We start from the raw sequence: 114,490 nt of genomic DNA, 5'->3' as shown, positions 1-114,490 counted from the left end.
TCCACCTCTACCCGCTGTGGTGGTGCCGCATGGCGCCCGACCTGCCGCTCGCGCAGGAGTACCGCTCCGTGTATCTCGATCGGCTCGCCGAGTTCCTGCCCGGGCACGCCGCGCTGTTCGGCGCCGACGGCGCCCCGCTGTTCCAGGGCCGTTCCCTCACCTACCGCTGGGCCGCCCTCGCGCCGGTCTGGGTCGCCGCCGTGTTCGACTCCGGACCGTTCGATCCCGGGATGCTGCGTCGGTGGGCCAGCGGCACACTGCGGTACTTCCTCGATCGGGGCGCGCTGGACGACGATGACGTGCTGACCACCGGCTGGCACGGGTCCTTCCCGGCCTTGGCGCAGTGGTATTCGGGTCCCGCCTCGCCGTACTGGGCGAGCAAGGGGATGCTCGGCCTCCTGCTGCCCGAGGACCATCCGGTGTGGACGTCGGTGGAGCAGCCGCTGCCGGTGGAGCGGGCGGACTTCCAGCTCGATCTGCCCGGCCCGGGCTGGCTGGTGTCGGGGACGAAGGACGACGGCATCGTCCGGGTGGCCAACCACGGCACCGACCGGGCCTCGGACGAACGACTCGCGCCGGAGCTGCCGGTGTACACGGCCTTCGCCTTCTCCACGCACACCGCGGTCGGGCTCGATCCGGCACAGGAGCTGTGGCGGGGCCGAGGACTGGAGGCGGCTCCCGCCGATTCGGCGGTGGTGCTGCTGGACGAGCGGGGCGAGCCGTCGATGCGGCCGCCGGTGCGGCCGCTGGGCGTGGTCGACGGCGTCGCCTTCTCGCGGCACCGCGCGCACTGGCCGGTCGACTCCGCGGCCGACGTCTTCCGGACGGGGCCGACGGTGACGGTGGGGTCGGTGCTGCGCGGGGCGTGGGAGGTGCGTCTGATCCGCGTCGAGGAGTCGACCGGGGCGGCCGAGGAACCGATGTCGGAGGACGTCGATCCGGCGGGGTTGCGGTTGCGGGTCAGCGGGTGGCCGGTGGCGGGGGAGGCTCCCCCCGAGATCGAGTTCGGACCGGACGGCGAGGTGATCTCGGCGGGCGGGCCGCGGAGCCGCGCCGTGGGACTGCTGGGCCTCGTCGGCGGGGAGGCGCTGCGGTTCGAGGGCGTCTCGGCGGTCGGCCGATACTCCGCGGTGTCCACGCTGGTCGGCACGGGTCCGGTGGAGCCGGGGCGGGTCTATGCCGCCGCGTTCGCGCTGTCCGGGCGGGCGGCGGGGACCGCGTCGTCGGCCGCGGGCTCGGCGTCGGCCGCGGACGTGGCACCGGCCGTGGACGTGGCGATCTCCGCGACTGCGACCGGATCGCCCGTCGTCGTGGTGCGGTGGGGCGACGGCCGCACGCAGTCCGTCGAGTGGCCGTCGTGAGGGCCCGGTCGCCCTCGTCGAGCTGCGGGCACGTCGTCGGCTGGTCTCGTCGCGGGAGGATCGGGGTCACGGTTCGGTGAAGGTGCGGCCGGAGTGACGTGATTTTCACCGGTCGCCGAACTACGCCGTTGGGCGGACAGTGAGTCACCGTATCCCGTGTTCAACGTGTTTATAGTGACTATGAGTGAGGAATGGTTGATCCATTCGGAGTAAGTTCGTGAACAATTCCCGATGAGGCAATGGCACGGGCCGGATACATTCGCTCCCGGTCGTGGGGTCCGCGTGGTCGCTGCTTAGCATCTGGGGCCCGACAAGGAAACGAATCATTTTCGACTTTGTGTCGAGAGGGGAGTGCCGTGTCTCGATCACGATGGCAGCGGACTGGTGCGATGGTGATCGCGTTAGCCCTGGGGAGCACGTTGGCCGCGTGTGGAGACACCGCCGACGACGGCGCGGTCGAGATCTCCTTCCACTGGTGGGGCAACGACGATCGCGCCGAGGCCACTCAGGCGGCGGTCGAGCTGTTCATGGCCGAGCACCCCGACATCACCGTCTCGGTGTCCTTCGCCGACTACAACGCCTACGTCGAGCGCCTCTCCACCCAGGTGGCGGGCGGGAACAGTCCGGACGTCGTGCAGACCGACATGCCGTTCCTGCGGGAGTTCGCCGACCGCGGCGTGCTCCGGGACCTCGGTGAGCACGTCGGAAGCGAGATCGACACCGACGATCTGCCACCCAGCCTGATCGACGGCGCCAGCATCGACGGCGTCCTCTACGCGATCCCCGCCGGGCAGAACACCCAGACGCTGCTGTACGACGTCGAGGAGTGGGAGGCCGCCGGGGTCGAGCCGCCCGCGGCCGGCTGGAGCTGGGCGGACTTCGAGTCGGCGGGTCGCGACATCCACGAGGCCACCGACGGCGAGGTCTACGGGTACAGCGACTTCGGCGGATTCTCCGACTGGTTCGACTTCTGGCTCCGGCAGGACGGGAAGTCGCTGTACGCGCCCGACGGCACGCTCGGCTTCGAGGAGACCGACCTCGTCGAGTTCTGGACCTGGACCAAGAGCCTCCAGTCCGACGGCGTGGTGACCCCCGCCGAGATCACGACGACCTTCACCGGCAGCATCGACACCTCGCCGCTGGTGTTGGGCCGATCGGCGGCCGAGTTCAACTACGACTCCTCGGCACCCAGCTACCACGCCTCGTCCGACGGCCTGGTCGAGCTGGCCCCGTGGCCGACCGACACCGACAGCACCGGGATGCTCGCCGCCGCCGCGTCGATGTACAGCATCGGCAGCTCCAGCGACCACCCGGTCGAGGCGGCGATGCTGATCGACTTCCTGGTCAACGACGTCGACGCCGGTCAGGAGCTGGGCGTCGTGCGCAGCATGCCGCCGAACGCGGCGGTCCGGGAGGCGATCGCGTCCGACCTGGACGGCGCGAATCAGCAGGTCTTCGACTTCCAGGAGAGCGTCGCCGAGCTGATGGGCGAGGCGCCCAACGCGCCGCCCACGGGCGCGGGCTCGGTGAAGCGCTCGTTCACGGTCATCTACGACTCGTACAACTTCGGCGGGATGTCCGTCGAGGAGGCGGCGAGCCAGCTGATGAACGAGGCCGCCCAGGCACTCGGCGACTGAGCCGGGCCGGTGGCGTCGAGGTCGATCCGGTGAGAGGCCGGGTCGGCCTCGGCAGTGCAGACGATCCGGGATCGACCGGGTGGCCGCGGTCGATCCGCGTGGTGCCCGGTCGTCTCGCCGAACGAGAGGCGCGTGTCGTGTCGAACGGTCCACAACCGATGTCCCCCGCTGTCCGGGCGGGCCTCGCGGTGTCGCACGAGGAGGGCGACGGCCCGCCGTGGCGGGCCGACCTCGGCGACGGGACCTATCGGAACCCGGTGCTGTGCACCGACCTGTCGGACCCGGACGTCATCCGCGTCGGCGACGACTTCCACCTGGTCGCCTCCACCTTCGCCGCGGCGCCGGGACTGACGCTGGCCACCTCCCGCGATCTCGTCGACTGGCGGCTGACCGGTCACGCGCTGGCCGCCCAGGAACCAGCCGACGTGTTCGCGCGACCGCAGCGGGGCAAGGGCGTGTGGGCCCCGTCGCTGCGCTTCCACGCGGGCCGCTACCACGTCTTCTACGGCGATCCCGACTTCGGCGTCCGAGTGCTCACCGCGACGCGGCCGGCGGGCCCGTGGTCGGCGCCGCACCTGATCAAAGCGGGCCGGGGGCTCATCGATCCGTGTCCGTTGTGGGACGCCGACGGCTCGGCGTACCTGGTGCACGGCTGGGCGGCCAGCCGCTCGGGCATCAGCAACCGGCTCACCCTGCATCGGATGTCCGCCGACGCGACCGAGCTGCTCGACGAGGGCCGGACCCTCATCGACGGCGACGAGATCCCCGGCTGCCACACGCTGGAGGGACCGAAGCTCTACCGGCGGGACGGCTGGTACTACGTCTTCGCCCCGGCGGGCGGGGTCGCCACCGGATGGCAGTCGGTGTTCCGCTCCCGGTCGATCGGCGGCCCCTACGAGCACCGGATCGTGTTGGCGCAGCGGGACACCGAGGTCAACGGCCCGCATCAGGGGGCGTGGGTCGACACGCCTTCGGGCGAGGACTGGTTCCTGCACTTTCAGGATCGCGGCGTCTACGGCCGGGTCGTCCATCTTCAACCGATGCGGTGGGGGGCGGACGGCTGGCCGGTCATCGGCGTCGACCCGGACGAGAACGGGTGCGGCAAGCCGGTGCTGGTCCACCCCAGGCCCGCCGTGAGCCCGGTGGCCGACTCCGGCGCGCTCACGCCGGACCCGGTGGACGAGCGCTTCAGTCCCGACGGACTCGGGCCGCAGTGGTCCTGGCAGGCGAACCCGGTGCGATCCTGGTGGTCGCTGACCGAGGAGCCCGGGGTGCTTCGCCTCTTCGCCCGACCGGATCGGGACGCGGAGGATCTGCGGGCGGTCGGCCAGGTGCTCACACGCCGCTGGCCCGCGGTGGAGTTCGCGGTCACCGTGGACGTGCGGCCGGTGGGGCCGCCCGGGCGGGCATGGCGCGGCGGACTCGCGGTGCTCGGCGACGATTACGCCTGGCTGGGGGTGTCGACCGGGCCCGCCGGGTCTCGCTTGGTGCTGCGCCGCAGGATCGACGGCGCGGACGCCGAGACCGAACTGGCGGCCCGCGACCTCGACTCGGCGGATCCGGCGCCGATCCGGCTGCGACTGGAGGTCTCGGCGGGCGGGCGCTGCCGGTTCGGCGTGGCCGACGCCGACGGCGTGTTCCGGCTCGTCGGCACCGGGCCGGACGCGACCTTCGCCGCCACCGCGGGACGCTGGGTGGGGGCGAAGGTGGGGCTGTTCGCCGTGTCGGAGCCGACGGCCGGCGGCGCGCAGGCGATCACGGCGGCGGGCGGCGCCGACGACGCGGGCGGCTCGGCGTATCTGGCCGTCGACGGCATCCGGCTGACCGCGCTGCGGAGCCGGATCGCCGACACCGCCGAGGGCTGACGCCCGGACACCCGGTCCGCGACTCGGGCGAGGCGCCGCGGACCGGGTGTCGTCGGATCAGGTCAGAAGACGCCCGCGCCGTTGCTCACGAGCGACGGGATGCTCGACGCCGGGTCGGCGCTGTAGGAGTACGGGACTCCGACGAAGCCGCCCCGGGTGTTGGGCGATCCCGAGTTGGAGTAGATGTTGTTGCGCTCGACGAGGTCGCCGGGTCCGGAGCTGGCGTAGCCCACCTCGGTGGGCGTGTCCACGCCCTGGAAGTAGTTCGACTCGACCAGCACGGAGGCTCCCTGCGTGGACGCGATGCCGTACTCGTTGTTGTTCAGGTAGTAGTTGTTGAAGACGTGCACGCCCTTGCCGAAGCGGATGCGCGGGTTCCGGGTGTTGGTGTTGTCGTAGAAGTTGTGGTGGTAGGTCACCCGCAGGTTGTCGGCGTCGGCGCTGAAGCTGTCGCTGTGGCCGAGCAGCGAGGTCTTGTCCGTCCCGTCGAAGTGGTTCCAGGACACGGTGATGAAGTCCGACTCGCGCTTGATGTCGAGCGATCCGTCGTAGCCGGGCAGGAACGTGTTGTGGTCGATCCAGATGTTGGTCGACCCGTCCTGCACGTTGATCGAGTCGTCGGCGGCGCCCGCGAAGGTGATGTTGCGGATGATGACGTTGTGGGCGTCGTCGACGTCGATGCCGCCGCCGTTGATCCGGGCGTTGTTGATCCCGACCAGGGTCTTGTCCGAGGCGATGTCGTTCATGCCGCTCAGATTGATCGTGCCGCTGACCTGCACGATGCGCGGCCCGGACGCCTGCATGTTGCTGATGAGGGCGGAGGCCGAGGTCACGGTGACGGTGGATCCGCCCGCGCCGCCGGTGGTGCCGCCGTTCTGCGACGCCCAGCCGATCGGACCGGACTGGAGGACGCCGGGGTCGGCGGTGGGAGCGGCCTGGTCCGCGGCGGCGCCGGTCACACTGGTCATGGTGAGCAGCAGCGCGCCTGCCGCGGCGAGCACGGCCGTCCGGCGCCCGGCCTTCGACGTATTCGTTGAGGAAGACGACATTGTCAATTCCTTCCCGGATCTCAAGGGGGCAGTGCTGACCCGCTTCGCTTCGCCGTGGTCGGGCGGTGGGGCATTCTCACAACGGGTCAGGCTGACTTGGAAAGCGCTATCCAAGTTGTGTCCATTCCTACCACCGGCGGTCGAGTCGACTCAATGGCCCGAATAGTCGAACTTCGGCGTCCGCAGGGATCAGCACGTCGGCTGTTCGGTTCAGATGGGAAGCGGGCAGCTACCAGGGTAGTCGGGTATTGACCAGTCGATCGGCGCCGAATACCGTGGGGGAAAGCGCTTTCTCGCTGTCTGAGACCCACTGGTGAAGGGACACTTCGGATGGGTGGAACAAGTTCTTGCCCGTCGAGATCGACGTCGCGTTCCCGTGGTCGACACCGGGTGAGAAAGCGGATCAAGAGTCCGGAAGATTTCTTTTCGAGTCGGATCGTCGAAGTAATTCGATGATTCTCGTCGGTAATTCGACCGATCGGGCTCGACGAGTAGGAGGCACGACCATGCGAAGATCGATCGGCATTCTCGTCACGGCGGTTCTCGCCGCGGGCGCAGGGGTCGCCGTCCAGTCCGTCGGGTGGGCCGAGTCCGGCTCGACGGCCGCGGCCTCGGAGACGGAGCGGACAGGCGAGGCAGGCCCCCAGGGTGGTCCTCGCGGCCTCGCGCGCGAGGTCCTGCCGCACCGTGACGGCTGGGCCGCCGCCGACGGCGGCACCACCGGCGGCTCCCGAGCGGCGCGCGACGACGTTCACCGAGTCACCGACCACGCCGAGCTGGTCGAGGCGCTTCGCGCGAGCGAGGGCCGGCCCAGCATCATCGAGATCGACGGCGTGGTGGACGCGAACATCGACGCCGACGGCACCGAGGTGACCTGTGCCGACGACGCCGATCCCGGCTACACGCTGGAGGCCTACCTGGCCGCCTACGACCCGGACACCTGGGGCGACGCGGACCCGGCCGGGCCGCTGGAGGAGGCGCGCGTCCGGTCGGCCGCCAACCAGGCGGAGCGCATCCGCCTCGACGTCCCGTCCGACACGACCGTCATCGGCGTGGGCCGCGACGCCGAACTGCGCGGGGTGAGCCTGCGGTTGGCGGGCGTCGACAACGTGATCATCCGCAACATCGAGTTCGAGGCGCCCGTCGACTGCTTCCCGCAGTGGGACCCGACCGACGGTGAGCTGGGTGCCTGGAACTCCGAGTACGACGCGATCTCGCTGACCGAGGCCACCCACGTATGGGTGGACCACAACACCTTCCACGACGGGCGCTACCCGGACAGTGCCCAGCCCGACCACTTCGGCGTGCCCTACCAGGTGCACGACGGGCTCGTCGACATCACCAACGGCTCAGACCTCGTCACGGTCTCGTGGAACGTGTTCCGCGATCATGACAAGACGATGCTGATCGGCTCGTCGAACACCCGGTTCACCGACCGGGGCAGGCTGCGCGTCACCCTGCACCACAACGTCTTCGACGGCATCCTGCAGCGTGCGCCGAGGGTCCGCTTCGGACAGGTGCACCTCTACAACAACCATTACGTGATCCGAGCGGGCGAGGGCTATCTGTACAGCCTCGGCGTCGGCGTCGAGTCGGCCATCCGATCAGAGCGCAACTACTTCCGCATGACCGGCGTGCCTGCCTCGGAGGTCCTCTACGACTGGGGCGGCACCACCGTGCACAGCGCGGGCGACCTCGTCGCCGACGAGCGGGGTCGTCGCCTGGTCGACCTCCGGGTGGCGCACAACGAGGCCTATGGCCTGGACCTCACCGACGACGTCGGCTGGCGTCCGACCCTGCACACCAGGATCGATCCGGTCCGTTCGGTGCCCGGCGTGGTCGGTGCCAAGGCGGGAGCAGGCCGACTGCGTTGACCGCGTCCCGGCCGGGCTCGGTTCGCGTCACGCGCCGCCGAGCCCGACCGGAGCGTCCGGTGTCCGTCCCGTTCGACGGTTCCGACGGCGAATGCCCCCGGGCCGACGAGACCCGGGCAGGCGGCGGGCCGGGGAGGGAGCGGCGTGCCGGTGGTGCGGGCGGCGTCCGGTCTGGTCGGCCCGTGCGCGGCGGGAACGCCACGACCGTGCCGCGTCGCGGCATAGGACGAGAAGCCGGGAACCTCACGGACACAGCCGGCTCGGGCGCAGCCGCCTCGGGCTCACGGCGGCACAGGCTCACCGCGACACCGCCGGTGGCGGCCGTGCGGCGACCGGTGTCGGCCTGGCGGCGGCCCCGTTCGGCCTCACACCGCCTCGGCCTCACACCAGCTCAGCCTCGCTCCGCTCAGCCCCGCACCCGCGGCCGCGCAGCACGTCAGGCCCACGCCAGGTCCAGCTCGGAGAACAGGGCCAGCCGCTCGGCGGCGGCGAACACCGCGTCGTCCACGCCGTCGACGACCGGACGCAGGGCCGGACCCTCGCCGATCAGGCGATAGTGCTCGGCCGCCAGCTCCTCGGCGGGACCGTCGAGTCGGATCGCCTCCAGCACCGACATGAACGAGTGGCTGCGCGCGGCGGGGGAGAGCAGTTCCACGGCGGGGTCGGCGATGTGCTCCGCCAGATTGCGCAGCAGGCCGACTCGCGGCCATCGGGCGCTCTCCTGCTCGACGCCGTCGATCTCCAGTCGTAGTTCGTCGCGGGTGTACCAGAGCCGCACCGTTCCCCGGGTGCCGTGCAGGATCAGCACCGGGTCGCGGGTGGTGGCCGCCGAGAGGGTCACGGCGACGGTCACCGGCACGCCCGTCGAGGTCACCACCCGCACACAGGCGGTGTCGTCGGTCTCGATCGGACGAGCGCGGAACCGTTCGACCTCGATCGAGCGCAGGCTGCCGCGTTCCTCGGCGCCCACGACGCGGAGTGCCGAGGCGACGGCATGGGCGAAGGGGTTGGTGAGCGCTCCGTCGGTGACGGCGACGCCGTCGAGCGTCATCCGGCCCGCCCACGGAGAGCGGGCGTAGTAGGCGGCGTCGCGAATCCAGGTGCCCGCCCCTCCGACGCCGCGCAGCTCGCCGAGCACGCCGTCGGCGATCAGTTCGCGGGCGCGGTCCAGCGCGGTGGAGCCCAGGCTCTGGAAGCCGATCTGGCAGCCGCGCCCCGTCTCCGTCGCGACGGCGAGCAGCTTCTCGAACTCGGCGAGCGTGGCGGTCGGCGGCTTCTCCACCAGGACGTGCGCCCCCGCCCGCATGGCGGTCACCGCCAGCGGGACGTGGGTGTGGATCGGCGTGGCGATCACGACGATGTCGGGGGAGTGCCTCCGCAGCAGCGGCTCCAGGGAGTCCGCGGTCTCCGGCCCGCCGAGGCGTGCGATCAGCTCGGCGTCGGGCGGTCGCGGGTCGGCCACGCCGACGACCCGCAGGACGCCCTCGTCGGCCAGCTCGACCTGCTGGTCGAGGTGCACCCGGCCGTAGCCGTGCGCCCCGACCTGGACCACCGTCGTCGTCCTGTCGTTCACGACCGCTCCCGCAGCGACACGGCCACCGAGGCGAACAGCACCATGCCGGTCACCAGCGGCAGCATCAACCAGGTCTGTCCGATGATGACGACCGCCGCCACCAGCGCGCCCAGCAGCAGCGCGCTGCCTCCCGGATCGCGCACGGCGGTCGTCGCGCCGTCGCGCAGCGCGGTCGTCCAGCTCGACTCCTCGGACCAGGCCAGCGCCACCCGCAGCCCGATCACGGCTCCGACGGCCGCGATGCCCAGCAGCATCGGCCGGTAGAACTCGGCGCCCGGCATGCCCGCCACGAGGGCGAGCGTGTTGAGCAGGAACACGACGAGGACCCCGACGGGGGCCAGCAGCACGGCCTTCTGCGCACGGACGACGTCGCCGACCCGCCGGAGGTACCGGCCGATGGTGAAGGTGCCGTCCCGCCGGATGCGGTCGCGCAGCACGTCGGACCCGGCGGTCACCGCCGCGAAGGCGGTGACCACGGGCAGCGAGGCCAGGAACACCAGTACGCCGAGGTACAGGACGTCGGCGAACAACACGAACCTTCCGCCGAAGATCCCGGCCCGCCCACCCGTGGTCACGGAAGACATGATCAGCCCTTCAGTCCGGAGGTCGCCAGGCCCTGGACCAGGTAGCGCTGGAACGCGAAGAAGAACAGCCCGATCGGCACCAGCGTGAGCACCGACATGGCGAACATCGGACCGTAGGCCGAGACGCTCGTCTGGTCGATGAACAGCCGCAGGGCCAGCGGCAGCGTGTAGTTGCTCGGGCTGCTCAGGTAGATCAGCTGGCTGAAGAAGTCGTTCCAGGTCCAGATGAACGTGAAGATCGCGGTGGTGATCAACGCGGGTCGGGCCAGCGGCAGGATGATGTAGTAGAACAGCCGCAGCGGTCCGCAGCCGTCGATCGTCGCCGCCTCGTCCAGCTCACGGGGCAGGCCCCGCATGAACTGGATCATCAGGAAGACGAAGAACGCCTCGGTGGCCAGGAACTTCGGCAGGATCAGCGGCCAGAACGTGTCGACCATGCCCATGTTCTGGAAGATGATGTACTGCGGGATCAGCACCACGTGGTGCGGCAGCATGAGCGTCATCAGCATGAAGCCGAACATCAGCTTGCTCAGCTTGAACCGCAGCCTGGCGAAGGCGTAGGCGGCCAGCACACACGAGACGACGTTGCCGACGACCGATCCGCCCGCGATGAACAGCGAGTTGTACAGGAAGGTCCCGAAGCTGGTGCCGCCGATGCCTGCCACGGCGTCGACGAAGTTCTGCCAGGTCGGATTCTCCGGCAGCAGCGCCAGGCTGGTGATGACCTCGTTCGCGGGCTTGAACGCGGCACCGAGCAGCCAGGCGATCGGGTAGAGCAGCACGGCGATGAACGCCAGGATCACCGCGTGCCAGAGGACGGTGCGCAGCCTGCCCGGCTTCTTGTTCCGCTTGGGCGGGGGCGTCGCCGCCTGGTCCTCCGGCGCGGTCAGCGTCGCAGTACTCATCTACTTGTCCTCTCCGGCGTAGAACACCCACCGGCCGGACGTCTTGAAGACCAGTCCGGTGAACAGCGCGATGGTCAGGAGCAGCAGCCAGGCCATCGCCGAGGCGTAGCCCATCTGGAAGTCCTGGAATCCACGCTGGTACAGGTACAGCGTGTAGAAGAGCGTGGAGTCGGCGGGGCCGCCCTGCCCGTTGCTGACCACGAAGGCCCCGGTGAAGGACTGGAACGACTGGATGATCTCCATCACGAGGTTGAAGAAGATGACCGGGGACAGCATCGGCAGCGTCACCGAGGTGAAGGTCTTCCACGTGCTCGCCCCGTCCACGGCGGCGGCGTCGTAGAGGTCCTGCGGGATCTGCTTGAGGCCCGCGAGGAAGATGACCATCGGCGCGCCGAACTGCCAGACCGCCAGGATGACGATGACGTACATCGCGTAGTCGGGCTGGTTGATCCAGCCGCCGGTGTCGATCCCGACGGACCGCAGCAGCGAGTCGACCGCGCCGTCGTCGGTGAACAGCGACCGCCACACCAGGGCGATGCCGACGCTGGCGCCCAGCAGCGACGGGGCGTAGAACGCGGAGCGGTAGAAGCCCTGGCCCTTCCTCGGGCGGTTGAGCAGCAGGGCCACGCCCAGGGCCGCCGCCAGCTTGAGCGGCGCGGACAGGAAGACGTACTGGAAGGTCACCCCGACCGACGACATGAACCGGTCGTCCTGGGTGAACAGTCGGATGTAGTTGTCCAGGCCGACCCATTCGGGCGCGGTGAACAGGTTGTAGTTCGTGAAGGACAGGTACAGCGAGGCCACCATCGGACCGATGGTGAGCAGCACGGCGCCCGCGATCCACGGCGACAGGAACAGATAGGCGATGCCTGTCTGCTCCTTGTTCTTCGGCCCCTTCCGGGCGCGGCCCGGTCTCGTCCCGCCGGGCTGCGGCGATGCCACTTCGTTGACTTGTTGCGCGACCATGACCTTACCTATCCTGGGATGCGGCCGTTCTCAGGCGGCCGCATCCGCTCAACGGACTCTCCTCAGAGTTCCTGTTCGGCGCGTTCCATGAACTGTTCGACCGCGTCGTCGATGGACAGTTGTCCGAAGCCGATCACCGAGTTGAGTCGCTGCCATTCTCGTTTGAGCGCGCTGTTGCCCGGTGGCGGGGCGGACGGGGGTTCCTCGAGTTCGTCGGCGAGGGCTTCCTCGTAGTCGTAGACGAGTTGGTCGGGGCCGTCGAGTTCGGCTCCGACGGCTGCTCGGACGTCGTCGTTGACGGGCATGCCTCGGGAGGTGCCGAGGATGAGTCCGGCGTCGACGTCGTTGAGCAGGAAGTCGACCAGGGCGGCCGACTCCTCGGGGTGATCACTGTTCGCCGCGATGCTGATGAGCATGCCGGGCTTGGCGAACTGGCCCACCCGGTCGCTGCCCTCGATGCGCGGCATCGGTGCGAGGCCGACGCCGTCCGGCAGCACGGAGAAGAAGCTGACCGCCGTGCTGTCCCACGTGAAGTCGGCGAACGCCGAACCCCTGGCCAGCGGCGAGTTCTCCACGGCGCCGTCGATCTCGGAGGTGATGGTGGCGGGGGTGGCGGCCTCGGTGGTGCGGAACTCGTCGAGGAGTTCGAGGTAGGTGCGCAGGTCGTCGGAGGTGAAGCCGATCTCGCCCGCGTCGGTGTAGAGGTCCTTGTCCTGCTGACGCAGCCAGACCTGGTAGGTCTCCCAGGACCAGCCGAAGTCGGTGGTCCCGTAGCGCTCGCCGTCGGTGGACTCGGTGAGCGCCTGACTGCTGCTCAGCAGGTCCTCCCACGTCCAGCCCGCCTCGGGCAGCGGCACCCCGGACTCCGTCCAGGCCTGCTCGTCATACGCCCACGCATGCGTGTTCTGCGCCATCGGCAGCGCGTACAGACTCCCGTCGATCTCCCCGGACCGCGCCAGCAACGGCGTGATCCCCTCGGTGCCCAGCTGATCCTCGTCGAACTCGTGCAGATCGGCAAGGACACCCCGATCCCCGTACTCCCGCAGATAGGCGTAGTCCATCTGGATCACGTCCGGAGCGTTGTTGCCCGCGACCTCGGTCGCCAACCGCTCGAAGTACCCCGAGAACGCCGCATACGACGTGTTCACCGTGATGTTCGGATGCCGCTCCTCGAACAACGCGATCGCCTCTTCGGTGATCTCGGCGCGGTCGTCGCTGCCCCACCAGGTGAACCGCAGCTCCACCTGGCCGTCGGAGTCCCCGCCCGCGCCGCCGCATGCCGTCACCAGTCCGGCCACCACGGCCGCGGCTAAAACAGATCTTCCCCGTTGTAACGGTGAGCGTCTCTGCGCACCCATCCCGGGCCTCCTGATCTGAACAGTGCCGGCCAGGGTGACCGAGCACTCACTGGAAAGCGTTTACCGAAAGTATGCGTCATCTTCGGTGGTGTCAATCACACGGCCGAAACCGGACGAAGTCGGACGTCAGCGCTGGTGGGGCGGGCGGTCCTGCCGCGGGGAACCGGGTCTTGGCGTGCGGTCCGACACAGGTTACGGTGGAAAGCGCTTTCCTGGGAGGTAAGGACGCATGGACAGTCAAGTGCTGGGTATCGCGATGAACGGGATCACGGGACGGATGGGCTATCGCCAGCATCTGCTCCGCTCGATCCTCGCCATCCGCGAGGCGGGCGGCGTCACGCTGTCCGACGGGACTCGGGTCATGCCCGAGCCGATCCTCGTCGGACGCAGCGAACAGAAGCTTCGAGAACTGGCCCGACGGCACAAGCTGGATCGGTGGACGACCGACCTCGGCGAGGCCCTGGCCGCCGACGACGTGTCGATCTACTTCGACGCCCAGGTGACCAGCGCCCGCGAGGAGGCGGTGCGTCGCGCGGTCGAGGCGGGCAAGCACGTCTACACCGAGAAGCCCACCGCGACCTCGCTCGCGGGTGCCGTGGAACTGGCCAGGGTCGCCGCCGAGGCCGGGGTGAAGACGGGCGTCGTGCAGGACAAGCTGTTCCTGCCCGGCCTGATGAAGCTCAAGCGGCTCGTCGAGGGCGGCTTCTTCGGCCGCATCCTCTCGGTGCGCGGCGAGTTCGGCTACTGGGTCTTCGAGGGCGACTGGCAGCGTGCGCAGCGCCCGAGCTGGAACTACCGGGCCGAGGACGGCGGCGGCATCGTCGTCGACATGTTCCCCCACTGGCACTACGTGCTGGAGGACCTGTTCGGTGCGGTGGAGGCGGTCACCGCCAAGGCCGTCACGCACATCGACCGTCGCTGGGACGAGAAGAACCAGGCCTACGAGGCGACGGCCGACGACTCCGCCTACGGGATCTTCGAGCTGGCGGGCGGCGTCATCGCTCAGATCAACTCCTCGTGGTCGGTGCGGGTCAACCGCGACGAACTCGTCGAGTTCCAGGTCGACGGCACCGAGGGCAGCGCGGTCGCGGGCCTGCGTTCCTGCCGTGCCCAGCACCGATCGGCCACGCCGATGCCGGTGTGGGATCCCGACGTCGCGCAGCCGGAGCCGTTCCGCGAGCAGTGGCAGGACGTGCCGGACAACGGCGAGCTGGACAACGGATTCCGCGTGCAGTGGGAGATGTTCGTCCGCCATGTCTGCGAGGACGCGCCGTTCCCGCACGACTTCCTGGCCGGAGCCAGGGGAGTGCAGCTGGCCGAGGCAGGCCTGGAGTCCTCGCGCACCGGCCGTCGCGTCGCCATCGAGCCCATCACGGCGTGACGGGCTGATCCGTCTCGTCCACGTCAGTCCCGAGACACCCAGGAGGTCGACCAGTGCGGGTACTCGTCACCGGAGGCAGCGGCAGGCTGGGGCGCAGCGTCCTCGCGGCGCTGGCCGAGGCGGGGCACGAACCCGTCTGCGTCGACCTCGTCCGGCCGTCGTTCGAGCAGGTCCCCTACGAGTCCTTCGCGGTGGACCTGCTCGACACCGGTGAGTGCTACAGCGTCATCGGCCGGTACCGGCCGGATGCCGTCGTGCATCTGGCGGCCGTACCGGTTCCGTTCCTGCGTACCGACGTCGCGACCTTCCGCACCAACACGCAGATGGTGTTCAACGTCTGTCAGGCCGCCACGGAGCTGGGCGTCGGCACGGTGCTGGCCGCCAGCAGCCCCACCGTCATCGGCTACGGGAACCCGGCGGGCTGGCAGGCGGACTACCTGCCGCTGGACGAGGCGCATCCGACGCGGCCGTGGCACGCCTACGGGCTGTCCAAGGTCGTCGCGGAGGAGACGATCCAGGCGTTCGCGCGCCGCTGGCCGGACCGCATCGCCTGCCATGCGTTCCGGCCCTGCTTCGTCGTCTCACCGGAGGAGTGGGACGGGGCGCCCACCCAGACCGGCGACACGATCCTCGATCGACTGAACCGGCCCGAACTGGCCGCCGTGTCGCTGTTCAACTATCTCGACGCGCGCGACGCGGGTGACTTCGTCGCCGCGCTGCTGGCCAAGGCACACGACATCCCGCCGGGCGAGGTCTTCTTCGTCAGCGCGCCGGACGCCATGGCCAGAGAGCCGTTGTCCGAGCTGCTCGTCGCACACGCGGGCGTGTCCGCCGAACAGGCGGCGGGACTGACCGGTTCGAGCCCGGCCTTCGACAGCACCAAGGCCGAGCGGCTGCTGGGCTGGCGCGCGAAGCGGAGCTGGCGCACCGAGCTGCGCTGAACCGCGGGCGGTTCCCGGCCGCCCCGACTCCGCGCGTTCGCGTGTGCCGACGAGAAGGGCGCGGGGCGGGCGCGTCGGCCGGGACGGCGCGGGGCGTCGGGCAGCCGGCCTTACGCTGCCGCCCGACCCGGTCGCGGGTCTGGCGGACCCGATGAGGAAGACGCCCGGCGCCGTGACGACGCCCGCGCGCCGCCGACCGTCGCGCGGTCTCGCCGGGCCTACGCCGATGCCGATGCCGATGCCGAACGAGAGGGAACGCGACCCGATGCGCATCACCGAGCTGACCAGCGAGGCGTTCACCGTGCCGTTGGACCGGTCCTGGGGTCCCGGCGTCGACCAGCAGCACCTGATCGTCACGACCCTGCGCACCGAGGACGGCGCTACCGGCACCGGTTTCAGCTGGACGCCGCTGGTCGGAGCGCACTCGGTGCTCGCCATGCTGCGACACGACCTGCCCAGGCTGGTCGTGGGCGCGGAGACCGCCCCGGCGGGCGTGCTGTGGGACCGCTGGTGGGCGGGACTGCACGAGGGCGGCTCGGGGGGCATCACCGGGATGGCCCTCGCGGCCGTCGACATCGCCCTGTGGGATCTTCGGGCCAAGGCCGCCGGGCTCCCGCTGGTCGACTTCATCGGCAGGCGACGCGAGACCATCGGGGTCTACGGCAGCGGCGTCAACCTCTACTACGAGCTCGACGAGCTGCTGGAGCAGGTCCGCCGCTTCGTGGCCGCGGGCCACCGCGCGGTGAAGATCAAGGTCGGGTCCCCCGAATTGGCCAGAGACCTTGAACGGGTCGCCGCGGTACGGGAGGTCCTCGGCCCGGATCGGCTGCTGATGATCGACGCGAATCAGCGCTGGGACCACCCCACCGCGGTGCGGGCCGTCCGCGCCCTGTCGGCCTACGATCCCTACTGGATCGAGGAGCCCCTGCTCGCCGACGAGCTTCCGGGCCTCGCCCGGTTTCGCGCGGCCGTCGACGTGCCCGTCGCGGTCGGCGAGAACCTGCGGACCGGACATCAGTTCCGCGACGCGCTGACGGCGGGCGCGGTCGACTTCGTGCAGCCCAACGTGGTCCGGGTCGGCGGCATCACGCCGTTCCTGCGGATCGCCGAGCTGGCCGCGTCCTTCGGCGTGCCGACCGCGCCGCATCTGCTGCCGGAGCTGTCCGCGCAACTGGCGATGTGCGTGGGCTCGGTGTCCATGGTGGAGGACATCGACCGTGCCTCGTTCGGCGCCCTCGGTGCGCTGGCGGAGCCGAGCGGGGTTCGGCTCGACGCGCCCTCGGCGCACACCGCGACGGTGCCCGGTCACGGGCTCGTCTTCGCCACCGAGCGGCTGACCCCGCTCGCGGACTAGGCGTCGTCGGGCTCGACGGCCGCAGGTTCGACGCCCCGACGGGTTCGACGCCTGCCGTCCTCGATCCCGTCGAACACACGCCCGTCGGACACGTCGCCGAGGCCGCCTCGCCCGGCCCCGCACCGCCGACGGCTCGGCGGGAACGTCCGTGCGAGCGTGCCGCGGCGACGGGATCGCGGGGCTCTCCGACGGGCGGCGGGCAGGCACACGGCTCCGGCGCGGGCGGCGGGCCACCGTGTCGGATCAGCGCCGAGTCGTCGTGAGTACACGTCGCGCTCGTTAACGTAGACGACGTGCGCCGCCGCTCGGATGTGGTACAGCTAACCCTGGTTCGGCCCACCCGCATGCGGTGCCGTGCGTCTAGTTCGTGTCAGACAGATCGTGCTTTCGCTTCGGGGGCGATCCACGATAGCGGCCTGCGGGGCCGGAATCCGGCCGCCGCACGGCCTTGGTGATCCGGCTGTCGAGGAGAGATCCACATGCGCATCGGAAGACGGACGGCCGTCCTGTTCGGGGTCACCGTGCTGGCCTGCGGCGGAGTGGCCGCGTGTTCGAACGGCCACGCGGCGGCCGAGGACGCGGCGACTCGGTTCGCTCAGGCCTGGCAGTCGGGCGATCTGACATCGCTCTCGTACGTCGAGAGCTCCGGCGACGAGGCCCAGGAGTGGTACACCGAGATCACCGAGGGAGTGGCGGGCCGGGTCCACGAGGTGACCGTCGGCGACGTCACGGTCGACGACGCGGCGGCCGAGGCTCGGCTCGACGTCTCCTGGGAGCTGGCCTCGGGGGGTGAATGGCAGTACCAGACCACCGTCGACCTGCGGCAACAGGGCGAGGACTGGCAGATCGTCCTCGATCCGGGCGCCGTGCACCCCGACCTGGTCGACGGCGAGCGTCTCCGCAGCAGCCACACGCCTGCGGAGCGCGGCGAGATCGTCGGCGTCGACGGCGAGCCCATCGTCACCGCCCGCCCCGTGGTCGTGATCGGCGTCCACCCGGCCAACGTCACCGACGCCGCCGGACTCGCCCGGAGCCTGGGCGACGCGCTGGCTCAGGACGGGGTGGACACCTCCGAGCTGCCCGACCGCATCGCGGCGGCGGACCCGGACGACTTCGTCGAGGTCGTCACCCTGCGCGAGGAGCGTTATCAGGAGATCCGGCCGCTGATCTACGAGCTGCCCGGCACCGTCTTCCGCGAGGAGACCCGGCAGCTGGCACCGACTCGGGAGTTCGCCAGGGCGTTGCTGGGCAGCGCGGGCCCGGTCACCCAGGAGATCATGGACGACGAACCGGGCCGGTACCGGATCGGGGACGTGGTCGGCCTCAGCGGCCTGCAGCGCAGCCTGGACGACCGGCTGCGGGGCACGGGCGGCGTCGCGGTCGTCATCGACGGCACCGAACGCGAGCTGTACAGCTCCGATCCCGTGCCGGGGGAGACGGTCACCCTGACCCTGGACCCGGCCGTGCAGAACGCGGCCGACCGCGCGCTGGCGGCGGAACCCCGGCCCAGCGCGCTGGTGGCGGTGCGGATCAGCGACGGTCACGTCCTCGCGGTCGCGGGCGGGCCGGACGGCGGCAGCGGCGACGTCGCCCTCCACGGCTGGGTCCCGCCGGGCTCCACGTTCAAGATGGTCAGCGCGATGGCGCTGCTCGACGGCGGCGACGTCACCCTGGACCAGCCGGTCGACTGCCCTTCGACGATCGAGGTGGACGGACACAGCGTCAAGAACGCCTTCCCCGAGGCGTTGGGCGAGGTTCCGTTCCGGGAGAACTTCGCCCGGTCCTGCAACACCGCCTTCGTGGCGCTGGCGCCGAACCTGGGCTCGGACGGCCTCACCGAGGCGGCGGCGAAGCTCGGCATCGGCGGCGACTGGGACATCGGCGTCGACGTCTCCACCGGCTCGGTGCCGCCCGCGGACGGCCCCGCCGCGCAGGCGGCCTCGGCCTTCGGCCAAGGCCAGACCACGGTCAACCCCATGACGATGGCCGCCGCGACCGCCGGCGTCGCGGCGGGACAGTGGAAGCAGCCGAGGCTGGTCGTCGAGACCGACCAGGCGGAGGCGACGGAGCCCGAGACCCGTGAGCCGTTGGAGCCGGAGTCGGTGGACGCCCTGCACACGATGATGCGCGAGGTCGTCACCGAGGGCACCGCGACGCGACTGGCGGAGGTGCCCGGCGAGCCGGTGCACGGCAAGACGGGCACGGCCGAGTACGGCACGGAGGTCCCGCTGCGCAGCCACAGCTGGTTCGTCGGCTGGCAGGGCGACGTGGCGTTGGCCAGCTTCGTCGAGGACGGCGGCGACGCGGGCGGACCCGCGACCGCGGCGGCGGAGCGCTTCCTGCGTGATCTCAACGAGTGACTCCTCGGGCGTGACCTGACGGCGGGGAGGGCAGGCCTGGTGGCCGGCCCTCCTATCACGCTGTCGGGAGCATGTCCGGCCGCCGGGCGCGGCGCAGGCCGGGCTCCGAGTCCCCTGTCCCTCAGGCGCGTCGTCGCCATGGGTATGGGGCGTCGCGGGCCGTGGTGGTGTGGTGGGTTCAGTGGCGTAGTCGATTGAGGAGGGTGACGAGTGCGGCTCGGCTGCGGGGTGGCAGTGCGGCGGCGGGGAGGCTGTCGGCCGTCACCGTGCGGAGTGTGGTGATGGCGGCTTCGAGGAATTCGATGCCGTGGTCGGTGATGCGGAGTCGTTTCTCTTGTCCTCGGCCGGTGACGGTGAGACAACCGCGTTCGGTGAGGCGGGCGATGCTGTGATCAAGGCTGCGTGGCGGCAGGTCCAGGGCGGTGTGGGTGATGGATTTGCGTACTGGCCGGGGTGTGCGGGCCAGCAGACGGAGGAGTCGGTAGTCGTAGACGGTGATGCCGTGGTTGTTGCGCAGGGCGTCGGCGGGGTGGGTGGTCCAGCGTTGGGTCGCCGCGATCAGGGACTCCCACAACACCCAGGGTTCGGCGGTGACAGTCCCGGCACCCACCGCGATGTCCAACGGCGTGGGGGTGGTGGTGCGGGCCATGGGGGACGGGTCGGTTCGGGTGGTCGGTGTCGGCGACGGCTGCGGCGTCGGCTTCGGGGTGGTGGTCGGTCGGGTGGCAGGCATGCGGACGTTCTCCTGAGTGCTGAGTGCTGAGTGCTGAAGTGCCAGTGCTGATGTGCTGATGTGCTGGGTGCCGGGGGGCGGTGTTCGGTGGTGTGGTGGTTCAGTGCGAGCGGAGCAGGCAGGGTGTGCAGGGGACGCCCTGACCGGGCTCGACCCGCTCGACCGGTCGAGCGGTGTCGCCGAGGGTGAGGTGTTGGCCGCACCGGGTCGTGATGGTCGTGCCGCCGTTTCTGCCGACACGGCTGGTTCCGCCGGTTGTGTCGACACCGCTGGTCCCGTCGGTCCCGTCGGTTCTGTGGGTGTCGGCGAGGTGGACGAGTCCGGGTCGGCCGTCGGGGTGGCGGCGGCGCAGGCACAGCGCCCAGCCGGTGGTGTGCGGGGTGGGGGTGGTGTCGTCGTTGTCGAGGATCGCGGTGCAGTACGGGCAGTCCTGGACGTAGGGCACGACGCTGGTGGGGCTGTCGCCGTCGAGGGTGAGGGGGCCGAGGGTGACCATGACGCCGCAGATCGTCTTGGCCTGGTCGCCGTTGATCGGGATGGGGTGGCCGTGGTCGATGAACACGGTGTGCAGGTCGAGGAAGATCCCGACCACCGGCGGCCAGGCTTGCCGCAGCCGCAACGGTTCGACGGCGATCTCCCGGCTGTCGCCGGTCATCGCCACCCGCCGGCTACAGCCCAGATGTAGGGCCGGATGCGGGCGGCTCGTAGTCGGTGGACGACGGGGACGGACCGGTAGGTGACCAGGGTCCTCATCGGACCACCACCAGACGATGCCGTGCCTCGGCAACGGGTGGGGTGGTCAGGCAGGTGGGGCAGCGGTGCTCGTCGAAGTAGGGGACCGCGACCGGATTCCGGTTCAATGCCGTGAACACGCTGTTCGGATCGCAGACCGGGCGGATACGCGCCACGCCGTCCCGTGTCCAGTACTCCCGAAAGGCTCGGTGAGTATCGCCGTCGCTCACTGACCGGACGAACCACGGGCCGACGCCGGTCATCGGCGGCCACCGGGGACGATTCGCAACCCGACGGCGGCGCCACCTGCGCCGACTCCCGCCGCGACCCCGTTTTCAGTATCGGTGTCGGGGCTCTGAACAGCGGCGGGATGTCCGCCGGGAGCTGTTCCGACAGCGGCGGTGGCGGTGGTGCTGCGGGCGGTGATCAGTGCCCGACACAACGCATCACCGAGTTCCGGGACACGATCGGCGTGGACGAGCCAGCGGCCTCGGGTCGTGGTGCGGCTGCGGATGGAGACCTCGACGCCGTCGGGTCGGGGATGGAAACGGAGCCGTCGAACACCGGTGACGCCGTCCATCGCGGGCAACTCGATCGAACGCCACGCCCACAACGCGTCCAGGACGTCGACCGCGTCCGTCGCACCGATCACCGCACGCACCGGATCACGACCAGGCCGCACACCCTCCACCAGCACACCCTGCGCACCCGAGGTCACGAACATGACCCCACTCCGAAACCGGACACGCGCATCGGCATCGGTGTCGGTGTCGAGGAACAACGCGGCCAGAGTCGTCACGACCGCACCCCCACCACATCCAACCGCTCCTCAGCCAACCGAGCCAGGATCGACGCGAACGCCACCGTCCGGCGGCGCACGTGCCGGCGGGCAGGGGGAGTGCGGTAACCCCAGACGGTCAACGGAAACCCGGCCGCCATCAGGAACACGCCGACTACGACGGTCGGGATCACGACACACCACCGACCCGCCGCCCAGCGGCGACGAACCGCGAAACCCGTGCACAGCACATGTCGTGGTTGCCGTTCGGCAAGCACTCCGGCGGGCGGTCAACGCGTTGGCGGCAAGAATCAAGTCCAGCGTCTCGAGATGCGCTGGTCATGGCGGTGACGCCGGTGCGATCTGAGATGCGAGTCCGATGTGTCATGCCGAGCCCCTTGATCATCTTGTGTTCCAATGTTCCGATGTTCCGGCAGTATGGAACTTTATGGAGTACTGGAACAATGCCCTGATCGAGGGAACCGGATCTGGCGCACGCGCGACTACGCTTCGCCCATGGCCGGTGTGACACCAAGATCAGCAGAGCTCGGACGCGCACTGAAGCGTGCTCGCGAGGCGGCAGGCTTGACCGCGAGTGGCATTTCACTTCAGATGGGCTGGTCGTCATCCACTGTCGGACGCTGGGAGTCCGGTGTCCGGATGCCAAGCCCGGCCGACGCTGCTGCCCTGCTTACCGCGTTGGGCGTCGATGCTGAGACTCGTGATGAGTTGGTGGCGATGGCCCGAGACAAAGGGGAACGCCATTGGCTGGCCGTGGGCCTGCCTGAACAGGCACGGGCGCTCAGCGCACTTTTGGAAGCTGAGCGGGACGCCGCCGAGATCACGACCGTGGCACCCAATCTGGTCCCGGGAATGCTTCAAACCACTGCCTACGCGAGGGCGATCCTGGGTGCTGGTGGAGTGCCTGAGCATGAGGTCGAACCCCGTGTGCGGGTCCGCGTCGGACGACGAGAGGTCCTGCGGGACCAGAACCCGCCCCGACTGACCACGATGATCGGCGAGGGCGCGCTGCGACGTCTTGTCGGCGGTCGGAAGGTGATGGCACACCAACTGAGGACCCTGCTGGACATCGCTGCTCTGCCCGTCGTCGATCTGCGCATCGTCCCGTTCACCGCTGACTGGGCACCGGATCTTGAGGGCATGTTCGATATGTTCGCCTTCCGTGACGACCGGGAACCGGTCGTGCACTTGGAGAACCGTCGCAGCGCCCTGGTTCTTCACGAGCCCGACGACGTTGAGGCGTACCGCGCGGCGGCGGATATCGTCATGTCGGTGGCGATGAGTCCAGAGGCATCGGCCGGGCTCATCGCCGACGTTGCCGAATCTCTTGAGGGGACATCATGACGTTACCGCAGCGCCGCTTCACCGGCTGGCGGAAGTCCCGCTGGTCTCAGGCCACGAGCAGCTGCATCGAGATCGGACAGGCCCCCGGCGTCGTCGGCATCCGCGACACCAAGAACCGCGATGGCGGGACCCTCGTCGTCGGCCGTGCTGCCTTCGCTGGCCTTCTCGGCGCGATCAAGGCCGACCGACTCCGCTGACTTCGGCCCGACGGGCGGTGTCGGGCGAGTGTTCCACGCGCGGCACCGTCCCTGGGCGACTCCCTACCGACCGTCTACCTCGATGAGCTGGCGCTCATACGGGCAGTCGGCGGGCACGACGTCATGGCTGAACAGATCACGGCTCTCATCAACTCCACGGCCGTGGTCCGCGTCCTGCCGATCGGTGGCGGCGCGTATCCAGGAATGCTGTCAGCGTTCACGCTGATGACGTTCTCGGCTGCTGATCCAGTGGTGTACCTGGAGCACCTGGCCACAGGTACATACCTCGACAAGACGAAGGACGCAGGCCCCTACATCCGCGCCGTTACTACGCTCGACGAGGTAGCACTGTCTGAGGACCAGACTGCCGCAACGTTGGCGCGCTACCAGCAGAACCACGCAGAACGGAGCGGAACTCATGCCCAGTGACCGGTTCAACGACTGGCGTACGTCCACGTACACGGGTGAAGGCAACTGTGTCGAGGTCGCGCAGGACGCCACGGCGGTCGGCATCCGGGATACCAAGAACCGGGACGGTGGGACCCTCGTCGTCGGCCGTGCCGCCTTCGCCGGCCTTCTCGGCGCGATCAAGGCTGACCGGCTCCGCTGACTGCTGCATCGACGGACGGTGTCGAGCGATGTGTTCGCTGGACACCTCCCGTCCGTTGCCTTCTCGTCGGTTCGCCTGTCAGCTGCGGACTCCGATCCGTCGCCCGTTCGCTAGGAGGAGCAGCCTCATGAACAGCTTCACCGGCTGGCGGAAGTCACGCCGAAGCGGGACCCAATCGGCGTGCGTCGAACTCGGCTATGGTTCCGACAACATCGGCATCCGCGACACCAAGAACCGGGACGGTGGGACCCTCGTCGTCGGCCGTGCCGCCTTCGCCGGCTTCCTCGACGCGATCAAGGCCGACCGACTCCGCTGACTTGTAGCAGCCGGCTCCGGCCGCTGCCCCGGCGCGACGAGGGCAGGTCGGGAGCCGGTGAACGGACCGCCTCGCCACCATCGACGGCGGCTGTCACGCCACACGACAGTGCTCGACGCTGAAGCGTTCGGCAGATCTGCCGGCTACGCTGGCATCGACCTCTGAGGACAACCGAAAGGGAGTGCGGGATGGACCTCTCCCGAGCCGCATGGCGCAAGTCGTCGCGCAGCAGTGGCAACGGTGGGGCATGCATCGAGGTCGGCCCCACAACAGGCTTAGTCGGCATCCGCGACACCAAGGACCGTGATGGCGGGACGCTCGTCGTCGGCCGTGCCGTCTTCGCCGGCTTCCTCGGCGCGATCAAGGCCGACCGACTCCGCTGAGGCCGCACCCACGGACGGTGTCGGGCGAGTGTTCCACGCGCGGCACCGCCCCTGGTCCGCTCCCCGCCGACCGGCTGTCTCGATGGCTCATACCGGCAGCCCGTGGAAACGACGTCTTGGCCGAACAGATCACGGCTCTCGTCGACTCCTCGGCCGTGGCCCGCCCCCGCCGTTCGATGGCGGCGCAGATCCAGGAACGCCTGCGCGGCCGCCGACGGCGAGCGGCCCCGCCCTCACCGCGATCGCAGTGGAGGCGGGGCCCCTCGGGTGTCCGGCCGGTGCCGGCTCCGGTGCGAGCGGGTCAGCTCGCGGCCGAGGCGACTCCGGGCGCGTGGAAGCGGGCCTTGTTGACCTCCTCGGCGATCCCGCTGCGGTCCAGGTAGGGCGTGATCCCGCCCAGCCAGAACGGCCAGCCCGCGCCGAGGATCATGCACAGGTCGAGGTCCTGGGCCTCGGCCACCACGCCCTCGTCCAGCATGATCCGGGACTCCTCGGCCAGGGCCGACAGCGCCTTGTGCCGCACCTGCTCCTCGGTGAGCACCGTGGGGCCCTGCTCCCAGAGCGCGGCGACCTCCGGGTCGATGCGCTGGGTGCCCTGCTCGTCCCAGGTCCACACCGCGGTCTTGCCCGCGGCGACGAGCCGCCGCATGTTCTCGCTGACGCCGAAGCGCTCGGGGAACGCCTCGTGCAGGGTCCCGGCGACGTGCGTGGCCACGGCGGGACCCACCAGCTGCACCAGCACGAGCGGGCTCATCGGCAGTCCCAGCGGCGCCAGGGCACGGTCGGCGACGTCGAACGGGGTGCCCTCGTCGATGGCCTTGATGACCTCGCCGAGGAACCTGGTCAGCAGCCGGTTCACCACGAACGCGGGCGCGTCCTTGACCAGGACGCAGGACTTCTTCAGGTTCTTGCCGGTGGCGAAGGCCGTGGCCAGCGCTGCATCGTCGGTGCGCTCGCCGCGCACGATCTCCAGCAGCGGCAGCACGGCCACCGGGTTGAAGAAGTGGAAGCCCACGACCCGCTCGGGGTGCTGGAGCTTGGCGGCCATCTCGGTGATCGACAACGACGAGGTGTTCGTCGCCAGGATCGCCTCCGGGGAGACGTGCTCCTCCAGCTCGGCGAAGACCTGCTGCTTGACCGACAGCTCCTCGAAGACGGCCTCGATGACGAAGTCGGCGTCGGCGAAGGCCGCCTTGTCCAGGGAGCCGGAGACCAGCGCCTTGAGCCGGTTCGCCTCGTCGGGGGAGACCCGCCCCTTGCCGAGGAGCTTGTCCACCTCGGCGTGGACGTAGCCGACGCCCTTCTCGATTCGCGCCTCGTCGACGTCGGTGAGCACCACCGGCACCTTCAGCCGTCGCACGAACAGCAGCGCGAGCTGGCTGGCCATCAGGCCCGCGCCCACGATGCCGACCTTGCCGACGTCACGGGCCAGCGACTTGTCCGGCGCCCCGGCGGGCCGCTTCACCCGTCGCTGCACGAGGTCGAAGGAGTAGAGCCCGGCGCGGGTCTCGTCGGACATCAGGACCTCGGCGAGCCGCTGCGTCTCGGCGGCGAAGCCCGCGTCGAGATCGTTCGCGCGGGCGATCTCGAGCAGGTCCACCGCGTGCTGCGGTCCGGGCGCCGCCCCCTGGGTCTTCGCCGTGACGAGGGCCTGCGCCCGCGCCACCGCCGCGTCCCAGCCCGGGCCCCGATCGATCTCCGGACGGTCGACGGTGATCTCGCCGCGCACCACCCGCGCCGCCCAGGCCAGCGACTGCTCCAGGTAGTCGGCGGAGTCCAGGAGCACGTCGACGATGCCCAGCTTGGCGGCCTGGGCGGGCTTGAGCATGCGGTTCTGGTTGAGGGCGTTCTCCACCATGACCGTCACTGCCGCGTCCGGACCGATCAGGTTCGGCAGCAGCTGGGTGCCGCCCCAGCCGGGGAACAGGCCCAGGAACGTCTCCGGCAGGGCGATGACGCCCGCGTTGGAGGCCACCGTGCGGTAGTGACACGACAGCGCCAGTTCGAGGCCGCCGCCGAGCGCCGCGCCGTTGACGAAGGCGAAGGTCGGCACGGCGGAGTCGATCAGCCTGCGGAAGACGGCGTGGCCGGTCTCCGCCATCCAGTCGGCCTGCTCCTTCGCGGTGAGCCTGCCGATCCCGGAGAGGTCGGCCCCGGCCGCGAAGACGAAGGGCTTGCCGGTCACCGCGATCGCGGCGGGCTCGGCGGCGAAGGCGGTGTCCAGCGCCTCGTTCAGGCTGATCAGGCCCTGCGGACCGAGCGTGGAGGGCCGGGTGTGGTCGTGGCCGTTGTCGATCGTGATCAGCGCGATCGGCCCGTCGAGGCCCGGGACGCGGACCAGGCGGGTGACCGCCCTGGTGACCACCTCGTCGGGCATCGCGGCCTTGAGGTCGTCGATGGAGAGTGTGCTGCTCACTTGTCGCCTCCGTTCCAGGCCGGGTTCTCCCAGATCACGGTGCCGCCCATGCCGATTCCGACGCACATCGTGGTGATGCCGTAGCGCACGTCCGGGCGCTCGGCGAACTGGCGGGACAGCTGAGTCATCAGCCGTACCCCCGAGGCGGCGAGCGGGTGACCGCAGGCGATCGCGCCGCCCCACTGATTGACTCGGGCGTCGTCGTCGGCGATGCCGAAGTGCTCCAGAAAGGCCAGCACCTGGACCGCGAACGCCTCGTTGATCTCGAACAGGCCGATGTCGTCGATGCTCAGCCCCGCGCGGGACAGCGCCTTCTCGGTCGCCGGGACCGGGCCGACGCCCATGACCTCGGGGTCGACGCCCGCGAAGGAGTAGCCGACCAGCCGCATCCCCACCGGCAGGCCCAGCTCGCGCGCGACGTCCTCGGCGGCGAGCAGCGCACCGGTGGCGCCGTCGTTGAGTCCGGCGGCGTTGCCCGCGGTGATCCGGCCGTGCGGGCGGAACGGCGTCCGCAGCGTGGCCAGGGCCTCCACGGTGGTGCCGGGGCGGGGCGCCTCGTCCTCGGTGGCCAGCCCCCAGCCCAGCTCGGCGGAGCGGGTCGCGACCGGGACGAGGTCCTGGCCGATCCGCCCCGTCTTGACGGCCTCGGCGAACCGCTCCTGGCTCGCGGCGGCGTAGGCGTCGGTCCTGGCCTTGGTGATCGTCGGGAACCGGTCGTGCAGGTTCTCCGCCGTCTGCCCCATGACCAGGGCGGACGGGTCGACGAGCTTGTCGGCGAGGAACCGGGGGTTCGGGTCGACGCCCTCGCCCATCGGGTGACGGCCCATGTGCTCGACGCCGCCCGCGATGGTGACGTCGTAGGAGCCCAGGGCGATGCCGCCCGCCGTGGTGGTGACGGCCGTCATGGCGCCCGCGCACATCCGGTCGACGGCGAAGCCGGGCACCGACCTGGGCAGTCCGGCGAGCAGCGCGGCGGTGCGGCCGATGGTCAGCCCCTGGTCGCCGATCTGGGTCGTCGCCGCGACGGCGACCTCGTCGATCCGCTCCGGCGGCAGCTGCGGATGGCGGCGGAGCAGTTCCCGGATGGCCTTGACGACGAGGTCGTCGGCTCGGGTCTCCGCATACATGCCTTTCGGGCCTGCCTTGCCGAACGGCGTGCGCACGCCGTCGACGAAGACCACGTCCCGAAGTGCACGTCCTGCGACGTTTGCGGCCACGGCGTGCTCCTCCTGAAAGCTCGGGGGTCGGCTGGGCAGACGGCACGGCGACGCGAGGCCGCCAGTGCTACCCGCCGGTAACAATCACTCTAGCCGCTGCTACCGACTGGTAACCAGTGGCTCGCCCCGCGCGGTCCGAATCGTCGACACACCGTGCGCTCCGCCCTGCTTCGTCCGGAACCGCCGAGACAGGCGGGCCCCGCCGCGGGGAGGCGTCAGTTGGAGGCCGAGGCGTCGGTGACGGCCTCGTCGCGGTGCGTCGCCCGGCGCGCCGCCTTCTGCTGGTGGTCGACGACGAGGAACACGGCCGCGCCGATCACCGGGACGGCGAGGACGACCAGCGCCCAGATCAACGTCTGGAGCACGTTCCAGCGATCGGTCGTGATGACGATCAGCAGCGCGAGGATGATCAGCGCGCCGCCCGCGCTGATGAGTCCGGCCAGAAGGAGTTCCGAGGTGCCCACGATGACTCTCCCGTCGACGTGTTCGGCCACGGCATCGCCCGGCTGCCGGACACCGTGGTCTTGACCTTGGTGTCTACCCCTTCCAGACAATCATGAAACGGACCGCGGCGCGGGTCCTCCCCGGCTCGGCGACGCCCACCGAGTCCGATGCGGACGGTGGGCGGGCCGTCGAGGCCGCACCGTTCGGGACGATGCTCGACGCCGGTCCGCTCATCGCCGACCGGGGCTTCGGCGTCCGGGTGCGGGCCGGGGCGAGACGCGGGGTTCGGGGACACGGGGTCCGGTCGGGATGCGGGGTTCAAGGACGCGGCCTCGGGCGGGATTCGGGGCCGGGGCGGAACCGGTCCAGGGCGGAACGCGGGCCCTCGGTCAGGACGCCGGTTCTGTGGTGGCCGCCAACGCGGCGCTCAACGGCTCGGCGGTCAGCGCGACCTGCCACGGCCGGGCGCCGCCCGCCCGCAGCGCGGCGGCGGTGCCCGTCACGGAGCGGTCCTCCTGCGGTGCCCAGCAGGTCCGACGCACCAGATCGGGTTGCAGCAGGTTCTCCACCGGCAGACCGTGTCGCTCGGCCAGCGCGCTCAACGCCGCCCGAGCCGCCGACAGGCGGGCGGCGGCCTCCGGATCGCGATCGGCCCATCGGTTCGGCGGCGGCGGACCGTCCGAGGGCGGCGAGGAGGCGGGCAGCGCGGAGTTCGGCAGCTCCGCCGCCTCGCGCAACGCCGCCATCCACACGTCGGCGCGCCGACGCTGGGCCCGTCCGCCGAAGATCGGCAGGGCCACCAGCGCCGTGGTGTCGGCGGGCTGAGTCTGGGCCGCCTCGATGATCGCCTTGTCCGGCAGCACCCGACCGGGTGCGATGTCCCGAGTCCTGGCCAGCTCGTCCCGCGCCAGCCACAGCGCCCGAACAGCAGCCAGCTTGCGCGGCGCGTGGAGCCGGTGGATGCCCGACGTCCGTCGCCACGGCTCCGGCCTCGGCCCCGGCGGCGGCGCGGTGCGCACGGCCTCGAACTCCTGCGACGCCCACTCGAGCTTGCCCTGGGCCCTCAGCTCCGCCTCCAGGGATTCCCGCAGCGGGAGCAGCAGCTCGACGTCCAGCGCCGCGTAGCTCAGCCAGTCGGCGGGCAGCGGGCGTCGAGACCAGTCCGCCGCGCCGTGGCCCTTCTCCAGCCGATACCCGAGCTGTTGTTCGACCAGCGCGCCGAGCGCGACCCTCGGGTAACCCGCGAGCCTGCCCGCCAGCTCGGTGTCGAACAACGAGGAGGGCCGCAGATCGAGTTCGGCGAGACAGGGCAGGTCCTGGGACGCCGCATGCAGCACCCACTCCTGATCGCCCACGGCCTCGATCAGCGGAGCGAGCCTGCCGCGCAGCGGGATCGGGTCGACCAGCACCGTGCCCGAACCTGCGCGCCGCAGCTGCACCAGGTAGGCCCGCGCCGAGTATCGGTATCCGGACGCACGCTCGGTGTCCACCGCGATCGGCCCCGTGCCCGCGGCGAGCGCGTCGGCGGCCGCTCGCAGTGCGGTGGGATCGGCCACGACCGGCGGCACGCCCTCGGCGGGCGTGGTGAGCTCGGTGATCTCCGAGACCGCCCGCCCAGGCTCGGTCGCTGGCTCGGCGTCGGGTTCGCAACGGTGTGCATCCACGGCCGCTGACCCTACGTCGAAGTCGTCGAGCGCGGCGCGCAAGGTCGAACGACACGAAGTGCGAGCACCTTCTGGAGTCGCGTGACACGGCACGGACTCCAGAAGGCGCCGGACTTATCTGATGACACCTGCGCGCATCGCCAGAGCGACCATCTGCGCACGGTCTCCCGTACCCAGCTTCCGGCCGATCCGCGACAGATGGCTCTTCACTGTGAGTGCGGACAGATTCAACGCCTCGCCGATCTCCTTGTTCGATCGACCGTCGGCGACTAACTGCAACACCTCGACCTCGCGCGCGGACAGCTCGCGCGGCGTGTTGTCCGTGCCCGGCACGCGAGTGCCCGCGGCAAGGACCGGCGCCACGCTCGGGTCGGCATACACGCCGCCGTCGAGGACCCGACGCACCCCGTCGGTGACCACCATCGGCGAGGCGGACTTCAGCAGGTACGCCTGAGCGCCTGCCTGAAACGCCGCCCGGACCGCATACGGGTCATCGGAGGATGCCAGGACCACGATCCGCGGCCAACCGTGGCCACGGAGTTCCGTGACCAGGTCGATGCCACTCCCGTCCGGGAGCCCGAGATCGAGGATCGCGAGGTCGCACGGACCTGTCGCCAGGGCTCGCGCCCTGGCCTCGGCCAGCGATGCGGCCTCGTGCACGGTGCCTGCGCCCATCTGTTGCAACCGAGCGGCGATCGCCTCTCGGAGCAGCGGATGGTCGTCTACCACCAATACCGAGAACAGCTCTTCCCGCGGGTGCGGGACCATGTTGGCCGGCAAAGCACCGGCTGGCGTGGTACGAACGGCCTGACCTAAGCCGACGGCAGCCACGTCACTACCTCCCTGGAGTCGGTCGTGCCCCCCGACCGGCACCGGGACTCTCGGTCAATCAGCCGCGCCACTGATCGACCGAAAGTGGTGTCGACTGGGGCAGCGTAGCCGCCAAACGGCGCCAGCGGGACGATCAATGTGCGATCTATCCCGATCGGGTTGTCACAAGGGTGGCTTGTGATAACACGATCGGGGTACAAGCGCGTGTCTTGCTAACACTGAGCCGCGCCCGTACGACATTCCTGGTTTGGCATTGGTTTAGACCGCCTCGCCCGCGGCCCGTCGCGCGTCCGGACGGCCGGTCGTCGGGCCCGGCCCGCCGTCCTCCGTCCGGAGCAATGACCTCGACGTCTGGCGTCGTACCGCGTCGTCCCCCGTCCTGCCAATCCATCGGCAGTCGACGGCTCCTTCGCTAGGCCGACCGCCGGAGTGTGATGCAGCCGACTATCCGAGAAGTCCAGCGCCGTTCGGCCGGGCCCGCGGCGCTCATCCGCCCGTGCGGACGGAGCGTGACGGTCCGCGGCGGCCGACGGGACGGGGAGACCGGGCGGCACGCGCGGGATCGGCTGCATGCCCCCGGGATGCGTGAGGCTCGGATGCGCGAGATCGGGCGGCGCGCGCCGGGCTGCGCAGGACCGGTCGCGGAAAGCCGCCTGCGTCAGGCCGGCCGGCGAAGGCCGCCCGCGCGACGTCGGGCGGGGTGTCGTGCGATCCCGGTGGCGGGGACGTCGGGCGGCTGCCTCGCATCCCCCGGCGGTCCGCTCGGCCGGCCGTGCCCCGATGCCACGGCGGCGGAGCCGAGGACGGCATCGAGCCTGCCCGGGTAGGGCCGCCGCCGCTCACCCCGGCCCGGCGTCGCCCCGTCCGAGACCTCCGTCGTCCGCGGTGCCGCCAGGTCTCGTTTGGAGGTGTGGCGAGTGCGGGGGTGAGCCGTCCGCCGGACGCTGCGAGACCGTCTGTTCGACCTCCGACACGAGTGCCGGTTCCGGGAACCGCTCCGACTCCGGCAGCAGGGCCGGATGGTCGATCACGAGCGCGGCCGTCGCCCCGCCGAACGTCGAGTCGCAGCGCGGTCGAGCGCCGAGGAGGCACGGCCGAGCCGCGAGGAGACGCCCCGCGCCACGGGGTCGTCATCGAACCCGACGAGGGCCGCAGCCGAGGGCCCGCCGCAGCCTCGGCGCCGCCGAGCGCCGCCTGCCCGAGAGCGGCTATCGGGGACGCAGCTCGACCACGCCGATCGGCGGCAGGCCCGCCGCGCTGGCCAGCACCTCGCACAGCGCCTCGCCGTGGGCGGCCAGCTCCGAGTCCGACGCCGTCCAGGACGCCCGCAGCTCCAGATCGTGAGTGTGGGCAGGCCCTTCGATCTCGCCGAACCGCGCCGAGGACGTCACGGTCACCGTGCCGCCCAACGTCGTCCACCGCGCCCCGCAGCCCTCCAGCGCGTCGGTCAGCCACGACCACCCGACCTGCGGCAGCAGCGGATCGCTGGCGAACTCCGAGTCCAACTCGGCCTGGAGATACACCACCACGCGCAGCTCGCCGTTCCAGACGTCGACGTTGTCCGGGTCATGGAGCACGACGAGCCTGCCGGAGGCGAACTCGTTGGTGGGACCCGTCACCTCGGCACTGAGCGCGTACGCCCACGGTGCGAGTCGCTGCGGCGGCCGGACCTCCTCGAAGGTCAGCTCCGACCGAGGTCGAACCGACTTCAGAGTGCTCACGGCGTGCCGGAACACCTCAGGTATTGGAGTCATCCCGGTCACGAATCGCGACTTTAGAGGCAATCGGGGATGATGCGGGGTTCGCCACGCCGAGCGGAGGCCGTCGATCTTCGCCGACTCTCCGCCCGCGTCGGACGCGGTCCGGTCGCGAACCGCTCGCCGTCAGCCCGCCCGCCCGTCGCGAACGGCCTCGTCGCCGCTCCGACCCGGTCACCGAGACCGGCGGAGCCGGAGCCGTGCGCTGGTACGTCACCTCCCGTATCACCCGGCTGAGCGCCGTGCCTCACATTCGGTGCCGGTCGCGCCGCACGACGACGACCCCTCATGGGAAAATGCTCGGCGAGATGACGAACGCTGCGCTGGTGCCCGCTCGTAGGGACCTCTCCGATGCCCCGTTCCTGATCGCCGCACAGGGCGGTCGTCCCAGCCGTACGCCCGTGTGGTTCATGCGGCAGGCCGGTCGATCCCTGCCCGAGTACCGCAAGGTGCGAGCGGGGATTCCGATGCTCGAGGCGTGCCTGAACCCGGAACTGGTCTGCGAGGTCACCCTGCAGCCGGTCCGCAGGCACGGCGTCGACGCCGCGATCCTGTTCAGCGACATCGTGGTGCCGCTCTTCGCGGCGGGCGTCGACCTGGACATCGTGCCCGGCACCGGCCCGGTGATCGCCCAGCCGGTGCGCACCGCGGCCGACGTCGCCGCGCTGCCGAGTCTGCGAGACGAACAGGTGGCGCCCGTCGCCGAGGCGATCCGGCTGATCACCGCCGAGGCGGGCGACACCCCGCTGATCGGGTTCGCCGGCGCTCCGTTCACCGTGGCCTCGTACCTGGTGGAGGGCGGCCCGAGCCGGAACCACGAGCGGACCAAGGCGTTGATGCACGGCGAGCCCGCGACCTGGCACGCCCTGCTCGACCGGCTCGCCGACATCACCCTCGGCTTCCTGCGCCTGCAGATCGACGCGGGCGTGGACGCCGTGCAGCTGTTCGACTCCTGGGCGGGCGCCCTCAGCGAACGCGACTACCGCGAGTTCGTCCTCCCGCACTCCGCCAAGGTCCTGGGCGGCCTGGCCGACGCGGGCCTGCCCCGATTCCACTTCGGCGTCGGCACCGGCGAGCTGCTGCCCGCGATGCGGGAGGCGGGCGCCGACGTGGTCGGGGTCGACTGGCGGACGCCGTTGGACGTCGCCGCGCGCAGGCTGGTGGCCGCGGCCCCCGAGCGGCCCGCCCCGGTGGTCCAGGGCAACCTCGACCCGGCCGTGCTCTTCGCGGGCGCGCCCGCGATCGAGCGCGAGGTGGATCGCATCCTCGCCGAGGGCAGGCGGACCGGCGGCCACGTCTTCAACCTCGGGCACGGGGTGCTGCCGGACACCGATCCGGACGCGATCACCCGGGTCGTCGAGCTGGTCCACGAGCGCGGCGTCCCCTCCGACGAGTCCGAGGAGACGGACGCGGAAGCCGAAACTCGGTGACCAGGCCGCAGCACGTCCCGCACATCGCCGTGATCGGCGGCGGGGTGTCCGGACTCACCGCCGCCTACGAGCTGCGCAGGCTGCTCGGACGCGCCGCGCGGATCACCGTGCTGGAGCAGAGCCGTCGTCTCGGCGGCAAGCTCGCGACCGCCCAGCTGGGCGGCGGCGCCTTCGACGTCGGGGCCGAGGCGTTCCTGGTCCGCAGGCCGGAGGTCCTCGATCTCCTCGCCGACCTCGACGCCTCGGGCGAGGTGGTCAACCCCACCTCGGCGGGGCCGACGGTCCGGGCGGGCGGCCGGACGGTTCCGATGCCGGTCACCGGGACCGTGCAGGGCGTCCCCGGCTCGGTGGAGGCGCTGCGCGGGGTGCTCTCGGCGGAGGGTGTCGCCAGAGTGGCCGAGGAGCCCTCGGCCCCACCGCTGCGTCTCGACGGCGGCGACGTCGCACTCGGTCGGATGCTGCGGGCGCGCTTCGGCGACGAACTCACCGACCGGCTCGTCGATCCGATGCTGGGCGGGGTCTACGCGGGCGACGCGGACCGGCTGGGGCTGCGCGCCACCATGCCCGCCCTCGCCAGGGCGCTCGATGAGGGCGACGGCTCGGTGCTGCATGCCGCGGCCGGACTCCTCCCGCCCGCCCCGGCGCCCGGCGAGCCCAGAGCCCCGGTGTTCGGCACGCTGCGCGGCGGCCTGATCAGACTGATCGACCGGCTGGCGGAGGCCGCGGGCGCCACGGTGCGACTCGGCCTGCCGGTGCACGCGCTGACCAGGGGCGACGTCGGCTGGCGGCTCGCCTTCGGCGCGGTGCCGAGCCCGGAGCTGCTGGAGGTCGACGCCGTGCTGCTGGCCGTGCCGCCGCCCGCGGCGCGGCGCCTGCTCGCGGTGACCGCTCCGGCCGCGGCCGCCGCCTACGGCGCCATCGAGGTGGCCTCCAGTGTCGTGGTCAGCCTGGCGCTGCCGCCCGCGGCTCGGCTGCCCGAGGCCAGCGGCGTGCTGATCGCGCGGGGCGAACGGCACGACGACGGCACCGACTTCACCGCCAAGGCGTTCACCTTCTCCAGCCGCAAGTGGCGCCATCTCGGCGACGATCGCGGCTCCGCGGCGCCACTGCTGGTCCGGGGCTCCATCGGCCGGGTCGGCGAGATCTCGACCATGCAGCGTGACGACGACGAGCTGATCCGCGCGGTCCGCGCGGATCTCGCCGAGCTCACGGGCGTCCGAGCCGACCCGATCGAGGCCGTGGTGACGCGCTGGGGCGGGGCGCTGCCCCAGTACGGCGTCGGCCACGTCGACCTGGTGCGGCGGATCAGGACGGAGGTCGCCGGGCTGGCGGGCCTGGAGGTGACCGGTGCCGCCTTCGACGGCATCGGGCTGGCCGCCTGCGTGGGCGGGGCGCGACGGGCCGCCGCCGCCGTGGCGGCGGAGCTGACCTCCACGACGATCCTGCGTGACTCGGTGCGAGGATGAGCCCATGTCTGGCGTGAACGCGGCTGAGATCAACTCGTCCATCCGATACACCATGTGGTCCGTCTTCCGCATCGAGCAGGGCGCGCTGCCCGTCGATCGGGCCGAGGCGGCGCGGGAGGCGGAGCGGTACCTCGCCGGGCTCGAGGCGAAGGGCGTCACCGTCCGCGGCGTCTACGACGTCTCCGGGATGCGGGCCGACGCCGACTTCATGATCTGGTGGCACGCCGAGGAGGTCGAGGCCCTGCAGGCCGCCTACACCGGTCTGCGGCGCATCGTGCTGGGGCAGGCCTGCGAACCGGTGTGGAGCAGCGTCGGGCTGCACCGCCCCGCCGAGTTCAACCGGTCGCACATCCCCGCGTTCCTCGCCGGGGAGGAGCCGCAGAAGTACCTCTGCGTGTATCCCTTCGTGCGGTCCTACGACTGGTATCTGCTGCCGGAGGACGAGCGGCGCACGATGCTCGCCGACCACGGCAAGGCCGCGCGGCCGTTCCCCGACGTCCGGGCGAACACGGTGGCCTCGTTCGCGCTCGGCGACTACGAGTGGCTGCTGGCGTTCGAGGCGGCCGAGCTGCACCGCATCGTCGACCTGATGCGCGAGCTGCGGGCCACCGAGGCCCGGCGGCACGTCCGCGAGGAGCTGCCGTTCTACACCGGCGTCCGGGTGTCCGTCGGCGAGCTGGTCGACCGGCTGCCCTGAGGCTCGGCTGCCCTGCGGCCCCGGCTGCGCTGCGGTTCGGTTGCCCTGCGGTCCGGCCGGACTTCGTGCGCGGGCCGCGCGGGCGGGACGCGGCGGCCCGACGGGCGCGCTCCGGAGTCCTCGGGCGGCGCCCCGCCTGCCCGTGTCGGGCGAGCCGGGGCGTCGCTCAGGCCTCCACGAGGGTGTGGTCGTCGGTGACGCGGACGGCGGCGGCGACACCACCCGCGCCGCACTCCGGGCCGTTGGGGTAGACGTCCTCGACCGTCAGGCTGATCGTCTCGGCCAGGATCTCGGCGCCCGCCCGGTCCACGAGGGTCACGGAGACCTCGGCGGGGCCCGCGGCCAGTTCGGGCAGGTCGACGAAGCCGTGCAGCGTCCCGTCGGGGACCGAGGAGGCGGAGCAGACGCCGTCCACGCAGCCCTGATCGACCGTGTCGCTGCCGGGTCGCAGCGAATCCATCCCGCAGTCGTCGCCGCAGTCGGCGGGCATGTCGGTCTCCGTGCACTCGTCGTCCTGGCAGAGCAGGACCCGCGCCTCGGCGACGTCGGGCGCGAGGCCTGCGGCGACGTCCAGCCCGAGGCCGGTGCGGGCACCGATCGCCGTGCACTCCACCCCGACGCCCGCGCCCTGGGTGCCGCAGCCCGCCAGGACGACCAGGCCGAACGCGACGAGCATCGACCGCGATGATCTCCTCATGACGTGCAGACGGAGCCGTCGTCGCGATCCGTTGCATCGAACCGGAGCCGCCGCGGTCGTGCGGCGGCCGGGCTCGGCGGTCGGCGACCGAGGCTCGGCGGTCGAGGCTCGGCGGTGCGAACGGTGCGGCGCCTCGGTCGGGCGCGCGCCCCGGTCCGGCGGCGGCGCGCCCGTCCAGGAGGGCTACCGGCCCTCGGGCGCCAGCCGCAGGGAGACCGAGTTGATGCACCACCGCTGGTCGGTGGGCGTCTGGTAGCCCTCGCCCTCGAAGACGTGGCCCAGATGGCTGTGGCAGCTCGCGCACAGCACCTCGGTGCGGCGGGCCCCGTGGCTGAGGTCCTCCCGCAGGATCACGTGGTCGGCGTCGGAGGGCGTGTAGAAGGACGGCCAGCCGCAGTTGGACTCGAACTTCGTGTCGCTGCGGAACAGCTCCGCGCCGCAGGCACGACAGAGATAGACGCCCTTGGTCTTGGTCTCGGTGTACTCGCCCGTCCAAGCGGGCTCGGTGCCCGCCTGCCGCAGGACCCGGTACTCGACCGGCGTGAGCTCCTCCCGCCATTCCTCGTCGGACTTCACGACCTTGGGTGTGGCACCCCGGACTGGTTCCATGCCCTCAAAATAGTCCTGCCGGGCCGACCTCGGCGCGTCCGGCGACTGCGGTGGTCATCACCCCGTGCCGCCTCGACGTCCCGCCTGGTTCACCCGAGGAAGACGGTGGCGGCGAGCACCAGGATGTGCCAGACGAGCAGGACGAACGCGGTCAGGATCAGCGTCACCACGACCACGGCCACCAGCCGTCGGCCGCCGCCGACCCGGTTCGCCGAGTCGGTGAACTCCCGCAGCGCCGCCAGCGAGCCCTCGATGGTCATGCTCGGCCGGTCGCGTTCCATCCGGTCGAGATGCGCCGCGAAGGCCTTGGCCTCCGGATCGTGCGGGTCGAGGCCGATCAGGTCCTCCGTGAAGCGATCCGAGGGCGCCGTCGGGCCGCCCGCGCCCAGCTCGCGGTGACCGCCGTCGTCGGAGTCCCTCGGCCGACTGCTCTCACCCATGACTCCACGGTAGCGGTTCCGTCGCGACCCGCTCGGCAGTGCACCGGGCCGGGGTACGAGACGGTCGCGTCGCTCCGGGCGCGAGGCGGGCGCACCGCGCTTACGCTGGCCCGATGGCCGATGCCGTCGAGATCGCCGTCCCCGGGCCGCACGGGGACCGACGTGTCCGGGTGACCAACCCCGACAAGGTGTACTTCCCCCAGCCGGGGATCACCAAGCGCGAGCTGGTCGAGTACTACCTGACGGTCGCGGAGCCGCTGCTGACCGCCCTGCTGCATCGGCCGACCACCCTCAAACGGTTCCCGGACGGGGTGGACGGCGAGCCCTTCTACGCCAAGCGCGTGCCGAAGGGCGCGCCGAGCTGGGTGGAGGGAGTGCGGATCACGTTCCCGTCGGGGCGCACCGCCGTGGAGGTGTGTCCGACCGAGCCCGCCGTGCTCGCCTGGGCCGCCAACCTCGGCACCTTCGACTTCCATCCCTGGCCGGTCCGCCGCGCCGACGTGGATCGCCCGGACGAGTTGCGCATCGACCTCGACCCGCAGCCGGGGACCACCTTCGACGACGCCGTCCGGGTGGCGTTGGTGCTGGCGGAGGTGCTCGGCGACGCGGGCATCGTCGGCCATCCCAAGACCTCCGGCGGCCGAGGCATCCACGTGCTGGTCCGCATCCGCCCCGAGCACGACTTCGTCGGGGTCCGCCGCGCGGTGATCGCGTTGGCGCGGGAGGTCGCCCGGCGGATTCCGGAGTTGGCCACCGTCTCCTGGTGGAAGGAGGAGCGCGGCCGCCGCGTGTTCCTGGACTTCAACCAGACGGCACGGGACCGCACGATCGCCTCGGCCTGGTCGGTGCGGGGCACCCCGAGGGCCACCGTCTCCACCCCGCTGCGCTGGGAGCAGCTGGAATCGGTGGAACCGGACGACTTCACCCTGCGCACCGTGCCGGACTGGCTGGCCGAGCACGGCGACGCGCACGCGGGCATCGACGACGACCCGCAGTCGATCGAGCCCCTGTTGGAGTGGGCGGCGCGCGATGCGCGCGACCACGGACTGGGCGATCTGCCCTATCCGCCCGACCACCCCAAGATGCCGGGGGAGCCGCCCAGGGTGCAGCCCAGCCGGGAACGCCGCAGGCCGACGAGCTGACGAGACACGCGGGCTCACGGAGGGGCCGGCTTGGCTCCGCCGGCCGCCCGGTTGCGCTGATCGCCGGGGCTCCGCCGACCGCCACGGCCGCCGTCCGGACCACGTCCGCCCGCGCCGCCTTCGTGCGTCGTCCGGTCGACGTCGGCAGGCGTGACGATCGGTCCCGTGGTGATCTCGTGATGATCGGCCGTGTGGTGGTCGTTCGCCGACGCTCACCGCCCCGGGGGCTTGAGGCCGGGGCTTAGGATTGCGCCCGGTGCCCGTCCGGCTTCTCGGGCGGGATCATGCCCTGGTTCGACAGCGCAAGGATGTTCGGTGAAATCTGACAACAGCCCCCCCAGGGGCACCCGTGATCTGCTTCCCGCCGCCGTCGCCGACCGCGATCATGTGCTGGCGGCCATCACGGAGGTCTACCGGCATCACGGCTATCACCGCATCGAGACGCCCGCGCTGGAGGACATCGGCAGGCTCACCGGCGGCCAGGGCGGCGAGAACGAGAAGCTGATCTACCGGGTGCTGCGGCGCGGACTCACCGAGCCGCTCGCGGAGGGCGTCGGGCTGGCCGACCTGGTGGATCTGGGCCTGCGCTACGACCTGACCGTCCCGTTGACGCGCTTCTACGGCGCGCACCACGCGCAGCTGCCACTGCCGTTCCGATCGTTCCAGTTCGGGCCGGTGTGGCGGGCGGAACGACCGCAGAAGGGTCGGTATCGGCAGTTCTACCAGTGCGACATCGACATCATCGGCGAGGAGAGCGTGCTCGCCGAGATCGAGCTGATCGAGGCGACCGTCGCGGCGCTGGACGCGATCGGCCTGACGGGGACTACGGTCCGCATCTCCGACCGCAGGCTGCTGGCCGCCGTGGCCGAACACGTCGGGCTGCCCGAACAGGCCTGGGACGGCTTCTTCATCACTCTGGACAAGCTGGACAAGATCGGCTGGGACGGCGTCTCCGCCGAACTGGTGGAGTCACGCGGGCTGGCCGCCGAGGCGGTCACGATGGTGCGCACGCAGATCGAGCGCCTGCGGTCCGTCGCGATCGACGACGTGGTGGACACCTTGGCCGACGCGCTGCCGTCGCTGGACGAGCAGGTCCTGACCGACCTCGGCTCCACCATCGCCGGCCTGGCACCGCTCGCCGAGTCGTCGGGCTCGACCTGGGAGTTCGACCCGACGCTGGTCCGGGGGATGGGGTACTACACCGGTCAGGTGTTCGAGATCGTCCACCCCGACAGCTCCTCGTCGGTGGCGGGCGGCGGGCGTTACGACCGCCTGATCGGCCGGTCGCTCGGTCGTGAGGTGCCCGCCTGCGGCTTCTCCATCGGTTTCGAGCGCATCGTGGACCTGCTCGGCGGGACGCGACGCGGCGAACAGGTGGCGGTGCTGTACGAGACCGACGTCCCCGCGGCCGAGGTGCTGGCCGTCGCACGGGAACTGCGGTCGGCCGGTCGGCCCGCGGCTCCGGTGCGCAGGCGCGGCAAGTTCGGCGCTCAGCTCGACCGGCTCACCGACTGGGGGTTCACCTCCTTCGTGCACCTCGGCACCCGTCGGGACTCGGCGGCGCCGTGGGCGGAGCGACCGCTCGGCGAGCGGTGACACCGGCGGCGGGTCGTCGGCCCGTGTGACGCGTCGGCCCGGGCGGGACGAGCGCACGGCCGGTCGCGGCGGCGCCGGGTGGCGATGTCGCGGCGGTCGGCCGTCGGCGCCGCGGCACCGGTGTTCTCCGGCGGGGGCCTGCCGCGCGCCCGCGCCTGCCGGTGCCCGTCGCCGAGCGGGGCCGTGCGCGCCGTCGTGTCCGACATCGCCGTGTCCGACATCGCCGGGCCCGCCGTCGCAGGCTGCTCGACGGGCCGCGCGGCGGTGCCCGTCGCCTGCCCGGCGGTGTGGCCTCGCCAGCCCGCGTCGCGGCGGTCCGGTCCTGCGCGCTGGGTGACCGGGACCGTCGTCCATTCACTCATACGCATACGCTGATCGAACCGAGCCGGGATGTCCGGGGGGACGATCACGCCGACGAAGACGCACGTCATCGGCGGTGTCCGGAGTCGCGGCTCGTCTCGCGGAGTGACGCGACGTCCAGATGGTGAGACGTCGGGCGCGGGGTGATGTCACGGTGTGTGTCGGGTTCGGCGACTCCGTCGTGCCGGCACTTCAATCTGGCGGTGGTGCCGGGGTGTTCGCCGCGTGCAGCAGCATCGACAGGCGTCGGCACACGGCGTTCTGTAGGAGGTCACCATGGAGAGTGTTCGAGCTCAGCCGCCCGGTCTCGACGGATGCGGTTGCTGTTCCGGATGCACCGGGCCCGGCTGCGGCTGCTGCAAGGGCTGCTGACCGGACGGTCAGCTCGTGTCCGACGGCGAGGACCGCGGTCGGAACGGTCGAGTCGCGGCGGCGGGCGCGGCGGATCCCCGTGCCCACCGCCTGCTCGGCCGATGACTCGCCGCCTGCCGCCGCCCCCTCCCACACTCGCCCGCCGCGCGATCGACGCGACGTCGAAGGCGGCTGCTCGCCGAGCCCCGAGCACTTCGCCTCCGAACGGGCGGATCGGCCCGTCGCACCGAGGGGCGCGTCGCCCTCGACGCGGGGGCGCGGCGGTGACCGGCGCGAGCCCGCACCACGCTCTCCCGGTGGCCTCACGATCGCCGAGCCAGGGCCGGCGCCCCCGGTGTCACGGCGGACAGACCACCGTGTCCTCGGGTACCTCGCCGTGCACCAGGAAGTCCTCGGCGACGCCGGTGGCACAGGTGGAGGTGCCCACCGCACCGTGCCCGGCCCCCTGCCAGTCCACCAGCACGGCGCCCGGCAGCGCCTCGGCGGCCTTGGCGGTGCCGAGGCCCGGCGTCACCGGATCCAGCGCCGTCGCGATCACCATGGTCGGCGGCAGCCCGCCGACCTCGGGCGCGGCGGGCTCCTCGGTGGGGATGGGCCACGAGCTGCACAGCATCAGGCGCTGTGCCGCCTGCCCGCCGAAGTAGGGATGCCGTTGAGCCCACTCCTCGGCCAGCTCGGCGACCCGGTTCGGCGGGATGCGGTCGCGGGTGTCGTTGCAGCCGTTGATCATCATCGCCTCGAATCGGGGCTGGTCGACACCGGACGAGGTCAACAACGGCTCGACCAGCGCCGCCAACGCCTGTCCCTGCCCGTCGATCGCACTCGCGACGCGGTCGGCCAGATCGGACCAGCCCGCCCGGTCGGCGAGTCCGAGCAGGATCGCGGAGGTGGCCAGACCGTGGGTCAGCGGCGCGCGCTCGGTGGGCAGCGGCTGGACGGCGAGGTCCGCGAACAGCGTGTCGAGGGCCTGCCGGGGGTCGGAGCCGAGCGGACACTCCGGACCCGACGCGCAGTCGCTCAAGAAGGCGTCCAGGGTGGACTCCGCGGCGCGGGCCTGCTCCTCGGCGAGGCCGACGGCGTCCAGGTTCGGGTCGGGCACCCCGTCGAGCACCAGCCGGCCCACCGACTCGGGGAACCGCGCGGCGTAGGTGGTCAGCGCCTGCGCCCCCTCGCCTCGGCCGATGGCGTTCAGCCGCTCCAGCCCCAGCTCGCCGCGCAGCTGCTCCAGATCGCCCGCCGTGCGATGACCGTCGAAGGCCCTGGTCAGCTGGTCGAGGATGAGGGTGCACTCCTTGGCCGCGCTCTCGGTGGCCGTCTGAAGGCCGCGCAGCTCCTCGGCGGTGGCCGCCGTGGGGTCGTAGGACAGCACCGTCTCCCGGTCCTGCGGACGGACGCAGCTCGTGTCGAAGGACGTCCCGGTGCCGCGCCGGTCCACGCCGATGAGCGAGAAGGTCTCCAGCGTCTCCGGGGACAGACTCCGGGCCAGCCGGGCCGCGTACAGCGTGCCGGGCAGGCCCGCGGCGTCGTCGACCACGACCAGTGGCGTCGGGCCGCTGCCGACCCGCAGCAGGTTCAGCGGGGTCGAGCCGAAGCCGGGCATCCCCGGCGCCTCCAGCGGCGCGACCAGCTGCGCGCACTGGTATTCCGCCGAGCCGTCCGCGGCATCGCCGAGCCGGTCGGCGGTCGCGGCCGTGCAGTCGGACCACGCGAGCATCCCCGACGGAGTCTCCAGGTCGGGAACCGGCACCTCGGCGTCGCTGCCGTCGTCGCCGGGTGCCTCCGTCGGCCCGTCGATCAACAGCGGCACCGGCGGACGCTCCGAGCCGCCTACCGTGCAGGCGGCGGTGAGCAGCACGGCGAGCGCGGCGCACAGCACCGTGACCGTCCGTTCGATGCGCGGCACGGTGTCTCCTTGCTCTCGAAGCGGTCGTCGGGTCCGGGACTCGGGCGACGTCGGCGAGGTGCGGTCGGCTTGAGACCCGCCTGCCGTCCGGAGTCGGCGGGTCGGCCGGACCCCACTCGCTGACCGGCCCGCCCTCGCTGACCGGCCCGCCCTCGGCGGCCGTCCCGACGTCCGGCTGGTCGACGTTCGTCGACGCCCCCGGCCTCGGGTCGGCGGGTGCGGACGCGCGACTCAGGCTACGCAGTCAGGGTGCCCGTCTGCCCGTGAGGCGCGCATAACGAGCCGGGCGCGACGCGATCGGCGGGCGACGCCGGGCCGGTCGCGGGCGGTCCCTCGGATGGCCGCGGAGCGCGGGATCGCCCGTCGGGGCGGCGGCGCGTGGCGTGCGTGGGACGACGTCCGTCGCACGGCGGTCCGCGGCCCTCGCCCGGCGCGCGGCGTGATCAGCGAGATGCCTGTGGGCGGACCTCGCCCGCGAGCACGGCGGCCAGGTCGTAGCGGACCGGTTCGTCGAGCTGGTCGTATCGGCACGACGCGGGATCGCGGTCGGGGCGCCACCGGCGAAACCGGGCGGTGTGGCGGAATCGGGCGGGCTGGGCGCCCTCGGTGTGGTCGTAGGCGACCTCCACCACCCGTTCCGGCCGCAGCGCGACCCAGTCGGTGTTCGCCTTACGCCATCGGCTCTCGCCTCCGGGCAGTCGCTGCCCGTCGACGGGGCGGTCGCCGAGCCAGGGATGTTCGTCGGCGTCCGTCACCCGCAGGTCCGCGAGGTCGTCCGCCAGCGAACGGCGGACGGCGGCGGTGAAGGCGCCCACGACGCCGACGTGATGCAGGGTCCGCCGCTCGTCGTACAGTCCGAGCAGCAGCGAGCCCACCGAGGTGCCGGGCTCGGTCTTGGCGTGCCAGCGCAGCCCGGCCACCACGCAGTCGGCCGTGCGCTCGTGCTTGAGTTTGATCATGGTGCGGCGTCCGGGAGTGTAGGCGCCGTCCAGCAGCTTGCAGACGATCCCGTCCAGTCCGGCGCCCTCGAACAGATCGAACCAGGTCATGGCCGTGTCCGGGTCGGTCGTCGCGGGGGTGACGCGCAGCCGGGCGGCCTGGCCCGTCGACCCGAGCTCGATCAGCAGCTCGCGGCGTTCGTGCAGGGGAGCGCCGAGCAGATCGCGGGAGCCGAGGGCCAGCAGGTCGAAGGCCAGGAACTCGGCGGGCGTCGCCTCGGCGAGCATGCGGACCCTGCTGTCGGCCGGATGGATGCGTTCGCCGAGCGCGTCGAAGTCGAGCCTGCCGCCCCGGGCCACCACCAGTTCGCCGTCGAGGACGATCTGCTCGGGCAGGACCTCGGCGAGCCGCCGCACCACTTCGGGAAAGTAGCGGTTCAGCGGCCGGCCGGTGCGTGACTGCAGGATGATCTCGTCGCCGTCCCGGAAGACCACGCAGCGGAAGCCGTCCCACTTGGGCTCGAACAACCAGTCCCCGGCGGGCAGTTCGGCGGCGGTGCTCGCCAGCATCGGCTCGATCGGCGACTTCAACGGCAGTGCCATCCCGACATGGTCTCCCGGCGGCCGTCGCCCGGCATCTCGACGCGACGCCCGGCACCGGGTCGGGTTCTGGCTGGTCAGGACACGCGCACGGCCGGGACCGCGTCGAGATCCAGATGGACGGTCGCCGGGAGGACGGCCACGCCCAACGATCGGCGAGCACGCTCGAGGACCCGCTGATCGAGATCGGCCCAGATCGTCGGAAGATCGCCGCCCTCGCGCAGCGACAGCGTCACCCGCAGCCGGGGCCTGCGGACGCTCCCGACGACGGCCACGCGTGCCCGCGCCACTCCGGGAGTCGCCTCGGCGTCGGCGCGGACGGCCTCGGCGACGGCCGAGGCCGTGACGACGAGCAGGCTCGTCCCGCCGTCGGCGAACACCAGGTCGACGCGGTGCTCGGGACGCAGCACGAGGAGGACCGCGCCGAGCCCCGCCGCCGTCAGCAGCAGCCCGGTCAGTATCGCCGCCGCGCCCGCGCCCGCCGCGTGCGTCCCGAGCCAGTCCAGCGCCAGCGGGTCGGCCAGCGGCCGTCGCCCCCGGAAGACGCCGAACAGACCGCTGCCCGTCAGCGACGCCACGAGCCCGATCACGACGGCCAGCAGACCCGCGCTCCAGACGACGGCGCGGGCCCAGGCCATCGACCGGACGTCGATCGGACGGCGTCGACGACTCATCGGATCGTCCGCCCGCGTCGCATGTCCAGCGAGATCCTCGGCTGTTCTCGCAGCGGCAGGTCCGCCACCAGCCGTCGGGTCAGGCCGAGGAGCCGGGTGCGTAGTTCGTCCGGCATCCCGTCCGCTCCGACGACACGCACCCGGACCCGGCGTCGATCGGCCCGCACGGCGACGTCCACGACGTCCTCCTCGGCGCGGAGGCGACGGTCCACGAGTCGGGCCACCGATCGACCGGACGTGGTGACCGACACCTCGGGTCGCAGGTCCGCCAACGGGAGGACCCGTCTGCGGGCCGCGGACGCCGCCGTGCACAGCAGCAGGCCCGACGCGATGGTCAACAGCGAACCGGCCAGCACCTCCCGATCCGCCCAGCCGAGTCGGGAGCCGTGCTCGAGCCAGGCACGCCACGGCACGATCAGCGGCGCGCCGCCCGGACGCAGCCAGGACCGGCTCACCTCGACGACGAGCAGCACCCCCGCGACCGCGGCCCCCAGGCCGACGAGCGTGGCGAGCAGCCGCACCAGCAGTCGCATCGACGTGGCCTCCCGGTGTGTCGGATCGTCGGATGGTGCGCGCGGGGGGATCGGGCGTCGCGAGGCGGCGGGAGCGGGTCAGCGCGGTGACGGACCGGCGTCGGCACGGAGGCCGTCGACGACGATGTCGAGCGCCCGCACGGGGGTCCCGGTGACCCGATCGACCTCGGCGATCACCCGGTCGCGGATGCGCCCCGCGACCTCGCGGACCCCGCACGGATAGCGCAGCGCCACGGCCAGCCGCACGCGCACCCCGTCGGCCGGGCCGGCGAACCGGTCCGGTGCCGAACCGTGCCGCCGTCGGCCTCGGACCCACCGGCGTCGGCGACGCGGGCCCGCCGCCCCGTCGTGACGCCGCACCCGCACGCCTCGGCCGCCGCGGCGGTCGGACAGGACCTCGGGGAACTCGTGGGCGACACGCCGGATCAGCTTGCAGTAGACGGCCGGTGCGATCGTGAGCGAGCCCCGGTCGTCGGGTTCGACCGGCGCCACGCCGTCGGGACGGGCTTCTCGGTGCACCGGCGGCGGGACCGGACGGCCGTCGTCTCGACCGGCGACGGTGCTCATCGCTCCTCGCTTCGATCTCCCCTGCCGAGGAGCTCGCCGAGGTCCAGCTCGCCGTCGAGGGCGCGTCCCGCGAAGAATCCGACGCCCCCGACGACCAGGCAGATCAGAAAGGCCGAGAAGCCGCCGAGGGCGCCTGCCAGGCCGAGGACGAGTCCGGCGATCAGTCCGGTGTGGGTGGTGGTCATGGAGGCCTCCTGTCGGCGGGACCGGGTTCAGCGGAATCGGGCGGGCCGTCGTCGCCTGCTCGCCCATCGGCGGAGCCGATGCAGCAGTCTGCGGACGGCGGTGTCGGGGCGGCGGCCGACGATCGGGCCGTCGAAACGGTCGGCCCGCCGAGACGGGCCGCCCGCGGCGTCGGCCCGATGCCTGCCGGGACGATCCAGGCCCAGCTCGGCACGGCGACGGGCCTCCTGGAGATCCCGCAGACCCGCGGCGAACCGGTCTGGGTCGCCGCCGAGGTCGGGATGGTGCTCGCGGACGAACGCCCGCAGCGCCGCGCGCTCGGCGGCGGCGGGTCGCCGGGCGGTCATCGGAGGATCCGATCGCCGCGCCCTCTCGACGCCCCGCGTGCCGTTCGACGCCCGCGACGGCGGGCCCGCGCCGGTGCCGCCGGGGCGGGCGGCCCGGCGACCGAGCCGGTCATTCGACGCGGGGAGAGGCGGGCTCCGGCCTCTCCTCCTCGGGGAGCCGGATGTCGTTCACCGCGATGTTGACCTCGATCACGTCGAGCCCGGTCATCCGCTCGACGGCGGTCACGACGTTGCGGCGCACCGCCCTGGCCAGCTCGGCGATCGACATGCCGTACTCGACGATGATGTCCAGGTCGACGGCGGCCTGTCGTTCGCCGACCTCGACCTGCACGCCCGCGGTGGCGGAGGTGCCGCCGCCCGGAATCCGCTCGCGCAGGGCGCCGAACGCGCGGGAGACGCCGCCTCCCATCGCGGCCACGCCGGAGATCTCCCTGGCCGCGATGCCTGCCACCTTCTGCACCACGGCGGGGGAGATGCTGGTCTTGCCCGACTGCTGCTCGCCCGCCGCCCAGGCATGCGCGGGCCCGGACAGCAGGCTCACGTCGATGGTGCTCGGTTCGTCGTTGCGAGTCACCCCGCTGGTGGTCGCCATGGCGCTGGTCCCTTCGTCGCCCGACCGCGCCCGTCCTCGGTTCGCCGCGGCCGGTCGACACCGGGCGGCGCCGCGGGGCCGGGCGCGCGTGGTCCGTCCGACCGGTGGTGCCCGTGCGGCGCGAGACCTACCCGACGCGACCCGATCGGATGGTCTGGGGCTCACCCGACCGATGGGGCCGGGCGGCGGCGGACCGGCGCCCGACGGCGGGTCGTCGGCCGCGCCGCGTCAGTCAGGCCCGTTGAACCGAGGAGCCGGGGCGGGCGGATGCCCTGGCGTGCCGGAGGAAGAGCTGGCCGTCGGCGAGCAGCACCGAGCGCAGCGTCATGCCGACGGGTGCCGCGACGGGCGGCGCCGCGGCGGCGAGCCGAGGGGCCGCACCGCCCTCCAGCAGCGGCGCGACGGTCAGGCACAGTTCGTCCACGACGTCGGCGGCGATCAGCGAGCCGAACAGCCGAGGCCCGCCCTCGCAGCAGACGCGACGCAGTCCCCGGTGGTCCAGCTCCGCGATCAGGGCGCTGGGCTCGACGGCGCCGTCTCCGACGATCACCACGTCGGCGCCCGCGTCGGCGAGGGCCCGGCGTCGGTCCGTCGGCGCGGACTCGACGGTGAAGACGATCGTCGGCGCGTCGGCCGAGGCATCGGCGAAGAGGCCGCTCGCCGGGTCCAGGTCCGCCGTGCCCGTGACGACGGCGATCGAGGGCAGCACGGCGAGCCGCAGCCTGGCGCGTCGCTCCGCCCGGCTCTCCCGCGGTCGGACCGCCCGATACCCCTCGGCGACGGCGGTGCCCGCGCCCACCAGGATCACGTCCGACAGATCGCGGAGCATCGACAGCATCCGACGGTCGGCGGGGCTGGAGAGCGACCGGGAGCGGCCGTCGACCGCGCTGGCGGCGCCGTCGAGACTCGTGACGAAGTTGACGCGCAGCCACGGCCGGTCCAGGGGCTCCGGGTAGGCGTAGACGTTCTCGATCTCCGGTTCCGACAGCAGCAGGCCCGGCACCGGCCGTTCGGCGGCGTCGGCGGCGACTGTGGCGCCGGTCTCGGTCGAGGCGAGGAAGAGGCTCTGCACGTTTCCATCCCGGGGCGAGGTTTAGGCTCAAGGGCATGTCCGCCACCCACCTGACCGACCGTCGTCCAGAGGTCGGGCCGGACGAGCTGGTGGCGGCGATGTGCCCGCCGCCGAGATTCGACGGCGTGCGTTTCGACACCTACCTGCCCGACCCGGCGCAGCCGAGCCAGGCCGCGGCGCTGACGGCCTGTCGCGAGTTCGCCCGCCGCGTCGGCGCGGGCCGGGCCCGTCGATCGTGGTGGCAGACGCTGACCGGCGCGGGCAGGCAGGCGACGGGCAGGCCAGGACTCTATCTGGACGGCGGTTTCGGCGTCGGCAAGACGCATCTGCTCGCGGCCGTCTGGCACGAGGTGCCCGAACCGAGGGCCTTCGGCACGTTCGTGGAGCTGACGCACCTGGTAGGCGCGCTCGGCTTCGGCGAGACGGTGCGCAGGCTGTCGGGCTACAGCCTGCTCGCGATCGACGAGTTCGAGCTGGACGACCCCGGCGACACGATGCTGGTCACCCGCCTGATCGCCGAGCTCACCTCGGCGGGGGTCTGCGTGGCGGCGACGTCCAACACGCTGCCGGACCGGCTGGGCGAGGGACGCTTCGCCGCGGGCGACTTCCTGCGAGAGATCCACGCCATGGCCGAGCGCTTCGAGATCGTGCGGGTCGACGGTGCCGACTATCGACATCGGGGTCTGCCCGACGCCCCGCCGCCGGTGTCCGACGCCGAACTGGCGGCCAGGGCGGACGCCGTGGCCGGGGCCACCATCGACGACTTCGACGCGCTGTGCACGCATCTCGGGACCCTGCACCCGTCGCGCTACGGCAGGCTGGTCGACGACGTGAGCGTCGTCCACCTGCGCGGCGTGCGTCCGGCAGGCGGTCAGGACGTGGCGCTGCGGCTGGTGTCCTTCGCCGACCGGCTCTACGACCGTGCGGTGCCGGTGGTGGTCTCCGGTGCGCCGGTCTCGGAGCTGTTCACCGAGGAGATGCTGCGCGGCGGCTATCGCAAGAAGTATCTGCGGGCCGTCAGCAGGTTGATCGCGCTGTCGCGGGGCTCGGCCGAGCCCGAGCAGGACGGCGTCCGCGCCGCCCGGGCAGGTCGGACCAGGCCCGCCTGACCGGCCCGCGACCGGCGGCCGGGTGTCCTACGGCCGGCGGCCCCGGTGACGGAGTTCAGGAACGCCCGTCCCATCACCGCCCGAGCCCGCACCACAGGGTGTGTCGCGCCGAAGTCGTCCGCATCGCGCACTCCGCGCGAGAACAGGGCGAAGGCGGCCACCGGGGCGCCGTCGAGACCGAAGATCACCCTGGCCGCGTTGCGGCGGCGCCGAACCGACCCGCGAACACCGCCGACGCCATCCGAGCGCCCTCCGACCAGGCGAGGTCGTCGCGGGTGTCATGGGCGGGCATCTCGCGCATCCAGCGGGCGCCGACCGGCGGCCCGACGACCTCGCGTGCGGCTCGGCCGTTCTGCGACGCCGACGGGATGCGCGGCGATCTCGACGATCGCGTCGCGGGCCGCAGGCACCCGCATTCGCGGCGGCGGGCGCCGGGAGTGCGACCGACGCCCCTCCTCGACGAGGTCCACCGAGGGCGAGACCTGCACGGTTCGCCCCGCGGGTCTCGATCGGCGTCGTCCCCGGACGGGATCGGTGGCGGTCCGCCTGGCGACCGAGCGGACGAGGTTCCGGTGGCCCGTCCCAGCCCGTCCCCGACTGCCGTGTCCGGGCAGCCGGGGACGGGTCGGCGCGTCCACTCGAGCATCGGCCGCCCGCTCGCGCATCAGCGGGACAGCACCTCGCCGACGGCGTCGACGCCGTGGTCCAGCTCGGACTCGGTGATGACCAGCGGCGGCGCGATGCGCAGGGTCGTGTCCTGGGTCTCCTTGCACAGCACCCCGCGCTCCAGCAGCGCCGCCGTCGCCTCCCGCCCCGTCGGGCCCTCCGGGGCGATCTCCACCCCGGCCCACAGGCCGCGACCGCGCACGGCGTCGACTCCGTGCCCGACGAGCTCGCCGAGCCGCCGGTGCAGGTGCGCGCCCAGCTCGCGGGACCGCTGCTGGTATTCGCCGGTGGACAGCAGGCGGACGACGGCCCGGCCGACGGCGCAGGCCAGCGGGTTGCCGCCGAAGGTGGACCCGTGTTCGCCCGGTCGCAGCACGCCGAGGACGTCTCGGCGCCCGACCACGGCGGACACCGGCACGATCCCGCCGCCGAGCGCCTTGCCCAGGGTGTAGAGGTCGGCGCGCACCCCGTCGGCGGCGCTGGCGAGCAGGTCTCCGGTCCGGGCGAGCCCGGACTGGATCTCGTCGGCGATCAGCAGGACGCCGTTGTCGTCGCAGAGCCTGCGTAGCCCGGCCAGATATCCCGCCGGGGGCACGATCACGCCCGCCTCGCCCTGGATCGGCTCCACGAGCACCGCGGCGGTGTGCTCGGTGATCGCCTCGGCCACGGCCTGCGTCGAGCCGTACTCGACCACGGTGAAGCCGGGGGTGAACGGGCCGAAGTCGGCGCGGGCCGTCGGATCGGTGGAGAAGGAGACGATGGTGGTGGTGCGGCCGTGGAAGTTCGAGCCCGCGACGATGATCTCGGCGCGGTCGTCCGGCACGCCCTTGACCTGATACGCCCACTTGCGGGCGACCTTGACGGCGGACTCGACGGCCTCGGCACCGGAGTTCATCGGCAGGACCAGCTCGGTCTCGGTGAGTTCGGCCAGCTCCCGGCAGAACAACCCCAGCTGATCATGGTGGAACGCGCGGCTGGTGAGCGTGACCCGCCCGAGCTGCTCGACCGCCGCGGCGACCAGGTCGGGGTGTCGGTGGCCGAAGTTCAGCGCCGAGTAGCCGGCCAGCAGATCGAGGTGACGCCTGCCGTGGACGTCGGTGACCCAGGCGCCCTGCGCCTCGGCGATGACCACCGGCAGCGGGTGATAGTTGTGCGTGCTCCACTGCTCGTCGAGGGCGATGAGCTCGGCGGCGGCGAGTCCCGTCCGGCCGGTGCCGCCTGCCGCGGAGTGCCTCTCGGTCGATTCGGTCCCGGCCGGACCGGGCGCCGCGTTCTGAGTGGTGGCCGTCATGGGCCTCAGGCTAGAGGCCGGACGGCCGAATATCAGTGCGCGAACGCCGCGTGCGGTGCGCGGTCCGTTGCGTAGTCCGCCGTCCTGGCGGCGTCTTGTTGTGCACGCGGGGTGCGCGCCGGAGATCGTCTCCGGCGGGGACCGGTGATCCGTCGGATGCGGCCCGGCGGAGCAGGCGGCATCGACGTCGAGGACCGCGGGGAACGGGCGTGGCCGTGTCGCCGCCGATGTCGACGTCCGCAGGCGGGCCGGGTACGCCCAATCTCTTCACATTGCCAACACATCCCCCTGTCAGGTAGCCACTCAACGGGTGAGGATCGCCGCGTCGGCGTCACCGACTGTCGGTGTGTTCGGCGGCTGATCGCTGCCTGCCCGGGTGGTCCTTGGTCCAGACGGTCAGACCTGGCGGCGGTTGCTTCCTCCCCGAATAGGCGCGTGGTACGTAGTGATCTCACGTATCTACTCGGAGGTAACCGTGCGTCCTGCTCGCATGACCGGCGTCGTCGCCGGTGCGTTGATCGCCGTCGCTCTCGGGGCGCCCGCGGCGTCGGCCGAGGAGACCGTCCCCGCCGCCCCCGTCGACTACGTCGCACTCGGCGACTCCTACGCCTCGGGAACGGGGATAGGCGACTACCACTCGGGCAGCGGCTCCTGCCTGCGGAGCCCCGGCGCGTATCCCGAACTCTGGGCGGCGGCGAACGACGTCTCGTCCTTCACCTTCGCCGCCTGCTCCGGCGCCGTGACCGACGACGTCGTCACCGGGCAGCTCGGCGGCCTCACCGCCGACACCGACCTGGTGAGCATCTCGATCGGCGGCAACGACGCGGGTTTCGTGGAGGTGATCACCCGCTGCACGCTCCTGGGCACCGCCGGCTGCCAGAACGCCGCCGCCGAGGCGAACGAGTACATCCAGACGGAGCTGCCCGCGAGGCTGGACGCCACCTACGCGGCGATCCGAAGCGCGGCGCCGAACTCCTCGGTGGTCGTGCTCGGCTACCCGCGCCTGTTCCACCCCACCGGCGCCTGCGTCCTCACCGAAGGGGCACGGGCGGCGTTGAACGCCACGGCCGATCTGCTCTCCGAGGTCACCGCGGGGCGGGCCGCGGCGGCCGGCTTCGTCTACGCCGACGTGCGATCCCACTTCGACGGTCGCGGGGTCTGCGCGAGCACGCCGTGGATCAACTCGCTCGCCTGGCCGATCACCGAGTCGTTCCACCCGAACGCGGCCGGGCACGCCCAGGCCTACCTGCCCGCCTTCACCGCCGCCGCGCCGAGTTCGCCCGCCGTCCTGGCGGCAGGCTGACCCGCGCCGTCCGCGGCCGGGCGCGGCGATCGTTCCCGACGTTGCGTCGGGCTCCGCCGATCGGAGCCCGACGAGGGCGAACCCGACCGGCCTGGGCCGTTACCGCCTTCGGGCGGCACGCTGCCGGCCGGCGGCGGCCCCGACGCGGGCGCCGCCGGCCTGCCGGGTGGGCGTACCTCAGATCTCGGCGAGACTGATCAGCCCGTCCTGCAACGCCCTGGCGAGGAGGTCGGTCTTCGTCGAGGCGGGCCTGCCCGCGTGCTCGTACTTGAACCTGATCCGCTCCAGATAGGAGCTGACGGTCCGGGCCGAAAGCTGCAACTCCGTGGCCACCGAGGACTTCGAGCGGCAGCGGAGCCAGGTCCGGAGGACGTCGACCTCACGGGGTGAGAGCGTCGGGATCGCCACCACGGGCAGCTGTGCGGTGGTGCCGCCCCGTGCCGCCAGCCGGGTCGCGCTCACCAGCTGGCCCCTGGTCACCCGGCGGGGCAGACACCGCACGCTGGCCGCGTCGGTCTCGGCCCACGGCCAGTTGCCCGCGTGCAGCAGGACTCGTCGTCCCGCCTGCGCCAGCCGACGTACCTCGGCCGCGCGGGCCGTCGGCTCCCCGTGTTGGACGCCGAACAGCACGACCTCGGCGCCCTGCCCCGGACCGCTCCAGGCGATCGCCGGGTCGGGACCGGCCGCCACCACCGCGATCGCGGGGCTCGCCACCTGATACCAGGCCGCGAAACCCGCGGCGATCGCGGGCTCGTCATGGACGATGACCACGGTGATAGGAGCATTCGTGTTGACGACAGCAGTCTCGGACACCCGCGCCTCCCGGCCGCATCGACATCGCGGCGCGCGGAGACTCGTCGTCCCCGTCCCGTCCGCGAAACACGGTGTGAACCCGTGTTGGACGCGGACGGTAAAGACAGGCGGTAAATAATCGGCTGGTGTCGGCGGTATCGACTGCGCCCGACGGCGGCCCGTCGTTCGACCGTCGGCCCGGTGGGCGGCAGGACGCGCCGTCGCAGTCGTCGTCGGTCGACGCTCGTCGGGCGCGGCCGACGCCGTCGTCGGGACCGTGAGCGAGCGGCCCGCCCGCGCGATCCGGCTGCCGCCGACCGGCCCGTGCCGATCACGACTCGACGGTCACCGACACCTCGGGGCCGTCGAAGCACAGCATGTCCGCCGCGGGCCCGGCCTCGGCGAACGGTGCCGCGAAGCTCCACGCCACGTCGTCGACGCGTCCCGAGTCCGCCCGGAAGTGGAAGTAGCGAGCCCGCCCCTTGTAGGGGCAGATCGTGACGGTCTCGGAGGGGACGAGATGTTCGGTCGCGACGTCCTCGGCGGGCAGATACCAGCGTGCGGGCAGCCCGGTCTCGAACAAGGCGACGGCCCCGGTGGTGTCGGCCATCGGCACGTCGCGGACGCGCACCGTCACCCGCCTGCTCGACCTGCGTGCGTCCACTCGGTGGAACGGATCGCGCGGGTGCGTCGGGAGCCGCTCATCCTCTTCGAACCAGGCGTCGAGGCGGTCGTGATAGAAGGCGATCAGCCCTCGGAGATCCGGACTGCCCGCCACCGGGTCGGGGTAGGACCATCCGGCGTCGCGGACCGTCCGATCGCCGACCCGCAGGTGCCAGTACCGCGCATCGCCCTTGAACGGGCAGTGCGTCCGGTGGTCGCTCTCGACGAGCACTCCGGGTGCGACGTCCTCGATCGGCAGGTACCACTGCGGCAGCAGCCGTGTCTCGTGGAGCATCCTGGCTCGGACGGTGTCCACCACCGTCCGGCCCGCGAACTCGCCGCGAATCCTGCGGTCCAGCTGGTGCACGTAGAGCACGTGCCCCGGCGCCGAGGCGGTCAGATCGAAGTTCAACTCGCCGGCGAGCGGCTTCGCGAAGGGACCGTCGCCCATGGTCAGTGACATGTCACCGACGATAGTGATCGACGGTCCGCCTGTCCGGACTCCGCGACGGCGGATCGCGGCCCGGCGGCGGCCTGGGCGGTGCCCGCCCCGGCGGCGTCTCATCGCGGCGCCCGACGCACCACGGGCGCCGGGCGCCGCGGTGATCAGCCCTCCTCGGTCGCGCTCCTGTCACTCGCGTGGGCACGCAGGGCCGCCAGCGCCTTGTCGGCATGCACCGACATGCGGATCTCGCTCTTCACCACCGCGAGTACCCGCCGGTCGACGTCGATGACGAACGTGTGCCGCTTGATGTCCATCGGGCCGAACCGGCGACGCACGCCGAAGAGCCGTGCCACGTCGCCGTCGGCGTCGGAGAGCAGGGGGTAGTCGAACGAGTGCTTCGCGGCGAACTCCTGCTGTCTGTCCACGGAGTCGCCGCTGATTCCCACCCGTACCGCGCCCAGCTCACCGAACTCGGCGCCGAGGTCGCGGAAACGGCAGGCCTCGGACGTGCAGCCGGTGGACATCGCCGCCGGATAGAAGAACAGCACGACCGGCCCGCCCGCGAGCAGTTCGGACAGCGTCCTCGGCGTGCCCTGCTCGTCGGGAAGCGTGAAATCGGGTACCAGGTCTCCGGTGTTCACCTGTCGACTCGCTCTCTCTTCGGTGGCAGCGGCACGAAACCGCTTGCGGTGGCGACGTAGCGGGCATAGCCGGAGCGGCGCATGAGCAGTCGTCGTTCCAGCAGCTGCCTCCTGCTGCCGCGAGACAGCAGGAGGCTCAGGAGCAACGGGGCGGGCAGGGTCAGCAGGGCAGGCAGGCCGTGGCAGGCCAGCAGGAACAGCCCCCACCAGACGGCGGCGTCGCCGACGTGGTTCGGATGGCGGGTGTACCGCCACAGCCCGGTGTCCAGCACCCGGACGGAGTTGGCCGGGTCGGCGCGGAACCGGGCGAGCTGGTGGCCGCCGATCGTCTCGAAGGCGAAGCCGAGCAGCCACACCACCGCCCCGGCGATCAGCGACGGCGTGGACCGCTCGGCGAAGAACTGCCCGACCTGGACCGGGGCCGACACCACCCAGAGCACCAGACCCCGCGGCAGGTACACCGTCCACAGCAGGCGCAGGCGCGGACCGCCGACGGCCCGATCCCGGATCGCCGCATAGCGCCGCTCCTCGGGCCCGCCGCGCGACCGCCGGGCGAGGCGCGTCGCCAGGCGCAGTCCCCAGCAGACCGTGAGCCCGGTCAGCAGCAGCCGGACCAGCAGGTCGCCATGGCCGTGCGAGGACACGAGCGTGATCAGCGCGATCACCACGAAGCCCGGTCCCCAGACGACGTCGATGCCGTCGTGGCGTCCGCGGCGCAGGCCGATCAGGAAGGCGCCGAACACCAGGGCCGCGAGGACGCCCGCGTTCACTCCGAGCGTGATCAGCAGCGCGTCGACCGCATCCTGATTCATGACGTGAGCCGCCGATCCGGAGTCGTCACGATGAGGGCACCGCCTCTCGGGCCGGTTCCGCCTCGATGACGGGGTGCGGAAGCAGCCTGCCGCCCGGCCGGGGCAGCCGATGCGACGCGGCGGCATACGCGCGGTATCGGCCTTCGCCGAGGTGGTCACCCGTCGTGAGGTGGGCGACGGAATCGTAGAGCCGATCGTCACGCGGACGATAGACCTGGAGCCACACAGTCACCCGATCGGTGAGCACGGCCCGATGAGCGGTGTCACGACGCGGCGTCCGGCGGCCGAATCACGCGCGTCGCCCGCGCCGGGGCGACGCGCCGGCCGCCGGGGGTTCGACGCCTTTCCGTGACGGGCGCGGTCCTGGTGCCCTGTGGTGCGGTGCGGCTGCTCGGCGGGCCGTGTGTCCTGCCCGTCTCCACTCGTCTCGTCGTCTCCTCGTCGAGACGGGACGCCGATCGGTTCGGCCTCGCGCACGGCCGCGCCGAGTCGTCGGGCACCGCCGTCCTCGGTCGCTCGGACCAAGGGCGGTCATCCGCGAGCCGGCGCCGCACTCACCGGCGCCGCGCCAACCCGTCGCCGCACGCACGGGTGTGGCGGGCGGGCCGGAGCAGAACGATCGACGCGGGCGGTCGGGCCCACAGCCGCCGGGGCGACAGATCCGACGGACCGACCCCTGGGCGCCCGGACCGGGCCCTCCTGCGCCGGATCGTCCTGTGTCGAGTCCTCCTGTGCCGACTCACCCGGCCGAGTCCGGCTGTCCGGGCGGGGCGGCGGGTCCGACGGTGGCGGCCGTCGGACCCGCCCGGAGCGCGCCCGTGCCCGGGCGTCGTCGATCGGGGCGGCTTCAGAGCACGTGCTCGACGTACCGGGCCGCCGTGAGTTCCGCGATCTCCATGGCGTCGGCGTCCCAGATCTCCTGATTGAAGATCTCGACCTCGATCGGTCCGGTGTAGCCCGCCTTGTCGACGGCCTCGCGCATCCGCCGCAGCTCGATGCAGCCGTCGCCCATCATCCCGCGACCCAGCAGCACACCCGCCGGCAGCGGCGTGATCCAGTCGCACACCTGGAAAGCCGAGATGCGCCCCTCGGCTCGTTCGATCGCCTGATAGACGGTCGGGTCCCACCAGATGTGATAGGTGTCCACGACCACGCCGACCTGTTCGGCGGGGAAGCGGCTCGCGAGGTCCAGTGCCTGGCCCAGCGTGGCGACGACGCAGCGGTCGGAGCAGAACATCGGGTGCAGCGGCTCGATGGCCAGCCGAACCCCGCGCTCCCCGGCGTAGGGGGCGAGCTCCGCCAGTGAGTCCAGCACCATCGACCTGGCGCCGTCGACGTCGCGGCTGCCGTCGGGCAGTCCGCCGGAGACCAGCACCAGCTCGGGGACGCCCAGTTCGGCGCACTCGTCCACCGCCGCGCGGTTGTCGGCGAGGTCCTTGATCCGCTGATCGGAGTCGGGCGAGGTGAAGAAGCCGCCTCGGCACATCGAGGTGGGAGTCAGTCCGGCCTGCCGGAGCAGCGCTCCGGTCTTGCGTAACCCGTATTCGGCGACCGGTTCGCGCCACAGCCCGATCCCGGGGATCTCCGCGCGCAGACAGGCGCTGACGGCCTGTTCCATTCCGGCGTACTTGATGGTCGCCTGGTTGAGGCTCAACCTGCTCAGATCGCTCATCGCGGCACTCCGGCCAGGTCGAGGAAGCGCCGCATCCGGCGTTCCGCCAGTTCGGGGTCGGGGAGCAGGCCCGCCTCGTCGGCCAGCACGTACAGCCGGGCCAGGTGCGGGACCGAACGGGCGCTCTCCAGCCCGCCGACCATGCGGAAGTGCTGTTGATGACCGGCCAGCCAGGCGAGGAAGACGATGCCCGTCTTGTAGTAGTACGTGGGCGTCCCGAAGATGTGCCGCGACAGCGGGACGGTGGGCGCGAGGATCGCGTCGTAGGACTCGACGTCGCCCGCGTCCAGCCTGCGCAGCGCGGCGGCGGCCGCCGGGGCGATCGCGTCGAAGATGCCGAGCAGGGCGTCACTGTGGCCCTGCTCGTCGCCCTTGATCAGCTCGGGGTAGTGGAAGTCGTCGCCCGTGTAGCAGCGGACGCCCTCGGGCAGCCTGCGCCGAACGCCGATCTCCCGATCGGCGTCGAGCAGCGACATCTTGACGCCGTCGACCTTGTCGGAGTGCGCCTTGATCACGTCGAGGAAGACCTCGGTGGCCACGTCGAGGTCCGTCGAGCCCCAGTAGCCGGTGAGGGCGGGGTCGAACATCGGGCCGAGCCAGTGCAGGATCGCGGGCGAGTCGAGCTGCTCCAACAACGTCGAATAGACCCGGTGGTAGTCCTCGGGGCCGCGCGCCACGGCTGCCAGGCGCCTGCTCGCCATGAGGATCACGGTGGCCCCCGCATCCTGAACGACGGCGGCCTGCTCGACGTAACCGGCGATGACCTCGTCCAGGCTGGTGGCCTCGTCGCGGACCTGGTCGGTCCCTACCCCGCAGGCCAGCAGGCCGCCCAGTTCCCTGGCCTCGGCCCCGCTGCGGCGGATCAGCTCGGCCGCGGTGGGCCAGTCCAGGCCCATGCCGCGCTGCGCGGTGTCCATCGCGTCGGCCACTCCGAGGCCGTGAGCCCACAGGTGCCTGCGGAAGGCCATGGTGGCCTCCCAGTCGGGCCGGGCGGGCCTGCCGGGGGTGTTGTCGGCGAGGGGATCGGCGACGACGTGCGCGGCCGCGTAGAGGACACGGCTCGTCGGACTGGGGCCTCTGGCGTCCAGGGCGCCCGTCGATCTGGGGACGTAGTCGAGGAACTCACCGGTCGAGGTGGGCAGCTTCAGAGTCACAGGGTCCGCTCCATGTCCACGTCGTCAGACGCCCCGCCCCGGAAGACGACCGAGACAAAGGCTATAGAAAGCGCTTACTGTGACCGTAAACTAAGCGCGCCAGTACACGCTGTCAATAGCCTGCGCACCGCGTGGACGAGCGGGCACTGTTCGTGATCGGAGGTCGAGCGTGGCGCCGACGTTGGTCGATGTCGCCGCGAGAGCCGGGGTTTCCACCGCCACCGTCTCTCGTGTGCTCAACGGCAACTACCCGGTCTCGCCGGGAACGAAGGCTCGGGTGCTCGCAGCACTGCACGAGCTCGACTATGTGGTCAACGGCCCGGCCCGGGCCCTGGCGGCGGCCAGTTCGGACATGCTCGGCGTCATCGTCAACGACGTCTCCGACCCGTTCTTCGGCATCCTCTCCAGCGGGATCCAATGGGAGGCGGGCGGAGCCGAGCTGCTCGCGGTGATCTGCAACACCGCGGGATCGCCGGAGGACGAGCTGAAGTACATGCAGCTGCTCCTGCGTCAGCGGGCCAGGGCGATCGTCCTCACCGGCGGCGGCCGGGAGGACCCCGACCACGCCGAGCGGGTCGCGCAGCTGATCCGACAGTGCCATGAACGTGGAGCCCGCGTCGTCTTCTGCGGTCGCCAGGCACCGCCGGACAGCGAGGCGGTCAGCATCCTCTTCGACAACAGGGGCGGCGCCCGAGCGCTCACCCGGCATCTGCTCGCGATGGGGCATCGCCGATTCGCCTACGTCTCCGGACCGGAGGCCAACACCACCACCACCGCGCGGGCCGCCGGGCACCGCGACGCGCTGCTGGCCGCCGGGCTCGAACCGGAGGACGGGGCCGCCCTGCACGGCGACTTCTCCCGTGCCTCCGGGTTCGCCGCCGGGATGGAACTGGTGCGGCGCGGGGTGGACTGCACCGCGGTGGTGGCGGGCAACGATCTCACCGCGCTCGGGGTCATGGCCGCGCTACGGGAGCAGGGGGTGCGCGTGCCGGAGGACGTCTCGGTGGCGGGCTTCGACGACCTCCCCGTCGCGATGGACGCGGCGCCGGCGCTGAGCACGGTCCGGCTGCCGCTGCGGGAGGCGGCGGCACGGGCGGGCAGGCTCGCCATCGGAGCGGACGACATGCCCGGGCCGGACGGGCTCGTGTGGCTGTCCTCCGAGTTGATCGTCCGGGAGTCGGTGGGCCCGCCGGGACGAGGACTCGCGTCGACCGCGCGGCTGTGATCGAGGCCGAGGCCGCCGATGCGCGGCCGCGCACGGGCGCCTGCCGCACGACAGGCGAGTGGTGCGGAGAGGCGGCCGCCGAAGCGGACGGGGCCCGGGGTCGGCTCGCCTCGTCCGGCGGCGCGACGCAGGCGGGGCGGCCGTCGTCGTCGGATGCCGTGTCGTCGGCACGGGCCGCACCGGGCGGCCGGAAGACGGCGCGTGCGACAGGCCGGGCGGCGCGGGGTCGGCGGGGGCGGGTCGGCGGCGCCGCACCGGCGATCGACGTCCGTCGCCGGGCGTCGTGGCCGGCGGGGGACCGGGCGCCGCACCGGCCGCGGCGGGGGCGACGCCGCGCATCCGAACGGGCGTCCGCGGCGGAGCCGCCGTCGGCCCCAGGGCGGGCCGGTGGGCCGCGACGGAGTCGGGCCGTGCCGCGGCGAGTCGGGGTCCGCGGCCTCCGCATCGTCGGGGTCGTGCCCGCCTGCCCGTCCGGCGGCGACTCGCCGACGTGCACCGTGCCGCGCTCTGCCGTCGGCGACCGGACGTGCGGGCGTCGTGCTGTCACCCGGCGAGCGGAGTTCGTCCTTCGGCGAAGCGGACGGGATCGCGGCGCCGCCGAAGCGGGGAGTCGATCGCGGGCGACCGTCGGTATTGCCGGTGGTCGCGGCCACGGCGGGATCTCGCGGCCCCGCTCGAGATTTCCAATCACCACGCCCCGCGCCCGATCGCGGTGGGTAGGCAATGCCTTGCCGATAGCGATGGGCCGTGCGCGCGAAACCGGGCTTGTGTGCTGAAGCACAAAGTCCTCGCGAGGTGGCGAACCGGTCACCGAGTCCGGTTGTGAACGCGCGGAGACCGGTCCGGCAATGAAGATCGGCTTATGTCGCCCGCTTTGTCTGTGCCTGCCTGTCGCTCATTTGGCTACTCGTCTTGGAGTAACGCCGGACTGCTCTCGTCACGTCGGATCTTTGCCCGCCGGGTGGGGATGCGCGTGATCCGGCGGCCTCGTTTGATCGTCACTGGATGTGCGGGCGGGTCGGTTACTCGCCCGCGTCCCGGCACTGGTGCTGGCCGAGCGTTGTCCTACTGGTGCCGGGACGGGCGCTGCTGGAATCTGGTTCAGCTCTGCTTGTCGTAGGCCTCGATGACCTCCGCCGGGATGCGACCGCGATCGGAGACCTTGAGGCCCTGCGTCCGGGCCCACTCCCGAATGGCCTGGTTGCGCTCCCGGTCGGCCTGTCCGGAGGGCGCGCCCGCGACCCGGCCGCGACCCGGCCGCTTGCGGCCGCCGGTGCGGCGAGCGTTGTCCATGAACGGGGTCAAAGTCTCGCGGAGTTTGTCGGCGTTGGTGGTCGAGAGGTCGATCTCGAACTCCATGCCGTCAAGTCCGAACTTAACCGTCTGCTCGGCGACGGTGCCGTCGATGTCGTCGAGTAGTTGGACGGTGACCTTCTGCGCCACGGGGACTCCTTAAATGTTCGTCTGTCATTCGGATGCCTATGCGTTGACCGTGAGGTCCGCGCGCGTCAAGGTATCCCACTGACGACAATCATAAACATGGTCGGGTGCAGATGTCGCTTCACCGCTTGTCTAAGCCCGCTATCGGGGTCGTCACACGCCCGCCGGGCGGGTGTGGCTATAGGTCGCTGAGACGGCATACTTCCACCCTGCTCAGCGTGGCGGCGGCGGTTTCGGTCGCCCCGGTCGATTAGGTTAGAATCAGGGACGTCGCCGCAGGTCGTAAGCGGCGGCTACGTGGTACCACGGGAAAGACTAGGTGATCATGGCCGAGCGTGTCTGCGTCGAACTGGTTGACGACCTCGACGGAGAGCCTGCCCAGCACACGGTGCAGTTCGCCTTGGACGGGGTTAACTACGAAATCGACCTCTCCGAACGCAACGCTACTTCGCTGCGCGAACTGTTGGCTCCCTATATCACGCACGGTCGCCCGGTCTCGCACCGCGTCGAGGCGGCGGACCCTGCGCAGGAGCGCGTCGAGCGCAAGAAGGCCACCGATCAGATCCGCGCGGTGGCCCAGCGCTCCAAGGAGCAGCACCGGGCTCGCCTGGAGGCGGCCGCGGCGGCCAGAGAGGCCGAGGTCAAGCGGGTCGCCGAGGAGCGGGCGGCCGCGCGTGGCGAGATCCCGCTGGACGTGTCCGCGTTGAATCTCGAGGTCGCCAAGCCCGCGCAGGAACCTGTCAGGCAGGAGGAGAACAGCAAGCCTGCGGTGTCTCTTCCCCGATTCAGCTCCGCGAGCAACTGATCGTGTTCCGGGCGGGGGCCGTCGCCCTCGCCCGGAGAAGAATGCCGCCTGTTCCAGCGTGCCGCGCCGCGCAGGCCGCCGCGTGATCTCCCGTGCCGTCGACGACGGTCGGACGACCGGCGATCGCTCGCCGCGGGAAAGAAGCCGCGCCTCGTTCGGGATCGTGCCGTCGCCGGACACCGCCGTCGACACCGGGGGCGTGAGACCGGCTCTCCGGCGGTGAAGGCGCCGGCTGCTCTCTCACTCGATATGTGCGTTCTTGTCACTCTTGTGTGGACATGATCGGCCGTAGCGCCGGTAAACGGTCACGATCTCGTCCATTGCGGACTGACTAGCCGCGTCCGATCTCACTCGGACAAGTGATTGCAGGCTTCCGTCGTCCGCGGACCGTCTTCTCCGGAGCCCGTGCGGGCTCGCCGGATCGGCGGCGGAGACCGCGGCCGGTGCGGCGTGCTCGATTCTCCGGCGGGCCCCGGGTGTGCGGTCGTGCGCGGTCCGGTTCGGCGAGCGGGGTCCTCGGCTGGGGCGCGGGCGGCGGTGGGCACGCGCGCCACGGGAGCGTCCGGGCGGGGTGGCGTCGGGCCGGCTAGGCGTCGACGTGATCGCCGCGGCGTGCCGTCGCCGATCGGGAAGGGCGCGGCCGTGAGGCGGCTCCGGGGACGGCGGTCTCGGGCGGCAGGGGACGAATCCAGCCAGGTGCCGGGCCGCGCGCCGAACATGTCCCGGCGCGGCGAGGTCGCGGCGGTCAGGCCTCGCTTCGCGTGCCGGGGTCCGCCTTCGGCGTGCTGGCCCGGATCACGACCTCACCCCGCACCCGTCGCGTCCGGGGCTCGTCCGGATCGGGATCGAGCACCAGGCTCACCGCCATGGCGCCCAGCTCTTCCAACGGGACGCGCACCGTCGTCAGCGCGGGCGTGACGTCGCGGAGGGTGGCGATGTCGTCGAAGCCCGCCACGGCCATGTCGTCGGGCAGCCTGCGGCCGAGGTCGCGCAGCGCCGCCATCGCGCCGACCGCCATCACGTCGTTGACCGCGAAGAGGCAGTCCACGTCGTCGCGCCTGCTCAGCAGCTCGCGCAGGGCGTGATAGCCGCCGTCGCGGGTGAAGCCGCCGTGCACCACGAGTTCGTCGGGCAGCTGGGCGCCGTGGTCGGCCAGGCCTTCGCGGAACCCCGCGAGGCGGTCCCGGGCCGTCATCAGCTCCGCCGGCCCGCCGAGCACGCCGAAGCGGCGATAGCCGCCCTCGTAGAGAGCGCGGGCCAGCGCTCGTGCCCCGGCGTGGTTCTCCAGGGTGATCGTGTCGACCTCGATACGACGCTGGCTGATCATCGCCACCCGACCGCCCGCGGCCTGGAAGCGGGCCAGCTCGTCGGCCAGCCGGTCCTGGAGGGCCTGATCGGTCACGCGGCTGCCCGCCAGCACCACGGCCTGTGCGCGCTGTGCCCGCAGCGCGGCGACGTACTCCACCTCGCGCTCCGGCCTGCGCAGCGTGCTCGCCATCGTGACGATCAGGCCGTTGTCCTCGGCATGCCGCATCACGCCCGCCGAGATCGACGAGAAGTACGGATCGGCGATGTCGTGGACGACGAGGCCGACGACGTTCGTGTGGCCGCGTGCCATGGCTTGCGCCTGTGCGTTCGGCGCGTAGTTCAGCGCCTCCGCCGCCTTCATCACGCGGGCCCGGAGGTCCTCGCGGACCTTGCGCGGGCTGCCGTTGAGCACCCTGGACGCGGTGGCCAGGGACACCTCGGCCGCCCGCGCCACATCGACCAGCGTCGCGATGCCGGTCGACGGTTGATCGAACATCAGAGGACTCCTGCCGTGGCCGACCCTGCGCCGATCACCGGCCTTGCCAGGCAGGGTGCGCTTTTCATTCGCAAGCGTAGGCAGGCGCGTCTGGATGGGTCAAGCCACGGCCTTCGCCTCGGCCCGCGTGTCCTCGCGGGCGTCTCGCGGGCCGGGTGTCCTAGGTGTGTGCCGGTTGGTTAGTTGGTGGTGATGCGGTTTCCGGTGGTGGGGTGGAAGAGGTGGGTGTGGTCGGGGGTGGTGAGGGTGGCGGTGACTTGTTGTCCGATGGTGGGTGGGGTGCGGGAGTCGACGCGGACGATGAAGCGTTCGGGGGTGTCGGCGGTGGTGGTGCCGTAGACGTAGGCGTCGGCGCCGAGTTCTTCGACGAGGTCGACGGTGAGGGTGATGCCGGGTTCGGTGGTGGTGAGGTGGAGGTTCTCGGGGCGGATGCCGATGGTGATGGTGTCGGTGTCGAGGGTGGTGCGGGTGGTGGTGGTGAGGGGGATGGTGAGTCCGTCGAGGTGGGCGCCGTCGGGGTGGAGGGTGGCGGTTTTGAGGTTCATGGCGGGGGAGCCCATGAAGCCGGCGACGAAGGCGTTGGCGGGGGCGTCGTAGAGGGTGCGGGGGGTGTCGCATTGTTGGAGGAGGCCGTCTTTGAGGACGGCGACGCGGTGGCCCATGGTCATGGCTTCGACCTGGTCGTGGGTGACGTAGATGGTGGTGGTGTCGAGGCGTTGTTGGAGGGCGGCGATGTTGGCGCGGGTTTCGACGCGGAGTTTGGCGTCGAGGTTGGAGAGGGGTTCGTCCATGAGGAAGACGGAGGGTTCGCGGACGATGGCGCGGCCCATGGCGACGCGTTGGCGTTGTCCGCCGGAGAGGGCTTTGGGTTTGCGGTCGAGGTAGGGGGTGAGGTCGAGCATGCGGGCGGCTTCGTCGACCTTGGCTTTGATCTGGTCTTTGGGGATGCGGCGGAGTTTGAGGGCGAAGCCCATGTTCTCGGCGACGGTCATGTGGGGGTAGAGGGCGTAGGACTGGAAGACCATGGCGATGTCGCGGCCTTTGGGCGGGGTGTGGGTGACGTCGCGGCCGCCGATCTGGATGGCGCCTTCGTCGATGTCCTCGAGTCCGGCGAGCATGCGTAGGGCGGTGGACTTGCCGGAGCCTGAGGGGCCGACCAGGACGAGGAACTCGCCGTCGGAGATCTCCAGATCGAGCTGGTCCACGGCCTTGACCGGGGGCGTTCCCGCGAACACCCGCGAAGCACCCCTGTAAGCCACATCGGCCATCGCGATTCTCCTTAGTCGGCACACGCGCCGCGCGCGGGCCCAGTCGATGAGGCCGGGCGCCGGAACGGACTCGCCGCGCAGACCCGACCTTGGGTGAGAAAGCGCTTACGACCGTAGGAGTGCGGTGAGTCACTGTCAATGAAGGTTGGCCGCACCAGGCCACTGTTAGTTCAGTGGCCAACGAAATGGACGGTTCCTCCGCCGCGTCCGTCGAGCAGGCAGACTCACGGTGATCGACTGGGTCAACAGGCCTGACCCAAGCATGAAAATTACTCACTGTAGCGGATCGGGCAATAATTGGCTACCTTGGGTGATCGGAACCGAAGGAGTGTGGTGACCACGATGGCCTACGAATCCGCTGCCGGGGCGCGATGAAGATCGCCGTGCTCGACGTCGGCTCGGTGGCGGCGAAACTGGAGCTGCTGGAGTGTCGCCCCGGGGTGCCGCCCGTGATGACCAGGATCGTCCGAGTCAGCACGCGGCTGGCCGAGTTCACCACACGCGACGGAGAGATCCTTCCCGACGGTCTCGAGCGCGTCGCCGAGGCGGTGCGCCGCTGTGTGGTCGCGGCGGGCGAGCTTCGGGTCACCGCGCTGCTCGCCTACGCCACCTCGGCCGTGCGCGACGCCGTGAACCAGGAGGCGGCGAGCAGTCGCATCCGCGAGCACAGCGGCGTCGAACTCGCCTTCCTGCGTCCGGAGGACGAGGCCAGGCTCTCGTACTTCGCGGCTCACCGTTGGTTCGGGTGGTCCTGCGAACAGCTCACGCTGATCGACATCGGCGGTGGCACGATGGAGCTGGCACTCGGCGAGACCGAGGAGCCGAGCCTGGCCGCCTCGCTGCCGCTGGGCGCCGCTCGCCTCACCCGGGAGTTCCTCGCCGACTCGCCCTCGGTTCCGAAGACGGAGCTGCTGACCGCGCACGTTCGCGAGGTGCTCGAACGTGCGTTGCGCGGCCCGCGCCGCAGGCTGACCGGCTCGACGCGCTTCGTCGGCGCGTCCAAGATCCTCACCCAGCTCTGCAGGCTCGCCTCGGGGACGGGGCCCGGCCGGGAGCCGAGGCCGCTGCTGCGCGCCGATCTACGCCGGTGGATTCCGCCGCTGGCCCGCCTTGATCCCAAGCATCGCGCGGTGCTGCCCGGCGTCTCCTCGTCACGCTCGGCGCAGATCCTCGCGGGCGCGGTGGTGGCCGAGACGGCGATGAGCCTGTTGGACAGCGACCGCCTCGACATCTGTCCCTGGGGCTTGCGAGACGCCATCCTGCTGCGGTTGGCCGATGCCCACCGGCTGGTTCCCGATCTGGTGGAACAGTGGACCGAGGAGGACGAACTCGCACGGGTGCTCGGCGTCAGCCTTCCCGTCGTCTCGCCGACCGTCGTCGGCGCCCCTCGGAGGTCGATGGAGGCCGCGGGCTCGATGACGCTGTCGATCCGGCACGGTGCCGAGCACGCGGGCCGGGTCACCGAGTAGCGGAGGTACGCGCCGGGTTCGCGCAGGCGGTGGCCGGGGTGCGTCGTGGCCGCATCGACTGATGCCTGGCGGGCTTCGGCGCACCGGGCCGCCCGGCGCCTCGGGTGTGTCGCGGTCGAGGCCGCGGCCGGGAACGGGTTCGACCGGCCGAGACCTCCGCCGGTCGAGGAACCCCGTCTGAGAAACCCCGTCGACCGAGATCGTCAGTCGAGACCTCTGTAGACCGTGGGCAGGTCGGCCCGTTGAATCTCGTCGTCGTCGGTCGGGAAGCCCGCCTCCCGGCCGTCGGTGGAATCGGGCGAGGACTGGTCTCCTCGGCTGCCGCCGCTGCCTTCAGCGGTGGGACGAGGCTGCGGAACTCCCTGCGAGGCATGTCCGAACATCGCGATCCCCTTCTGGTGGCACTCGCGACCTGCCTTGTCGCGCTCGCCAAGGTCATCTGATCGCGATTCTTCGCCGGTTACCCCGTCATCGCCCGCTCAATCTCGCGTCGCGATGAGCACGCTCTCGACCTCGGTGACGATCCGAGGTGCCAGGACGGTGGATGCCCTCGATCCTCGGTAGCCCAGGTCGTGCAGCACCCGGAGCACCTCGGAGGGGCACCGGCCGAGCCGTTCGGCGACGCAGTAGGCGCGTTCTCCACCCGATCCGGCCGGGCTCGCCGCACGCTCGGGCGAAGGTCCACCTGTGGAGTCACGAGCCTGAGCCCGCGAGTGGCGATCGGCCATCGCTGCCCTCCTGACCGGTCTCGGCTGGATACCAGGACTGCATCGTCGCTCCCCACCAGACTGCATCGGTCGAGTCGCACCGCGCCACCACCAGCCGGCTTCTCCACCGATCTAGTGACGCGCGGCCCTTCTCCTCACGCATGGTGATCGGTCGGGATGTTCCGTGTTTGACCGGCGCGGAAGCAGATGCGGCGGTACGGCCTGTGCCGATCTGTCGCCGCTTCCCGCGTCATCGTGCACACTTTCGAGGTATTTCGGCCCATCGCGCGCGACGGAGTGTGCCGAGTGGGCGGGACTCACCCTCCGCCACCGTATCCGGACGGTCGCCGCAGTCTTCTCGTCGCCGCCCCGCGTCGCCGCCGTACCGACCTGTGCCGACAGAGCTGCACCAGAGCGGCAGGACCCCCAGAGCGGCAGGTGTCCCCAGAGCGTAGGGCACCCCGCGAGCAGCGGGTTGCCCCGAGAACGGCGAGCACCCAGAGCCGCGGGGCGTGTGCGCCGACCGGACGCACCGCGGCGCGCCGTTCGGCCCAGACGACGCTCGCGCACGTTTGACCGCGGAGGCGTCCGGGGACCAAGGCCGCCAGTCGAGACGTTCATCCCGATACCGAGGAGGCCGGTGTGAACACCGTGCTGACCATCGCCGTCGTCGTCGTCCTGATACTCGCCGCCCTCGTGGCGGGGTTCGTCCTGCGAGAGCGGCTTCGGCGGGCACGCCTGCGGCGTCGGTTCGGGCCGGAGTACGAACGGCTGCTGGCGGAGTCTCCGGACCATCGTGCGGTGGAGCGTGAACTGACCGAGCGGGAGAGGCGCCATGCGGACTTGAACGTCCGGCCTGCCTCGGCCGAGATGCGACGGCGTTACACGCACCGCTGGACCGAGGTCCAGGGTCGATTCGTCGACTCGCCCGGGCCGGCCGTCATGGAGGCGGATCGGCTGATCACCAGCCTGATGGCGGAGCGGGGCTACCCGACGGAGGGCTATCGGCAGCAGGTGACGGACCTCTCCGTCGATCATGGGAGGAGCCTCGAGCACTATCGCGAGGCACATCGCGTGCTGGAGCGCGGCGTCGGGGGCGAGGCGGCGACCGAGGACCTCCGGCTCGCGATGCGGCACTACCGCGCGCTCTTCGAGGACCTCCTCGGCGACGAGCAGGCAGGCCTGCCGAGTGACGGCGACGCGACCGCCGTCCCGTCGCCCGACCCGGCTCCCGCTCCACGCCCCGAGGCCCGACCGACGGATGCCCGGCACCCCGCCTGACGGCCGGCCCCGCGACACCAAGAGCAGGCCGTGCGGGTCCCGCAGGCCGCCTGAATCGAGACGGAGGCGATGATGCGCCGATCCCAGGATGACGCACCGCGACGCGAGTCGACGACGGAGCCGCCTGCGCGGGCCGCGATCGCACGGGACGACGTCGCGATGCCCGCCGCCTCGCCCTCGGACGAGGGTCGCATCGGGGCGGATCCCGGCGGGGCGCCGTCCGGGCGGATGGTGCCGACCGAGCCGGCGGTCCCGACTGAGCAGGGAGTGCCGACGGAGCAGGAAGTGCCGACGGAGCAGGGAGCGCCGACGGAGCAGGGAGCGCCGACTGAGCAGGGAGTGCCGACGGAGCAGGAAGTGCCGACTGAGCAGGGAGCGCCGACTGAGCAGGGAGTGCCGACTGAGCAGGGAGTGCCGACGGACGAGACGACGCCGACGGAGCGGCGGGAGGAGCCGCGGCCGCCGGGGCTCGGACGCAGACCGGCGCGTGGCGGGAGGCAGCCGGTCGACTCGGCTCCACCGATCGCGGACTACGCCGCCGGCCGCCGCGTGCAGGACGGCGCCGCCCAGGCGGCGCTCGTCGACCCGTCGCCGGGCCTGCCCCTCGACGCGCCCGACCCGGCCGCGGTGGCGGCCGGACAGACCGCCGTCACGGACGCCGCGGCAGGCATGCCGGATCGGTCGGATGCGGCGGGCCGGGACGACCCGGCGCGGCTGTTCGCACCGGAGGAGCAGGGCCGCAGGCAGGCGCAGTGGCAGGACCTCCAGGTCTCCTTCGTCGACGACCCGCGACGTGCCGTGAGCGACGCGGACGCCCTGGTGGTCGACGTGCTGGACTCGCTGCGCGACGCCGTGGAGGAACGGCGTGGCGAACTGCGGTCCCGCTGGCAGCGGGACGGCGAGGTGCCCACCGAGGATCTGCGCCTGACCTTGCGGCGTTACCGGTCGGTCGTGCGGCAGCTCCTCCGGCACTGACGCGGTCGGGCCGCCCTCGCCGTCGACGACGGCCCAGCACGGCCGGGCCGTCGGCCGTGGGACGACCCGACGGGCCGCGACACGCTCCCCGATCGCGCTGGGACACCCGAGCCCGTGGTCAGTCCGCGCGCCGTGGCAGGCGGTCTGCTCCGGACCCGCCGAGGTCGCACGGGGGCGTGGTCGGCGCGCGGGCGGCCCGCGGTCCCCGGCTCTCGTCATCAACCCGTCACACCGGCTCAAACGCCGGGCAACGGCGTCGGGCCACCCTGACGGCACGGCCGAAAGGGGAGTCCCATGACGCGCAGCCTCAGCACACCTGTCCCGGACGACGCCGAGTCGCTCCTCGGCGGCGCGCTGGTCGTTCCGCCGCCCGAGCGGTTCGGGTTCCCCGCCGACCTCACCGCCGGGCCGGGGGTCGGTGTGGTGGCGCCCTTCGACTTCGCCGTGGATCGCGAACTCTGGCGGTGGGTCCCCGACGAGGTCTCGCTCTACCTGACCCGACTGCCGTTCGCTCCGCCGCCGACGGCACGCGAACCCGCCGTGGCGCTCGCCGAGCCCGCCGCCGTGGCCGAAGCACTCCGCGACATCCTGGTCCCCGAGCCGTCGGCGGTGGCCTACGCCTGCACCTCCGGCAGCTTCGCGGCCGGTGCGGCGGGTGAGCGCGGGCTGCGTGCGGCCATGGTGGCTGCGGGGGCTCCCGCGGCCGTCACCACCTCGGGTGCGCTCGTCGAGGCGCTGGACGTCCTCGGGCTTCGCCGGGTGGCCGTGGCGGCGCCGTATGTCGGGGCCGTCACCGAGCGGCTGCGGGGTTTCCTCGGCGAGCACGGGTTCGACGTGGTGGCCGAGCGGAGTCTGGGCCTGGTCGACCGGATCTGGCAGGTCTCCTTCTCCGAGGTCGTGCGGGCGGTCCTGGCGGTGGACAGCCGCGATGCCGAGGCGGTCTTCGTGAGCTGCACGAACGTCCGGACCTACGATCTGATCGCTCCGCTGGAGGCCGCGATCGGCAAGCCGGTCCTCACCGCCAACCAGGTCACGATGTGGGCGACGCTGCGCGCCGTCGGCGTCACGGCGCGGGGCGCGGGCCGACTGCTCCTCGACCACGTCGCCTGAGTCGTCCGGCCCCTTCGCGGCCCGCCGATCGCGGTCCGCGGCCCCCGGCCCGGCTGATCCGGTCCGGCTCGCCCTCGGTCGGCCTCCCGCGCCCCCGGGCGGGCCGGCGCCTGCTCCGGTCGCGGCCGCCGCGGGCGTCCGGTCCGGAATGCCGGTCGCGGGCCGCCGGCGATCGAAGGCACGGGACCCGGAAGGCACGGGCCTGTCCGGCGGTCCTGTCTCCGGTCGCACCGCCTCCGATCGCACTGTGTCCGGATGCCGGTGACCACGCGGCCGGCGGTGGATCGCCCGTCGCGGCCGGCCCGCCCCGGCGGGCACCGAATCCCCCGGCGGAGCCAGACGTGTCTCGACCGCCGCAGGTCGGCCCGCCCGGAGGGTTGCCCGTGACACGAGTGGGGTAGCCGAGTCGGGTCAGGGAGCCAACGAAAGGCGGCGAACATGAATCCTGATACGAAACAGGGCTACGCGCGACATCACGACGATCGTTCGACGGCGGAGCTGATGGGGGATCTCTCGACCCAGCTCACTCGCCTCGTGCGTGACGAGATGCAGGCCGCGACGGCCGAACTGCGGAGCAAGGGCCGAAGGCTGGGCGCGGGTGCCGGGCTGTTCGGCACGGCGGGCGTGCTCGCCCTCTACGGCGGCGGCGTGCTCATCGCCACGCTGGTCATGCTCCTCGCACTGGTCTTGACGCCGTGGATCGCGGGGCTCGTCGTGGGCGTCGCGCTGCTGGCGGTGGCAGGCCTGTGTGCGGCAGTCGGTCGTGGCCAGACCCGTAGGGCGACTCCGCCGGTTCCGGAACAGACGATGGCGAGCGTCCGCGACGATCTACAGACGATCAGGGAAGGGGCGCATCGATGAGCAGTCGGCAACGGCGGCCCGATTACGACCGGCCGCGAGACGACCGTACGTACGCGGTCTCGGAGGAGGTCCCCTCGACGCAGGCTCGGCCGGACGGCCCGAGCGATCCCGGCGACCTCCGGCTGGACATCGAGCTGACCCGCGAGGAACTCGGCGACACGGTCGAGGCACTGGCGCAGAAGTTCGACGTGTCCAACCGACTCAAGGGCGAGTTCCACGGTCGCACCGACGCGATGCGTGCCTCCGCATCGCATCTGGGCGAGCGGGCCGAGGCCTGGGTGAGCCGGGCGTCGGAGAAGCTGCCGCCCCCGGTGTCCCGCAGGTTCGATCAGGCGGTGTCCTCGGTGCGGGAGAACCCCGGACCCGCGGCGGCCGTCACACTGGTGGCACTGCTGGTGCTGCGCAGGCTGACGAGGCGACAGCGATGATCGGCAGGCTGCTCTACCGGCCGCTGGGCACGCTGCTCGGCATGCTCGGCGGGTTGGCGGCGAGCACGATCTTCCATCGGATCTGGAAGCGGTCGACCGGCCACGCGGATGCTCCCGAGGCCACGATGGAGGAGTACGGCTGGCGCGAGGTGCTGGCCGCGGCCGCGTTGCACGGAGCGGTGTTCGGTGTCGTCAAGGCGGCGGTGGACCGTGGTGGGGCGGCGGGATACCGTCGAGTCACCGGCACGTGGCCGGGCAAGACCGGCCACCACGCCGCCGGGCACTGACGGCGCCGCGGTCGCCGGCCCGCGTGGTCGGCAGGCCGGTGTGCAGGTCCGGTACGACAGAATGATCGATTCCCTCGGGCGGGGGCGTCGCGCGTGACGATCGGAGAGGACCCGGTCGAACGGCGATGTACTCCCGCCCTTTCCTCTGCCGTCGTTCTCGGCGGCCCGGTCCGTCCGCGCCGCACTGCCGAGCAGCCCCCGCAGGGGCGCGGGTGTACGAGGCGCGAGCGGCCGGGCCGAGCGGGACGTCAGGTGGGTGAGGACTCCGGTTCCTCGCCGTCGTCGACGGAACCGCGATCCCCCGCCGTGCCCGCTCGAGTCCGCGAACGGGACGCCGGGTTCGCCTCGACCTCGCCGACCGGGTCGTCGGGATCGTCGTCGCGCGTGCCCCGCCAGGTGCGCGCCATCGCCCGCAGCGAGGTCAACAACGGCACGGCCAGCAGCCCCCCGATGATGCCTGCCTGCGACAGCCCGATCGTCAGGGTCAGCGCCACGGCCAGCGGGTGCAGCCGCATCGTCCGGCCCATGATCCAGGGATGCAGGACGTTGCCCTCGATCTGCTGGACGAGCAGCACGATGCCGAGCACGAGCAGCGCCGCGACCAGGCCTTGCGAGGCCAAGGCCACCAGGATCGCCGCGGCGCCGGAGACCAGCGCCCCGATGAGCGGGATGAAGGCCCCGAAGAACACCAGCGCCGTCAGCGGCAGCGCCAGCGGGATGCCGAGGATGACGAGGCCGATGCCGATGCCGACGGCGTCGATGACGGCCACGGTGGCGGTCGCCCGGATGTAGCCGGTCAGCGATCGGAAGGCGTTCCGGCCCGCCTCGTCGGCCAGCGCCCGTCGACTCCTCGGGACGGCACGGAGCACGAACCGCCAGATCAGGGGGCCGTCTCGCAGGAGGAAGACCAGGATGAAGATCACCAGCACCAGGCCGGTGACGAAGCCTCCCACGGTGGTGACGGTGGTCAGCGCTCCGGAGAAGACTCGTTGCTGGTTGTCCTGCAGCGTGGTGCCGAGTTCCCCGATGGCGTTGTCGATCTGGGCGGACTCTAACCCCAGGGGCCCGTCGGTCAGCCAGGCCCTGATCGAGTTCAGGCCCTGGATCAGGCTGGACTGGAGGTCGGCGAGCCCGCCGACGAAGGTGGCGACGATGAAGGTCAGCGCGGTGCCCAACCCGGCCACGCCACTGACCAGGACGATCGCGGTGGCCGGGCCTCGGGACATCCCCCGTCTGCGCAGCGCGGACATGGCGGGTTCGAGCAGTGCGGCCAGTAGCAGCGCGATCGCCAGCGGAATCAACACGATGCTGATCCGGGTCGCCACCACACCCAGCACGTAGAGGGCGGCGACCAGGACCAGCAGTCGCCAGCCCGCGGCCGCGCTCACCCGGAGCCAGCGGGGGAGGGCTCGCCGCGCGTCGGTCTCGGAGTCGTCACGTCGATCGGCGGTCGTCATCAGCGGTCCAAGGTCTACTCGGCGTCCGAGCGGGACGGGGATGCGTGCAACGTGGACGGACGAGCCGACCGGCGGTGCCGCAGGCGGACCGATGCCCTCGCCCGTTCCATCGTGCCCGTATCGCGGGCGCTCTGCCCGACGATGGCGTCCGCCGCGGCCGCGCGCGGGCCCCGGACCGGCCGGGCGTCGGGGCGCCCGCCGTCGATGCGATGCGTTTTCCCCCGGCCGTCCGAACGCGGTCAGATGCCGACGTTCGGGGTCGGTTCCGCCGCGTCGGCGAACTCCCGCACCAGCGTCGCGCAGAAGACCGGGAGGTCGTCGGGCTTACGGCTGGTGATGAGCCTGCCGTCGACGACGACCTCCTCGTCCACCCAGGTCGCGCCCGCGTTGCGCAGGTCGGTCTGGAGGCTCGGCCAAGAGGTGAGGGTGCGTCCCCGGACGGCGTCCGCCTCGATGAGCGTCCACGGGGCATGGCAGATCGCCGCGATCGGTCGGCCCGCCTCGATCAGCGCGCGAACGAAGGCGACGGCCTGCGCGTCGGTGCGCAGGAGATCGGGATTGGCCACTCCGCCGGGCAGGACGAGCGCGTCGTAGCGATGCGCGTCGACCTCGCTCACGACGTGGTCCACCGGGAAGCGATCGGCCTTGTCGAGATGGTGGAACCCCTGGATCTCACCCTTCGCGGTCGACACCAGTTCGGGGGTGCCGCCCGCGGCGCGGACCGCCTCCCACGGCTCGGTGAACTCGACCTGCTCGACGCCTTCCGGCGCCACCAGGAATGCCACGGTCTGCTTCGTGAGCTGCTGTGCCACGGGCCTTCTCCTCGATGTCGGACGTGCATGCCGTCGTGGGTGCGTCGCCACCCGTCGGTCCGGGTGTCCGCGGTGGCGTACCCGGGTGCGCACCGATTCACTCGGGCGGACTCGTTCGGGGCCTCTTCGGCGGCCGTCGTGCTCGGGCGGCGGCCCGGACGGGTCCCGCCTTCTCGGCGATCGCACCCCGGAGGCGCGCCCCGGCGACGTGTCGGCCGCGTCGAGGCGGCGGCGTCCCACTCGGCTGAGCCGCCTGCCGCCGCCGTTTGACTGATCGTCACGACGGGTACCTCGTGGCGGTCCGTGCTTTCGACGAGGCTGGGAGGAGGGCGACTCATGCGGAGTCCCGCGACCGCCGTCCCGCCGCCCCTCGCCGGAGCGCAGGACGCGCTCCGGCGAGGTCGAGGACCGTGCCGACGCACCGCCCGCGCGGCGAGTCGAGTCGGCGACGAGAGCGGCGGATCATGACCGAGCATGTGATGGTCTTCGCCCCCTCACCCCAGCTCACGGTGACCGTGGAGGATCGGGGCGAGGAGCCCGATCTGCATCTGCACGCGGGAGGCCAGGGTGTCTGGCAGGCCAGGATGATCGCCGCCCTCGGCGTGCCGGTCGTCCTGTGCGCGGCGCTGGGGGGCGAGACGGGGGCCGTGCTGCGTCATCTGATCGTCGACGACGGACTGGAGCTGAAGGCGGTCGACGTCAGTACCCGCAACGGCGGTTACGTGCATGATCGGCGGGGCGGCGTGCGCAGGGAGATCGTGGACGCGCCGGGGGAGCCGCTGTCCCGGCACGAGCTGGACGATCTCTACGAACTGTCGTTGGTGCACGGGCTCGACGCCCGTCTGTCCGTGTTGAGCGGCCCTTCACGACTCGGCACCATCCCGGCGGACACCTACCGGCGGCTCGCCGCCGACATGACCGGCAACGGCGGGCTGGTGCTCGTCGACCTCGCGGGCGAACAGCTCGACGCCGCCCTGGCAGGCGGCGTGTCGATGGTGAAGATCAGCCACGAGGAGTTGATCGCGGACGGTCGGAGTCGCGACGACGACCGCGACTCGCTGATCAAGGCGGCCAAGGAGCTGCGGGCGGCCGGGCCGGGCGCGGTGCTCGTCTCTCGGGCCGCTGAGCCCGCGTTGGCGCTGCTCGACGATGTCGTCTACGAGGTGCGGCTCCCGGTGCTGCAACCCGCCGAGCCACGAGGGGCGGGCGACTCGATGGCGGCGGGGGTCGCCGCCGCGCTGGTACGGGGCAGATCGTTGACGGAGGCGGTGCGGCTCGGCGCGGCGGCGGGTGCGGTGAACGTGGTCCGGCGCGGGCTCGGCACCGGCAGCGACGAGAGCATCGAGGTGTTGGCCGCGAAGGTGGAACTACGGGAGATCTGAGGCCGGCCATGGGCGTGAGGACGGAGCGGAACACGTGCGGGTGCTGATCACGAACGACGACGGCGTCGAGTCACCAGGTCTGCACGCCCTCGCGGCGGCGGCGTTGGAACAGGGATGGGACGTCCTGGTGGCGGCGCCCGCCCACGAGTCGAGCGGCAGTAGCGCCGCGATCACGTCGGTGCAGCACGACGGGCGGGTGGTGGCCGACGAGCGTCGGCTGCCCGGCCTGGCGGGCGCCCAGTGCTTCGCGGTGCAGGCCGCCCCGGCCTTCATCGCCTTCGCCGCCTCGCGCGGCGCGTTCGGCGCGGCACCCGAACTGGTCCTCTCCGGCATCAATCTCGGCGCGAACGTCGGGCGTTCGGTGCTGCACTCCGGCACCCTGGGCGCCGCGATCACCGGGGCGATGCAGGGGGCGCGAGCAATGGCGGTGTCCCTGGATGCGGTGTCGCTGGACGCCGAGACGACGCGGGTCACCGGGGAGATGTGGCGGGCCGCCGCGATCGGCGCGGGACTCGCCCTGCCGCCGTTGTTGGCGGCGCCGCGCGGCACGGTGTTCAACGTCAACCTCCCGCCGACCGAGCAGCCCGCGACGATGCTGCATCGCGCGACGCTGGCCCGCTTCGGTGCGGTGCAGGGGCATGTCGACGCCCTCACCGACGGACGCCTGCGCGTGACGACGACCAGGATGGAGGCCGAGGGCGGCGACGGCTCCGACGCGAGCCTGCTCGCCGACGGTCTGGCGACCATCACGGAGGTCACCTGGATCCGAGAGACGGACACGGCGAGGCTGCCGACGCGGGTCGGACCCGCCGTCGCCGAGCGGGGCACGGCCTCGGCCTCCTAGCCCTCGGCGTCTCGCCGCGCTCGCCGACGGCGGGTGTGGTGCGTCGGATGTGGTGCGGCTGGTGTCGTGCGGCTGGGGTGTGGTGCGGCTGGGGTGTGGTGCGGCTGGGTGCTGTGCGGCCGCACTGGTGGGGTGTCCGGCCTCGGCGGGTCGGCGGCGGCCGGGGAGATCGCCGCCCATCCGTCGGCGCGGAGAGCGGGTGTCGTCGGTCGGACCTGTCCGGCGCGGCCTGGCCGTGGCCCGGCGAATTCTCATCGGGCGGCCGCTGTCGGCTCGTCTCGTGCCCGTGTGTCCGCGGCCGGCCCGCCTACGGCGCGCCGGATCTCGGCGGCTCGCACGACGGGCACCCGCCCCGAACCGTCGGATGCGTGGCCGGGAGAACGCCCGTCCGCTGGGGGCACGGCATGCCGGTGTGGGGGACTCGGCCGGTCGCCTCTCTCGGACGCCCTCGGCCGAGACGCGGTCGCCTCGGACCGCGCGGCCGGACCGGCAGGTGTGCAGCACGACCCGGACCGCCGAACCGGCCGACTCCGCTGGGACCGACTCCGCTGGGACCGACTCCGCTGGGACCGACTCCGCTGGGACCGATTGCGTGGGGACCGATTGCGTGGGGACCGATTGCGTGGGGACCGACTGCGCTGGGACCGATTGCGTGGGGACCGATTGCGTGGGGACCGACTGCGCTGAGACCTGCCGGCGTCGGGGCCTGCTGACGCTGCGACGAGCTGACGCCGGCCCCCGGCGGTCGCTGACGGGGACCGCCGACCCTGTGGCGGCCGATCCTGTGGCCGCCGATGCCGTCGAGGCGTTCCGGCGCGGCGCCACGCGGCCCCCGAGACTCGGGCGGCGGCGTCAGAAGCGGGGCCGGTTCCGGGGATCGGTGTAGGGCGGGGTCGGACCCATGGGCGTGCCGGGTGTGCCCGGCGCCGCCTCGGCGGGGTTGTCCCCGATGTGGGTGGCGCCCTGCGGTGCCTGGCCCGGTCGGGCGATCGGAACATCGGCCTCCGTGGGCCAGACGGGCTCCGATTCGGCCTCGCCGGACCGGGCGTCGCGGTCGACCGGAGCCCGTTCGCCCCGTTCGGCGAGCCTGCGGGCGGACTCCGCCAGCGCGGCGCCCACCCAGTGCTCCACCACTCCGAGATACCGGGTGACCTGCTGGCCGAGGGATCGGGGACGCCAGACCACGCGCACCCGAATTCGACAGTGCTCCGCGTCGACGGGCTCGAAGGTGACGATGCCGGCGTGTTCCGGGGTGTCCGTGCCGGATCGCCAGCGCAGTTCGCGGGCGGGCCTGCCGCCGAGCTTCTCGATCTCCCACTCGGTGTGCTCCCGGCTGCCGACGGCGAGCCGCCAGCGACTTCGTCTCCCGCCGTCGGAGACGACCTCCGTGACGTCGGGAAGCAGTTCGGCCAGACGCTGCGGCCTGGCCCACCAGCGGTAGGCGGTTGCTGCGGACACGGGAACGTCCGTCGACCTGTCGATGACGGCCACCTGCTGCTCCTCTGTCGGCGGGGCCCGGCACGGGATGCGGTCGGCGTCTCGACGACACGCACGTCCTGCCTGGGCGTGATGGTGGTCCTGTAAGAGCGTGTCTGCGACACCGCTCCCTGGTGGTGATACCCGAGATCGCCTCACACTGCACCTGTGTCCACCCGAGGAGGGTGCGCCGAAGCGGGTCCCGACGCGGACGATCTCGGGCCGACGACGTCGGGTCGGCGGCGCCCGTCGGCCTGCGCCGGCCCGATCGACCCGGCGTCGCGTCGAACGTCGTCGGACCGGCGTCTCACGCTCCGGTACGGTGATCGCAGGTGCGCATTCCGCGCCCACGCCGTCAGATCACAGGACGATCACGTGCCAGTGAAGGCCCAGTTCACGAAGCGTCCGCCCCGCGCAAGCGGGGGTGAGCCCTCGTACACGGTGAGCTCGCTGGAGCTGTAGACGTCCGCCCCGCGCAAGCGGGGGTGAGCCGCCGCGGCAGGAGGCATCCGCATGATCACCGTGGTCCGCCCCGCGCAAGCGGGGGTGAGCCGTCCTGACGTGCCTCCAGGCCGACGCGGTTCTTGTCCGCCCCGCGCAAGCGGGGGTGAGCCCGAAAGTGAGCGACATGGACCTCCCGGAGGGCTGTCCGCCCCGCGCAAGCGGGGGTGAGCCGATCGCGGCGAGAATCCACATCCACCGGGGCAGGTCCGCCCCGCGCAAGCGGGGGTGAGCCCAGCGCACAGCCGACGGGAGACCCCGCTGCGGCGTCCGCCCCGCGCAAGCGTGGGTGAGCCGTTCTTCTTCGCGATCTCGCGCCGGGCGTGATCGTCCGCCCCGCGCAGACGAGGGTGAGCCGTGCTTACGCGATTCGCGGCGGGTCTGAAAACGGTCCGCTCCGCGCGAGTGGGGGTGGACCGGGCATGTGCCGATGGCGCTGCGGGCCGACGTGTCCGCCCGGTGTGAGCCCGAGCGCACCGGTCGGCAGCTCGATCGGCGCGCGGCGCAGATCGTCCGCCCCGTGCGACCGGAGTGATCCGCCGGCCTTCGACCACCAGACGATCCTGCTCGGCGAGTCCGTCCCGCCCGCGCGCGGGGTGAGGGAGCCGGACGAGGGTTCTCGGCCTGTCGGCCCGGTCTTCGCCGCGGTCGCCTCGGCTCGTCGCCCTGCTCGCCTGCCTCCCGCCCCGGCCCGCCGGACGTCTCGCCCCGCCGGGCCCCTGTCTCGTCCGGCCCCGCCCGCCGCCGCCCGTTCCCTGGTCGGGTTCCCGGCGAGGTGTACCGCGCCCGCGCGGGGGTATTCGGGGAGCTCGACAGCAGGAGGCGCGATGCTCGACGGGTTGTCCGGCTCACTGATCACGACGACAAGACCGGTGCTGCTCGAACAGGCGGCGCGGGAACATCTGAGAGTCCACAGCCCGGTCGACGGAGCGCTGGTCGGTCTGCTCCCGGTGGCCGACGAGCACGAGATCACGCAGGCCCTGCGTACCGCCAGGTCGGCGCTGTCGGGCTGGTCGCGAACCTCGGCCGCCGAGCGGGGACGCCGCCTGCGCATCGCCGCCTCGGCGGTGCGTGCCTCCGTCGACGAGCTGGCCGCGCTGCACCACGCCGAGACGGGCCGATCGTTCGCCGATGCCCGAGCCGGGGTCCTCGCGGGTGCCGACGTCTTGGAGCAGTACGCCGAGCTGGGCCCGGTGCACCGGGGTCGCAGCCTTCTCGGCCGCCACTGCGCCGTCGACCTGACGGTGCCGCAGCCCCGAGGCGTCGTCGTGGTGCTGACCTCGTGGAACGACCCGGTCGGCGTGTCCTGCGGCCTGCTCGGTGCCGCGCTGGTCACCGGCAACGCCGTGGTGTACAAGCCGAGTGAGCGGGCGCCGCACGTCGGCCGTTATCTCACCGAGACGCTGTCGTCGGTGCTGCCGAGCGGCGTGCTGGCCATGATCTCCGGTGACGGCCGCACCGGCGCCCGGCTGGCCGCCGACCCCGGGGTCGACCTGATCGCCCACCTGGGCTGCTCCGAGGCGGGCCGCAGCATCGCCGAGTCGGCGGCACGGACGGGCGCGGCGGTGCTGCTGGAGAACGGCGGCAACGACGCGCTCATCGTCGACGCGGGCGTCGACGTCGACTGGGCCGCGGAACAGGCGGCGGTGGGGGCGTTCAGCGAGACCGGGCAGCGTCGCGGCTCCATCGAGCGGATCTACGTGCATCGGACGCTGGCCGACCGGTTCGCGCATCGGCTGGCCGCGCAGGCGGCCCGCCGGGTGGCGCGGCCCGCCCTGCCCGGCGACGTCGAACTGGGCCCCCTGGTGGACCGGCGGCGACGCGATCAGGTGCACGAGCAGGTCGGCGAGGCGATCGGCCGGGGCGCCTGGGCGCTGGCAGGTGGGCGGGTGCCGCGCGGGCCGGGCGCCTTCTACCCGGCGACGGTCCTCACCGGCTGTGTTCCGGACATGCGGGTGATGCGGGAGGAGACGTTCGGTCCGGTGGCCGCGATCCGCGTCGTCGAGGACTTCGATCAGGCGCTCGCCGAGGCGGGGGAGGACCGCTACGGCCGCGCGGCCACCGTGCTCACGGCGTCGATGAGCCGCGCCCAGCGCGCGTGGCAGGACCTGCCGGTCGGCACCGTCCGGGTGAACTCGGTGGTCGGTGCGGTCGGCCGAGGGGCACGGGATCGAGGCGGTGTCGACACCGGCTTCGACTTCGGCCCGGAGTTGTTGGACGAGATGACGGCGGTGAAGGTGGTGCATCTGGGCCTCGCGGTGCCAGGTGGACGTCGGAGCAGAGGTCCTGACCGGGTGTACGTCGGCGAGGAGGAAGTCGATGCGTGACTTTGGGAGCGAGACCGTTCGATCCGGTGGCCCGCTCGTCGTCGAGCACGGCCCACCGGGCGGTCCCGCCGTGCTGGTCCTCGATCCGGCGGGCGAGGCGAATCACGGCGGCCTGCCGGGCACCTGGCGCTCGCTGGCCGAACGGGTCCGAGTGATGTGGTGCAGGCTGCCCGCCACGGAGGCGGGCGTCGAGTCCAATGCCGAGCTGCTCGACGAGCTGGCCGAGTACGGGATGCCTGCATACCTGGTCGCGAGCGGCACGGCCACGCAGGACGCGCTGCTGCTCGGCGCGGTGAAGTGGCGGCTGGTCCGCGCGGTTCTGCTGATCGAACCCGACCAGGAGGACTCGGAACTCGACTCGCCGGTGCCCGAGGGCGCCACCGACCGGCTCGTACGGGAACTCGCCGCGCGCGGCGTGCCCACGCGGATCATCCGGCGGGACCCGGTTCACTCCGGGGACGCGGTGGGCGCGCCGCTGCCGCTGGGGCATCCCGAGGTCGTCGACCAGATCATCACGACGATGGCCGAGCTGGAGTCGGCGGCGAGCGAACTCGGCGGCCCCGGCACCCGGCCGTCCCTGACGCCGCAGGACTGGACTCGGATGCGGACCGGCCTTGCCGACGAGCTGCGTCGGGTTCGTCGCCGGCGGCGGTGATCACCCGACGACGAGGCGTGGCGGTGAGCGGTCGACGGATCATGGTCGGGACGGGACCGGGGACGCGGCGGGACGGGGTACGGGGCCGCCCCGCCGCGCCTTCGTTCGCCTCCGACGGTACGCAGGCCGGCCGATCGGACTCGGCACGAGGTATCGGGGGGCCGACGCCGCACCAGGGCCGCGCAGGCGGCGTCTCGGCGGCCGACCGAGAGGCCGTCCCGTCGCCGGACGGTCGTGCGGGGCTGGTGACCGTCGGACACGGCACCCTCGATCGGTCGGAGCTGGCCGCCCTGCTGCACGGAGCCTCGATCCGGGAGTTGGTCGACGTGCGCACCGTGCCGGGCAGTCGGCGCAATCCGGACACCGCGCGCGAGGCGATGAGCGAATGGCTGCCCGCCGAGGGGATCTCCTACCGCTGGGAGAAGCGCCTCGGCGGCTTCCGGCGACTGGCAGACCACTCGCCGGACACGTACTGGCGTAACACCAGCTTCCGGGCCTACGCGGGACATACTCGCACCCCGGACTTCCTCGCGGCCATGTCCGAACTGCTCGACGAGGTGCGGGAGCGTGCCGACGGTCGAGTGAGCGTGCTCTGCGGCGAGACGGTCTGGTGGCGATGCCACCGGCGCATCATCGCCGACTACACCTGGCTCGTCGCGGGCATCCCCGCCTGGCATCTGATGCACGACGGCAGGCTCGTCGAGCATCCGCCGACGCCGGGCGCGCGCGTCCAGTCGGACGGTCTGCTGGTCTACGACGTCGATCCCGGCTAGTCCGGCCGTCGGCGGACAGCGGGTGATCCCGGCCGGGTACCTCGGTCCGGTGCCGCGCGTGCCCGCGTGCTGTTCGGACGCTGCCGTGTCGTCCGTGTTTCGGTGCTCTGTGGCTCTGTGGCTCTGTGGCTCTGTGGCTCGGCTGTGCTGCGATGCCGTTCGCCTCTGCGGCGTCACGCCGGCTGCTCGGTCTCCGGCCGTTCGCCGCCGGGGCGGGCGCCGGGCGATCCGTCTCGCGGGTGTCCGGGGCCGTCCGAGCCCCGGCGGCCTCGTGGCGCGCTCGATCCGCGGCCCCACTGTTCGCCGAGGCCGCGATCGCGGCCGAGTCGTCCTCGCCGCTCGCCGGGCCCGTCCTGCTTCGTGCCCGCTCTCACCGTCGACCCGCTCGGGGCCGCGAGCCCCGAACCCGTCGAACCCGCGGAACGCTGACTCGCCGGCCCCGTGGAACTCGGACTCGTCGATCCCCCGGCCGTCGCCCCTCCGGAATTCGGACCCGCCGGACCGTCGTCGGGAGAACGGCCGCCGCCGGGGAACGAGTCGCCGCCGGACATCACGTCGTCGGCGAACGCCGGGTCGTCGCCGGACACCGGATCGCGTGCGCCCGGTCCGTCGGGAGGGCCGCCTGCCGCGATGTCCCGATCGGACTCGAGGTCGCCGTCAGACCCGAGACGCCCGCCGGAGCCGACGCCGCGGGCGGAATCCCGACGGCCGAACGCGGCGGCGAACTCCTCCAGACCCCGCAGCAGTGCGGCCCGACCCTGCCTGCTCATCATCGACAGCACGGCACCGAGGTCCGCGCGGCGCGCCTCACGCAGCCGAGCCAGCAGGTGGGTGCCGTCCGGGCTCAGCACCAGCTCGATCTCGCGTCGATCGTGGGCGCCGGACCGTCGTTCCAGGAGACCCGCCGCCTCCAGCCGGTCACACAGCCTGCTCGCCGAGGACGGTATGGCACCGAGCACCTCGGCGAGGCCGGTCAGGTTGATCGAGCGGTGCCACTCCACGACCTGAAGCGCGCGGAGCTGCGCGGGGGACACCTTCGGCCGGACCGTGTCGGCCGCCCTGCCCAGCAGCAGGGTGAGCGACTCGGCCGCGACATCCGTCGCGCGGGTCTCCAGCGGGTACGCCTCCTGCGGGGACGCGGCGGGCGGCTGTCGCTCGGCTGCCATACCTCACTGTGACATAGCTGGTGATCCGGTACGGAGGGCCTCGCCGTGGGTACCGTCTCGTCGAGTCGGCGGTCCCCGCCGCGGGGAGGAACGATGACGCATGGCCCGCGATCGCCCGGGTGGAGCAGACACTTCGGAGGCACGCGGTGCATGATCTCCTTCGCGTGCTTCCCGGTCTGTCGGCGGTGCACGCGGGCCCGCTCGACGCCACCGTCAGGCGATCTGGGGACAGCACGGCGGCGACCGGCATCGGGCGGCCCTGCTGATCGAGTTCGAACCGGCCACCTGCCGGATGATTCATCGTCGACGCGGGCTCGCCTCGACTGTGGACCCTCCGGGAGCAGCGCGCGCGGCGGATCGAACTGGAGCAGCGGCTTCCGCTCGGCATGTTCGACGGGACGTCCTATGCGACCAGGGAGGAGCCGTTGCTGCCGCGCGATCGGCTCTTCGTGGTCGGCGGAGGCGTCGACGACTCGTCCGACGGCACCCGTCGTTTATGGGGAGACCTCGTCGACCAGGGTCGTCCGGTCCTCCGGAGGACTGCCCGCCGGGGAGGCGGTGCGTGCCGTCCGGTCCGCTCTCGCCGTCTTCCGCGAACACACGGATCTCGACGACGGTGGTGGTGAGTCTGGACTGGTACGGGTCGGCTCCGGTCAAGGCAGGCCCCGACGGTGCGGAGGGCTCCCGTCGGCGGAGGGGACCCGTCGGCTGAGGGCTTCCACCAGGCGAAGCGTGTCCGCCACTGGTGAGAGGGGGCCGGGCCCGGACCGGCGTACCGAGGCGATCGCCGACTCGTGATCGGTCCGGGCGGCGATCTCCGGCCGTCCGGCGTGAAGCCAGGCCGTCAGCCGTCAGGTCAGCCGAGGCCGGCGCCCCTGAACGGTCTGCTCGGCCCGGTCAGACGTCGGCGACGCGTCGCGACTGGTCCGGCACCTGGAACTCCGCCCAGACGCACTTGCCCGCGCCCTCGGTCTCGAAGCCCCAGTCCGAGCTGATGGCCGCGACGATGAGCAGCCCCCTGCTGCGTTCACCCAGCGGGTCCGACCAGGAGATCTGCGGCGAGTCGAGACTGCGGTCGTGGACGCGGAGGGTGATCCGCGACGTGCCGCGTTCGACTTCGAGACGGATCGGCGCCGCGCCGTGCTCCACGGCGTTGGTGACGAGTTCCGAGGTGGCCAGCAGGACGTCGTCCGCCAGCTCCCCGCTCAGTCCCCACCGATGCAGTGCCGTGCCCACGGTGTGGCGTGCCTCGCCCGCGGCGGTGACTCCGCCCGGCGTCTCCATGCTGACCAGTGCACCCGTGTCCATCGTCCGATGCCTGCCCGCCCTCGCCGTCGTGCGGCCGGCGCCGGTCCGCCACGACGGGGGATGCTCGATGAAGAACACTCCTGTGCCTCGGCCGCGGGCCTCGACACCGCCGTGATCGCGTCCGTCTCCGGTCGCTGTGCCGTCGACGATCACCCCGCCCGAGGATGTCTGTTCGACGTACCCCGGCCGGTCGACCGTCGGCATTGACGGAGACCGGCCGCGCACCGCGCCCACCGGTCTCCCCTCCGCCTCGTCATGGTCGCTCACGCCGCTTGATTTACCCAGCCGTCGGGCGAGTCAATCAGGCGGGTGATCAGCCCTGCGTGCCGCCCGACCCGGTCATGGGACCGCCCGCCGAGGCCGCGCCGAGGCCCAGGACGTCGGCGAGCCCGGTGATCTCGATGATCTTGCGCAGCTGGGACTGCGGGTTCTCCACGGTCAGGCGGACGTCGTGCTCCTCGGCCTGGCGAAGGCCGCCCACCAGGACACGCAGGCCCGCCGAGTCCATGAACGAGACCCCGGCCACGTCGACGATCACCGATTCGGCGCCGTCGGCGGTGATCGCGGTGCCCAGATCCCGCTCCAGTTCCGGCGCGGTGCTCAGGTCCACCTCGCCCGTGACACTCAGTCGCGTCGAGGGGTGTCCTTCGGCGGTGATGCGCAACATCACAATCCCTTCCATCGCACTGGATCGTCATGCCTGGTGGCGAGCCGGGCATGTCACGGTGAACCCGCGGCGAACGGCCGTGCACGCATGATAGTTGTCTAGCGACAAAGAACTGTCACCACTGCCTCGCCGACCACGCCGACTGCATATCACGGCCGCCGCGTCGCCGACGACGTGGAGTAGATCACTTTCGCGTCGTCGTTTCACCTTCCAAGAGTCGGGTACCTCACCGCTTGCCGATGGCGTGTCACCCAGGGCGGTGAACGACGAGACCCCGTCCGTGCGGGGCTCGCGAACCCCCGGGCACGCCGTTCGGCGAGTACCGCCGTGCCGCAACGACCTCGGGAGTCATCATGGCTGAGACCGGACGCCTGCCCACCCCGGTGACGGAGAACTGGGACTGGCAGCTCGACGGCGCCTGCCGGGGCGCCAACAGCAGACTCTTCTTCCACCCCGAGTCCGAGCGAGGCCATGCCCGAGAGAAGCGGGAGAACCGGGCGAAGGCGATCTGCCGGTCCTGCCCCGTGCTCACCCAGTGTCGTGACTACGCCCTGACGAGCCAGGAGACCTACGGGGTCTGGGGCGCCATGGGCGAGGGCGAACGCCGTGAACTGCTCAAGGGACGCCGCCGAGAGCTGCGGATGGCGCTCTCCGCACGGTGACGCCCAGGGGCGCCGCTCCGCGGACCGCGGTGCCGCCCCGCAGGACTCAGGACTCGTGCGGAGCACCGTCGCCGCCGTCGAGATCGCCGATGCCCGCCCGCAGCCGGGTGAGGATGCTCGCCAACAGCCGCGACACCTGCATCTGGGAGACGCCGACACGGCGGGCGATGTCCGCCTGACTCAGGCCGCCGTAGAAGCGGAGTACGACGATCTTGCGGTCGCGCTCGGGCAGCCTGGCCAGCAGCGGGCGGACCAGCCTGCGATTGTCGACCTCCGCCATCTCCGGATCGGCCGAGCCGAACGGCGGATTGGGGGTGTCCTCCAGCAGCCGGTCCAGCGAAGAGCCCTGCCGCCCGCCGCTGGCGACCAGTGCTTCGAAGACGTCCTCACGAGGGATGCCGAGGTGTTCGGCCAGCTCACTGGGCTTCGGTGTGCGGCCGAGTGACTGCGTCAGCTCGTTGCGGGCGCCGATCACCGAGGCGCTCAGCTCCTTGAGCCTGCGGGGCACGCGGACCGACCAGCTGGAGTCCCGGAAGTGCCTGCGCAGCTCGCCCATGATCGTGGGCACCGCGAACGGCAGGAAGGCGCTCCCACGCTCCGGGTCGAAGCGGTCGACCGCGTTGATGAGTCCGACCGTCGCGACCTGGATCAGGTCGTCCAGCGGTTCGCCGCGACGGTCGAACTTGCGCGCCAGGTTCGTGGCGAGCCGGAGGTGCCGATTGACGAGTTCGTCCCGCACCGCCCGGCGTCGGTCGTCGTCCTCGTCGAGGTCGGCGAGTCTGCCGAACAGCTCCTCGTCGGACGGCTCGTCGGTGCCGGTGGTCGGCTCGGTCTGCTGTGTCGTCATCGATCCGCCTGTTCGGTCCTCCGGCGCACCAGTTCGATCCGCACGAGGTCACCGTCTCCGGACGGCTCGACGTGATCGGTCACCGAGTCGGTCAGTGCCGACAGCACCTGCCAGCCCATCGCGTCGGTGAAGTCGGGCCGGTCGACGCGGGACCGGACCTCCGCGGTGATGGTGATGTCCTGCTCACTGGGAAGGAAGCAGCACGTCAGCCGCGCCTCGGGCGCGGCGATGGAGACCAGCAGCGAGCAGGCTTCGTCGACGGCCATCCGGAGGTCGTCGATCGCGTCGAGGTCGAGATCCTCACGCATGGCGATGTCCGCCGCGACGGTCCGCAGGATCGGCACCTGTGCGGCCACGGCGCCCACCTGTACTTCGACCAGACCGGCGGACGCCGTTCTTGCGACGGTCTCTGGCTCTGTCACGGTTCATCTCCTCAGTGGCCTGGCGTCGGCGTCGCCGCCGCCCATGTCGAGGCGTCTCGCTCCTGCAACCTAGTCGTAAGGCTGACACGGTGGTGAACCGGCGGCCCCCGCCGGTTTCGTCCGTCGCCGTGATGCGACCGGAGGACGGCGACCAGGGTGAAATCGAGGTCCGAGCCCACCGACGCTCGGACCCGCCGTAGCTCGGACCCGCCGTAGCTCGGACCCGGCCGACGTCCGCTCCCCGTCGACGTCCGGCCTCGACCATGGGGCACGGGGGCGGCGGCGAGCCCGCCGGGGCGCCGCCGCCGGGCGAGCCTGGCCGTCTCAGATCCGATGGGCCGCGACATAACGCGCCGGGTCGCCCGCGAGGTCGCCGTGCCAGCGGGCCAGCGTCTCCTCCGCGAACGTGCGACCGCTCTCGGCCACCGCGACCAGCGGATCGAGATAGGCGACCACCTCCGGCCGCTCCACTCCGGCGCGGACCCGAGCCTCCAGACCCTCGCGGGCCAGCCGAAGCAGCTCGGCCGCCTGCTCGCGGACGGAGTCGCCTCCGATCCGTGCCGCGAGGCCGTGCCGGATCGACTGCTCCGACGCCGCCCGCAGGTCGGCGGGTCGATACGACTTGAGGAGGCGCCAGGCGGCGTCGCGGGACGGCGGGTGATAGCTGAGTCCGACCCACAGCGCCGGGATCGCCGGGGAGTGCGGCCAGCAGGGGCCGTCGGCGGCCCGCAGCTCCAGGGTCTCGCGCAGTCGGACGTCGGTCCAGATCTGGGACAGGTGTGCCCGCCAGTCCGCGAGGTCCGGCAGGGTTCCGTCGGCGAAGCCTGCGGCCAGCAGCTCCCGGAACGGCCGGTCGGGGCCTCGCCGGTAGTCGTCCTCGGCGATGCGGTGGTACATCATCGGCAGGTCCGCCGCCCAGTCGACGAAGTCCTGAATCCGCATGTCCTCGCGCAGCGCGGGCGGCAGGAGACCGCAGCGGGTCGGATCGGTCCGCTGCCAGCATCGGCCCCGGTGCGACAGCACGCCGGAGGGCGCACCCCCCGCGAGCGGGGAGTTCACCGACAGCGCGGCGATCACCGGGGACGCCGCCGCCTGCATGCGGATCTTCGCCCGCAGGTCGTCCTCGTCGAGATAGTCCAGCGTCGCCTGCGTCGACAGCGCCGTGGTCATCACGGTCGGTCCGAGCCTGCCGGCCTCGCCGAGCGAGTCGAAGTACTCCGCCATCCGATCGCCCCTGGCCTTGGGCACGCGCGTGATCTGATGCACGAGATCGAAGGGCAGGTTGCCGCCCGGCATGAGGGCCATGCCGAGCCGCGCGGCGATCTCGGCGACCCAGGCCAACGACTCCCGCATCCGTCCGACCACGGTGGCCAGGTCGTCTCCGGGGGCCGACGAGTACTCCAGCGCGCCGCCGTGCTCCAGGGTGAGCGAGAAGCCCGCGGCGGGCCGGAGTCCGGTGAGGTGACCGCGATCCCGGATCGGCTCCCCGCCGATCTCGGCGAGCAGGACCGCCAGCAGCCGTTCCATGCCGTACTCGCCGAGATAGGGGACCGCTCGCCCGGTGGCCGGATCGACGACGGCGATCTCGATCTCGACGCCGATCCGCTCGGCCGCGTCGGGAGGTCGGAGGAACGGCGACCGCAGGTCCGTCTCGGTCAGCGGTTCGGACGTCGACACGCTCATGGCCTCTCCTTCGTTCGCCTCAGCGGATCGATCGCCGTCGTGGGCCCCGAGCGAGACCGGCAGGGCCTGCTGCTGCGAGGCCCGGAACGCGACTGTGCGAACGACGCCCGGGCCCCGCCGGTCGGGGAGCACCCACTCGTGTCTCCTTTCCCACGCGAATCGAGACGGCTCTACTGACAGTAGTCGGTTGACTGCGCTTCGCTCCGGTGGTGGGACCGGCAGTCATCACCTGGTCCAGTGGATGGGAACGGGAACCGCCCGCGTCCTCGCCCCGACGCCGCGCGGCACCGCGAAGCGAAAGGCCGCTCGGCCCGGCGGCGGTCGCTGCCCACGGCCTCACCGGGCCCGAGCGCGGTCAGGGTGCCGCGCCGATCACGGCGCGGGGACGGTGTCCACGTGTCCGACGCCCGCTCCGCGATAGCCCGCCACCTCGGCGAGGACCTCATCGGGGCTCACGATCTCGTCCTTCGCGTGGTACACCCAGTCGACCTGCTGTTCCCAGGTGCGCGACACGGGGCTGTCGAGGAAGCCGGTCTCGATGAACCACTGGTTGAAGTGAATCGCCATCGGCGTGTCGGGATACACGTCGCCGCTGTGCTCGGCGACCAGCCGCCCGTCGACGTGATACCGCAGGCTCGTCCCGTCGGCCTGGACGACGAGATCGTGCCAGCCCGCCTGCCCGCCGGGGACCGCGGTCGACTCGTTGCGTGCGTCGCCCGCCGGATCGTAGGTCTCCCAGCTGGTCAGGAACAGCGCCGAGTCGGCCTGCCCCCAGCCCCCGTTGGGCAGGTACTCGAAGTCCAGCTCCCCGTACTCCGGGTCGTCAGGGAAGCGCAGGGGCGTGATCGTGAAGAAGGCCTGCACGAGTTCGTCGCCGTCCGGTCCGCTCACCGGCGTGTCGGTGAACCGGACCCTGGCCGCGTAGGTGCCGTGGTGGAACTTCCGCTGGTGCAGGATCTCGGCCTGCGCGGTGCCCGCCTCGGTGCCGTCGGTGGTGGCCTCCAGCCGCAGCACCCGGCCGCCGTCGCCGTCGACGAAGCCGACGTTCTCCGGTGCCCAGGTATCGCCGCCCACGCCGGGCCCGCCACCGTAGGAGCGGACCGTCCAACCGCGTTCCCGCAGGCGGGGATCGGTGTGCGTGGTGTAGTCGAAGTCGTCGAACAGGACGGCGGTCTGGGCGGCGGCCTCCGTTCCGGCAGGCAGCGCGGCCTCGGACGTCGTGGCGTGACCCGCCGCGGCGACGCCCGCCGGAACGAGTCCGACGGCGGCGACGGCGAGGAGTGAGCGCAGGGCCCCGCGACGCAAGGTCATGGCTGAGATCATGATCGTCCTCTCCTACGGTCCGGGTGGTCCGCCGCACCGACAGCGCGCGTCGAGACGCACGCCGCGGCCGGGTGGGCCTGTCGGATGTCGTCGTCCGCGTCTCGACGAGGAATGTCCGCGGAATCATCGCCGGTACGGTGTCTTTTCGAGGAGGTCGAGAATGGCGGCGGCGAGCCGACCTTAAATCACCTGATCTTCGTTCGGCAATGCATGCGACGCGGATTCCGGGACATTCCGTGGGGCGCGATGTCGAGATCCGTCGCCGGCCGCCCTGATCGTTTCGTGATTCGCCCAGCGTGTTCCGCCGGCGGCTGCGAACGATCGCGCCAATCCCTGTCGACGCGGCACGGCAGGCCGCGACGGGTCGACGGGGAGTCTTCCGTCGCGACAGCCGGCCGGATCGGCCGAGCCGACCGCGGCCGGCGTGCCTGCTCGGAGGAGCATGCAGCACCGTCGGCGCGAGTCAGGTACCACGGCTAGTGCGGCGAGTCTCGTAGTCGACCTGGAACCGGCCCGCGCCGGGTCGCGACCAGCCCCGCCAGGATCGAGGGTGGCTCAAGGACGAAGTGTGAACGCGGCCTTGGACAGCAGGTCGGTCGATCCGGAGACCTCGTTTTGCGACAACGCATTCAAGAACTGGTTGCCGAAGCCCAGCACCGTGACGCCGCCCGGTACCAGGCATGGGCGGAACGGGAGGAACCGCGGGCGCGACCACAGCGACGCCGAAGACACCGTCGCGGCGCTGATGTGTGACCAGAGCCCGACATTGACACAGATCGGATCAGTCGGTGAGGGTCAGGGGCGTGGGGCTGAAACGGTCGGCGAGCAGGTCGTCGAGCAGGGCGGGCAGTTCGGCGGGCAGGAGCTTGTCCGTGCACTGCCGCAGCTCGTCGGCCGGCCACCAGCGGCGTTCGATCAGCCCGGCCTTCTCGTTCTCGGTGGGCCGCAGCGCGACCTCCGGCGTGGTAGTGGAGGTGCGGCCGAGGAACACGTGCTCGATGCGGTGGTGGTCGCGACCCATGTAGCAGAACCGGGATTCGCGCACCCACAGCTCGCGGCTCAGGGTGGGGAGCATGATTCCGGTCTCCTCGGCGACCTCGCGGCGGGCCGCGGTCTGGAGGTCTTCGCCCTCGTCTAGGCCGCCGCCGGGCAGCTCCCACCAGTGGTGTGCGGTGTCGGCGGGGTCGAGGGCGTGGATGAGCAGCACGCGGTCGGCGGGGTCCTGCAGCAGGACGCGGGCGCCGATGCGGGGCGTGACGGTGCTGGTCGAGGCGGTCATGCTGCGGCTGGTTCCTTGCGGTCTCGGCTGACGGGGCGTGTGCTCTGGCAGCCGACCGCGAACCCGGCCGGCGAGGTTAGAACAGGGTGGGCTCCGGCTCGCCAGGCGTGGCCGCCGTGGCGGGGTCCGACGGTAGCAGTGTGCTGGTCGCGGTCAGCGCCAGGCGCACGGCGAGTCCGGAATGGTCGGTGAGCCGGGTGCCGTCCGCGGTGAGTTCCCTGGTCTCGTGGACGTACTCGCAGCCGCTGAGCACCTCGGTCAAGGCTGCCGAGCCGTGGGCGTGGTCGTAGCGGTAGCCCAGGTCCGCGCGGCGGGCCCAACTGTGCTCGACCCGGTCGGGGTGCAGGTGCCGGAACAGGTCGAGCAGGCCGTGTCGGTCGGTCAGGCCGCTGTAGAAGGCGTACTCGAACGGCGCGAACTGGCCCCGGTGCGCCGGGGTGTGGCTGGGTTCGAGCACGTTGAGGTCGCCGAGCAGCAGCAGCGGCGCCGAGCTGGTCGTGTTGTCGAGGGCGCGGCCGAAGCGCTGGATCCAGGTCTTCTTGCGGTCGGTCTTCTCGGCGGTGGCGTCACGACATCGACTCGCTCGACTACGGCCTCAACCTCCTCACCTCGCAGTTGCTGCACGGCTGCCTGTTGACCACCGAACGCGTCGCCGACGCCGCCCTCGATGGCCGGCTCCCTGGCCAGGGCCTGCGCAAGATCGACCTCGCCGACGACTACCAACCCCGCCTGGAGATCCTCACCGGCATCTTCGCCCGCAAAGGCGACCGCGACCGCTACGCCGCCGACCACCCGCTCAACCTGCTGTGGAACGCCTTCACCGAGGCGACGCCGACCACGCCGGTCGTGCCCCACCTTCCCGGCTGAATTGAGCGTGTCTTACGTACCTGACTGCGGCAGGACGACCTGACCTGCGCAGAGGGCTTGCCATCCGAGCTCACGGTGATGCCATGGGCGAGTCCGTGGTTGGCGTGGCCCCCTTGGGGCAGGGCTGGCAGGAAGAAGGTGCTTCCCGGGGAGGGGCGGCTCCTTCGCAGGCCACGTGAACACCACGCGGCTGTGCCGCTTGTTCAACGCCGGCCCTTCCGGGAGATCGGTGTCGGGTGTGTCGATCGGGAGGACGTGCAGGGTCGGAGCCGGGCGGCCGGCGCGATCCCACCCCAGGATGTGATCTGCCATCTCTTCGGCGGCCGGCGCCCCGTCAGGGCCGTGGGCGTACACGACGTATTCGAACTCGGATGCGGCGACCTGGCGCAGTCGGCCCCGGTAGGCCAGGGTCGCGCCGTGCACTGCCGCAGGGGCCCGTATCGCCAGGAGGGATCGACCAGGCCACTGGCGACGGCGCTGGTCTGGGCGATCATGACGGCTCGCCTGTCGGGCGACGAGGCGGCCGAGGGCGTCGGTGTGCAGGACACCGGCTCGGCCTCCGGGCACTCCTGTCGCGGACCAGCGGTCGATGCGGTCGATCAGCACCGCGAACGCGGCGTCGCGGACACGGGCCGTCCGGACGTGCACCGCAGGCAGGGGATCGCCGGCCGGGAGTCGACGACGATCCGATGGGCGCCGGCACACAGTCGGTGTTCATCCGCTGGTGCCGCAGCGGCGTCGGGCCTTGGGCGAGCGTCACCGCCGGGCGGTACTGCGGTGAATGGGCGCACCACGGCCCGCCTTCGACGGCGTCGTGGTCGTCGGTGTGGCCGGCGCAGCCGCCGGCGTGCTCACCACACGGCCTCGCATGGTCCATCGGCATCGGGTGCCTGCTGCGGGGGAGAGCGATGGTCGATCGGCGCCGACGACATGCCGGCCCGGCCCGGACGCATCAGCCCGGCCAGGAGGGCACCGCCCCGGTTCGGCATGCCGCGGCATCCGCCTGCTCTGCGACGGCGTCGACGTCAGCGGATCGGCGCGCGGGCCATGCACCAGGTACGGGGTCCGCCGTCGGGCAGCGCGACGTCGGCGGTGACGACGAAGCCGAGTCGTCGGTAGAAGGCGACGTTGCGTTCCGTGGACGTCTCCAGGAAGGCGGTGACGCCTGCGGCCTCGGCGGCCTCGATGCCGGGCCGGAGCACCGCCGTGCCCAGTCCCCGGCCCTGGCTGTCGGGATGGACGCCCACCGTGCCGAGGAACCACGCGGGCTCGGTCGGCCGGTGCGGTGCCAACGCAGCCTCCGCCGCGGCGGACGCGGCGGCGCGCTCGCCCGCCAGCTCCGCGAACTCGGGGCCGAGCCGGGCGAAGACCGCGCCGATGTCCTCGGCGTCCGGGGTGGTCCACACGGCCACCGCGTCGCCGCCGTCGGCCACCCACACCCGGCCGTGCGGCAGTCCGACCTCCGTCAGGAACAGCTCCTGGAAGCGCGTCACCCGTCGCAGGTGGTCCCGCTCGTCGACGACGTGTCGCGTGTAGGGATAGTCGCCGAAGGCCGCGCCGAGGGTCTGCGTCGCACGAGGCACGTCCGCCTCGGTGGCCGGTCGGACGTCGGGCGGCGTGATCATGAGCTTCCTTCCTGGGAGACGGTGCGGCCGCCGACGCTAGCAGGGCCTGGCGAGCGCGAGGCCGTCGGCGAGCCGCCCGGCGCGGGTTCCGCGTGACACGCCTGCGGGCCCGCGTCGTCCAGGGTCGTCCCGTCCTCGACCCCGGCAGGCGGCCGCGGTAGGCGGCCGCGGTAGGCGTGCGCGGCATGCGACTCCGGCAGGCGGCCACAGCAGGCGAGCACGGCAGCCGATCCCGGCAGGCGGCCGCGGCAGACGTGCGCGGCATGCGACTCCGGCAGGCGACCCCGGCGACCTTGGCAGGCGATCGCAGCAGACGGCCCCCGGCAGACGACCCCCGGCAGGCGACCCCCGGCAGGCGACCCCGGCGGGCGGACGCGGGTCCTCAGCCCAGGTCGTCGGCGGCGTCCCTGGCATGCAGGCCGGACAGCACGTCGGGCAGGTCGTCGGTGTGCAGCACGCCGAGCCTGCGAGTGGTCCTGGTGACGGCGACGTAGAGGTCGTTGAGGCCGCGCGGGGACTCGTCGACGATCAGCTGCGGCTCGACGACGAGGACCGAGTCGAACTCCAGCCCCTTCGCCTGCCCGACCGTGAGCACCGTGGTCTGCGCCGTCAGATCGCCGGACGCGCCCGGCGTCGCGACCGAGGACGGCTCGTCGGCGAGTGCGGTGGTGAGCTCGTCGAGACGTGCCGCCGGGACGAGCACCGCGATCCGGCCGTCGCCGACCTCGGCGACCTCCTCGGCCACCAGGTCCGCCAACGCCTTGGCCGTGGTGCCCGCCGGAACCCGCAGCGACCACGGCGGGACCCCGGTCTCCCGGACCGATCGCGGCGCTCGGAGATCGGGGTCGATCGCGGCGGCGACGTCGCCCGCGACGGTCATGATCTCGGCTGGAGTCCGATAGTTCACCGTCAGCTCCTCCAGGCGCCAACGCTCGGCGACGTAGGGCCCGAGGACCTGCGACCAGGAGTCGGCGCCGCCCTGGGAGCCGGTCTGCGCGACATCGCCGACCAGGGTCATCGACTTGCTGGGGCAGCGACGCATCAACACCCGCCAGGCCATCGCCGACAGTTCCTGTGCCTCGTCGACGACGACGTGCCCGTAGGTCCAGGTCCGGTCGGCGGCGGCGCGGGCCGCGGTGGTCTCGTACCGCCGTTCCTCCTGGCGGGAGGCCAGCTGATGGGCGTCGACGATGTCCACCGCGCGCAGCAGTTCGGGATCGAGGTCCTCCTCCATGTCGAGGATGTCCAGCACCCCCTGCGCGTAGGCGATCTCGGCGCGTCGGGCCTGCTCCTCCTGCTTGCGGGCGGCCCTGGTGTCCTCGCCGAGCAGTTCGGCCGCCTCGTCGAGCAGCGGGATGTCGGCGGGGGTCCAGCCGTCGCCGTCCGAACGCAGCATCGCCGCGCACTGCTCCTCGGTGTAGAGCCGTCGGGCCGCGGTGGCCAGTCGCTTGGGCGAGTCGAACAGCTCCCGCAGCAGCCGTTCCGGCGTCAACGTGGGCCACAGTTCGTCGAGGGTGGCGCGCACGCCGTCGTCCGAGGCCAGCTCCTCCCTGATCTCGTCGAGGTCGGCGCGGTCGAGCAGGTGCCTGCCGAGCCGGTCGGCGATCTGCAGGGTCATCGAGCCGAGCATCTCGCGGATGAAGATCGACTTGGCCTCGTTGTGCGGGCGTCGGGAGCGTCTGGCCCGGCCGCGTGCCTGGGTGACCATCGCGCGGTCGATGACGACCGACTCCCGATCGATCTGAAGCTCGATCGGCTTTCTCGGCACGCTCTGCCGGTCCTTCACCGCGGCGGCCATCAGCTTGATCATCGCCGCGTCGCCCTTCAGGGCGGCGACGGCGGGGGGCTCCTGCCGGGTCGCGGTGATGCCCGGATACAGCTCGGCGACGGTCGAGAGCACCACGCCGGTCTCGCCGAGGGAGGGCAGGACCTGGCTGATGTAGTGCAGAAACGTCGGATTCGGTCCGATGACCAGCGTGCCGCGCTTGGCCAGCTGATCGCGATGGGTGTAGAGGAGGTAGGCGGTGCGGTGCAGCGCGACGGCGGTCTTCCCGGTACCCGGTCCGCCCTGGACGACGAGGACCCCGCTCCGGGGCGAGCGGATGATCCGGTCCTGTTCCTGCTGGATGGTGGCGACGATGTCGGTCATCCGGCCGGTCCGGCTGCGGTTCATCGCGGCGAGCAGCGCGGCCTCTCCGGTGAGGGAGCCCGTGCCGGCGTTCTCGGCGGCGGTCAGGTCGAGCACCTCGTCGTCGAGGGTGACGACCTTGCGTGCGCGGGTGCGGACGTGGCGCCGCATCCGCACGTTCTCGGGAGACGCGGCGGTGGCCGTGTAGAACGGGCGGGCCGCCGGGGCCCGCCAGTCCATCAGCAGCGGCTCGTAGTCGTTGCTGTCGTCGGCGAGGCCCAGCCTGCCGATGTGTCGTCGCCCGCCGCCCTCCAGGTCGAGCCTGCCGAAGTAGAGGCCCTCTTCGACATCGCGGAGCCGGGTCAGCTCCTCGGCGTACATGGCGGCGGCGATGTCACGCTCCAGCCAGGCCTGCGGCGTTCCCGCGTGCTCCTCGCCGAGCACGGCGGCATGGCGGGCGGTCGTCTCCTTGCGCAGCTCGTCGACGCGGCCGTAGAGCATCGAGACGTAGTCCTGTTCGCGGCGGATGTCTTCGCATTGCGAGCCATCGTTCGGACCATGCGAAGAATTTGACAACGGGCCCATCCCTTACTACGATCGAAATTACTCTGCGCGCCTCATTGCGCTTCGGCGAGCGGCCGGGAAGAGATTTTAGCAGCACTCCTCGTGGTTTTCGTGTGCGTACCGACAGCCGTCCTGGACACGCCTCGTCGCTCTTCGTCCCACACTGCCCGGACGCGGTCCGGCCTTCTCGTCGCCCGGTTCGTCCGACACCTTTCGATCAGGACGATCGGGCGCCCGCGTGCGTTCCCTCGGATCAGAACAGTCCGGCTCGGTACTTCTTGTGCACCGCCTGCTTGCTGACTCCGAGTGCGGCCGCGATCTCCGCCCAGGTGCGCCCGGCGACTCTGGCCCGCCGTACCTCCACGGCTTCCAGCCGTTCCAGTTCCTGCCTGGCCTGTGCCGTCGCCGCCAGCGCCTCCAGCGGGTCGTCCTCGCCTGCCTGGCGCAACAGCGACGCGATCCGATCGAGGTCCATGGGGTCAATATATTTTGACGGGCCGGCCTTGTCGATCGCCCGGCCCGGTCGGCGGTCTCGATTCGGTCGCCCTGACCCGGCCGCCGGGAGCGCGGGCGGGGCTCGCCGGCCTCGCCGCATCTCATATCGGACGCCTCACCTCGGCCGTCACGCTTCCGCCTGCCGGGCCGTCGCGCTTCCGCCATCGCGGCTCGTGGTCTCGGCCGGAGCGAGCGCGGACCGCCGCCGCGGCGAGCAGCGGGCGTGGAGGCCGCCGTCGACGCGCGGCCCGCGGCCCGTGTGCCTGCCGTCTCAGTCGGTCCGCGCCGCCTGCGCGTCGGCCAGCCTCTCCCGCGCCTCGGCGAGGTCCTCCGCGGTCGGGGCGTCGTCCTGCGTGCGGGCGAGCCGCCAGTGTCCGGTGAACTCGACGGACCGCCTCGGCAGCCCGCGTTCGGTGACGAGGTGCCTGCGCAGTGCCCGCACCTCGCTCGCCTCGCAGGCCAGCCAGGCGAGCAGTCGACCGGCGGGCAGCTCGGCGCCTCGGATCGCGTCGAGCAGCAGCCCGCTTCGGCCCGGCGGGACGTCGCCTCGGTGCAGCCAGTGCACCGTCACCGCGCCGAGGGTGTCGAATCGCTGCTCCTCGGCCGCGTCGGCGACCTCGACATACGCGACGGCGCGGGTGCCTTCGGGCAGTGACTCGAGCAGGGAGCCGATCGCGGGCAGGGCCGTCTCGTCGCCCGCCAGCAGCACCGCGTCGGCCTCGGCGAGGGCCGTGCGCAGTGGGATCGGCCGGGCGAAGTCGGCCGAGGGGCCGAACATGGCCAGTGCATCGCCCGGCCGCGCGGACCGCGCCCAGCGGGTGGCGGGCCCCGCGTGCTCGTGCAGGACGAAGTCGACGTCCACCCGACGGCGCTCCGGATGGTGGGCGCGCAGCGTGTAGCTGCGCTGCCAGGGCTGCTCGTCCCCGGGGATGGCGGTGAACTCCTGGTACCAGCGGACGAAGTCCCCGTCGGCGCCCGAGGCCGGCAGCCGGGGCGCGGTCTGGCCGGGCCTGGGGAAGTACAGCTTCACCTGCTGGTCGGGCTCGACGGGGCCGAGGTCGGCGAGGTCGTCGCCGCCGAAGGTGACGCGCACCAGCCGAGGGGTGATTCGTCGCACGTCTGTGACGTGGACATGGCGGATCGGCAGTGCTGTCACGTGATGCCTCCAGTGCTTCGGGGGTCTGAGGTCGCGTGGGCGCCCGCGAGCGCCGTCCGGTCGGCTCGGCGGGGTGATGCCTGCTCGGTGGCTCCACGACGTCGACCGCTGTGCGGCGGACGCCGGACTCTGCTGGTCACCGGGAGGAGTGACTTCCGGACACGACCCATGGCTTTATGCTGTAAAGAGATGCCGGGCGAAGATTACTTTATGCTGTAAGGAGTCGCAAGTGGTGTTCTACGCCGGACAGGGCGACGCCCGTCGCTCGATGGCGCTGCTGTGGCGAACCGACGCCCAGCCGTCGCCGAGGACGGGACCGGGGCCGAAGCCCGCGTTGAGCGTCGACGCGATCGTGGACGCGGCGATCGCCGTCGCCGACGCCGAGGGGATGCAGGCGCTGTCGATGCGCTCGGTCGGGAATCGACTCGGCCGCACGGCCATGGCGCTCTACACCTATGTGCCCAACAAGAGCGAACTGGTCGACCTGATGTACGACCGGGTGCTCGCCGAGCTGTTCACCGGCCCGGTGCCGGACCCGGCGGACGTCGGTTGGCGATCCGCCGTCGTCGACTGGGTCGACGAGCTCCTGGCCTGCCTCGTCCGCCACTCCTGGGCCCTGCGGGTCTCGCAGGCGCGGCCGGTGCTCGGGCCGAACGAGTACCGCGTGCTGGAGACACTGCTGCGCGGCCTGGCCCCGACCGGCCTCGGCGCCCGCGAGCTGCAGGGGATCGTGGCGACGCTGTTCCACTTCGTCCGGGGTTCGGCGAACACGATCGCCGAGGCTCGGCAGGCGCCTGCGGCGACCGGGGTGTCCGACGAGGACTGGTGGCGCGATCGCTCGACGCTGCTGCCCGAGTTCGCCCCCGACTTCGCCGAGCGCTTCCCCGCGCTCGCCGCGTTCCAGGCCGCGAGCGCACGGGAGGCGGGGGCGTCGGGACCGGTGGCCGGCCCGGGCGCCGGGGACATGCCGTACCTGGAGGCCGAGGCGCGCGTGAGCGTCGAGACCGGGCTCGCCGTCCTGCTCGACGGCATCGAGGCGACGATGCGGCGGGCGGGGACCGTCGCGACCTGACGACCCGTGACGCCCGGGTGATCCGTCGCCGAAGACCCGTCGACGGCGTCGCCGGAGGGTGGTCGAGCGGGGCGGGGGCGTGCTCGCGGTGTCTCGGTGTTCGCCGGGACGGCGGCCGCCGCCGGTCGCCGTCTTCGGTCGGGCGCTGTCCTGCTCGTTCGTCTCCTGCCGAGAGTCTCGGCATCGCGGTTCCCGGTGATCGCGCGCGTAGGATGTAAGGCCCGGGCGGTGTAGGGAGACCGAGCGGTATGAGCGCACCCGAGGGCGCCGCGGACGCCGTGCCCGGTCCGCCGCTGCCGTCCCTGCTCACCGGGGTCAAGGACCGGACGTCGCGACTCCTTCACGAGCGCATGGCCGACGAGGGTTTCGGGGACCTCCGCTACAAGCACGGCGAGATCTTCCGGCTCATCGACGACGAGGGGAGCAGGCTCACCGACCTCGCCGACCGGTCGGGAGTCACCAAACAGGGCGTCGGTGAGATGATCGGTGAGCTCGAACAGCTCGGCTGTCTCGAGCGGGTTCCCGCTCCGGACGACCGACGCGCGAAGATCATCCGACTCACCGCGCGGGGCAGGGCGGGTCGGCTCGCCGCCGCTCGCATCCTCGGCGACATCGAACGGGACTGGGTACTTCGATTCGGCCGGGATCGGGTCATCGCGCTACGGCACGTGTTGGAGGGAGTCGTCAGCGAGTCGTAGCGGCGGCGTGGTCCCCGTCCCTCCCGGTGTGGCGTCGCACCCACCGGTCGAAGTGACCGCCGCGGGATGGTCCGGCGCCGTCTGCTGATCCCCGTGGTGGCGCCCTGGCGGCCTACCTCCGCTGGACCGCCACGGTGCCGGACGGGATCAGCTCGTCGATCGCGCAGCTGTCCTGCCCGGACTCCCCCGTGTTCCCGGCGGAGCTGCGCGGCCGGGAGGCCGTTCATATTCGCATCGCCCACTCCGCGGACGACCTCGCCGACGCCGACCGGCTGGTCGCCCCGCTGCGGGCACTGGGCCCGGCCGACGACACCCTCCGCGAACTGCCCTTCACCGAGGCGGGCTCCATCTACGGCGATCCGCCGTTCCCCGGCTCCATCGAGGCGGGCACCGCCCTGCTCGGCGACCTGGACGCCGACGCCGTGCACGCGATCCTCGGGGCGGTGCCGCCGCACACAGTGGTACCGCACCTGTTCGAGCTGCGTCACCTGGGCGGGCGGCTCGCGCACCCGCCCGCCTGCGGCAACGCGGTGGGCAACCGGGACGCGCGCTTCCTGTTCAACGTGGTCTCCCGCCGGGAACGCGCGGACATCGCCGACATCCGGCCCGCCCACCGGCGCGTCTTCGACGCGGTCGCGCCGTGGAGCACCGGCGGCAGGCTGCGCAACTTCATGAACGGGGAGAACGCGGGCAGCGAGGTGCCCTCCGCCCACGACCCGGCGGCCTCTCGGCGACTCGCCGAGATCAAGGCCGTCTACGGCCCGAAGAACGTCTTCCGGCTCGATCACGACATTCCGCCCGCCGTGTCCGCGGTCGTCGACGCCTGCTGAGCGCTTCCGCGTCTGGGCGATGGACAGGACGCCCCGCAGGCACGTCGGCCTGCCGAATCGCCGCCGCAGCGGGGACAGGCGCAGCGGGCAGGCGCGGTTTCGCGGCTCCTGAGGTCGGATATCTGGTCGAGCGGCCTGTCTTCTGCGCTCGTGTCATGAGCAGGCTTCCTGACTAAAGTCGGCGTCTGTCGAGCGATCCAGCCGGTGTTCTCCCTCTTGCGTTCCGACCCTGCCGGTGTCCGCCGAACCGTCGCCGAGGCCGGCAGGCCACGTCCCCGCTGCCGTCAAGTCGCCGACGGCACCGAGGCGACCGGCCGGAGCCGGGCACCAGGTTCGGCTCGGTGCGGAGGCCGGCGGGCTCTCGTGCCCCGACTCAGTCGGCGGACACCGGCCGGAGTCGCAGCACCGGGAGGTCCACCGGCGGACGGCCGGGAGCCGACGGGTCGACGGCGTCGACGTCCGCGCGCCGGGCGGTGACCGACGTCGCCTCTCGATCTCCGGGGTGCGGGCGCTCGACCGTCGCGGGCTCGTCGTGATCAGCCTCGGGGGAGGCCAGGACCCGCAGCGAGCCGGGGCCGCCCGCGTCGACGGGGCTCAGCGGTCGCCCGGCGGCCCCCTGCTCGCCTCGGCGGCGGGCGGCTCGGGGGCGGGTGTCGGCGGCGCGTCGGGGCGCGCGGGCCTGCTCCGGGGTCGGATACGTCTCGCCCGCCCAGACATGCGGCGGGTCGGCCAGCACGACCAGTCCGACGTCGGGAGGCACCGGGCCGATCAGCGAGGCCGTCGTCTCCACCGGGGTCAGCTCACCCGGCGCGGGTTCGGCCTGCGGGCGCCGGGCGGGCAGCGTGTGGAACAGGAACTCGACCTGCTCGCGCCACTCGGCGGCCTCGGCGGCCTGCTCGACGGGGCCGGGCTGCCGTCCGACGCGGGCGGCGGGGGAGGAGCCCGCGGCGTCGCCCGCCAGCCTGCGGTGCGGTCGGATCGCGGGCACCACGGAGTCCGGCTCGCCGGTCCGGCGGGACAGCCACAGCGTCCGGCCCGCCGTACGCAGCCCCGCGTACACCGCCAGCAGGTCGCAGTCCTCGGGCGACCCGACGAAGTCCGCGTCCCGCCGGGCGCCGAGCCGCGCGACGATCCAGTCCGTCTCCAAGGGCAGCACGGGCTCCGCGAGCAGGACGGCGGCCTGTCTGCGGGTCGCCGCGTCGGCGTGGCCGCGGCGCAGCGGCCAGTGTGGGAAGAGCGGGCGCGGCCACACGTAGGGCAGGCCCGCCTCGGCCTCCGGGAACACCGGGCGGTAGTGCTCCGGGTCCTTGCCGACCAGCGCGGAGCGGTGCGAGACATGCAGCGCGGGCATGCCCAGCCAGGGCGGGAGCATGCCGGACTCGGCCAGCCGCCACTGCTCGTCGCGTACGCCGCCGGTGAATCTGAGCAGCTGCGGCAGCACGGTGTCCCGCCCGCCGAGCGACCGCCAGTGCTCACAGACCGTGACGCCGTAGCAGACCAGTGCCCTGGTGAAGCCCCGCCACATCGCGACCGCCGGGTGGTGCTTCCAGCCGTAGCCCGGCCAGGTCAGGGCCCGCAGGATCTGGAGCACCTCGACACGCTGCCTGCCGAGCCGTCGCGTGTCCAGCACGGCGGCGCAGTCGTCGAAGTCCACACACGGCAGGAAGGTCTGCACGGCGGCGGGGTTCCCGCCTTCGAGCCTGTCCACGCCCCCGCCGGCCGTCGGCTTGTGTTCGCGCTGGTCATCGGGGGCCCGAGGGTCGGCGGCGCCAGGGCTGTCGGTGCCGGGGAGTCATCGGGCCGAGGGGACGTCGCTGCCCGGAGAGCCGTCGGGGCCGGCCTCGGCGGCAGGCGGGCGGCCCGGGGTCGGGCCGGTGGTGACGTCGGATGCGCGGGCGGTCCGCACGGCTGGACCGGCCGGCGGGCACCGCGGTCTCGGCGACGGAATCGGCCGATCAGGTTTAGCCACCGCATCGGGTGAGGACTCTTCAAGGACGAACCCGGAGAGGCAGGTGCCTGCGGTCATGCTGAACATCTTCGTCATCGGGCTCGACGAGGAGAACCACGACGTGCTGCGTGCGGTTCCCTCCGCCGAGCGATACCGGTTTCACCCGCTGCTGTGCATCGAGGAGTTGCAGCACGGTGAGATCCCCGTCGCGGACCTGCTCGCGAGGGCGGAGCGCGTCCTGACCGAGTTCGACGGCTCGATCGACGCGATCGTCGGGTTCTGGGACTTCCCCGTGAGCACCATGGTCCCCATCCTCGCCAGGCGTTTCGGCACGCGCGGCGCCGACCTCACCTCGGTGCTCAAGTGCGAGCACAAGTACTGGAGCAGGCTGGAGCAGCAGAAGGTCATCGACGAGCATCCGCGTTTCGCCCTGGTCTCGCCCTCGGACGACCGTCCGCCCGCCGAGCTGCGATATCCGATGTGGTTGAAGCCGGTGAAGTCCTTCTCCTCCGAACTCGCCTTCAAGGTCGACGACGACGCAGAGTTCCGGCAGGCCGTGGAGCGGATCGGCCGGGGCATCGGCCGGGTGGGCGAACCCTTCGAGCACATCCTCGCGCAGGTGTCGCTGCCGCCGGAGATCGCCGCCGTCGGGGGCCGGGCGATCCTGGCGGAGGAGGCGCTGCGCGGGGTGCAGGTGGCGGTGGAGGGTTACGGGTGCGGCGGCGACGTCGTGATCTACGGGACGCTGGACTCCGTCGACTACCCCGACAGCTCCTGCTTCCTGCGGCACCAGTACCCGTCGCAGCTGCCCGACTCGGTGCAGCGGCGACTGGCCGACATCTCCACGCGGGTGATGCGGCACATCGGCCTGGACAACGCGACCTTCAGCATCGAGTACTTCTACGATCCCGACACGGACGAGATCGGCCTGTTGGAGATCAACAGTAGGCACTCGCAGTCGCATGCCGTCCTCTTCGACCACGTCGACGGGGCGCCCAACCATCACTGCATGCTGGCGTTGGCCCTCGGGGAGGATCCTCGGCTGCCTCGCGGCCTCGGCGAGTACGGCATCGCCGCGAAGTGGTACCACCGCCGGTTCGCCGACGGGGTCCTCCGCCGCGGCCCCACGCGCGAGGAGCTGGACCGCGTCGAACAGGAGATCCCCGGCGTCGTCGTGCGGCCGACGGCGGTGGAGGGGGCGCGGCTGTCCGAGCAGGTCGGCCAGGACAGCTACAGCTTCACCCTCGCCGAGATCGTCGTCGGAGCGCGGGACGAGGCGGAGCTGGTCGACAAGTACGAGCGCTGTGTCGCGGCGCTGACCTTCGAGTTCGACGAGGCCGCCCAGGTCGCCGAGGTCCAGGAGACGATCACGGGCTGCGAGACGGGCCTGATTCGAGAGACGGCGCAGGAACAGGAAGGCGTTGAACGCTGATGCGGACGGTCACCTCACTGCCGGCCACGGTCATGCTCGACGACCACGTCTGGATTCCGATGTCGGACGGGGCAAGGCTCTCCGGCCGGGTCTGGCGGCCGACGTCCTCCGACGGCGATCCGGTCCCCGCGATCCTGGAGTACATCCCCTACCGGCATCGCGATCTGACGGCGTTGCGTGACTCCGTCAACCATCCTTACATCGCCGGTCACGGCTACGCCTGCGTCCGGGTCGACATCCGGGGCACCGGCGACTCCGACGGCGTGCTCCTCGACGAGTATCTGGAACAGGAGCAGCGGGACGCCGAGGACGTCCTGGCGTGGCTGTCCGAGCAGCCGTGGTGTGACGGGCAGACCGGGATGATGGGCATCTCCTGGGGCGGTTTCGCCGCGCTCCAGGTGGCGGCGCGGCGGCCCCCGAGCCTGCGGGCCGTGGTCATCGCCAGCTTCACCGACGACCGCTACGGCGATGACATGCACTACATGGGCGGGTGCATGCTCTCGGATAATCTCGCCGAGTCGTCCACGATGTTCGCCTATGCCACCTGTCCGCCCGACCCGGCCGTGGTCGGCGACCGGTGGCGGGACATGTGGCAGGAACGCCTGGACAACAGCGGCCCCTGGGTGGCGCGGTGGTTGGAGCATCAGCGTCGGGACGACTACTGGCGGCATGCGTCGGTGTGCGGCGACTATTCGGCCGTGCGATGCCCGGTCTTCGCGGTGTGCGGCTGGGCCGACGGCTACTCGAACGCGGTGTTCCGCATGCTGGAGAACCTCGACGTGCCGAGAAAGGGACTCATCGGCCCCTGGTCGCACAAGTATCCGCACCTCGGCGAGCCGGGGCCGGCGATCGGCTTCCTCCAGGAGGTGGTGTGCTGGTGGGACCACTGGATGAAGCACGATGCCGAGCGGAACGACGACCTCGACTGTGCCGGGCTGCCCGGCGAGCCGATGCTGCGGACGTGGATGCAGGACAGCGTGCCGCCGTCGACGGCCTATGAGGAGCGACCCGGCCGATGGGTCGGCGAGCCGTCCTGGCCGTCGCCGCACGTTCGACGGGAACGGTACCTGTTGGCGCCGCATCGCATCCTCTCGGCCGACTCGGAGGCCGAGGAACACGAGTTGACGGTGCAGTCGCCGTTGTCGGTCGGCCAGTTCGCCGGCAAGTGGTGCTCCTACAACGCACCGCCCGACCTGCCGTACGACCAGCGAGAGGAGGACGGCGGGTCGCTGGTGTTCGACAGCGACGTGCTCCAGGAGGCCTGCGAGATCCTCGGCGCCCCGGTCGCGGAGCTGGACGTCACGGCGACGCGGCCGGTGGCCATGATCGCGGCCCGGCTCTCGGACGTGGCGCCGGACGGCAGCGCCACGCGCGTCACCTACGGGCTGTTGAACCTGACCCACCGCGACGGGCACGACGAGCCGACGCCGTTGGAACCGGGCAGGCGTTATCGGGTGTCGATCTCACTCAACGGTGTCGCGCAGTCGTTCCCGCCGGGGCACCGCATCCGCCTGTCGCTGTCCACCTCGTACTGGCCGCTCGCCTGGCCGCCGCCGGAGCCCGCGCTGCTGCGGCTGCACACCGGGTCCAGCGGGCTGCTGCTGCCGGTGCGGCCGATCGCCGAGCCGGACGGCGTGTCGCCGCGGCCCTTCGACCAGCCGGAGGGCGCTCCGCCGATCGACACCACCAGTCTGCGGCCCGCGGATCAGCGATGGACCGTCTCGCGTGACCTCGTGACCTACCGTTCGGCCCTGGAGGTCGTGAAGGACATCGGGGTCGTCCACTTCGAGGGCATCGACCTCGACGTGGGCAAGCGTGCCTTCGAGCGCTACGAGTGGCTGGCCGACGACTTCTCCTCGGTGCGCGGTGAGACCGAGTGGACGATGGAGTTCAGCCGGGGCGACTGGCACGTGCGGATCGTCACGCGAACGATCCTCACCTGCACGCCGGACGACTTCCGGGTGCACGCCCGGCTCGACGGCTATGAGGGCGACGAACGGGTCTTCTCGCGGAACTGGCAGCACGTGGTGCCCCGGGATCTGGTGTGAGCGACGACCGATGTCCGCTCCGGCGCCCGCGGACAGTCGGTCGGCAGGCAGATCGGGGCGTCGCGGGTCGTGAGCAGTCGCGTCGAGGGCTCCAGCGGCGCGGACGGGCAGGGCGCCGGGACCGTCCGGGTGCCTCGGTGCGCGGGCGCACCCGACAGGAGGGGCGCCTCCCGGCCGTCGTGGGCCGCGGCGGCCGGCGCGGTGGTGTACGGCGCGGCGACGTCGGAGTCGGCGACCTGCCGCAGGCAGGGGACACCGGGGTGTCCGTCGTCGGCCGCGGACACGCCGGGCAGGGTCACGTCGAGCCGAGGCCTGACCGCACATCCACAGGCCTCGGCGTCTGACCCGGCGGCGCGAGGCGAGGCGCGGTCAGCCCCGGTCGCGCGGCGTCCGACGCGCGGCCGCAGCCACAGGACGACCGCGCCGGTGGCCGCGCCCACCGGGGCCAGCCCCAGCGGAAGGTAACGCAGGACGTACGGGTCGATCGGCGCGCCGGCGGCCGAGCGGGCGACGGCGTCCACCAGTCCGGCGAGCAGCAGACCGGCGAGGAAGCCGACGAACAGGCCGATCAGGACGGTCAGGGCCGTTCTCACTGGCGTGCCTTCCCTTCTGGCGGCGACGGACCTCGGTCAGGCCTCGGCGACCGCCGGTGCGAATCCGGCGAACACCTCGCGGTACGCCGGGTCCCGTTCGATCAGCTCCGCGTGTGGTCCGTGTGTGACCAGAACACCCTCGTCGAGAACGGCCACGGTGTCGAACAGGTCCAGGCATTCGGCTCGATGGGTCACGACGATCGTCGTCCGGCCCCGTCGGGAGGCCAGCACGGCCGCGAGCACGGCGTCGGCCGCCGACGGATCGAGTCCCTCCGTCGGCTCGTCGAGCAGCAGCAGCGGTGGATCGGCCAACAGCGCACGGGTCAACAGCAGCCGTTGCCGCTGGCCGCCGGACAGCCCGTGTCCGCCTTCGCCGACGACGGTGTCCCAGCCTTCGGGCAGGGCGTGGATCACCGGAAGCAGCCCGGCCCGCGCCGCGGCGGACTCCAACGCCGCCTGATCGGCGTCCGGGCGAGCCAGCAGCAGGTTCGCGCGCACCGTCGTGTGGAAGACGTGCGCGTCCTGGGTCATCGATCGCGACTTCGGGGCCGTGACGGAGCCCTCCGTCGGGGCGCGGTGACCCGCGAGGACGTCGAGGAGGGTGCTCTTGCCCGCTCCGCTGGCCCCGACCACGGCCGTCGAGGAACCCGGTTCGACGTGCAGGTCCAGGCCCGCCAGCGCGTGCCGCGTGCCGCCCGGATACCTCGCCCACAGCCCGGCGACCGCCACCCCCGACGAGGGCGGCGCGGCGGGCCGCGACGGCGCCGCGGCGGGCGTCCGCAGCAACGCGGCGACTCGTCGGGTCGACGGCAGCAGCTCGACGAACCGGTGCGCGGCGTCGACCAGCGGGCCGAACATCTCGAAGGCGGCCAGGGTCGTCAGGGCGAGCACCGCGACCAGCACCTCGTCCGCGCCGGATCGCAGCGCCACGAAAGCGACCAGCACGGTCGTGGCACCCTGCGCGAGCAGGCCCGCGGCGCTCGCCGTCGTCGTCACCGCCGCCGCCCGCCGTTCCAGCGCGGCCACCCGCGCCAGCCGGCGGTCGGCTTCGGCGTCCGCCCGGTCGGTCGCGCCGAAGGCGGCCAACTCCCGCGCGCCGTCGACGAGGTCCAGGGCGTGCTCGGCCAGCGCGGCGCGTGCCCTGGCCACCCGGGCGCCCGCGCGGCGCAGCGCCGACGCGGCGCAGAGCGGGATGACGATCCCCGCCAGCACCAGTCCCGCCGTCAGCGGCCACGCGGCCGCGGGCAGCAGCACGAGGAACACCACGATCGAGCCGCCGCCGACCGCCGCCGCGGAGATCGCCGGGAGGAGTACCCGCAGCAGCAGATCCTGTACGCCGTCCACATCGGCGACCATGGTGGTCAGCGCGTCACCGTCCCGACGACCGGCTCCGCGCACCACGGCCTGGTAGACGCGGGAGCGCAGTCGGGCCACCGCCCGCAGCGCCACGTCGTGACCGGCCAGCCGCTCCACGTAGCGGAATCCGCCCCGGAAGATCGCGAACGCGCGGACCGCGACGATGACGGTTCCCAGCGCGGCCAGCGGCGGCTGCTCGGCGGCCCGGGTGATGAGCCAGGCCGCCGTCCCGGTCAGCGCCACCGCGCAGACCTCGGCGACGATTCCCGCCGCCGCGGCGAACAGCAGTCGCCAGGAGCGGGCGGCACGCAGGATCTCGATCACGGGCGGGCCTCCGCTCGGTCGGGTCGTCCGAGGCCGCTGTTCTTCGGAACCGGGCCGCACCCGGCCGGGCCGGGTGCGGCGGGGTCGGTCTCGGGGTGGTCCGCTCCGGGCGGTTCGGCTGCGGCCGGGTCGATCTCGGGCGGGTCCGCTCCGAGCGGGCCGGTCCCGCGCCGGTCGGCCTTGACGGCGTCTCGCTCGGTCCCCGCGCAGGCGACCGACTCTTCCGCGCCGCCCGGCCCGTCGCCGCCCTGTCCGTCGACTTCTCGTCCGCCGCTGCGCTGCTCATTGCCGCCCTGGCCCGCGCTACCCGGCTCGTTGCCGTCTTGCTCGACATCGCTCGGCTCGTTGCCGTCTTGTTCGACATCGCTCGGCTCGTTGCTGCCGTGCCCGACACCGCCCGGCCCGCTGCCGCCCGGCCCGACACCGCCTCGCCCGACACCGCCTCGCCCGACACCGCCAGGCCCGACGCGGGGGCCCTGCCGTGCCGGGCGAGGCCCGCCGTCGGCGATGCGGCCGTTCGCCACCGTGACGACCCGATCGGCGATGCCCGCCATCGCGGGTCGGTGCGCGACGAGCAGCGCCGTGCGATCGGTGAGCAGTCGGTCGGTCGCCGTGACCACCGCCGCCTCGCTGCGCAGGTCGAGTCGCGCGGTCGGCTCGTCCGCCAGCACGACCGGCGCGGCGCGCAGGAACGCCCGCGCCAGCGCGATCCGCTGCCGTTGACCGGCCGAGACGCCCGCGCCCCGCTCGCCGAGCACGGTGTCGTATCCGTCGGGCAGCGCCTCGATGAACTCGGCGGCCTCGGCGGTGGCCGCCGCCGCCCGGACTCGGTCCTCCCCGGCGTCGGGACTTCCGAGCCGGATGTTGTCGGCCACGGAGGTGGCGAACAGGTGCGGCTGCTGCGGCGTCCAGGCGATGCGGTCCCGCCAACGGGGGAGGTCCAGTTCGGCCAGGTCCACCCCGTCGATCGACACTCGTCCCTCGTCGGGCCTCACGAAGCCCAGCAGCAGGTGCAGCAGGGTGGACTTGCCCGCGCCGCTGGGGCCCACGAGCGCCAGCCGTTCACCGGGGGCGATCGTCAACGACACCCGGTCCAGGGCGGGTCGCTCGCGGCCGGGGAATCGCACGGTGACGTCGTCGAGCCTGATCTCCGGCGGGACGGGGCGGCTCCGAGCGCCGGGGTCCGCCGGAGTGTCTCGCGGGTCCGCGCCGGCCGGGTGGCTCGCAGGCCGGGCGGCCCGCGTCGCGGTCCGCGCGGGCCGGGGCGAGGCCGTGTTCGACGTGGTCGGGGCGGCGTGGTTCCGGGCACCGGTCGGCGCGCTGCGATGCGCAGGCCCGCCGCCGGGCACGCCTGATCCGGCCCGGCCCGCGTCGTCGAGCCGGCCCGCGTCGACGACCGCGCCCGCCTCGGACCGATCCGCCTGCCGTGAGGGTTCGACGGCGTCGTCGAATCCGACGGCCCGACCGCCGCCGCTCGCGCCGTGCACGACTCCGCCGCTCGTCGTCCCACCGGGTGCGGCCCCGCCGCTCCGGCCGCCTGCGTCCGTCGCCCGGTCGGCGCCCCGTCGTGCCCGCCGACGTCGGCCGGCCGCCGCGCCGGTCGGCACCGCGCCGGCCGGGCTCGACTCGGCCCCGACCCGGCCGGCCGGCCCGGTCTCCCGGGTGGACGGTTCGGCGAGGATGGTCCGCACCTCCTCGGCCACCGTGACCCCCTCCGCCGCGGCGTGGAAACGGGTGCCGAGCGCTCGTACCGGCGACAGGGCCTCCGGGGTGAGCAGCAGCACCACCAGCGCGGGCGCCAGGTCGACGTCGCCCGCGATGAGGCGGAGTCCGATCGGCACGGCCACCAGCGCGACCGTGATCGAGCAGACCAGCTCCAGGACCAGCGAGGAGAGGAACGCCACCCGCAGCGTGCCCATCGTCGCCCGGCGGTGGCCCTCGGCCATGTCGCGGATCACCCCGGCCTGGTGATCGGTGCGGCCGAAGACGCGCAGCGTGGACAGGCCCGCCAGGACGTCGCGGAAGTGGCCGCCCAGCCGCGCCAGCTCCCGCCAGCGATGGTCGGTCAGCTCCCTGGTGCGCAGGCCGATCAACGCGCCGAAGATCGGAATCAGCGGCAGCGCGGCCACCACGATCGCCGCCGAGATCCAGTCGGCGACGCCGATCCGGATCAGTACCAGCGGCGGTACGACGATCGCCGTGACGACCTGGGGAAGATAGCCGCTCAGGTACGGGTCCAGCGCCGCGAGACCCTGCGTGAGCAGGGTGCTGAACTCCCCGCCCCTCGGCCGGGAGTCCGCCCGCCGCATCAGCCTGCCGCCGAGGTCCTGGCGGACCGCGATGCTCGCGCGCCGCGCAGCCGCGCCGAAAGTCCGCGTCACCAGCGCGCGCAGCGCGACGGCGCCGACGAGCCAGGGCAGCAGTGCCGCGTCCAGCCCGGCGATCACCCTGGCCAGCAGTTCGGCCTGCGCGATGATCAGCAGGGCCTGGGCGAGGGCGTACAGCGCCCACCTGCCGCGCTCGCGGCGCGGCATCAGGTCGTCCGGCCGGGTCCTCACAGGTAGGAGGGCCTGTCCACCCGGTGGCGGAACAGCCACCACACCCAGGCCTGCGCGCCGACCAGCAGGGGCGTCAGGACGAGCAGGACCGGCACCAGGAACGCCAGGGTGGCGGCGTCGGCGGCGGACTCGGCCAGCGGGAGACGCCAGCCGACGGCCAGCACCGCCACCGTCATGGCCGCCGAGGTCAGGACGAAGGTCCGCACCTCGCCGGATTCGCCGGACAGCCTGCGCGCCCGCTCGCGCTGGGTGCCCGCCAGCCGCAGGGCGGCGAAGGCGAGCCCGTGCAGGGCGAACAACGCGGCGATGCCGACGGCGGCCAGCATCGCGCCCGCGCCGGCGACCGGGCGGTCGGTGATGCCGGCCAGCAGTCCCGCGAACGTCCAGCCCCAGCTCAGTGCGATCGTCCAGCTGCCGCCGACGATCGCCCCGTCGCAGAGCGCCCACCAGACGCGTCCGGTCTCCCTGCCGCGCAGCCACAGGCCCATGTCCCGGATCACCCAGCCCGCGAGCAGGGCGACGAACACCGGGAAGAGACTGCTGAGCAGCGCGCCCTCCAGGATGGGGAAGCCGCCGATCAGGATTCCGGCGGTGGCGACGAGCCAGACCTCGTTGCCGAGGAAGAACGGCGCGATGGCCGCGATGCCCACCCGTCGTTCCGCGGCGTCCCGCCCGAGGAAGGGCAGCAGCATCCCCACGCCGATGTCGGCGCCGCCGAGGATGAAGTAGCCGACGGCGAAGAAGCCGAGGGCCGCGATGGCGATGATCTCCATAACCAGCTCTGCTTTCAGAAGGTCGCGGTCGGAGCGGGCTCGGGACGGGTCTCGGCCTCGGGCCTGCCGAGGGCGACCTCGTCCGGACCGCGGGCGGCCTGCCGGGCCAGCAGCCAGTAGTTGACGAGGATCAGCACCCCGAACAGCACCGAGAAGGTGATCAGCGACGCGAGCATCGCGCCGGACGACACGGGGGAGACGGCGTCCTCGACGCGCAGCAGCCCGGTCACCACCCAGGGCTGCCTGCCCATCTCCCGGAACACCCAGCCCGCGATCATCGCGATGAAGGGCATCGGGATGGCCGCGATCAGCAGCAGGTGCCACAGCCGGAACCGCAGGACGACCGGCCGGAACCACATCAGCAGGAAGCTCGCTCCCGAGAGCATCAGCATGAGGCCGAACACGCCGAGCATGGTGATGGCGCCGCCCTGCACCCACGCCACCGGCGGCAGGTAGTCGCCGGGGCCGAACTGGGCGACCATCTCGGCCTGGAGCCGGTCCATCTCGGCGTGGTCTCGGGTGTAGGCCGCGATCTTCATCGGCTGCGACTCGCCCGTGGGGCCGAACTGGAAGCCGCCGACCGATGCCGTGAACATCAGCGCGGGCAAGCTGGTGGCGACGCCGATCCGCAGCGACCGGCGGAAGAACTCCTGCTCGGGCGTGCGTCGGAACAGGTGGAACGCGCTGATCCCGGCCATGAAGAAGCTCGCGGTCACCAGCGCCCCGCCCAGGATGTGCCAGAAGGGCAGGATCGTGCTGTGGTTGGTCAGCAGCGCGCCGAGGTCGGTCAGCACCAGGGTGTCGCCGTCGACCCGATAGCCGACGGGGTTCTGGAGGAAGCCGTTGGAGACCAGGATCCAGTAGGCCGACGCATAGGCGGTCAGGGTGACGATCCAGATCAACGCCAGATGCGCCCAGCGGTTCAGCCGATGCCAGCCGAAGATCCAGAGGCCGAGGAAGGTGGATTCGATGAAGAAGGCCACCAGCGTCTCCATGGCCAGGCTCGCGCCGAACACGTTGCCCGCGAAGTGGGTGAGCCCGCTCCAGCTCATGCCGAACTGGAACTCCATCACCAGGCCGGTGACGATGCCGACCGCGTAGTTGATGACGTAGAGCTGGCCCCAGAACCGCGTCATCCTGGCGTGCACCTCGCTGCGCGAGAACGTCGCCCTGGTCTGGATGCACGCGACGATCGTCGCCAGCCCGAGGGTCAGCGCGACGAACAGGAAGTGCGCGCCAGCGGTGAGTGCGAACTGCAGGCGCGCGAGTTCGAGGGTCTCGGCATTCACCCGTTGAGGATCGTCGTGGCGTTCGGTCGCTGTCGTCACCCGCCGGCGGGCACCGGTCGTACTCCTGTGGGAG

The 114,490-nt window shown here is 72.1% G+C and carries 106 protein-coding genes (1 of these 106 only partly in view); 43 read left to right on the top strand and 63 right to left on the bottom strand.

Translation table 11 applies throughout. The features are described 5' to 3' along the window. The 3 genes from AHOG_RS21880 to AHOG_RS21870 form a co-directional block, all read left to right on the top strand. Positions 1-1,361 carry the 3' portion of a DUF2264 domain-containing protein gene (locus AHOG_RS21880; RefSeq protein ID WP_211290473.1) on the top strand. Its footprint begins 646 nt before the window's first position, so only the last 1,361 of its 2,007 coding nucleotides appear in the window; its start codon lies beyond the left edge, outside the window; its stop codon occupies positions 1,359-1,361. 389 nt (positions 1,362-1,750) lie between these two features. Then, positions 1,751-2,998: an ABC transporter substrate-binding protein gene (locus AHOG_RS21875; protein WP_157736983.1), complete on the top strand. Its 1,248-nt coding sequence runs from the start codon at positions 1,751-1,753 to the stop codon at positions 2,996-2,998. Between the two features lie 158 nt (positions 2,999-3,156). Continuing rightward, positions 3,157-4,863, top strand: a complete 1,707-nt coding sequence (locus AHOG_RS21870; protein ID WP_093944684.1) for a glycoside hydrolase family 43 protein — start codon at positions 3,157-3,159, stop codon at positions 4,861-4,863. Positions 4,864-4,925: 62 nt separating this feature from the next. Here AHOG_RS21870 and AHOG_RS21865 read toward each other — a convergent pair whose 3' ends face one another. After that, positions 4,926-5,912 (bottom strand): pectate lyase family protein, encoded by a 987-nt coding sequence (locus tag AHOG_RS21865; protein ID WP_093943019.1) that lies wholly within the window; start codon positions 5,910-5,912, stop codon positions 4,926-4,928. Positions 5,913-6,418: 506 nt separating this feature from the next. Between AHOG_RS21865 and AHOG_RS21860 the strand changes: the two genes are divergently transcribed. After that, on the top strand, positions 6,419-7,786 hold the full coding sequence (locus tag AHOG_RS21860) for a pectate lyase family protein (protein ID WP_093943018.1): 1,368 nt from the start codon (positions 6,419-6,421) through the stop codon (positions 7,784-7,786). 436 nt (positions 7,787-8,222) lie between these two features. Here the strand turns inward: AHOG_RS21860 and AHOG_RS21855 are convergent, their stop codons facing one another. The 5 genes from AHOG_RS21855 to AHOG_RS21835 all read right to left on the bottom strand — a co-directional run bounded on the left by AHOG_RS21855 (position 8,223) and on the right by AHOG_RS21835 (position 13,112). Next, positions 8,223-9,359, bottom strand: coding sequence for a Gfo/Idh/MocA family protein (locus AHOG_RS21855; RefSeq protein ID WP_093943017.1), 1,137 nt, complete (start codon positions 9,357-9,359; stop codon positions 8,223-8,225). Then, complete coding sequence (locus AHOG_RS21850; protein ID WP_157736982.1) at positions 9,356-9,934, bottom strand: hypothetical protein; 579 nt, start codon at positions 9,932-9,934, stop codon at positions 9,356-9,358. Before AHOG_RS21850 ends, AHOG_RS21855 begins: the two co-directional genes overlap by 4 nt. Positions 9,935-9,945: 11 nt before the next feature. Continuing rightward, positions 9,946-10,848 (bottom strand): carbohydrate ABC transporter permease, encoded by a 903-nt coding sequence (locus tag AHOG_RS21845; protein WP_093943015.1) that lies wholly within the window; start codon positions 10,846-10,848, stop codon positions 9,946-9,948. Next, positions 10,849-11,814, bottom strand: coding sequence for a carbohydrate ABC transporter permease (locus AHOG_RS21840; protein WP_093943014.1), 966 nt, complete (start codon positions 11,812-11,814; stop codon positions 10,849-10,851). A gap of 62 nt (positions 11,815-11,876) precedes the next feature. Continuing rightward, on the bottom strand, positions 11,877-13,112 hold the full coding sequence (locus tag AHOG_RS21835) for an ABC transporter substrate-binding protein (protein ID WP_245856374.1): 1,236 nt from the start codon (positions 13,110-13,112) through the stop codon (positions 11,877-11,879). Positions 13,113-13,401: 289 nt separating this feature from the next. On the opposite strand from AHOG_RS21835, the gene AHOG_RS21830 reads away from it, so the two are divergent. The 4 genes from AHOG_RS21830 to AHOG_RS21815 all read left to right on the top strand — a co-directional run bounded on the left by AHOG_RS21830 (position 13,402) and on the right by AHOG_RS21815 (position 19,208). Further along, positions 13,402-14,553 (top strand): Gfo/Idh/MocA family protein, encoded by a 1,152-nt coding sequence (locus AHOG_RS21830; RefSeq protein ID WP_093943012.1) that lies wholly within the window; start codon positions 13,402-13,404, stop codon positions 14,551-14,553. 53 nt (positions 14,554-14,606) lie between these two features. Then, a complete protein-coding gene (locus tag AHOG_RS21825) occupies positions 14,607-15,494 on the top strand; it encodes an NAD-dependent epimerase/dehydratase family protein (RefSeq protein ID WP_093943011.1) in 888 nt (295 codons plus the stop codon). A gap of 232 nt (positions 15,495-15,726) precedes the next feature. Next, entirely contained in the window at positions 15,727-16,848 is a 1,122-nt protein-coding gene (locus AHOG_RS21820) for a mandelate racemase/muconate lactonizing enzyme family protein (protein ID WP_245856373.1), read from the top strand. Positions 16,849-17,327: 479 nt separating this feature from the next. Further along, entirely contained in the window at positions 17,328-19,208 is a 1,881-nt protein-coding gene (locus tag AHOG_RS21815; RefSeq protein ID WP_211290472.1) for a penicillin-binding transpeptidase domain-containing protein, read from the top strand. A gap of 178 nt (positions 19,209-19,386) precedes the next feature. On the opposite strand, the gene AHOG_RS21810 is transcribed toward AHOG_RS21815, so the two are convergent. From AHOG_RS21810 to AHOG_RS29600, 5 genes are all read right to left on the bottom strand, one after another. Next, the gene (locus AHOG_RS21810; protein WP_157736981.1) at positions 19,387-19,941 is read right to left on the bottom strand and encodes a hypothetical protein; all 555 of its coding nucleotides are present in this window, start codon (positions 19,939-19,941) and stop codon (positions 19,387-19,389) included. A 100-nt stretch (positions 19,942-20,041) separates the two neighbouring features. Then, the gene (locus tag AHOG_RS21805) at positions 20,042-20,596 is read right to left on the bottom strand and encodes a hypothetical protein (RefSeq protein WP_157736980.1); all 555 of its coding nucleotides are present in this window, start codon (positions 20,594-20,596) and stop codon (positions 20,042-20,044) included. 94 nt (positions 20,597-20,690) lie between these two features. Beyond that, the gene (locus AHOG_RS21800) at positions 20,691-20,936 is read right to left on the bottom strand and encodes a hypothetical protein (protein WP_093943008.1); all 246 of its coding nucleotides are present in this window, start codon (positions 20,934-20,936) and stop codon (positions 20,691-20,693) included. Continuing rightward, positions 20,933-21,472, bottom strand: a complete 540-nt coding sequence (locus AHOG_RS21795; protein ID WP_093943007.1) for a hypothetical protein — start codon at positions 21,470-21,472, stop codon at positions 20,933-20,935. Before AHOG_RS21795 ends, AHOG_RS21800 begins: the two co-directional genes overlap by 4 nt. Further along, complete coding sequence (locus tag AHOG_RS29600) at positions 21,469-21,645, bottom strand: hypothetical protein (protein ID WP_157736979.1); 177 nt, start codon at positions 21,643-21,645, stop codon at positions 21,469-21,471. The genes AHOG_RS21795 and AHOG_RS29600 overlap by 4 nt, the downstream gene beginning before the upstream one ends. Before the next feature lie 322 nt (positions 21,646-21,967). Between AHOG_RS29600 and AHOG_RS21790 the strand changes: the two genes are divergently transcribed. The 6 genes from AHOG_RS21790 to AHOG_RS21765 all read left to right on the top strand — a co-directional run bounded on the left by AHOG_RS21790 (position 21,968) and on the right by AHOG_RS21765 (position 24,322). Then, on the top strand, positions 21,968-22,816 hold the full coding sequence (locus AHOG_RS21790) for a helix-turn-helix domain-containing protein (RefSeq protein ID WP_093943006.1): 849 nt from the start codon (positions 21,968-21,970) through the stop codon (positions 22,814-22,816). Then, positions 22,813-23,013 carry a DUF397 domain-containing protein gene (locus tag AHOG_RS21785; RefSeq protein WP_093943005.1) on the top strand — a complete coding sequence of 67 codons (201 nt, stop codon included), beginning with the start codon at positions 22,813-22,815 and terminating at the stop codon, positions 23,011-23,013. Before AHOG_RS21790 ends, AHOG_RS21785 begins: the two co-directional genes overlap by 4 nt. 51 nt (positions 23,014-23,064) lie before the next feature. Further along, on the top strand, positions 23,065-23,442 hold the full coding sequence (locus AHOG_RS21780) for a DUF5753 domain-containing protein (RefSeq protein ID WP_221439202.1): 378 nt from the start codon (positions 23,065-23,067) through the stop codon (positions 23,440-23,442). Next, entirely contained in the window at positions 23,432-23,623 is a 192-nt protein-coding gene (locus tag AHOG_RS21775) for a DUF397 domain-containing protein (RefSeq protein WP_093943003.1), read from the top strand. Before AHOG_RS21780 ends, AHOG_RS21775 begins: the two co-directional genes overlap by 11 nt. 127 nt (positions 23,624-23,750) lie before the next feature. After that, complete coding sequence (locus tag AHOG_RS21770) at positions 23,751-23,939, top strand: DUF397 domain-containing protein (protein WP_093943002.1); 189 nt, start codon at positions 23,751-23,753, stop codon at positions 23,937-23,939. Between the two features lie 188 nt (positions 23,940-24,127). Further along, on the top strand, positions 24,128-24,322 hold the full coding sequence (locus AHOG_RS21765; protein ID WP_093943001.1) for a DUF397 domain-containing protein: 195 nt from the start codon (positions 24,128-24,130) through the stop codon (positions 24,320-24,322). A 301-nt stretch (positions 24,323-24,623) separates the two neighbouring features. Here AHOG_RS21765 and AHOG_RS21760 read toward each other — a convergent pair whose 3' ends face one another. From AHOG_RS21760 to AHOG_RS21730, 6 genes are all read right to left on the bottom strand, one after another. Further along, entirely contained in the window at positions 24,624-26,699 is a 2,076-nt protein-coding gene (locus tag AHOG_RS21760) for a 3-hydroxyacyl-CoA dehydrogenase NAD-binding domain-containing protein (protein WP_093944681.1), read from the bottom strand. A 35-nt stretch (positions 26,700-26,734) separates the two neighbouring features. Then, the gene (locus tag AHOG_RS21755) at positions 26,735-27,955 is read right to left on the bottom strand and encodes a thiolase family protein (RefSeq protein WP_093943000.1); all 1,221 of its coding nucleotides are present in this window, start codon (positions 27,953-27,955) and stop codon (positions 26,735-26,737) included. Between the two features lie 215 nt (positions 27,956-28,170). After that, entirely contained in the window at positions 28,171-28,419 is a 249-nt protein-coding gene (locus tag AHOG_RS21750; protein WP_157736978.1) for a PLDc N-terminal domain-containing protein, read from the bottom strand. Between the two features lie 369 nt (positions 28,420-28,788). Next, positions 28,789-29,997, bottom strand: a complete 1,209-nt coding sequence (locus AHOG_RS21745) for a ribonuclease D (protein ID WP_093944680.1) — start codon at positions 29,995-29,997, stop codon at positions 28,789-28,791. Between the two features lie 180 nt (positions 29,998-30,177). After that, entirely contained in the window at positions 30,178-30,894 is a 717-nt protein-coding gene (locus AHOG_RS21740; protein ID WP_035272912.1) for a response regulator, read from the bottom strand. Positions 30,895-32,102: 1,208 nt separating this feature from the next. Next, a complete protein-coding gene (locus AHOG_RS21730; protein WP_169725896.1) occupies positions 32,103-32,657 on the bottom strand; it encodes a DUF3000 domain-containing protein in 555 nt (184 codons plus the stop codon). Between the two features lie 302 nt (positions 32,658-32,959). On the opposite strand from AHOG_RS21730, the gene hemE reads away from it, so the two are divergent. The 3 genes from hemE to hemQ are packed head-to-tail and all read left to right on the top strand — an operon-like array spanning position 32,960 to position 36,244. Further along, entirely contained in the window at positions 32,960-34,081 is a 1,122-nt protein-coding gene (gene hemE, locus AHOG_RS21725) for a uroporphyrinogen decarboxylase (protein ID WP_093944679.1), read from the top strand. Further along, positions 34,078-35,547: a protoporphyrinogen oxidase gene (gene hemG, locus AHOG_RS21720; RefSeq protein WP_093942996.1), complete on the top strand. Its 1,470-nt coding sequence runs from the start codon at positions 34,078-34,080 to the stop codon at positions 35,545-35,547. Before hemE ends, hemG begins: the two co-directional genes overlap by 4 nt. A 4-nt stretch (positions 35,548-35,551) precedes the next feature. Next, positions 35,552-36,244: a hydrogen peroxide-dependent heme synthase gene (gene hemQ, locus AHOG_RS21715; protein ID WP_093942995.1), complete on the top strand. Its 693-nt coding sequence runs from the start codon at positions 35,552-35,554 to the stop codon at positions 36,242-36,244. A 166-nt stretch (positions 36,245-36,410) separates the two neighbouring features. On the opposite strand, the gene AHOG_RS28840 is transcribed toward hemQ, so the two are convergent. The 3 genes from AHOG_RS28840 to AHOG_RS21700 all read right to left on the bottom strand — a co-directional run bounded on the left by AHOG_RS28840 (position 36,411) and on the right by AHOG_RS21700 (position 37,990). After that, the gene (locus tag AHOG_RS28840) at positions 36,411-36,920 is read right to left on the bottom strand and encodes a hypothetical protein (protein WP_157736977.1); all 510 of its coding nucleotides are present in this window, start codon (positions 36,918-36,920) and stop codon (positions 36,411-36,413) included. A 204-nt stretch (positions 36,921-37,124) separates the two neighbouring features. Next, complete coding sequence (gene msrB, locus AHOG_RS21705) at positions 37,125-37,550, bottom strand: peptide-methionine (R)-S-oxide reductase MsrB (protein ID WP_093942994.1); 426 nt, start codon at positions 37,548-37,550, stop codon at positions 37,125-37,127. An 89-nt stretch (positions 37,551-37,639) separates the two neighbouring features. Continuing rightward, positions 37,640-37,990 carry a hypothetical protein gene (locus tag AHOG_RS21700; RefSeq protein ID WP_245856372.1) on the bottom strand — a complete coding sequence of 117 codons (351 nt, stop codon included), beginning with the start codon at positions 37,988-37,990 and terminating at the stop codon, positions 37,640-37,642. Positions 37,991-38,103: 113 nt separating this feature from the next. On the opposite strand from AHOG_RS21700, the gene ligD reads away from it, so the two are divergent. Together ligD and hisS are read left to right on the top strand one after the other, a co-directional pair. Beyond that, the gene (gene ligD / locus AHOG_RS21695; RefSeq protein WP_093942993.1) at positions 38,104-39,132 is read left to right on the top strand and encodes a non-homologous end-joining DNA ligase; all 1,029 of its coding nucleotides are present in this window, start codon (positions 38,104-38,106) and stop codon (positions 39,130-39,132) included. A gap of 315 nt (positions 39,133-39,447) precedes the next feature. Further along, entirely contained in the window at positions 39,448-40,728 is a 1,281-nt protein-coding gene (hisS, locus tag AHOG_RS21690) for a histidine--tRNA ligase (protein WP_093942992.1), read from the top strand. Between the two features lie 1,069 nt (positions 40,729-41,797). On the opposite strand, the gene AHOG_RS21680 is transcribed toward hisS, so the two are convergent. The 9 genes from AHOG_RS21680 to AHOG_RS21640 all read right to left on the bottom strand — a co-directional run bounded on the left by AHOG_RS21680 (position 41,798) and on the right by AHOG_RS21640 (position 48,869). Further along, entirely contained in the window at positions 41,798-43,363 is a 1,566-nt protein-coding gene (locus tag AHOG_RS21680; RefSeq protein WP_093942990.1) for an alpha/beta hydrolase, read from the bottom strand. A gap of 443 nt (positions 43,364-43,806) precedes the next feature. Then, complete coding sequence (locus tag AHOG_RS21675; RefSeq protein ID WP_093942989.1) at positions 43,807-44,904, bottom strand: ATP-dependent DNA ligase; 1,098 nt, start codon at positions 44,902-44,904, stop codon at positions 43,807-43,809. A gap of 74 nt (positions 44,905-44,978) precedes the next feature. After that, a complete protein-coding gene (locus tag AHOG_RS21670; RefSeq protein WP_093942988.1) occupies positions 44,979-45,575 on the bottom strand; it encodes an Asp23/Gls24 family envelope stress response protein in 597 nt (198 codons plus the stop codon). Further along, positions 45,572-46,108 carry a DUF6286 domain-containing protein gene (locus AHOG_RS21665; RefSeq protein WP_093942987.1) on the bottom strand — a complete coding sequence of 179 codons (537 nt, stop codon included), beginning with the start codon at positions 46,106-46,108 and terminating at the stop codon, positions 45,572-45,574. The genes AHOG_RS21670 and AHOG_RS21665 overlap by 4 nt, the downstream gene beginning before the upstream one ends. A 78-nt stretch (positions 46,109-46,186) precedes the next feature. After that, positions 46,187-46,675: an Asp23/Gls24 family envelope stress response protein gene (locus AHOG_RS21660; protein ID WP_093942986.1), complete on the bottom strand. Its 489-nt coding sequence runs from the start codon at positions 46,673-46,675 to the stop codon at positions 46,187-46,189. After that, positions 46,672-46,860, bottom strand: coding sequence for a hypothetical protein (locus tag AHOG_RS21655; RefSeq protein WP_093942985.1), 189 nt, complete (start codon positions 46,858-46,860; stop codon positions 46,672-46,674). Before AHOG_RS21655 ends, AHOG_RS21660 begins: the two co-directional genes overlap by 4 nt. Positions 46,861-46,887: 27 nt before the next feature. After that, entirely contained in the window at positions 46,888-47,205 is a 318-nt protein-coding gene (locus AHOG_RS21650) for a hypothetical protein (protein ID WP_093942984.1), read from the bottom strand. Positions 47,206-47,314: 109 nt separating this feature from the next. After that, entirely contained in the window at positions 47,315-47,797 is a 483-nt protein-coding gene (locus AHOG_RS21645; RefSeq protein WP_093942983.1) for an Asp23/Gls24 family envelope stress response protein, read from the bottom strand. A 232-nt stretch (positions 47,798-48,029) separates the two neighbouring features. Continuing rightward, a complete protein-coding gene (locus AHOG_RS21640) occupies positions 48,030-48,869 on the bottom strand; it encodes a dihydrofolate reductase family protein (RefSeq protein ID WP_245856371.1) in 840 nt (279 codons plus the stop codon). Between the two features lie 35 nt (positions 48,870-48,904). Between AHOG_RS21640 and zapE the strand changes: the two genes are divergently transcribed. After that, positions 48,905-49,978 carry a cell division protein ZapE gene (zapE, locus tag AHOG_RS21635; RefSeq protein WP_093942982.1) on the top strand — a complete coding sequence of 358 codons (1,074 nt, stop codon included), beginning with the start codon at positions 48,905-48,907 and terminating at the stop codon, positions 49,976-49,978. Between the two features lie 664 nt (positions 49,979-50,642). Here the strand turns inward: zapE and rocD are convergent. Further along, entirely contained in the window at positions 50,643-51,935 is a 1,293-nt protein-coding gene (gene rocD / locus AHOG_RS21625; protein WP_093942980.1) for an ornithine--oxo-acid transaminase, read from the bottom strand. Between the two features lie 490 nt (positions 51,936-52,425). Here rocD and AHOG_RS21620 point away from each other — a divergent pair, with 490 nt between their 5' ends. Further along, complete coding sequence (locus tag AHOG_RS21620) at positions 52,426-53,238, top strand: SGNH/GDSL hydrolase family protein (protein ID WP_093942979.1); 813 nt, start codon at positions 52,426-52,428, stop codon at positions 53,236-53,238. 177 nt (positions 53,239-53,415) lie between these two features. Here AHOG_RS21620 and AHOG_RS21615 read toward each other — a convergent pair whose 3' ends face one another. The 6 genes from AHOG_RS21615 to AHOG_RS21580 form a co-directional block, all read right to left on the bottom strand. Beyond that, positions 53,416-54,051, bottom strand: a complete 636-nt coding sequence (locus AHOG_RS21615) for a helix-turn-helix transcriptional regulator (protein WP_157736975.1) — start codon at positions 54,049-54,051, stop codon at positions 53,416-53,418. A 310-nt stretch (positions 54,052-54,361) separates the two neighbouring features. Further along, entirely contained in the window at positions 54,362-55,156 is a 795-nt protein-coding gene (locus tag AHOG_RS21610; protein WP_093942977.1) for a DUF427 domain-containing protein, read from the bottom strand. A 143-nt stretch (positions 55,157-55,299) separates the two neighbouring features. Next, on the bottom strand, positions 55,300-55,779 hold the full coding sequence (locus AHOG_RS21605; protein WP_093942976.1) for a peroxiredoxin: 480 nt from the start codon (positions 55,777-55,779) through the stop codon (positions 55,300-55,302). Then, positions 55,776-56,591 carry a DUF1295 domain-containing protein gene (locus AHOG_RS21600; RefSeq protein ID WP_093942975.1) on the bottom strand — a complete coding sequence of 272 codons (816 nt, stop codon included), beginning with the start codon at positions 56,589-56,591 and terminating at the stop codon, positions 55,776-55,778. The genes AHOG_RS21605 and AHOG_RS21600 overlap by 4 nt, the downstream gene beginning before the upstream one ends. 847 nt (positions 56,592-57,438) lie before the next feature. After that, positions 57,439-58,263: a sugar phosphate isomerase/epimerase family protein gene (locus AHOG_RS21585; protein ID WP_093942972.1), complete on the bottom strand. Its 825-nt coding sequence runs from the start codon at positions 58,261-58,263 to the stop codon at positions 57,439-57,441. Next, entirely contained in the window at positions 58,260-59,417 is a 1,158-nt protein-coding gene (locus AHOG_RS21580; protein WP_093942971.1) for a dihydrodipicolinate synthase family protein, read from the bottom strand. The genes AHOG_RS21585 and AHOG_RS21580 overlap by 4 nt, the downstream gene beginning before the upstream one ends. Before the next feature lie 169 nt (positions 59,418-59,586). Between AHOG_RS21580 and AHOG_RS21575 the strand changes: the two genes are divergently transcribed. Beyond that, entirely contained in the window at positions 59,587-60,642 is a 1,056-nt protein-coding gene (locus tag AHOG_RS21575) for a LacI family DNA-binding transcriptional regulator (RefSeq protein ID WP_093942970.1), read from the top strand. Between the two features lie 1,101 nt (positions 60,643-61,743). On the opposite strand, the gene AHOG_RS21570 is transcribed toward AHOG_RS21575, so the two are convergent. Further along, positions 61,744-62,085, bottom strand: coding sequence for a histone-like nucleoid-structuring protein Lsr2 (locus AHOG_RS21570; RefSeq protein WP_075742219.1), 342 nt, complete (start codon positions 62,083-62,085; stop codon positions 61,744-61,746). Between the two features lie 322 nt (positions 62,086-62,407). On the opposite strand from AHOG_RS21570, the gene AHOG_RS21565 reads away from it, so the two are divergent. Continuing rightward, positions 62,408-62,887 carry a histone-like nucleoid-structuring protein Lsr2 gene (locus AHOG_RS21565; RefSeq protein WP_093944676.1) on the top strand — a complete coding sequence of 160 codons (480 nt, stop codon included), beginning with the start codon at positions 62,408-62,410 and terminating at the stop codon, positions 62,885-62,887. 745 nt (positions 62,888-63,632) lie between these two features. On the opposite strand, the gene AHOG_RS21560 is transcribed toward AHOG_RS21565, so the two are convergent. Next, positions 63,633-64,691, bottom strand: coding sequence for a LacI family DNA-binding transcriptional regulator (locus AHOG_RS21560; protein WP_093942969.1), 1,059 nt, complete (start codon positions 64,689-64,691; stop codon positions 63,633-63,635). Positions 64,692-64,870: 179 nt separating this feature from the next. Next, on the bottom strand, positions 64,871-65,959 hold the full coding sequence (locus AHOG_RS21555; protein ID WP_093942968.1) for an ABC transporter ATP-binding protein: 1,089 nt from the start codon (positions 65,957-65,959) through the stop codon (positions 64,871-64,873). 371 nt (positions 65,960-66,330) lie between these two features. On the opposite strand from AHOG_RS21555, the gene AHOG_RS21550 reads away from it, so the two are divergent. Further along, on the top strand, positions 66,331-67,428 hold the full coding sequence (locus AHOG_RS21550) for a Ppx/GppA phosphatase family protein (protein ID WP_093942967.1): 1,098 nt from the start codon (positions 66,331-66,333) through the stop codon (positions 67,426-67,428). 203 nt (positions 67,429-67,631) lie between these two features. Here AHOG_RS21550 and AHOG_RS21545 read toward each other — a convergent pair whose 3' ends face one another. After that, complete coding sequence (locus AHOG_RS21545; RefSeq protein WP_093942966.1) at positions 67,632-67,811, bottom strand: hypothetical protein; 180 nt, start codon at positions 67,809-67,811, stop codon at positions 67,632-67,634. A 96-nt stretch (positions 67,812-67,907) separates the two neighbouring features. Further along, on the bottom strand, positions 67,908-68,156 hold the full coding sequence (locus AHOG_RS28835) for a hypothetical protein (RefSeq protein WP_157736973.1): 249 nt from the start codon (positions 68,154-68,156) through the stop codon (positions 67,908-67,910). 621 nt (positions 68,157-68,777) lie between these two features. Between AHOG_RS28835 and AHOG_RS21540 the strand changes: the two genes are divergently transcribed. The 6 genes from AHOG_RS21540 (at position 68,778) to AHOG_RS21515 (ending at position 73,077) form a co-directional block, all read left to right on the top strand. Continuing rightward, positions 68,778-69,416, top strand: coding sequence for a hypothetical protein (locus AHOG_RS21540; protein ID WP_211290471.1), 639 nt, complete (start codon positions 68,778-68,780; stop codon positions 69,414-69,416). A 393-nt stretch (positions 69,417-69,809) separates the two neighbouring features. Beyond that, positions 69,810-70,391 (top strand): hypothetical protein, encoded by a 582-nt coding sequence (locus AHOG_RS28830; protein ID WP_157736972.1) that lies wholly within the window; start codon positions 69,810-69,812, stop codon positions 70,389-70,391. A 294-nt stretch (positions 70,392-70,685) separates the two neighbouring features. After that, complete coding sequence (locus AHOG_RS21530; protein WP_169725895.1) at positions 70,686-71,501, top strand: maleate cis-trans isomerase family protein; 816 nt, start codon at positions 70,686-70,688, stop codon at positions 71,499-71,501. 438 nt (positions 71,502-71,939) lie between these two features. Then, complete coding sequence (locus AHOG_RS21525; protein WP_093942964.1) at positions 71,940-72,362, top strand: phage holin family protein; 423 nt, start codon at positions 71,940-71,942, stop codon at positions 72,360-72,362. Continuing rightward, positions 72,359-72,790: a DUF3618 domain-containing protein gene (locus tag AHOG_RS21520; protein WP_093942963.1), complete on the top strand. Its 432-nt coding sequence runs from the start codon at positions 72,359-72,361 to the stop codon at positions 72,788-72,790. The genes AHOG_RS21525 and AHOG_RS21520 overlap by 4 nt, the downstream gene beginning before the upstream one ends. Next, positions 72,787-73,077 (top strand): DUF4235 domain-containing protein, encoded by a 291-nt coding sequence (locus tag AHOG_RS21515; RefSeq protein ID WP_093942962.1) that lies wholly within the window; start codon positions 72,787-72,789, stop codon positions 73,075-73,077. Before AHOG_RS21520 ends, AHOG_RS21515 begins: the two co-directional genes overlap by 4 nt. Positions 73,078-73,325: 248 nt before the next feature. On the opposite strand, the gene AHOG_RS21510 is transcribed toward AHOG_RS21515, so the two are convergent. Both AHOG_RS21510 and AHOG_RS21505 read right to left on the bottom strand, forming a co-directional pair. Further along, complete coding sequence (locus AHOG_RS21510) at positions 73,326-74,534, bottom strand: AI-2E family transporter (RefSeq protein ID WP_093942961.1); 1,209 nt, start codon at positions 74,532-74,534, stop codon at positions 73,326-73,328. Between the two features lie 239 nt (positions 74,535-74,773). Continuing rightward, positions 74,774-75,346, bottom strand: coding sequence for a type 1 glutamine amidotransferase domain-containing protein (locus tag AHOG_RS21505; protein ID WP_184451043.1), 573 nt, complete (start codon positions 75,344-75,346; stop codon positions 74,774-74,776). A 464-nt stretch (positions 75,347-75,810) separates the two neighbouring features. Here AHOG_RS21505 and AHOG_RS21500 point away from each other — a divergent pair, with 464 nt between their 5' ends. Together AHOG_RS21500 and surE are read left to right on the top strand one after the other, a co-directional pair. After that, positions 75,811-76,728 carry a 1-phosphofructokinase family hexose kinase gene (locus AHOG_RS21500; protein ID WP_093942960.1) on the top strand — a complete coding sequence of 306 codons (918 nt, stop codon included), beginning with the start codon at positions 75,811-75,813 and terminating at the stop codon, positions 76,726-76,728. A gap of 34 nt (positions 76,729-76,762) precedes the next feature. Continuing rightward, positions 76,763-77,572 (top strand): 5'/3'-nucleotidase SurE, encoded by an 810-nt coding sequence (gene surE / locus AHOG_RS21495; protein ID WP_093942959.1) that lies wholly within the window; start codon positions 76,763-76,765, stop codon positions 77,570-77,572. Between the two features lie 852 nt (positions 77,573-78,424). On the opposite strand, the gene AHOG_RS28825 is transcribed toward surE, so the two are convergent. Then, on the bottom strand, positions 78,425-79,063 hold the full coding sequence (locus tag AHOG_RS28825) for an SRPBCC family protein (RefSeq protein WP_221438815.1): 639 nt from the start codon (positions 79,061-79,063) through the stop codon (positions 78,425-78,427). Positions 79,064-80,376: 1,313 nt separating this feature from the next. Between AHOG_RS28825 and AHOG_RS21480 the strand changes: the two genes are divergently transcribed. From AHOG_RS21480 to AHOG_RS21470, 3 genes are all read left to right on the top strand, one after another. Beyond that, the gene (locus tag AHOG_RS21480) at positions 80,377-81,876 is read left to right on the top strand and encodes an aldehyde dehydrogenase family protein (protein ID WP_093942956.1); all 1,500 of its coding nucleotides are present in this window, start codon (positions 80,377-80,379) and stop codon (positions 81,874-81,876) included. Beyond that, positions 81,869-82,531, top strand: a complete 663-nt coding sequence (locus AHOG_RS21475) for a hypothetical protein (protein WP_157736970.1) — start codon at positions 81,869-81,871, stop codon at positions 82,529-82,531. Before AHOG_RS21480 ends, AHOG_RS21475 begins: the two co-directional genes overlap by 8 nt. Before the next feature lie 245 nt (positions 82,532-82,776). Beyond that, a complete protein-coding gene (locus tag AHOG_RS21470; protein ID WP_245856369.1) occupies positions 82,777-83,304 on the top strand; it encodes a DUF488 domain-containing protein in 528 nt (175 codons plus the stop codon). Between the two features lie 173 nt (positions 83,305-83,477). On the opposite strand, the gene AHOG_RS21465 is transcribed toward AHOG_RS21470, so the two are convergent. After that, positions 83,478-84,470, bottom strand: coding sequence for a MarR family winged helix-turn-helix transcriptional regulator (locus tag AHOG_RS21465; protein WP_093942954.1), 993 nt, complete (start codon positions 84,468-84,470; stop codon positions 83,478-83,480). A gap of 299 nt (positions 84,471-84,769) precedes the next feature. Here AHOG_RS21465 and AHOG_RS30595 point away from each other — a divergent pair, with 299 nt between their 5' ends. After that, complete coding sequence (locus AHOG_RS30595) at positions 84,770-85,096, top strand: SpoIIE family protein phosphatase (RefSeq protein ID WP_157737108.1); 327 nt, start codon at positions 84,770-84,772, stop codon at positions 85,094-85,096. A 271-nt stretch (positions 85,097-85,367) separates the two neighbouring features. Here AHOG_RS30595 and AHOG_RS30105 read toward each other — a convergent pair whose 3' ends face one another. Together AHOG_RS30105 and AHOG_RS21455 are read right to left on the bottom strand one after the other, a co-directional pair. Continuing rightward, on the bottom strand, positions 85,368-86,045 hold the full coding sequence (locus AHOG_RS30105) for an ATP-binding protein (RefSeq protein ID WP_245856368.1): 678 nt from the start codon (positions 86,043-86,045) through the stop codon (positions 85,368-85,370). A 46-nt stretch (positions 86,046-86,091) separates the two neighbouring features. After that, entirely contained in the window at positions 86,092-86,460 is a 369-nt protein-coding gene (locus tag AHOG_RS21455) for an STAS domain-containing protein (protein ID WP_093942953.1), read from the bottom strand. A 338-nt stretch (positions 86,461-86,798) separates the two neighbouring features. On the opposite strand from AHOG_RS21455, the gene AHOG_RS21450 reads away from it, so the two are divergent. Next, positions 86,799-87,107: a WhiB family transcriptional regulator gene (locus tag AHOG_RS21450; RefSeq protein ID WP_093942952.1), complete on the top strand. Its 309-nt coding sequence runs from the start codon at positions 86,799-86,801 to the stop codon at positions 87,105-87,107. A gap of 46 nt (positions 87,108-87,153) precedes the next feature. Here the strand turns inward: AHOG_RS21450 and AHOG_RS21445 are convergent, their stop codons facing one another. From AHOG_RS21445 to AHOG_RS21420, 6 genes are all read right to left on the bottom strand, one after another. Beyond that, on the bottom strand, positions 87,154-87,954 hold the full coding sequence (locus AHOG_RS21445) for a SigB/SigF/SigG family RNA polymerase sigma factor (protein WP_093942951.1): 801 nt from the start codon (positions 87,952-87,954) through the stop codon (positions 87,154-87,156). After that, positions 87,951-88,376 (bottom strand): hypothetical protein, encoded by a 426-nt coding sequence (locus tag AHOG_RS21440; protein ID WP_093942950.1) that lies wholly within the window; start codon positions 88,374-88,376, stop codon positions 87,951-87,953. Before AHOG_RS21440 ends, AHOG_RS21445 begins: the two co-directional genes overlap by 4 nt. A gap of 324 nt (positions 88,377-88,700) precedes the next feature. After that, positions 88,701-90,059 carry a glutamate-cysteine ligase family protein gene (locus AHOG_RS21435; protein ID WP_157736969.1) on the bottom strand — a complete coding sequence of 453 codons (1,359 nt, stop codon included), beginning with the start codon at positions 90,057-90,059 and terminating at the stop codon, positions 88,701-88,703. Between the two features lie 372 nt (positions 90,060-90,431). Beyond that, a complete protein-coding gene (locus tag AHOG_RS21430; protein WP_169725894.1) occupies positions 90,432-91,370 on the bottom strand; it encodes a glycoside hydrolase family 16 protein in 939 nt (312 codons plus the stop codon). Positions 91,371-92,163: 793 nt separating this feature from the next. Beyond that, entirely contained in the window at positions 92,164-92,661 is a 498-nt protein-coding gene (locus AHOG_RS21425) for an NUDIX hydrolase (RefSeq protein WP_093942947.1), read from the bottom strand. A 76-nt stretch (positions 92,662-92,737) separates the two neighbouring features. Further along, a complete protein-coding gene (locus AHOG_RS21420) occupies positions 92,738-93,118 on the bottom strand; it encodes an exonuclease/endonuclease/phosphatase family protein (RefSeq protein ID WP_245856367.1) in 381 nt (126 codons plus the stop codon). Between the two features lie 176 nt (positions 93,119-93,294). Between AHOG_RS21420 and AHOG_RS21415 the strand changes: the two genes are divergently transcribed. Then, on the top strand, positions 93,295-93,528 hold the full coding sequence (locus AHOG_RS21415; protein WP_157736968.1) for a hypothetical protein: 234 nt from the start codon (positions 93,295-93,297) through the stop codon (positions 93,526-93,528). A 1,025-nt stretch (positions 93,529-94,553) separates the two neighbouring features. On the opposite strand, the gene AHOG_RS21410 is transcribed toward AHOG_RS21415, so the two are convergent. The 4 genes from AHOG_RS21410 to AHOG_RS21395 all read right to left on the bottom strand — a co-directional run bounded on the left by AHOG_RS21410 (position 94,554) and on the right by AHOG_RS21395 (position 99,496). Then, positions 94,554-95,153 (bottom strand): GNAT family N-acetyltransferase, encoded by a 600-nt coding sequence (locus AHOG_RS21410; RefSeq protein WP_093942945.1) that lies wholly within the window; start codon positions 95,151-95,153, stop codon positions 94,554-94,556. 382 nt (positions 95,154-95,535) lie between these two features. Further along, positions 95,536-97,782: an ATP-binding domain-containing protein gene (locus AHOG_RS21405; protein ID WP_245856366.1), complete on the bottom strand. Its 2,247-nt coding sequence runs from the start codon at positions 97,780-97,782 to the stop codon at positions 95,536-95,538. Between the two features lie 316 nt (positions 97,783-98,098). Then, positions 98,099-98,320, bottom strand: a complete 222-nt coding sequence (locus AHOG_RS21400) for a hypothetical protein (RefSeq protein ID WP_093942943.1) — start codon at positions 98,318-98,320, stop codon at positions 98,099-98,101. Positions 98,321-98,611: 291 nt separating this feature from the next. Beyond that, entirely contained in the window at positions 98,612-99,496 is an 885-nt protein-coding gene (locus AHOG_RS21395; protein ID WP_093942942.1) for a siderophore-interacting protein, read from the bottom strand. A gap of 229 nt (positions 99,497-99,725) precedes the next feature. On the opposite strand from AHOG_RS21395, the gene AHOG_RS21390 reads away from it, so the two are divergent. The 3 genes from AHOG_RS21390 (at position 99,726) to AHOG_RS21380 (ending at position 102,096) form a co-directional block, all read left to right on the top strand. Next, entirely contained in the window at positions 99,726-100,568 is an 843-nt protein-coding gene (locus tag AHOG_RS21390; RefSeq protein WP_093942941.1) for a TetR/AcrR family transcriptional regulator C-terminal domain-containing protein, read from the top strand. 248 nt (positions 100,569-100,816) lie between these two features. After that, positions 100,817-101,266: a MarR family winged helix-turn-helix transcriptional regulator gene (locus AHOG_RS21385; RefSeq protein WP_093942940.1), complete on the top strand. Its 450-nt coding sequence runs from the start codon at positions 100,817-100,819 to the stop codon at positions 101,264-101,266. 134 nt (positions 101,267-101,400) lie between these two features. Further along, the gene (locus tag AHOG_RS21380; RefSeq protein ID WP_093942939.1) at positions 101,401-102,096 is read left to right on the top strand and encodes an FAD-binding oxidoreductase; all 696 of its coding nucleotides are present in this window, start codon (positions 101,401-101,403) and stop codon (positions 102,094-102,096) included. Positions 102,097-102,469: 373 nt separating this feature from the next. On the opposite strand, the gene AHOG_RS29595 is transcribed toward AHOG_RS21380, so the two are convergent. Next, positions 102,470-103,804, bottom strand: a complete 1,335-nt coding sequence (locus AHOG_RS29595) for an MSMEG_6728 family protein (protein ID WP_245856365.1) — start codon at positions 103,802-103,804, stop codon at positions 102,470-102,472. Between the two features lie 316 nt (positions 103,805-104,120). On the opposite strand from AHOG_RS29595, the gene AHOG_RS21370 reads away from it, so the two are divergent. Continuing rightward, complete coding sequence (locus tag AHOG_RS21370; RefSeq protein ID WP_093942938.1) at positions 104,121-105,476, top strand: ATP-grasp domain-containing protein; 1,356 nt, start codon at positions 104,121-104,123, stop codon at positions 105,474-105,476. Continuing rightward, entirely contained in the window at positions 105,476-107,524 is a 2,049-nt protein-coding gene (locus AHOG_RS21365) for a CocE/NonD family hydrolase (protein WP_093942937.1), read from the top strand. Before AHOG_RS21370 ends, AHOG_RS21365 begins: the two co-directional genes overlap by 1 nt. Here the strand turns inward: AHOG_RS21365 and AHOG_RS21360 are convergent. From AHOG_RS21360 to AHOG_RS21340, 5 genes are read right to left on the bottom strand one after another with little or no spacing between them, the layout of a single operon-like run. Next, on the bottom strand, positions 107,458-108,117 hold the full coding sequence (locus AHOG_RS21360) for a DUF5957 family protein (RefSeq protein WP_093942936.1): 660 nt from the start codon (positions 108,115-108,117) through the stop codon (positions 107,458-107,460). The genes AHOG_RS21365 and AHOG_RS21360 overlap by 67 nt on opposite strands. 36 nt (positions 108,118-108,153) lie before the next feature. Beyond that, positions 108,154-109,797 carry a thiol reductant ABC exporter subunit CydC gene (cydC, locus tag AHOG_RS21355; protein WP_157736967.1) on the bottom strand — a complete coding sequence of 548 codons (1,644 nt, stop codon included), beginning with the start codon at positions 109,795-109,797 and terminating at the stop codon, positions 108,154-108,156. Continuing rightward, the gene (locus AHOG_RS21350) at positions 109,794-112,331 is read right to left on the bottom strand and encodes an ATP-binding cassette domain-containing protein (protein WP_157736966.1); all 2,538 of its coding nucleotides are present in this window, start codon (positions 112,329-112,331) and stop codon (positions 109,794-109,796) included. Before AHOG_RS21350 ends, cydC begins: the two co-directional genes overlap by 4 nt. Positions 112,332-112,351: 20 nt before the next feature. Continuing rightward, complete coding sequence (locus AHOG_RS21345; RefSeq protein WP_093942933.1) at positions 112,352-113,128, bottom strand: cytochrome d ubiquinol oxidase subunit II; 777 nt, start codon at positions 113,126-113,128, stop codon at positions 112,352-112,354. A 14-nt stretch (positions 113,129-113,142) separates the two neighbouring features. Then, a complete protein-coding gene (locus AHOG_RS21340; protein WP_093942932.1) occupies positions 113,143-114,417 on the bottom strand; it encodes a cytochrome ubiquinol oxidase subunit I in 1,275 nt (424 codons plus the stop codon). Between the last annotated feature and the right edge of the window lie 73 nt (positions 114,418-114,490).

The organism is Actinoalloteichus hoggarensis, assembly GCF_002234535.1.
Taxonomy (GTDB): Bacteria; Actinomycetota; Actinomycetes; order Mycobacteriales; family Pseudonocardiaceae; genus Actinoalloteichus_A; species Actinoalloteichus_A hoggarensis.
The sequence above is the reverse complement of the archived record's forward strand: the minus strand, read 5'-3'. Positions and strand labels throughout refer to the sequence as shown.

Coding starts and splice junctions, on each gene's coding strand:
- AHOG_RS21665 (WP_093942987.1), bottom strand. CDS start 46,108: ATGCGACTGCTGGTGCGGCTGCTCGCCACGCTCGTCGGCCTGGGGGCC.
- AHOG_RS21805 (WP_157736980.1), bottom strand. CDS start 20,596: ATGACCGGCGACAGCCGGGAGATCGCCGTCGAACCGTTGCGGCTGCGG.
- AHOG_RS21820 (WP_245856373.1), top strand. CDS start 15,727: ATGCCGATGCCGAACGAGAGGGAACGCGACCCGATGCGCATCACCGAG.
- AHOG_RS21550 (WP_093942967.1), top strand. CDS start 66,331: ATGAAGATCGCCGTGCTCGACGTCGGCTCGGTGGCGGCGAAACTGGAG.
- AHOG_RS21875 (WP_157736983.1), top strand. CDS start 1,751: ATGGTGATCGCGTTAGCCCTGGGGAGCACGTTGGCCGCGTGTGGAGAC.
- AHOG_RS21830 (WP_093943012.1), top strand. CDS start 13,402: ATGGACAGTCAAGTGCTGGGTATCGCGATGAACGGGATCACGGGACGG.
- AHOG_RS21405 (WP_245856366.1), bottom strand. CDS start 97,782: ATGCTCTACGGCCGCGTCGACGAGCTGCGCAAGGAGACGACCGCCCGC.
- rocD (WP_093942980.1), bottom strand. CDS start 51,935: ATGACGGCCACCACTCAGAACGCGGCGCCCGGTCCGGCCGGGACCGAA.
- AHOG_RS21560 (WP_093942969.1), bottom strand. CDS start 64,691: ATGTTCGATCAACCGTCGACCGGCATCGCGACGCTGGTCGATGTGGCG.
- AHOG_RS21400 (WP_093942943.1), bottom strand. CDS start 98,320: ATGGACCTCGATCGGATCGCGTCGCTGTTGCGCCAGGCAGGCGAGGAC.
- AHOG_RS21510 (WP_093942961.1), bottom strand. CDS start 74,534: ATGACGACCGCCGATCGACGTGACGACTCCGAGACCGACGCGCGGCGA.
- AHOG_RS21430 (WP_169725894.1), bottom strand. CDS start 91,370: ATGACCTTGCGTCGCGGGGCCCTGCGCTCACTCCTCGCCGTCGCCGCC.
- AHOG_RS21815 (WP_211290472.1), top strand. CDS start 17,328: ATGCGCATCGGAAGACGGACGGCCGTCCTGTTCGGGGTCACCGTGCTG.
- AHOG_RS21350 (WP_157736966.1), bottom strand. CDS start 112,331: ATGCCGCGCCGCGAGCGCGGCAGGTGGGCGCTGTACGCCCTCGCCCAG.
- AHOG_RS21365 (WP_093942937.1), top strand. CDS start 105,476: ATGCGGACGGTCACCTCACTGCCGGCCACGGTCATGCTCGACGACCAC.
- AHOG_RS21645 (WP_093942983.1), bottom strand. CDS start 47,797: ATGGCGACCACCAGCGGGGTGACTCGCAACGACGAACCGAGCACCATC.
- AHOG_RS21435 (WP_157736969.1), bottom strand. CDS start 90,059: ATGAGCGTGTCGACGTCCGAACCGCTGACCGAGACGGACCTGCGGTCG.
- AHOG_RS21410 (WP_093942945.1), bottom strand. CDS start 95,153: ATGATCACGCCGCCCGACGTCCGACCGGCCACCGAGGCGGACGTGCCT.
- AHOG_RS21520 (WP_093942963.1), top strand. CDS start 72,359: ATGAGCAGTCGGCAACGGCGGCCCGATTACGACCGGCCGCGAGACGAC.
- AHOG_RS21785 (WP_093943005.1), top strand. CDS start 22,813: ATGACGTTACCGCAGCGCCGCTTCACCGGCTGGCGGAAGTCCCGCTGG.
- AHOG_RS28840 (WP_157736977.1), bottom strand. CDS start 36,920: ATGCTCGTCGCGTTCGGCCTGGTCGTCCTGGCGGGCTGCGGCACCCAG.
- AHOG_RS21845 (WP_093943015.1), bottom strand. CDS start 10,848: ATGAGTACTGCGACGCTGACCGCGCCGGAGGACCAGGCGGCGACGCCC.
- AHOG_RS21760 (WP_093944681.1), bottom strand. CDS start 26,699: ATGCCCGACGAGGTGGTCACCAGGGCGGTCACCCGCCTGGTCCGCGTC.
- AHOG_RS21455 (WP_093942953.1), bottom strand. CDS start 86,460: ATGGAAGGGATTGTGATGTTGCGCATCACCGCCGAAGGACACCCCTCG.
- AHOG_RS21655 (WP_093942985.1), bottom strand. CDS start 46,860: ATGACCACCACCCACACCGGACTGATCGCCGGACTCGTCCTCGGCCTG.
- AHOG_RS21765 (WP_093943001.1), top strand. CDS start 24,128: ATGGACCTCTCCCGAGCCGCATGGCGCAAGTCGTCGCGCAGCAGTGGC.
- AHOG_RS21700 (WP_245856372.1), bottom strand. CDS start 37,990: ATGGGTGAGAGCAGTCGGCCGAGGGACTCCGACGACGGCGGTCACCGC.
- zapE (WP_093942982.1), top strand. CDS start 48,905: ATGTCCGCCACCCACCTGACCGACCGTCGTCCAGAGGTCGGGCCGGAC.
- AHOG_RS21370 (WP_093942938.1), top strand. CDS start 104,121: ATGCTGAACATCTTCGTCATCGGGCTCGACGAGGAGAACCACGACGTG.
- AHOG_RS21445 (WP_093942951.1), bottom strand. CDS start 87,954: ATGACGACACAGCAGACCGAGCCGACCACCGGCACCGACGAGCCGTCC.
- AHOG_RS21345 (WP_093942933.1), bottom strand. CDS start 113,128: ATGGAGATCATCGCCATCGCGGCCCTCGGCTTCTTCGCCGTCGGCTAC.
- AHOG_RS21775 (WP_093943003.1), top strand. CDS start 23,432: ATGCCCAGTGACCGGTTCAACGACTGGCGTACGTCCACGTACACGGGT.
- AHOG_RS21450 (WP_093942952.1), top strand. CDS start 86,799: ATGGCTGAGACCGGACGCCTGCCCACCCCGGTGACGGAGAACTGGGAC.
- AHOG_RS21770 (WP_093943002.1), top strand. CDS start 23,751: ATGAACAGCTTCACCGGCTGGCGGAAGTCACGCCGAAGCGGGACCCAA.
- AHOG_RS21650 (WP_093942984.1), bottom strand. CDS start 47,205: ATGACCGCCCGGCGACCCGCCGCCGCCGAGCGCGCGGCGCTGCGGGCG.
- AHOG_RS28835 (WP_157736973.1), bottom strand. CDS start 68,156: ATGGCCGATCGCCACTCGCGGGCTCAGGCTCGTGACTCCACAGGTGGA.
- AHOG_RS21840 (WP_093943014.1), bottom strand. CDS start 11,814: ATGGTCGCGCAACAAGTCAACGAAGTGGCATCGCCGCAGCCCGGCGGG.
- AHOG_RS21860 (WP_093943018.1), top strand. CDS start 6,419: ATGCGAAGATCGATCGGCATTCTCGTCACGGCGGTTCTCGCCGCGGGC.
- AHOG_RS21620 (WP_093942979.1), top strand. CDS start 52,426: ATGACCGGCGTCGTCGCCGGTGCGTTGATCGCCGTCGCTCTCGGGGCG.
- AHOG_RS21600 (WP_093942975.1), bottom strand. CDS start 56,591: ATGAATCAGGATGCGGTCGACGCGCTGCTGATCACGCTCGGAGTGAAC.
- AHOG_RS21670 (WP_093942988.1), bottom strand. CDS start 45,575: ATGAGTCGTCGACGCCGTCCGATCGACGTCCGGTCGATGGCCTGGGCC.
- AHOG_RS21475 (WP_157736970.1), top strand. CDS start 81,869: ATGCGTGACTTTGGGAGCGAGACCGTTCGATCCGGTGGCCCGCTCGTC.
- AHOG_RS21610 (WP_093942977.1), bottom strand. CDS start 55,156: ATGTCACTGACCATGGGCGACGGTCCCTTCGCGAAGCCGCTCGCCGGC.
- ligD (WP_093942993.1), top strand. CDS start 38,104: ATGGCCGATGCCGTCGAGATCGCCGTCCCCGGGCCGCACGGGGACCGA.
- AHOG_RS21530 (WP_169725895.1), top strand. CDS start 70,686: ATGACGCGCAGCCTCAGCACACCTGTCCCGGACGACGCCGAGTCGCTC.
- AHOG_RS21585 (WP_093942972.1), bottom strand. CDS start 58,263: ATGAGCGATCTGAGCAGGTTGAGCCTCAACCAGGCGACCATCAAGTAC.
- AHOG_RS21865 (WP_093943019.1), bottom strand. CDS start 5,912: ATGTCGTCTTCCTCAACGAATACGTCGAAGGCCGGGCGCCGGACGGCC.
- AHOG_RS21555 (WP_093942968.1), bottom strand. CDS start 65,959: ATGGCCGATGTGGCTTACAGGGGTGCTTCGCGGGTGTTCGCGGGAACG.
- AHOG_RS21545 (WP_093942966.1), bottom strand. CDS start 67,811: ATGTTCGGACATGCCTCGCAGGGAGTTCCGCAGCCTCGTCCCACCGCT.
- AHOG_RS21525 (WP_093942964.1), top strand. CDS start 71,940: ATGAATCCTGATACGAAACAGGGCTACGCGCGACATCACGACGATCGT.
- AHOG_RS21660 (WP_093942986.1), bottom strand. CDS start 46,675: ATGAGCACCGTCGCCGGTCGAGACGACGGCCGTCCGGTCCCGCCGCCG.
- AHOG_RS21500 (WP_093942960.1), top strand. CDS start 75,811: ATGACCGAGCATGTGATGGTCTTCGCCCCCTCACCCCAGCTCACGGTG.
- AHOG_RS21800 (WP_093943008.1), bottom strand. CDS start 20,936: ATGACCGGCGTCGGCCCGTGGTTCGTCCGGTCAGTGAGCGACGGCGAT.
- msrB (WP_093942994.1), bottom strand. CDS start 37,550: ATGGAACCAGTCCGGGGTGCCACACCCAAGGTCGTGAAGTCCGACGAG.
- AHOG_RS21385 (WP_093942940.1), top strand. CDS start 100,817: ATGAGCGCACCCGAGGGCGCCGCGGACGCCGTGCCCGGTCCGCCGCTG.
- hemQ (WP_093942995.1), top strand. CDS start 35,552: ATGTCTGGCGTGAACGCGGCTGAGATCAACTCGTCCATCCGATACACC.
- AHOG_RS21565 (WP_093944676.1), top strand. CDS start 62,408: ATGGCCGAGCGTGTCTGCGTCGAACTGGTTGACGACCTCGACGGAGAG.
- AHOG_RS21810 (WP_157736981.1), bottom strand. CDS start 19,941: ATGCCTGCCACCCGACCGACCACCACCCCGAAGCCGACGCCGCAGCCG.
- AHOG_RS21870 (WP_093944684.1), top strand. CDS start 3,157: ATGTCCCCCGCTGTCCGGGCGGGCCTCGCGGTGTCGCACGAGGAGGGC.
- AHOG_RS21425 (WP_093942947.1), bottom strand. CDS start 92,661: ATGACCGCCTCGACCAGCACCGTCACGCCCCGCATCGGCGCCCGCGTC.
- AHOG_RS21465 (WP_093942954.1), bottom strand. CDS start 84,470: ATGGCAGCCGAGCGACAGCCGCCCGCCGCGTCCCCGCAGGAGGCGTAC.
- AHOG_RS21515 (WP_093942962.1), top strand. CDS start 72,787: ATGATCGGCAGGCTGCTCTACCGGCCGCTGGGCACGCTGCTCGGCATG.
- AHOG_RS21480 (WP_093942956.1), top strand. CDS start 80,377: ATGCTCGACGGGTTGTCCGGCTCACTGATCACGACGACAAGACCGGTG.
- hemE (WP_093944679.1), top strand. CDS start 32,960: ATGACGAACGCTGCGCTGGTGCCCGCTCGTAGGGACCTCTCCGATGCC.
- AHOG_RS21675 (WP_093942989.1), bottom strand. CDS start 44,904: ATGGCACTGCCGTTGAAGTCGCCGATCGAGCCGATGCTGGCGAGCACC.
- AHOG_RS21790 (WP_093943006.1), top strand. CDS start 21,968: ATGGCCGGTGTGACACCAAGATCAGCAGAGCTCGGACGCGCACTGAAG.